The following is a 115,343-nucleotide window of genomic DNA, read 5'->3' as shown; positions in this document are numbered from 1 at the left end:
GAAAGCCATAATGCCGTACTTGTAATGATAGACGAACAACATCGTTTTGGATCAGCTCAGCGTGAGAAAATTCATTCTTTAAATAAGCAAGAATTTGCCCCTCATTTTATACAGTTTTCAGCTACGCCTATTCCAAGAACTTTAAGCATGATACAATCTGAACTTTTAAATTTTAGCTTTATTAAACAAATGCCTTTTAAAAAAGATATTACAACTTATTGCATACAAAATGAAGGTTTTTCTAAGCTTAGCGAGAAGATCAAGGAAGAAATTTCTAAAAATCATCAAATTATCATTATTTATCCCTTAGTGAGTGCTAGTGATAAGATTCCTTATCTTTCTTTAGAACAGGCTAAAGAATATTGGCAGAGTCATTATGAAAAAGTTTTTGTAACTCATGGAAAAGATAAACAAAAAGATGAAATTTTAGAGCGTTTTAGAGATGAGGGAAATATTTTACTAAGCACTACAGTGGTGGAAGTAGGTATTTCTTTGCCAAGATTGAGTATGATAGTGATTGTGGGGGCGGAACGTTTAGGACTTGCTACTTTACATCAACTTCGTGGCCGTGTAGGCCGTGTAGGGCTTAAAAGTACTTGCTATCTTTATACTAAGCTTAAAGAAATTCCGAGTCGTTTAAAAGAATTTGCTAGCACTTTAGATGGGTTTAAAATAGCAGAGCTTGATCTTAAAAATCGTTTGAGTGGAGATTTGCTCGATGGTTTTATGCAACATGGAAATGAGTTTAAATTTTTTGATTTTTCTAAGGATGAGGAGATTTTAGAAGAGGTGAAAAAAGATTTGGCAAAAAAATTGCCAAATTAATGTCTGCCGTACTTGTAAAGCATATTTTGAAAATGTGAAGCTATCATTTGTGCACGCTGTAAAATGACATTTTTCATTTCCTCATTATAAACTATATTTAAACTTTCTTCAAAAAGTTTTAGCCAAACTTCAAAAAATTCTTGAGGAAAAGGAGGTAGATCTAGATGCTTTTTTAAGGGTTGCCCATTATAATCACCTTCGCCTAAAAGCATGCCTGCCCAAAAATTTCCTATTTTTGCTTTATGATCTTTCCATTCTTCATCGCTTGTTCCAATAGCATTGTTAAAAATAGGACCTAAATCCTTATCTTTTCTAACTTTTTCATAAAATATTTCCATGAGTTTTGCTATACTTTCTTGATTAATTGTTTCAAATTTCATATAAGCCTTTCTTAAATGTTAATTTTATGGCGTTAATATAGCAAAAATAAGATAAATTAAATTTAACATAAGTTAAGAATGGAAAATGTATATAATGAAAGATTATTTAGAACTTTTATCTAGTGTAGGAAAATTAAAAAAATTTCAAAAAAATAGTATTTTATTTTATGAAGGCGAAGAGGCTAAAAAATTTTTTATTTTACTCAAGGGAAAAATACGCATTTATAAAAGTACAGCAAGTGATAAAGAAATTACTTTGCATTATTTTAATCCTCTAAATTTTATAGCAGAAATGCCTGCTTTTAAAAAATTAAATTATCCTGCTAATGCTATTTTTGAAGAAGATGGAGAAATTTTGGAAATTGATTTTATTAATTTTCAAAATTTATGCAGTGAAAATAAAGAATTCAATTTTTTACTCATCAGTTCACTTTTTGATAAAATTAAAATTTTAGAAAAGAAATTATCTCAAAATGCATTAGATTTAAGGACGAGATTATTAAAGTATCTTTTGGAAAATGAAAAAAATTTAGATACAATTTCACAAAAACAAATTGCAATTGATTTAAATGTTAGAGCACAATCTTTATCTCGAGTGTTAAAAGAGCTTAAAATTTCAGAACTTATTGATACAAAAAAAGGTAGAATTGAAATTTTAAATAAAGATATGATCATGAAAGAACTTTGGTAAAATTTAAGGTAGAGAATGGATTTTGATTTTATATTAGCTCAAGCTCCTGCTTTTTTAACAGCTGCTTGGCTTACGATAAAACTAAGCTTTTTTGGAATTATTTTTTCTTTGATAATAGGCTTGTTTTGTATTTTAATGAGTTATTTTAAAATAAAAATTTTAGAAAATATTTGCAAGCTTTATATAGAGTTTTCAAGAAATACGCCTTTATTAATTCAACTTTTTTTCTTATATTATGCTTTACCTAAATTTAATATACATTTAGAACAAATTCCACCGCTTAGTGTGATTTGTTTAAGCGTAGAAGAAACTTTAAGACCTTCTTTTGCTTGTGCTATAGTAGGACTTAGTTTTTTAGGGGGTTCCTATATGGCTGAGAGTTTAAGGGCGGGATTTGAAGCCATAAGAAAACAGCAGTTTGAAGCCGGACTTTCTTTGGGTTTTTCAAAATTTGGAAATTTGCGTTATGTGATTTTGCCGCAAGCTTTAGCTATTTCTATGCCAAGTATTAGTGCTAATATTATATTTTTAATCAAAGAAACTTCAGTGGTTAGTATTATTGCCTTGCCAGATTTGGTGAATTTAATGAAGAGTTTAAATTCCTTAACCTATAAGACAGATGAGCTATTGTTTTTGTTGTTTATGGGATATTTGTGCATTATTTTGCCTTTGTCTTTTATTTTGCTAAAGTTTGAAAAAAGGTTGATTCATGCTTGAACTTTTAAATACCGATACGCTTTTAAGACTCTGGCAAGGGCTTTTTGTCACTCTTGAAATTTCATTTATCAGCATTATTATTACTTCGATAGGTGGGTTGTTTTTGGGAATTTTAATGAGTTTTAAAAATACCTATATCTATGCTTTTTGTCGTTTAGGTTTAGAATTTGTGCGTGTTATGCCACTTTTGGTATGGCTTTTTGTGGTGTATTTTGGTTTTCCTAGATGGTTTGAGTGGGATTTGAGTTCTGTAAGTGCAGCTATTATTGTCTTTAGCATTTGGGGTTGTTTTGAGATGATGGATTTAGTGCGTGTTTCCTTGCAGAGTATTCCAAAGCATCAGTATGAAAGTGCATCATCTTTAGGTTTAAATACGGTGCAAAGTTTTGTTTATATTATTATTCCACAAGCTATGCGTCGTTTAACTCCTATGAGCATGAATTTACTTACTCGCATGATTAAAAGTACAACCTTTGCTTATTTAATCGGAGCGGTAGAGCTTGTCAAGATAGGGCAACAAATTATAGAATTTCATAATAAAAATGATTTTGCACCTTTTATTATTTATGGTTTGATTTTTTTTATCTTTTTTATACTTTGTTATCCTATCACTTTATATTCAAGAAAATTAGAGAAAAAATGGAGCTAAAATGAGCATACTAAAAATAGAAAATTTACAAAAGTATTATGGTTCGCATCACGCCTTAAAAGATATTAATTTAGAAGTTAAAGCCAAAGAAGTTGTGGTGATTTTAGGTCCTAGCGGATGTGGAAAATCTACGCTTTTGCGTTGTATTAATGGGCTTGAAGAGATTGCAAGTGGTAATATTTATATTGATAATGAGAAAATAGATAAAGATTTTAAAGAATGGCCAAGAATGCGTCAAAAAGTTGGCATGGTTTTTCAATCTTATGAACTTTTTGAGCATTTAAGTGTTGAAGAAAATATACTTTTAGGACCCATGAAAGTACAAAAAAGAAAGAAAGATGAGGTTTTAAAAGAGGCTAAAATTTGGCTTGAAAAGGTGGGACTTTTGCATAAAATTCATGCTTATCCAAGAGAGCTTAGCGGAGGACAAAAGCAAAGAATTGCCATAGTAAGAAGTTTATGTATGAATCCTGAGTTAATGCTTTTTGATGAGGTTACAGCAGCACTGGATCCTGAGATTGTTAGAGAAGTTTTAGAAGTGATGTTAAATCTTGCAAAAGAGGGTATGACTATGCTTATTGTTACTCATGAAATGGGTTTTGCTAAAGCTGTAGCAGATAAAATTATTTTTATGGATGAAGGAAAAATCATCGAAGAAAATGATCCTAAAAGTTTTTTTGAAAATCCAAAAAGCGAAAGAGCAAAGAAATTTTTAAATTTGTTTGATTATCATAAATAGATAAAAATAATATTGGTTTATGATAATAAACTTTACAAGACTAAAATTTTATAGAAAAACTAAAAAAGTCTTGACAAAAATTTTTTTTTGAGTTATAATCTCACTTTTATTTTTGCTGGTTTAGCTCAGTTGGTAGAGCAGCTGCCTTGTAAGCAGCAGGTCGGGGGTTCAAGTCCCTTAACCAGCTCCATTTATTTTAGCAGTGTTTGACCAGAATATTGAAAAAGCAATATTTTTATGGTGAGTTACTCAAGTGGCCAACGAGGGCAGACTGTAAATCTGCTGGCTTTCGCCTTCCGTGGTTCGAATCCACGACTCACCACCATGCTTTGCGGGAGTAGCTCAGTTGGCTAGAGCATCAGCCTTCCAAGCTGAGGGTCGCGGGTTCGAGTCCCGTTTCCCGCTCCAATAATTTAAAAGAACTGGGAGCTGTATTTTAAAACCTTTAACTTACAGTATATATCCCATTAAGAGTTTTTGTTGTCTGTTATTATGTATAATTTTTCTGAGCGCTCGTATGGCTCAGAGGTAGAGCACTCCCTTGGTAAGGGAGAGGTCGCGGGTTCAATTCCCGCTATGAGCTCCATGAATTGAAAAAATTATATAGATATAAGACTTGCTTTGCTCAATTTATTTTTTATACGGAGGAAAAAAATGGCTAAAGAAAAATTTTCACGTAATAAGCCACACGTAAATATTGGTACTATTGGTCACGTTGACCATGGTAAAACTACTTTAACAGCTGCTATTTCTGCTGTTCTTTCTAGAAGAGGTTTAGCAGAGCTTAAAGATTATGATAATATCGATAATGCTCCAGAAGAAAAAGAGCGTGGTATTACTATTGCTACTTCTCATATTGAATATGAAACAGACAATCGTCACTATGCACACGTTGACTGCCCAGGTCACGCAGATTATGTTAAAAACATGATTACAGGTGCTGCACAAATGGATGGAGCGATCTTGGTTGTTTCTGCTGCAGATGGCCCTATGCCACAAACTAGAGAGCACATTCTTCTTTCTCGTCAAGTAGGCGTTCCATATATTGTTGTTTTTATGAATAAAGCAGATATGGTTGATGATGCTGAACTTTTAGAGTTAGTCGAAATGGAAATTAGAGAATTATTAAGCTCTTATGATTTCCCAGGCGATGATACACCTATTATTTCTGGTTCTGCTTTAAAAGCTCTTGAAGAAGCTAAAGCTGGACAAGATGGTGAATGGTCAGCAAAAATTATGGATCTTATGGCTGCAGTTGATAGCTATATTCCAACTCCAACTCGTGATACTGAAAAAGACTTCTTGATGCCAATTGAAGACGTTTTCTCAATTTCAGGTCGTGGTACTGTTGTTACAGGTAGAATTGAAAAAGGTGTTGTAAAAGTAGGTGATACTATCGAAATCGTTGGTATTAAAGATACTCAAACAACAACTGTAACAGGTGTTGAAATGTTCAGAAAAGAAATGGATCAAGGCGAAGCAGGAGATAACGTAGGTGTTCTTCTTCGTGGTACTAAAAAAGAAGAAGTTATCCGTGGTATGGTTCTTGCTAAACCAAAATCAATTACTCCACACACTGACTTCGAAGCTGAAGTTTATATCTTAAATAAAGATGAAGGTGGAAGACATACTCCATTCTTTAACAACTATAGACCACAGTTTTATGTAAGAACAACTGATGTTACAGGTTCGATTAAATTAGCTGATGGTGTTGAAATGGTTATGCCAGGTGAAAATGTGAGAATTACTGTAAGCTTGATCGCTCCAGTAGCACTTGAAGAAGGAACTCGTTTTGCTATTCGTGAAGGTGGTAAAACTGTTGGTTCAGGTGTTGTTTCTAAAATTATTAAATAATTTAATAAAGCCAAGTTAAAAGCTTGGCTTTAATTTTTTAAGGAAAATTAAAATGAGAATTAAAGTTGGTTTAAAGTGTGAAGAATGTGGTGATATTAATTATAGTACCTATAAAAATAGTAAAAATACTACTGAAAAATTAGAATTAAAAAAATATTGCCCAAGATTAAAAAAACATATACTTCACAAAGAAGTTAAGCTAAAAAGTTAAGCTTGCGCCTTAGGGCAATAGCTCCAACGGTAGAGCGCCGGATTCCAAATCCGATGGTTGGGGGTTCGAATCCCTCTTGCCCTGCCATAATTAAGGTTTAAATAAATGGAAAAATTAATAACTTATTTTAAATTATCAAAAGCCGAATTAAGGAAAGTAATTTTTCCTTTAAAAGAACAGGTAAGAAATGCCTACATTGCAGTTTTTGTGGTTGTTGCGGTGATTTCTTTGTTTTTGGCGTTAGTGGATTGGCTTATGTCCTCTATTGTTTCTGCGATCGTATAAGGAGAGTAAATGAGTACTCATAAATGGTATGCAATTCAAACTTATGCTGGCAGTGAAATGGCAGTTAAAAGAGCCATTGAAAATTTAGTAAAAGATAACGGAATTGAAGAACAACTTAAAGAAATTGTTGTTCCAACTGAAGATGTTATTGAATTTAAGAATGGAAAGGAGAAGATTAGCGAAAGAAGTTTGTATTCAGGATACGTTTTTGCACTTCTTGATTTAAATACAGAGCTTTGGCATCGCATTCAATCTCTTCCAAAGGTTGGTCGTTTTATTGGAGAATCCAAAAAGCCAACCCCTTTAACAGAAAAAGATATTAATTTAATTTTGGAAAAAGTTCACAATCGTGCAGCGCCTAAGCCAAAGATTTCTTTTGAAGAAGGGGAAAATGTGAGAATCACAGAAGGGCCATTTGCAAACTTTACTGCAATTGTAGAAGAGTATGATATGGTTCGTGGTTTATTAAAATTAAATGTTTCTATTTTTGGACGCTCAACTCCAGTGGAGATCTTATATTCTCAAGTTGAGAAAATAATTTAATTTATATCAAGTAAGGAGATTTGTTATGGCTAAAAAAGTCGTAGGCGAAATTAAATTGCAAATTGCTGCCACAAAAGCAAACCCATCACCACCTGTTGGTCCTGCTTTGGGTCAGCAAGGTGTTAATATTATGGAGTTTTGTAAGGCTTTTAATGAAAAAACAAAAGATATGGCAGGTTTTAATATCCCTGTTGTTATCACTGTTTATGCAGATAAAAGTTTTACTTTTATTACAAAACAACCGCCAGCTACGGATTTGATCAAAAAAGTAGCTGGAATTTCTAAAGGTACGGATAATCCACTTAAAAATAAGGTAGGCAAGTTAACTCGTGCTCAAGTTTTAGAAATAGTAGATAAGAAAATTGCAGATTTAAATACTAAAGATAGAGATCAAGCTGCTAAAATTATTGCAGGTTCAGCTCGTTCTATGGGTGTTGAAATCGTAGATTAATCCTTTCACCGCCAAGGTAAAAAAGGCGGTAGCACTTTAAAATGCGGAGAAAATAAATGGCTAAGATAGCAAAAAGATTAAAAGAATTATCACAAAAAATTGATTCAAATAAAGAGTATGCTTTAAGTGATGCAATTGATACAGTAAAGACTTTAAAGTCTGCTAAATTCGATGAAACTGTAGAGATTGCTTTAAAACTTAATGTTGATCCAAGACATGCAGATCAAATGGTAAGAGGATCTGTTGTTTTACCTGCAGGAACAGGTAAAAAAGTTCGCGTTGCTGTAATTGCAAAAGACGCAAAAGCTGATGAAGCGAAAAATGCTGGTGCAGATATTGTGGGTAGTGATGATTTAGTAGAAGAAATTCAAAAAGGTAATATGAATTTTGATGTATTAATTGCTACTCCAAATTTAATGGGACTTGTTGGTAAAGTTGGTAGAATTTTAGGGCCTAAAGGTTTAATGCCAAATCCTAAAACTGGAACGGTTACTATGGATGTTGCTCAAGCGGTTAATAATGCAAAAAGTGGTCAGGTAAATTTCCGTGTTGATAAGCAAGGAAATATCCATGCAGGTCTTGGTAAAGTAAGTTTTTCTAAAGAACAATTATGGGATAATGTTAGCACTTTTGTAAAAGCAATTAACAAACACAAACCTGCTGCAGCTAAAGGTAGATATATTAAAAATGCGGCTTTATCTTTAACAATGAGCCCTTCTGTAAAGCTTGAAACGCAAGAATTGCTTGATATGAAATAAGAGTTGCTTTTTTGCAACTCTTTTGTTTTAAAATAAACATTTGAAAAAATTTTTAATTTTTTGAGATGTTTATTTTAGATTGAAGATAGTCGAGGCGTATGCTTAATTGGATTTCCACTCTACTTGAAATCTCAATCGGAAAGGAGAAAATGTGACTAGACGCGAAAAAGTTGAGATTATTGCTAAACTTGAAGAAGGTTTTAAAGCTAGCGAAGCTGTTGTGGTTTGTAATTACAGGGGTCTTAGCACAAAAAAACTAGAAGAGCTTAGAAATAATGCAAGAGAAAATAATGTAAAAGTTCAAATTATTAAAAATACTTTGGCTAACATTGCTCTTAATAATTCCGGTAAAACAGGTCTAGTTCTTAAAGATACAAATATTTATCTTTGGGGCGAAGATCAACTAAGCGTTTCAAAAGTAGCTGTCAAATTTGAAGAAAATAATGATAAATTTGAAATCAAAACAGCTCATATTGAAGGCGAAGTTGCAGATGTTGCTAAGGTTAAAGCTCTGGCTAAAATGCCTTCACGCAACGAGTTGCTTGCTATGCTTTTGCAAGTTTGGAATGCGCCAATTACCAATTTCACAATAGGTTTAAATGCGCTTAAAAATAAAAAAGAATCTGAATAAAATAAAATAAAGGATAAAAAATGGCAATTTCTAAAGAAGATGTATTAGAATATATTTCAAATTTAAGTGTTCTTGAGTTATCAGAACTTGTAAAAGAATTTGAAGAAAAATTTGGCGTGTCTGCTGCTCCTGTGATGGTAGCTGGCGGTGCGGTAGCTGGTGGTGGTGCAGCAGCTGCTGAAGAAAAAACTGAATTTGATATCGTTTTAACTGATGGCGGTGCTAAAAAGATCGAAGTTATTAAAATCGTTCGTGCTCTTACAGGTCTTGGTCTTAAAGAAGCAAAAGATGCAGTTGAGCAAACTCCTTCAACTCTAAAAGAGGGTGTAGCTAAAGCTGAGGCTGAAGAAGCTAAAAAACAACTTGAGGAAGCTGGTGCTAAAGTAGAACTTAAGTGATTTAAGCTTTGAAGTTAGAAGAAGATTTGCTAAGGCAGGTCTTCTTTTTTTATTTTTACCTAATTTTTAGGTCTTCTTTTTTAAATTTACAAAAATTTACCATGAGGTATGTGTGATATGTTAGATAATAAATTAGGAAATCGTTTAAGAGTAGACTTCTCAAACGTTTCAAAACAAATAGAAATTCCAAATCTTCTACAATTACAAAAAAAGAGTTTTGATTATTTTTTAAATCTTGATAATGGCGAAAGTGGTATAGAAAAAGTTTTTAAATCAATTTTTCCTATTCATGATCCACAAAATAGATTGAGTCTTGAATATGTTGGTAGTGAAATAGGTAAGCCAAAATATACTATTCGCGAATGTATGGAAAGAGGTTTGACTTATTCTGTAAATTTAAAAATGAAAATCCGTCTTACCCTGCATGAAAAAGATGAAAAAACAGGGGAAAAAGTTGGCGTAAAAGATATTAAAGAACAAGAAATTTATATCCGAGAAATTCCTTTAATGACTGATCGTGTATCTTTTATTATTAATGGGGTTGAAAGGGTTGTGGTTAATCAACTTCATAGAAGTCCTGGTGTAATTTTCAAAGAAGAAGAAAGTTCAACAGTTGCAAATAAGCTTGTTTATACAGCACAAATTATTCCTGATCGTGGTTCATGGCTTTATTTTGAATACGATGCCAAAGATGTTTTATATGTAAGAATTAATAAGCGTAGAAAAGTTCCTGTAACTATGCTTTTTAGAGCTTTAGGCTACAAAAAACAAGATATTATTAAATTATTTTATCCTATTCAAACCATACATGTTAAAAAAGATAAATTTTTAACAGAATTTAATCCAAATGATTTCATGGATAGAATAGAATACGATATTAAAGATGAAAAAGGCAAAATTGTTCATCAAGCTGGGAAAAGACTTACAAAGAAAAAAGCAGAACAACTTATTAAAGATGGTTTAAAATGGATAGAATATCCTGTAGAAATTTTACTTAATCGTTATTTGGCAAATCCTATTATTGATAAAGAAAGTGGAGAGGTTTTATTTGATTCTTTAACTTTGTTAGATGAGAGTAAGCTTGCTAAGATTAAAGAGCAAAAAAGTTTTGATATAGCAAATGACTTGGCTAATGGCGTTGATGCAGCGATTATTAACTCCTTTGCTCAAGATGGAGAAACTCTAAAACTTCTTAAACAAAGTGAAAATATCGATGATGAAAATGATTTAGCTGCGATTAGAATTTACAAAGTTATGCGTCCAGGTGAACCTGTGGTAAAAGATGCAGCGAAGGCTTTTGTAAATGATTTATTCTTCAATCCTGAAAGATACGATCTTACCAAGGTAGGTCGTATGAAAATGAACCATAAGTTAGGTCTTGAAGTGCCTGAGTATGTTACTGTTTTGACTAATGAAGATATTATTAAAACTGCAAAATATTTAATTAAAGTAAAAAATGGTAAAGGACATATTGACGATAGAGATCACTTAGGAAATCGTCGTATCCGTTCTATAGGTGAACTTTTAGCCAATGAACTTCATTTAGGTCTTGCAAAAATGCAAAAGGCGATCAGAGATAAATTTACTTCTTTAAATGCGGATCTTGATAAAGTAATGCCTTATGATTTAATCAATCCTAAAATGATTACTACAACCATCATTGAATTTTTTACAGGAGGTCAGCTTTCGCAATTTATGGATCAAACCAACCCTTTAAGCGAGGTTACTCATAAGCGTCGTTTATCAGCGCTTGGTGAAGGTGGACTTGTAAAAGAAAGAGCAGGTTTTGAAGTACGTGATGTTCACGCGACGCATTATGGTAGAATTTGTCCAGTTGAAACACCTGAAGGTCAAAATATTGGTTTGATTAACACTCTTTCTACTTATGCAAAAGTAAATGAACTTGGCTTTGTTGAAGCGCCATATAAAAAAGTTGTAAATGGTAAAGTGACTAATGAAGTTGTTTATCTTACAGCGACACAAGAAGAAGGTTTGTTTATCGCACCAGCTTCAACTAAGGTTGATGCTAAAGGCAATATAGTAGAAGAATTTGTTGAGGCTAGACAAGATGGTGAAACTATACTTGCAAGACGCGAAGAAGTGCAATTAATCGATCTTTGCTCAGGTATGGTTGTTGGGGTTGCAGCTTCTTTGATTCCGTTTTTAGAGCACGATGATGCAAACAGAGCGCTAATGGGTTCAAACATGCAACGTCAAGCTGTGCCACTTCTTACTGCTTCAGCTCCGATAGTAGGAACAGGTATGGAACAAATTATTGCGCGTGATGCTTGGGAAGCTGTTAAAGCAAAGCGTGGCGGTGTGGTTGAGAAAGTGGATAATAAAAGCATTTTCATTTTAGGTGAAGATGATAAAGGTCCATTTATTGACCATTACACTATGGAGAAAAATTTAAGAACCAATCAAAATACAAATTATATTCAACATCCTATTGTTAAAAAAGGTGATATAGTAAAAGCAGGACAAATTATCGCAGATGGTCCTTCTATGGATCAAGGCGAACTTGCTATAGGTAAAAATGCTTTAATCGCTTTTATGCCTTGGAATGGTTATAACTATGAGGATGCTATAGTTGTAAGTGAGAGAATTATTCGTGAAGATACCTTTACAAGCGTGCATATTTATGAAAAAGAAATTGAAGCAAGAGAACTAAAAGACGGTATAGAAGAAATTACCAAAGATATCCCAAATGTAAAAGAAGAAGATGTTGCGCATCTTGATGAGAGCGGTATTGCAAAAATTGGTACCCATATCAAACCAGGTATGATTTTGGTGGGTAAGGTTTCTCCAAAAGGTGAGGTTAAACCAACTCCTGAAGAAAGACTTTTAAGAGCGATTTTTGGAGAAAAAGCAGGGCATGTTGTGAATAAATCCCTTTATGCAACTGCTTCTTTAGAGGGTGTTGTTGTGGATGTTAAAATTTTCACTAAAAAAGGCTATGAAAAAGACGATCGCGCAATAAAATCTTATGATAAAGAAAAAATGGCTTTAGAAAAAGAACACCATGATAGACTTTTGATGATGGATAGAGAAGAAATGCTTCGTGTTTGTGCTCTTCTTTCCAAAGCCCCTTTAAATAGCGATCAAAAAATTGGAGATAAAAATTATAAAAAAGGACAAACTGCAGATATTAGCGAACTTGAAAAAATCAATCGTTTTACTTTAACAACTTTGATTAAAGCTTATTCTAAAGAGATTCAAAAAGAATACGATGATTTAAAAAATCATTTCCAAAATGAGAAGAAAAAATTAAAAGCAGAACACGATGAAAAGCTTGAAATTTTAGAAAAAGATGATATTTTACCAAGTGGGGTAATTAAGCTTGTTAAAGTTTATATTGCTACAAAGAGAAAGCTTAAAGTTGGTGATAAAATGGCAGGACGTCATGGAAACAAAGGTATAGTTTCAACTATAGTTCCTGAAGTGGATATGCCTTATTTACCAAATGGTAAAAGTGTAGATATTGCACTTAATCCACTTGGCGTTCCAAGTCGTATGAATATAGGCCAAATTTTAGAAAGCCATTTGGGTTTAATTGGACTTAGACTCGGAGATCAGATTCAAGAAATTTTTGACAGAAAGCAAAAAGATTTTCTTAAAGAATTAAGAGCAAAAATGCTTGAAATTTGTTCTATTCCAAGACTTGCAAGTGAAAAAGAATTTATTAAAAGCTTAAGCGATGAAGAGCTTTTAAACTATGCTAGAGACTGGAGTAAAGGAGTTAAATTTGCTACTCCTGTTTTTGAAGGTGTAAATATAGAAGAATTTAGCAAGCTTTTTGAAATGGCCAAGATAGATATGGACGGCAAAACAGAACTTTATGATGGACGCACAGGTGAAAAAATTGCAGAGCGTGTTCATGTGGGATGTATGTATATGCTAAAACTCCACCACTTGGTTGATGAGAAAGTTCACGCAAGAAGTACAGGACCTTACAGCTTAGTTACCCAACAACCTGTGGGTGGTAAAGCACTCTTTGGAGGTCAAAGATTTGGAGAAATGGAAGTTTGGGCACTTGAAGCTTATGGAGCGGCTCATACTTTAAGAGAAATGTTAACCATAAAATCAGATGATGTAGAAGGTAGATTTAGTGCTTATAAAGCATTGACAAAAGGTGAAAATGTTCCAGCAACAGGAATTCCTGAAACATTTTTTGTATTAACCAATGAGCTTAAATCTCTTGCTTTAGATGTTGAGATTTTTGATAAGGATGAAGATAATGAGTAAATTTAAAGTAATAGAAATCAAAGAAGATGCAAGACCTAGGGATTTTGAAGCGTTTCAACTAAGACTTGCAAGTCCTGAAAAAATCAAATCATGGTCTTATGGAGAAGTAAAAAAACCAGAAACTATCAATTATAGAACCTTAAAGCCTGAAAGAGATGGGCTTTTTTGTGCAAAGATTTTTGGACCTATAAGAGATTATGAATGTCTTTGTGGTAAGTATAAAAAAATGCGTTTTAAAGGTGTTAAGTGCGAAAAATGTGGTGTTGAAGTAGCAAATTCAAAAGTGCGTCGTTCTAGAATGGGACATATTGAGCTTGTAACTCCTGTGGCTCATATTTGGTATGTTAATTCTCTTCCGAGTCGTATAGGAACGCTTTTGGGTGTTAAGATGAAAGATCTTGAGCGTGTGCTTTATTATGAAGCTTATATCGTTGAAAATCCAGGTGATGCTTTCTATGATAACGAAAGTACTAAAAAAGTAGAATATTGTGATGTTTTAAACGAAGAGCAATATCAAAATTTAATGCAACGCTATGAAAATAGTGGCTTTAAAGCAAGAATGGGTGGAGAAGTTGTTCGTGATTTACTTGCAAATTTAGATCTTGTAGCACTTTTAAATCAGCTTAAAGAAGAAATGGCGGCTACAAATTCAGAGGCTAAGAAAAAAACCATCATTAAGCGCTTAAAAGTTGTAGAAAATTTCTTAAATTCAAATTTAAACGCCAATACCGATAGCGATGAAGTCGTACCAAATCGTCCTGAATGGATGATGATTACAAATCTCCCAGTTTTACCGCCAGATTTACGTCCTTTAGTGGCTTTAGATGGTGGGAAATTTGCAGTTTCTGATGTGAATGACTTATATCGTCGTGTTATCAATAGAAATACACGTCTTAAAAAACTTATGGAGCTTGATGCACCTGAAATCATTATCAGAAATGAAAAAAGAATGCTTCAAGAGGCTGTTGATGCACTTTTTGACAACGGTCGTCGTGCCAATGCTGTAAAAGGAGCAAATAAACGCCCATTAAAATCTTTAAGTGAAATTATCAAAGGAAAGCAAGGGCGTTTTAGACAAAACCTACTAGGTAAGAGAGTGGATTTCTCAGGTCGTAGTGTTATTGTTGTGGGTCCAAAACTTAGAATGGATCAATGTGGTTTACCTAAAAAAATGGCTTTAGAGCTTTTTAAACCACATCTTTTAGCTAAGCTTGAAGAAAAAGGTTATGCAACTACAGTAAAACAAGCTAAAAAAATGATAGAAAACAAAACCAATGAAGTTTGGGAATGTTTAGAAGAGGTAGTAAAAGGACATCCTGTTATGTTAAACCGTGCGCCTACTTTGCATAAACTTTCTATCCAAGCTTTTCATCCTGTTTTAGTGGAAGGTAAGGCTATACAACTTCATCCTTTGGTTTGTGCAGCATTTAACGCGGACTTTGATGGGGATCAAATGGCAGTGCATGTACCGCTTTCTCAAGAGGCTATTGCAGAATGTAAAGTGCTTATGCTTTCATCAATGAATATTCTTTTGCCAGCAAGCGGTAAGTCTGTAACCGTTCCATCGCAAGATATGGTTTTAGGAATTTATTATCTTTCATTGGAAAAAGCAGGTGCTAAAGGTTCGCATAAAATTTGTACAGGCATTGATGAAGTGATGATGGCACTTGAAAGCAAGTGTTTGGATATTCATGCGAGTATACAAACTATGATAGATGGTAGAAAGATTACTACTACAGCAGGAAGATTGATTATTAAATCCATTTTACCTGATTTTGTGCCTGAAAATAGTTGGAATAAAGTCTTAAAGAAAAAAGACATTGCCGCGCTTGTGGATTATGTTTATAAACAAGGTGGTTTAGAGATTACAGCAAGTTTCTTGGATAGACTTAAAAATTTAGGTTTTGAGTATGCAACGAAAGCAGGTATTTCAATTTCGATTGCAGATATTATTGTTCCTAATGACAAGCAAAAAGCTATCAATGAAGCAAAAAAACAAGTAAGAGAAATTCAAAATTCTTATAATCTCGGTTTGATTACTTCAGGGGAAAGATACAATAAAATCATTGATATTTGGAAAAGTACAAACAATGTTCTTTCAAAAGAGATGATGAAGCTTGTAGAAAAAGATAAAGAAGGTTTTAACTCTATTTATATGATGGCAGATTCTGGTGCTAGGGGTAGTGCGGCTCAAATTTCTCAGCTTGCTGCGATGAGAGGACTTATGACTAAACCTGATGGTTCTATTATCGAAACGCCTATTATTTCGAATTTCCGTGAAGGGCTAAATGTTCTTGAATACTTTATTTCAACCCACGGTGCTAGAAAAGGTCTTGCAGATACCGCTCTTAAAACAGCAAACGCGGGTTATTTGACAAGAAAACTCATCGATGTTGCACAAAATGTAAAAATTACCATTGAAGATTGTGGAACGCATGAAGGTGTTGAAATCAATGAAATCACCGCAGATAGTTCTATTATAGAAACTTTAGAAGAAAGAATTTTAGGTAGGGTTTTAGCTGAAGATGTGATCGATCCTATTACAAATTCTGTGCTTTTTGCAGAAGGTACTTTAATGGATGAGGAAAAAGCAAAAATTCTTGGAGAAAGCGGTATAAAAAGTGTCAATATTCGCACTCCTATTACCTGCAAAGCTAAAAAAGGAATTTGTGCAAAATGTTATGGTATCAATCTTGGCGAAGGTAAATTAGTAAAACCAGGTGAAGCAGTAGGAATTATTTCCGCTCAATCTATCGGCGAGCCAGGGACGCAGCTAACTCTAAGAACTTTCCACAGCGGGGGGACTGCAAGTACGGATTTACAAGATAGACAAGTAAGCGCACAAAAAGAAGGTTTTATAAGATTTTATAATCTTAAAACTTATAAAAATAAAGAAGGTAAAAATATCGTAGCAAATCGTAGAAATGCGGCGATTTTACTTGTGGAGCCAAAAATCAAAACTCCATTTAAAGGTGTGATTAATATAGAAAATATTCATGAAGATGTGATTGTTTCTATTAAAGATAAAAAACAAGAAGTAAAATACATACTAAGAAAATACGATCTTGCTAAACCAAATGAATTAGCAGGCGTAAGTGGTAGTATAGATGGAAAACTTTATTTGCCATATCAAAGTGGTATGCAAGTAGAAGAAAATGAAAGTATCGTGGAAGTGATTAAAGAGGGTTGGAACGTTCCTAATCGTATTCCTTTTGCGAGTGAAATTTTAGTAGAAGATGGCGAGCCCGTGGTACAAAATATCAAAGCAGGAGAAAAGGGAACGCTTAAATTTTATATCCTTAAAGGCGATGGTTTAGATAGAGTAAAAAATGTTAAAAAAGGCGATATTGTTAAAGAAAAAGGATTCTTTGTGGTGATTGCTGATGAAAATGATAGAGAAGCAAAAAGACACTATATCCCAAGAGAATCTAAGATAGAATTTAATGATAGTGAAAAAATCGATGATGCAAATACCATCATTGCAAGTGCTCCTAAAAAAGAAAGAAAAGTGATTGCAGAATGGGATGCTTATAATAATACTATCATTGCAGAAATTGATGGTGTTATAAGCTTTGAGGATATTGAAGCAGGTTATAGTGCTGATGAGCAAATTGATGAAGCTACAGGTAAGCGTTCTTTAGTGATTAATGAGTATTTGCCAAGCGGAGTTAGACCGACTTTGGTAATTGCAGGAAAAGGTGATAAGGCTGTGCGTTATCAGCTTGAACCAAAAACCGTTATTTTTGTTCATGATGGTGATAAAATCGCTCAAGCAGATATTTTAGCAAAAACTCCAAAAGCTGCAGCTAAATCAAAAGATATTACAGGAGGTCTTCCAAGAGTTTCTGAACTTTTTGAAGCAAGAAAACCAAAAAATGCGGCTGTGATTGCAGAAATTGATGGTGTTGTTCGTTTTGATAAACCTTTGCGTTCTAAAGAAAGAATTATTATCCAAGCAGAAGATGGTACAAGTGCTGAGTATTTAATAGATAAATCAAAACACATTCAAGTAAGAGATGGCGAGTTTATCCATGCAGGTGAAAAACTTACAGATGGAGTTGTTTCAAGTCATGATGTGCTTAAAATTTTAGGTGAAAAAGCCTTGCATTATTATTTGATTTCTGAAATTCAACAAGTTTATCGCGGACAAGGTGTTGTGATTTCTGATAAACATATAGAAGTTATCGTTTCTCAAATGCTAAGACAAGTAAAAGTTGTAGATAGTGGACATACGAAATTTATCGAGGGTGATTTGGTTTCAAGACGTAAATTCCGTGAAGAAAACGAAAGAATCATTAGAATGGGTGGAGAACCTGCTATTGCTGAGCCTGTGCTTTTAGGTGTAACAAGAGCAGCGATTGGAAGTGATAGTGTGATTTCTGCAGCTTCATTCCAAGAAACTACTAAAGTTCTAACCGAAGCAAGTATAGCGGGTAAATTTGACTACTTAGAAGATTTAAAAGAAAATGTTATTCTAGGTAGAATGATACCTGTTGGAACAGGGCTTTATGGTGAACAAAATTTAAAACTTAAAGAACAAGAATAAAACTCTATTTTATAGCCCTCCTGGGCTATATTAATACAGTGTATCTAAATCATTAAAATAAATTTTTAAAACTTTTTCTATTTTATTTTTTTCTTCTAGAAGTATTTTTTTATTTTTTTCTCTAAAAGCTTTATTAGAGCAATAAATTAGATAAGATATACTAATGGCAGCAATTATTTTATTTTTATGTTCTATGCCTATAGCCATACATTCAATTTGAGGATTCATTTCTCCAATTTCTATGGCAATTTTTTCTTTTTTAATTTGTTTGATTTGTTGATAGAGTTCATTTATATTATTTAAGGTGTTTTTTGTAATTTTATCAAAATTTTTAGGATAAAGTTTTTCTAATTCCTTTTTATTTTTATTTGATAGTAAGGCTTTGCCTAAAGATGTTGCATAAGCAGGATACGAAGTGCCTATAAAAGATTTTAATTGCACTGTATTATTGGCATCAATTTTTTCTAAATAAAGCACATTTCCATCTTTTAAAATTCCCATTTGACAAGTTTGATTGGTTAAATTTCTTATATTTTTCATATGCTTTTTGATTATTTCAAAAATATTATTTTCGTTTTTTATATTACATCCTAATTCTATAATCTTAAAATCCAAATAATAACTTTTATTTTTTAAATCACATTTGATATATTTTTTTTCTTGAAGAGTTTGTAAAATAGGCCAAAGAGTTCCAGCAGGAATGTTTAGTTTTTTAGCTATAGCACTTAAGGTAAGCTTTTCTTTTGCAAGTAATTCTAGAATATTTAACACTCTAAGAGTGGGCTGATGCATATTGTCTTTATCCTTGTTTTATTTTTATAAATTTTAGCATATTTTTTACTTTTAGTAACATAAAATCATAATTTTTATTATTTATTAATTTTAATATTTTTTTGTAAAAATTGGCAGTTAATAAGAATAAAATACGAATTTTTACCAAGCTAACAGCTTGATTTTTTTACAAATATTTTGTTATATTTTTTGTATATAAATATATTTTTGTATATACGAAAGGAAAATAAAAATGGGAATTTTAAAAGGAACTTTACCGGCTTTACTTACTCCATATAAAGATGATGGAAGTATCAATGAAAAAGAATTTATTCATTATTGTGAATTTGGTATTTCTAAAGGCTTGAACGGATTATTTTGTAACGGAAGTGCAGGAGATTCTCAAGCTTTAAGTGTGGAAGAGCAAGTTAAATTAATGAAACTTACCAAAAAGGCTGCAAAAAATAATATACCTATTATCACGGGTATTACCTCGACAATTTATGAAAACACTTTTATTTTGGCGCAAAAAGCTCATGAATTAGATCTTGATGCTTTGTTGCTTGCTATGCCTTATTATTATAAATTAAGCGAAGATGCACTTTTTGAGTATGTAAAAGATCTATCTTCTAAAGTAAAGCTTCCTTTGTATGTTTATAATATACCTCTTTTTGCACCAGCACTTAGTTTGAAATTTATAGAAAAGGTTTCAAAGCTTGATAATGTTGTGGGTATAAAAGATAGTAGTGGGGATGCTTTGCTTTTAAATCATATTTTAGATGTAGCACCTAGTGATTTTGATGTTTTTGTAGGAAGAGAAGAATTTTATGCAGGTGCATTATTAGCGGGTGCAAAAGGTTCTATGACTAGCATAGGTGGAGTTTTTCCAGAACTTATGAGTGAAATTTACAAATCAATCAATGAAAAAAACATAGACAGAGCTTTACTAATACAAAAAAGTTTACTAAAGGCTATAAGATTTGGTATGAGTATGGCTTTTCCTATGGGTTTTGCTTTGCTTTTAAAGGCTAGAGGATTTAAATTTACAAATGCTAGTATTCATCCTTTATCACCTGCTACAAAAGAAGAATTATCTACCCGTTTTGATGAAGCTAAGGAACTTATTAAAACTATAGAAAAAGAAACAGGTATAAAACTATGAAAGGATATATTATAGTCAATGAAAAAGACAATGTTGCCACAGCTTTGCGCGACTTTAAAAAAGGTGAAAATGTGGCAAATATAGAGCTTTTAAATGATATTGCAAGCGGACATAAATTTGCACTAAAAGATATAAAAAAAGATGAAATTATCATCAAATACGCAGAAGCTATAGCTAGTGCAAGTTGTGATATTAGTGCAGGGGAATGGGTACATATCCACAACACTGCAGGTATTAGAGGTCGTGGGGATAAGGAATAAATATGAAAAAGATAATGGGTTATAGAAGAGAAGATGGTAAATTTGGCTTAAGAAATAAAGTCATTATTATACCAAGTGTGCATTGTGCTAATAAAGTGTGTGAAAATATAGCTAGAAAATGCAATGGAGCGGTTTATATCAACCATCAGCATGGTTGTTCTCAGCTTGAATTTGACGCTTTGCAAACCAGAGATGTTTTGATAGGCCATGGAACTAATGCTAATGTTTTTGGTGTTTTAATTGTAGGGCTTGGTTGTGAGGTGATACAAGCCAAAGTGGTAGCAGAAAAAATCAAAGAAGCAACGCCTTATAAAAAGGTTGAATATTTAGTGATACAAGAATGTGGTGGTAGTAAAAATACCATTGAAAATGGTATCAAAATAGTCAATGAAATGCTTGAAAGTGCTGCAAAATTACAAAAAAGTGAAGGAGATTTCAGTGATTTGATTTTAGGCACAGAATGCGGTGGAAGTGATAGCTATAGCGGACTTAGTGCTAATCCTGCGTTAGGAAGTTTGAGTGATTTTGTAATCGATGAGGGTGGTGCGGTAATTTTAGCAGAAACTACAGAGCTTATAGGTTGTGAAGCTATACTAGCTAAGAGAGCAAAAAATGATGAAATAGCTAAAAAGGTATATGATAAGATTTTGGGTTATGAGAATTTGGTTAAATCTTTTCATGCTGATATTCGAGGGGCAAATCCTAGTCCAGGAAATATTGTAGGCGGACTTAGTACTATAGAAGAAAAATCTTTAGGTTGTGTTTATAAAGTAGGAACTAGAACTTTAATGGATGTAATTGATTATGCTAAACCGGTAGTTTCTAAAGGACTTACTTTTATGAATACACCAGGCAATGATATAGAACAACTTAGTGCCATGGTTGCAGGTGGCGCAAATATTTGTGTTTTTACTACAGGTCGTGGTACTCCAACGGGTTCTGCTATCGTGCCTACTATAAAGATGAGTTCTAATACTTTTTGCTATGAAAATATGAATGATGCTATTGATATTAACGCAGGAAGCATTATAGATGGGGTAAAAACAAAAGAAGAAGTGCGTGATGAGCTTGTAGAATTAATCGTGCGAATTTCAAATGGAGAATTAGTAAAAGCAGAGATAAACGAACAAAATGATTTTTCAGTTTGGAGACTTGCTACAACTTGTTAAGGAGTAAAGGATGGAGCATATAAATTCAATAGAGTTAAAGTTAATATGTAAAAAAATATCTTGGCGTATTTTGCCTTTGATTGTTTTAATGTTTTGTCTTTCCATGCTTGATAGAACAAATATTAGTTTTGTTAAATCTCATATAGAAATTGATGCAGGCATCGGCGAGGCTGCTTATGCTTTGGGTGCTGGAATATTTTTTATAGGTTATGCCATTTTTGAAGTGCCTTCAAATTTACTTTTGCATAAATTAGGAGCTAAGATTTGGTTAAGTCGTATAATGATCACTTGGGGTCTTGTAACTATGGCTATGATTTTTATACAAGGAGAAACAAGTTTTTATGTATTAAGATTTTTATTGGGTTTAACTGAAGCAGGTTTTAGTCCAGGCATTATTTTATACCTTAGTTATTTTTTCCCAGCTATATATCGATCAAAAGCTTATGGAATTTATCAAATGGGAGTTCCAATTGCTTTTGTTTTTGGTTCTTTAATTAGCGGTTTTATACTTGATTATGCACCAAATATGTATTTTAAAAATTGGCAGTGGATGTTTTTAATCGAGGGCGGAATTACTGTTTTGGTGGGTGTTTTTTGTTTGTTTTATCTTGACTCTCACCCAAAATATGCTAAATGGTTGGATGTAAAAGAAAAAGCTGTTTTGTTAAAAAATATAGAAATTTGTAATTCAAAGGCAAAAGATTATTCTATTAAGGATATTTTTAAAAGTATTTTAGTATGGAAATTTGTATTTATTTATTTTTGCATACAATTAAGTGTTTATGGAGTGCTTTTTTATTTACCAAGTAAAATAGCTCAAATATTGCAAATAAATGTGGGTTTTGAAGTCGGACTTTTAAATGCAATTCCTTGGATTTTTGTTTTTATTGCTTTGCCAATATTTACCTCATTAGCTGATAAAAAACGCTCTTGGAATTTATATGCGATTTTATTTTTATTATTAGCAAGTTTAAGCATGATAGCTTCGACTTTTGTTGCAAATTTAGCACCATTTTTATTTTTTATTAGCTTAGCTGCTATAGGTTTTATCGTAATTCAGCCTATATTTTGGAATTTGCCAACTCAAGTTTTAAAGGGAAAAGGTGGTGCAGCTGCTATTGCACTTATAGGGTCTTTAGGAAATTTAGGTGGTTTTGTCGCACCGACTTTAAAAACATATATAGAAAATCATTTTGGGGTCGAGTTTGGACTTATAGTACTAGCATTAATAGCAATTTTAGGCGTATTGGTATTAGTGCATTTAAAAATGACTTTAAATTTAGATAAAGGAGAATAAATGGATTTGAAAATTAAAAATAAGATTTGTATTATTACAGGTGGCGCTAAGGGTATTGGTTACGGCATTGCTAAATTATGGGCTATGGAGGGTGGAATTCCTGTAGTTTTTTCAAGATCTATGCCTAAAGAGCACGATGAGGAATTAAAAAATTTATGTAAAAGCTATGAATTTTACGAGATCGATCTAAAAAATTATGAGCAAATTGAAGAGCTTGTAAAAAAGGTCGCTACAAAACATGGTGGAATTTATGCACTTGTAAATAATGCAGGTGCAAATGATAATTTGCATATTGAAAACACAAGTACTAAAGATTTGATTAAATCTTACGAAAACAATCTTTTTCATTATTATGCTATGGCAAAAGAGTGTTTGCCTTATATTAAAAAAGAGCAAGGCAGCATTTTAAATATAGTGAGTAAAACAGGCATCACGGGACAAGGAAGAACTTCAGCTTATGCTTCGGCCAAAGCGGCTCAAATGGGTTTTACTAGGGAATGGGCTTGTGCTTTTGCTAAAGATAGCGTTAGAGTAAATGCCATAGCTCCTGCTGAAGTTATGACTCCTCTTTATGAAAAATGGCTGCAAAATTTTCCTAATCCTAAAGAACAATATGAAAAAATCGCAAAAGCTATACCTTTAGGTCATCGTTTTACTACCATAGAGGAAATTGCAAATACAGCGGTTTTTACACTTAGCCCCCTTGCTTCACATACTACAGGGCAAATTTTAATGCCAGATGGAGGTTATGTACATTTAGATAGAGCATTAAATTGGGATGAAAATTAAGGAGTAAAAATGACTGATTCTAAAAATATAAAAGTAGCCATTGTTTTGGTAACTTCTCTTTTCTTTTTATGGGGAGTAAGCTATGGACTTATTGATGTGATGAATAAAAATTTTCAAAATCATCTTCATATTAGCCAGCATGAAAGTGGCTTTTTACAGTTTGCTTATTTTGGTGCTTATTTTATCATAGCCTTACCCGCAGGTTATATAGCCAATAGATTTTCTTATAAAATGGGAATCATTTTTGGCTTAGCTCTTTATGCCATAGGAGCTTTGCTTATTATACCCGCTACAAATTTGGCTTCTTTTCATTTGTTTTTGTTTGCGTTCTTTATTTTAGCTTGTGGTATTGGTTCTTTAGAAACTAGCGCAAATCCTTACATGACAAAGCTTGGTGATGAAAAAAATGCGAGCTTTAGAATCAATGCTGCGCAAAGTTTTAATGGTTTGGGGCAATTTGTAGGACCTATTATAGGTGGAGCTTTATTTTTATCTATTACAAAACAAGAAGAAGGTGCAAGTGCGGAGCAAATTGAAGCTGCACTAGTAGCTAATATGGGAAATGTCCAGCTTGTTTATATAGGAATTGCTGTCATTGTTATTTTGATTTTAATTGCTTTTGTTGCAAATAAGCTTCCAGAAGGAAGTGCGGTAAGTGATGATTATAAGCAAAAAGATGATTCTAAGCCTATATATGTTTTTAAACACAGACATTTTAACTTAGGGCTTTTAGCGCAGTTTTTGTATATAGCCAATCAAGTTGTAGCAGGAGCATTTTTTATCAATTATGTTGTGGAACATAATGAAGGTTTAAAAGATGCGCAAGGTGCTTATTATTTTTCTATAGCTTTGGTTGCATTTATGCTGGGACGCATTGTTTCTACTCCTTTGATGAAGATAATCAAAGGTGAAAAAATTTTAGGATTTTATTCTCTAATCAATGTGCTTATATGTTTTAGTTTGTATTTTGCTAGCGGGTTTTTTAGCATAGTACTTTTAATAGCTTTATTTTTCTTTATGTCTATTTCTTTTCCTACTATTTTTGCGGTAGCAACAAAAAATTTACCTTTAAATCAAGTAAAACTAGGCGGATCTTTGCTTGTGATGAGTATAGTAGGTGGAGCAATTATGCCTATAATTATAGGCTTTATTAATGATCATTATGGTACAGGCACTGGGTATTTAGCAATGGCACCTTTGTTTTTATATGTGTCTTGGTATGGCTTTATAGGCTCAAAAGTGAGAAAAAATGCAAAAGATTTTTGATGCTCATCTGCACCTTTGGGATTTGGAAAAAATACCTATTTCATGGATAAAAGACGATGAAAAGTTAGAGCAAAATTATGATTTTTTTAGGATGAAACAAGAATATAAAGAATTTGAATTTATAGGTGCTATGTATGTTGAAACTAATAGCGATGATTTAGAAAAAGAAGCTTTATTTGCTTTAGAGCAAAAAAAGCTTCATAATCTTTTGCTTTGTCTAGCGGATTTAAAACATAAAGAAGAACTTAATTCTTTTAGAGAGGTAATGCATGTAAGTAAAAAAGGAGCTAAAAGGTTATTCGAAGTAGATTTTGAAGAAAAAATAGAAATTTTAAAAACTTTTAATATATCTTTTGAAGCTTGTATGAAAAATGAAGAACTCAGTTTTTTAGAAAAATTTTTAAATAAAAATCCAAATTTAAAAGTGGTTTTAAATCATCTAGGAAGTCCAAAAATGGATCGTTTAAATGAGTATAAAAAAGATTTAATTCTTTTGAAAAAATTTCCAAATTTATATATTAAGCTTTCGGTTGCAGATGATTTTTCGGAACAAACCCCAAAAGAATTTATTTATGATCTTTTCACTTTTTTAAAAGAAAATTTTAGTGAAGATAAATTCATATTTGGTAGTAATTATCCTGTGGCAAAAATAGCTCCAGCTAAGTGGGCTAAGCTTATTATAGAAAGTAAAATTTTTGATGATCTAGATAAAATATTTTATAAAAATGCTTTATTAATTTATAAGGAGGACAGGTGCAAAGATATGGTCAAATCATAAAGATAAAAAAGGAAAAAATAGAAGAATATAAAAATCTTCATGCAAAGCCTTATGAAGGGGTCTGTGAGATGATTAAAGAATGTAATATACAAAATTATTCCATTTATTTGTTTGGAGAATATTTATTTGCATATTTTGAATATGTAGGTGCTGATTTTGAAGCAGATATGGCTAAGATGATAAGAGATGAAAACACGCAAAAATGGTGGAAAGTAACAGATCCTTGTCAAATATCTTTAGGTTATGCAGGACAAAAGTGGCTAAATATGGAAGAAGTGTTTCACTTAGACTAAAAAAGGAGAAAAAATGACAATTTATTTAAATTATATTGATGGGGAATTTATCCCACATAATGGGGATTTTATCGAAGTTTTAAATCCAGCTACTAAAGAAGTCATTTCAAAAGTAGCAAGTGCTTCTTTAGAAGATGCTAAAAGAGCGATTGAAGCAGCCAAAAAAGCACAAAAATCTTGGGAGGCTAAGCCAGCAATTGAGAGGGCAAATCATTTAAGAGAAATAGCTAGTTTAATACGCAAAAATGCTAATTTCTTAACAGAAATTTTAATGCAAGAGCAAGGAAAAACTAGAGCTTTAGCCAGTGTGGAGGTTAATTTTACAGCAGATTATATGGATTATACGGCCGAATGGGCTAGAAGATATGAGGGTGAAATCATACAAAGCGATAGAGCTAATGAACATATATATTTATATAAAAGTGCTATTGGGGTAATTGGTGGAATTTTACCTTGGAATTTTCCATTTTTCTTAATCGCAAGAAAGATGGCGCCTGCTTTGCTAACAGGAAATACTATAGTGATAAAGCCAAGTAGTGAAACTCCAAACAATGCTTTTGAATTTGCAAAACTTGTTTCGCAAAGTTCTTTGCCAAAAGGTGTGTTTAATTTGGTTGCAGGTAAAGGTAGTGTAGTAGGACATGAATTATCAAGCAATGAAAATATAGGCATGGTAAGTCTTACAGGAAGTGTTGAAGCAGGGGCTAGAGTAATGGAAGCTGCAGCTAAAAATATCATAAAGGTTTCTTTAGAACTTGGCGGAAAAGCTCCTGCTATAGTGTGTAAAGATGCGGATATTGACTTGGCAGTAGAAGCGATTAAGGCAAGTCGAATTTGCAATAATGGACAGGTTTGTAATTGTGCCGAAAGAGCTTATGTGCATACAAGCATTTATGATGAATTTGTAGATAAATTTGTAAAAGCCATGAGTAAGGTAAGTGTTGGAAATACCTTAAAAGGTGATTTTGATATGGGACCATTGGTCAATCAAGCAGGGGTTGATAATGCTTTAGCAATGCTTCAAAGAGCTACAGCTAAAGGAGCAGTTGTGGAATGCGGTGGAAAAATCACTGATACAAGTGGGTATTATTTTCCTGCAAGTGTTCTTACTAATGTTAAGCATGAGGATGAAATTATGCAAAAAGAAATTTTTGCTCCCATTTTGCCTATTGCTAAATTTGATACACTTGATGAAGCTATTAATATGGCAAATGATTGTGAATATGGTCTTACAAGTTCTATTTATACACAAAATTTAGATATAGCAATGAGAGCTAGCAGAGAAATCAAATTTGGTGAAACTTATATTAATCGTGAAAATTTTGAGGCTATGCAAGGTTTTCATGCAGGCTTTAGAAAAAGTGGCATAGGCGGAGCTGATGGAAAACATGGCCTTGAAGAATATTTAGCCACCCATGTGGTGTATTTGCAGTATAATACTGATAAACAATGATTTTTATCCTATCTAAATTTTTAGATAGGAGTTATTATAATCTTGGAATCAAGTATAATACTTGATAACTATGGATTAAACACTCTTTTAGTAATTTCTTGAAATCAATTTTGGAATTTTTCATTTTGTCTAAAATGAGTAAGATTATTTTTATAAGTAAAACAATAATTAAAAATTAGTTTATGTTTTATAAATATTAATGTAAATTATGTAGGTTTATTTTATAAAAATTTTTAAAAGCATTTAAATTATTTCTAGTTTATATTTTTGTAAGTAAATTTTAGATATCATCCAAAGTTTATTACATTTTTAAAGAAAGGAATTATTGTGCCTACCATAAATCAATTGGTTAGAAAAGAGCGCAAAAAAGTTTTAGAAAAATCTAAATCTCCAGCGCTTAAAAATTGTCCACAAAGAAGGGGAGTTTGCACTAGGGTTTATACTACAACACCTAAAAAACCAAACTCAGCGTTAAGAAAAGTTGCCAAAGTAAGACTTACTAGTGGCTTTGAAGTGATCAGCTATATCGGCGGTGAAGGTCATAACTTGCAAGAACACAGCATTGTTTTAGTGCGTGGTGGTAGGGTAAAAGACTTACCAGGGGTTAAATATCACATCGTTCGTGGTGCTCTTGATACAGCAGGTGTTGCAAAAAGAACAGTTTCTCGTTCTAAATATGGTGCTAAACGCCCTAAAGCAGGCGCTGCAAAATAATCATTCATACAGACAAATCCGTTAGATTTGATTTTGTTTGAGTAAAATTTAAAATTTGAAGGAAAAATAATGAGAAGAAGAAAAGCTCCGGTAAGAGAAGTCTTGCCTGATCCGATTTATGGTAATAAAGTAATCACAAAATTTATTAATTCTTTAATGTATGATGGTAAAAAAAGCACAGCTACAACAATTATGTATGGTGCTTTGGAAGCTATTGATAAAAAAGGTGGCGAGAAAAAAGGTATTGATATTTTTAATGATGCGATTGAAAATATTAAGCCTTTATTAGAAGTGAAATCTCGTCGTGTAGGTGGTGCAACCTATCAAGTTCCAGTTGAAGTTCGTCCTGCTAGACAACAAGCTTTAGCGATTCGTTGGATTATTTCTTTTGCAAGAAAAAGAAGCGAAAGAACTATGATTGATAAACTTGCAGCTGAGCTTTTAGATGCTGCTAATAGCAAAGGTGCTTCATTTAAGAAGAAAGAAGATACTTATAAAATGGCTGAAGCAAATAAAGCATTTGCTCACTATCGTTGGTAAGAAGGAGTGTGTATGTCAAGAAGTACTCCTTTAAAAAAAGTTAGAAATATCGGTATTGCTGCTCACATTGATGCGGGTAAAACGACTACATCTGAAAGAATTCTTTTCTTTACAGGTATGAGTCATAAAATCGGTGAAGTTCATGATGGTGCTGCTACTATGGACTGGATGGAACAAGAGAAAGAGCGTGGGATTACTATCACTTCTGCGGCTACAACTTGTTTTTGGAAAGATCACCAAATTAACCTAATTGACACTCCGGGTCACGTGGATTTTACAATTGAAGTTGAAAGATCTATGCGTGTTCTTGATGGTGCTGTTGCGGTATTTTGTTCAGTGGGTGGGGTGCAGCCTCAAAGTGAAACAGTTTGGAGACAAGCAAATAAATATGGTGTTCCAAGAATAGTATTTGTAAACAAAATGGATAGAATCGGTGCAAATTTCTACAATGTAGAAGATCAAATTCGTAACCGTTTAAAAGCTAATCCAGTTCCACTTCAAATTCCAATTGGTGCTGAGGATAATTTTAAAGGCGTAATCGATCTTGTAACTATGAAAGCTTTAGTTTGGGAAGATGATACTAAGCCAACGGATTATGTAGAAAAAGAAATTCCAGCTGAACTTAAAGAAAAGGCAGAAGAATATCGCACAAAAATGATAGAAGCAGTTTCTGAAACTTCAGATGAGTTGATGGAAAAATATTTAGGCGGAGAAGAATTAAGCCTTGAAGAGATTAAAACAGGGATTAAAGCAGGATGTTTAAGTCTTTCTATCGTTCCTATGCTTTGCGGTACAGCGTTTAAAAATAAAGGGGTTCAACCTTTACTTGATGCTGTTGTGGCTTATTTACCAGCTCCTGATGAAGTGGCAAATATCAAGGGTGAATATGAAGATGGCACAGAAGTTTCTGTAAAATCAACTGATGATGGCGAGTTTGCAGGACTTGCATTTAAAATCATGACAGATCCATTTGTAGGACAACTTACTTTCGTGCGTGTTTATCGCGGTTGTTTGGAAAGTGGTTCTTATGCGTATAACTCAACTAAAGATAAAAAAGAAAGAATTGGTCGTTTGTTAAAAATGCACTCTAACAAAAGAGAAGAGATTAAAGTGCTTTACGCAGGCGAAATTGGTGCTGTTGTAGGACTTAAAGATACTTTAACAGGGGATACTCTTGCAAGTGAAAAAGATAAGGTAATCCTTGAAAGAATGGATTTTCCAGATCCAGTTATTTCTGTTGCAGTTGAGCCAAAAACTAAAGCTGATCAAGAAAAAATGTCTATTGCTTTAAATAAATTAGCACAAGAAGATCCAAGTTTTAGAGTTTCTACAGATGAAGAAAGTGGTCAAACTATCATTTCAGGTATGGGTGAGTTACACCTTGAAATTATCGTTGATAGAATGCTTCGTGAATTTAAAGTTGAAGCTGAAGTAGGTCAACCACAAGTTGCTTATCGCGAAACTATTAGAAAAACTGTTGAACAAGAATACAAATATGCTAAACAATCAGGTGGTCGTGGTCAGTATGGACATGTATTCTTACGCCTTGAACCGCTTGAGCCAGGTAGTGGATATGAATTTGTTAATGATATCAAAGGTGGGGTAATTCCAAAAGAATACATTCCTGCAGTTGATAAAGGTGTTCAAGAAGCATTGCAAAATGGTGTTTTAGCAGGTTATCCTGTGGAAGATGTTAAAGTAACTGTTTATGATGGAAGTTATCACGAGGTGGATTCATCTGAGATGGCGTTTAAACTTGCTGCTTCTATGGGCTTTAAAGAAGGTGCTAGAAAAGCAGGTGCTGTGATCTTAGAGCCTATGATGAAAGTTGAAGTAGAAACTCCTGAAGATTATATGGGTGATGTTATTGGAGATCTTAACAAACGCCGTGGTCAAGTAAATAGCATGGATGAGCGTGGTGGAAATAAAATCATCACAGCATTTTGTCCTTTGGCTGAAATGTTTGGTTATTCTACTGATCTTAGAAGTCAAACTCAAGGTCGTGCGACTTATTCTATGGAATTTGATCATTATGATGAAGTTCCTAAAAATGTTGCGGATGAAATCATCAAAAAAAGAAACGGTTAAATTTTTAGCGGGATTTTTCCCGCTTTCTGTCCTCGTAGCTCAGCAGGATAGAGCGCAAAATTCCTAATTTTGAGGCCGTGAGTTCGAATCTCGCCGTGGACACCAAGTAGTAATTCATTAAGTAATATTAAGATACAAAATACACTATTTTAACAACTTTTCTACATTAAAATTTTTCATTATGATTGAAATTTTTTCTATTTTTTCTTATAATTCTGTAGCCATTTATGTAGCCAAAGTAAAAAAGCTAATTCTGGCTACAAAAATACTAAAAAAAGGTTTTTTAATGCTAACTCAAAAAGATATAGACAATTTAGAAATAAAAGATAAAAGGTATATGATTAGCGTAGGAGAACCAAAAGAATTATATGTCCGAGTTAATCCAACGGGTAAAAAAGTTTTTTATTTAAGAGCTTCAAAATTTAAAAATTTTATAACAATAGGGGAATGCCAAAAAGGTGTTTGAAATGTTACAAATGCAAGAGAAAAAGCAAAAGATCTTTTAAAATCAATGTATGATGGAAAATTTATCGGCAAAAATGATAAGGTTATGACACTTGAAAAAGCAAATTTTCTTTATGTTGATATAAAATCTAAAAAATTAAATTCAGCTACAATTAAAAAAGAGCAGTCAATTTTTAAAAAATATATTATTCCAACTTTGGGACAAAAAGATATAAATGAATTGAAAAAAGATGATTTTTTACCTATTTATGATTTAATGCAGAAAAAAGGAATATACGAAACAATAAATAAAAATATATCTTTGCTATGTAGGATATTTGAGATTAGTAGACAAAGAGGTGACTTAAAAACAGATATAATACTTCAATTGAAAGATTTAAAGAAATTTTACAATGAAGCAAATCACAATAAAGTTAAACATTTTAAAGCTATAGTAGAAGAACAAGAAATAAGAAATATGTTAGAATGTATGAAAGAATATAAAAATCATCCACGGACAAATACAACTATAATTAATGCAATTTATTTTACGCTTTTGACAGCACAAAGAAGTAAAAATATTCGATTTGCTAAATGGAGTGATATTGACTTTGAAAACAATCTTTGGATTATAAAAGCAGATGAAATGAAAGTAAGATCTAATGGTGATAATATTATCCCTTTAAATAAATATGCTTTAAAGATACTAGATATACAAAGAATTTTAAATGGAGATAAAAAGTATATTTTCGCTAATAATAATGGAACTATTAGCGAGAATTTTGCTGTAAGATTTTTTAAATTTTATAATTTAGAGCACACTATACATGGATATCGTTCTACTTTTAGAAGTGTTTATACTAATAAAAGCAATGAGTTAATTCAGCAAGGTATTAGTAAAGATATAGCAGAAATGATATTACATCATATAAGCGGCAATGAAATAGAAAGGGCTTACAACAGAGCCAAGGCAATTGATTTAAGAGTAAAACTTATGCAATGGTATGGAAATTACTTAAACTCTCTTTGTGAGTTTTGCTTTTAATGTCTTTTAGCTTTAAGCCATTTTTCTATTTCTTTTATTTCATATCTTATGGATTTTCCTATGCGAATGTAAGGTATTTTACCATCCTGTCTTAACTTAAATAATGAAGTTACACTAACTCCCAAATATTCGCTCAATTCTTTTTCTCTAAAATATTTTTTAACCATTTTCAACTCCTAATCTTTTATCTATAATTTCAAAAATAGTATCCTTGTAATAACTCCAAAGCCATTTCTGTTCTTCATCTTCTAAATCATCAACGCTTAAATTACGCCATTCTTTTATTGTTTTAGTATCACAACCTAAATTCATCATAGTTTTTGTAAAAGTCATAACATAGGTATCCAAGACAACACTAAAGATATTTTTCATATCTCCTATACAGTCCCTAAGATCTACATTTTCAAATATACAATTTTCAAATTCTGTTCTTAGAAAATTACAAAAATGGAAACTTGCTCCACTAAAATCGCAATCTATAAAAGATGCATTCTTGCTTGAAATATCATTTAAATTAGCGTTTTTAAAACTAGCACCATTTATAAATGCATTATTAAAATCTAATCCACTTAAATTTATATTTTCTTTTGCATTATTTAAAGAAATCCCTTCTAAAATACAATACTCAACTAATTCTTTTTCACTTTTCCTATCATTTTCGATAATGATAGTTTCATCAAGTCTTTTTAAAATTCCCATCTCATCTCCTTAATATTTTTTTCCATTTTTCTTCGTATTCTTCATAATTTTGCCAATAATCAAGACTTTGTTTTAGCTTCTTAACAACAGCATCCCAAGTTGTCATTCTTGTACTTTCTAATGCTATTTTTTCAGCTAAAAATTCAAATTCCCATTCTTTAAAGCAAAGCATATTATAATCCTTAGCTAGTATTTTTCTAAGCTCTAGTAATTCTTCCTTGCTAAGCTTTCTTTTAAAGCTTAACTCGTTTTTCTTTTCTAAGTCGTATTGAAGAGCTTTGATTTTATTTTCATATTTCTCCTTTTGTTGTTTAAGTTGTGATTTATAACCTATTTTTTGATGATGATTTAAAGAATTAAGCCTTAGATTTTCATCGCTTAGGGTTTTAAATCTAGCCTGTGTTTGCTCTCTTAAAAGCTTAGCTACTTTTTTGCGGTATTCTTTAGCCTTAGGACTTTTTATAAAAAAGCCTAGCATATAAACACCTTCTAAGGTCCATTTGATTACTCTTTGCCTTCCGCCTTTGGTTTGCTCATAATCGTAGAAATAGTGTATATTTTCTATGAGTTCATCAGCGTGATAGTTTTTAGTGCTATTTATGTTTTGTTTTGAAGTTTCATAAGATATTGCAACTTCTGTATTTAAAAAAATTGTTTTTGGGGTTAAAGTTTGCATAATTACTCCTGCTTTTTAATTTAAAAGCAAGAGTGTTTTGTAAGTTTAGTGTTGTTTTTTTACCTTTTTATAAACTTTTCAAGCCTCATATAATGCAAAAACTAAGAAAAAGAAATAAATCAAGTATTTACATACCAAAAATAAACGCTAAGGTAAAGTATTTAATCACTAGCTTAAATGATGTGTATTTTAATAGTGAAAGAATGGCAGATATTGAAACTTACATTAATAGCGATGATACGATTATAGAGCTATGGCAGAATGCAATTGATTTTTACAGCGGTAAAATAAATATGTTTAAGATTTTTCAACCGCTTTTCTTAGATGTTTTACTTGTGGGAACGAGTATCGCTAAGGTTACTTGGCATAAAGGAATGCCACGAATTGAAAGAGTGGATATTGATAGTATTTATTTTGATCCAAATGCGTTAAATAGCGAGGATGTAGGATATATAGTCAATGAAATTTACTTAACATATAATCAAATCCTTGAAAGACAAAAGCTAGGTTTTTATAAAAAAATTGAAATTGAAAAGCTTTTTGATGAAGATGATGAGTATAAAAAAGTAAAGCTTTATGATATTTACGAAAGAAGAAACGATGATGAGTGGGTGGTTTCTACTTTATTTGAAAATAATTTACTTAGAAATGAAGTTGCTTTACAAGATGGTCAACCTTTTGTCTGGGGTTCAATGTTACCACAACTTAAAAAGATAGATAACGAAGACTATATAAGTGCTTATGGAGAGCCTATAATGTCTTCTGCTATGCCTTTGCAAGATGAAATTAATATAACTAGAAATCTTTTAATAGATGCAGTAAGAACTCATATCATGCCTAAAATAATGATGCCAAAATCAATGGGAGTAAGCAGAGAAGATATAGAAACCTTAGGAAAACCAATATATACAGACGATCCAAAGGGTGTACAAATATTACCACCACCAAATGTAAATAGTGCGGGAATGAATTTACAGCTTTTAGAAAGCGAACTCACAGAAGTTACAGGAGTTAGTCCACAAAACAATGGAGCTCAAACTGCACAAAATGAAACAGCAACAGAAATTAGCATAAAAGCACAAGAAGGCGGAAGAAGAAGTGCTGACTATATAAGACAGTATAACGAAACTTTTATAGAGCCTTTATTTGATAGATTTGCAATGCTTGTTTTTAAGTATGGAGAAGATAGTTTTTTTAATGGTTTTCAAAGAGAGGATATACCTAGTTTTAGATTTAAAATTCAAACCGGCACAGGTGCCATGAATAAAGAAATTAGACGCGCAGGAATTCAAGCTAGTATGCAAGTTTTTTCACAATTATATCAAATGTATATGAGCATAGGCGATGCAAATTCTGCTTATGGGATTATAAATGCTAGTAAAGAACTTACTAAAGAATTATTACCAATTTTAGGTGTAAAGAATGTAAATAGTTTATTTGCTTTTGAAAATAATGAAGATATTAATCCACAAATGCAAGGAGAAGCTAATGCTTAATATTGAAATTAAAAGTGATATATCTAAAACTAAAGGAGGAAAGAAATTAATAGATTTTATCAAAGCAAAATATAGTGAATGTTTTTATATAGCAAAAAATAACGATGAGAAAGAGTTAAGGTTAAAAGCTTTAGATACTATGGCTTTTTTAGACATAATAATCAATAAAATAAAGGATGAAGAAGATGGAAAATGATGCTTTAAAAGATTTAATAAATGTCATAACAGATGATGATAAAGGAGATGTTGCTAATAATGGCGATGAACCTACGCAAGTAGAAGATAATGAACCTATGCAGGTTGCTAATGAGAACGAGCCTGATTATAAGGCGATGTTTGAAGCTTATAAAAGTGAAAATGACAACAAATTAAATGCTTTAATGAGTGAGCTTGAAGCTTTAAAAAATCCAAAAAAAGAGCCAAGCGAACAAGAATTACAAAGAGAGCAGTATTTAAAAGAATTAGGACTTGATGAACTTGATGAGAAATTAAAAAGGCTTGAAGAGCTTGATAAAAAGCAAAAAGACAAAGAAGAGCAAGATGCACTAATCGCTAAATACGCACAAGTAGAAAGCGAGTTAAGAAAAGCCTATCCTGATGCGGATTTAAAGGCTATGGCAGAACTTGCAACAAAATTAAATGGTTTAGGCGAAGGTAATATTGACAGCTGGAAAACCTTGCTTAATTTGGTCGGAAAATCAAATAATGCCAAAAAAGCTGAAGATTTATCAAGTGCAAATAATAATGTAAGAACTAGTGATTTTAACGATAAGTTAAAAAAAGGCGAAGTTAGCGAGATAGATCTAGGCAAAGAATTATTAAGTTTAGTATAAAGGAGAAATTATGGATTTTATAACAGCTTTAAAAGGTGGTACAGGATTAGGCTCTAGCTTTGCAGATACTTTGATGAAAACAAGCAATTTTACTCAAAATTTAGCAAGTAGCAGTGGTGGTTTTTTAAATGGATTAAAAAATTCTTTTAGTAATTTTGGAGATTGGTTATTTAAAAGTTCTGATGCAAATAGAGTAACTAATTTTGATAGATTAGGAAATGTTTTAGGCGGTGCTGGTGCTTTATATGGTGCTTATAATCAGCAAAAGATGGCACAAAAGAATTATGAGCTACAAAAAGATGCTTATAACTTCAATAAATATCTAGCTAATGAAGAATTAAATAGAAGAAAGAATATGGAAAATAAACTTCAAAAAGTTTGGAGTAATTAAATAGATTTGGATTTAAGGAAGCCAAAGGGAAATTATAGCTCCCCTTAAAAAAGGGGAAATCAAGTATTAATAAGCCTTGACTATAATTATACAAAGTAGTATAATTATAACTATAATTTTGGTTAGCAATTTAATCACCTCCCAACTGGGCGGTAAATTAACGCTAAAGGGCGGCAACCCTTTGGCGTTGCACCCTTTTAAAATTATACACAAACTTCCTTAAATCCTTTATTTTAAAAGAAAGAATAAAGGAAACAAAATGGCATTTTATAACCCACAAAGAGTAGTATTTAATCCTGATACAGGCGTTATACAAAACGCAGGAAAAGTCGGTGGTGTCTTATATGACATCATGAGCAAAAGTTTTGATGATAAAGTTAAAGCTAATGAGTTTCAGCAAGAGCAAGATTTAAGAAAGCAACAAATGGAATTTAATCAGGCTATGCAAAATAATCAGCTTTTGCAAAATGAGAGAAACTTTGATTATCAAAAAGAAAGAGCAAATATAGCAGATCAGCAATGGCAAATGAATTATAACCAAAGAGCTAGACAATATGCCATGCAAAATGCTTTAAGACAGCAAGCAATAAATGCTAATAAGGCTTACAAGGATTTAAATTATCAAAAAGGATTATTAGAACTACAAAAATTACAAAATGAGATAAATACAAAACAAAAAGAGCAAGATTTATTAAATGGAGTTTTTAGTAATAGTCAAGGTTTTGATAGTCAAAACAATGCAAATTTACAAAACAATACAAGATATAAAGCAGATGCTCAGTTTTTAGATTTAGCAAGTAAACAAGGTAAAACATATGATACAACCCATGGTTTTTGGAATGGAGCTATAGAGCGTGGTTTTGGTGGATGGGGAAGTCAAAGCACAGATTTAAATGATGCAAGTGATTTATTCTTAAAAAGAATGCAAAGTGATTTATTAAGGGGTGGTAAAAATGCTAAATGGAATTTAGAGAATATACAAGCCAATTTCCCTATTAATGGTTATACTATGGAAGCAAATAATCAAAGGGTAGCTCAAGCATTAGCAGGAGAATGGTTAGCAGAAGCTCCAAACTCTTTTAAAATGGAATTAGCAGAAAGACTAGGAAATGCCAAAACAAATATAGAAAAACAAAGTGCTATAGAAGACTATCAAAAGAATATGAATTTTTATAATAACTATGCCCCAAAGGTAAAAGCTTTTTATTGGGATGAAAAATACTCAAAACCTAGTAAAAATGCAGTAATTATAGGTAATTCAACAACTAATCAAAATATACAAAATGATTTAGCCAAAAATACATTAGAAGTGCAAAATCAAAATACACCAAAATTACATAGCGTTAGTTTTAATGGAATTAATGCTCAAATATCAGAGCCTGATGCTAATGGTAATGTAATATTAGTTAATCAAGCAGGTAGAAAAATGCAAGTTAGCATAGAAGAATTAAAAAAACAAGGATTAATACAATGAATATAAGAGAATTTTTATTAGAAAAACCACAAGAAAATAACATTATTTCATTTTTGCAAGATGGAGCAAGTCAAAGTGAAAATCAAAATACAAGTGAATATTTATCAAATTTAAAAAATGAAGTAATAAATGATTTTTATAAAAATAAAGATAAATATGCTAAAGAATATGAAAAATATAATTTCAAAGACCAAAATTTAACAAATCCTATGGGAAATATTAGTGAATATAAAAGGGATTTATATGATTATAATAAAAATCCATCCATGAATGCTGATGATTTAAGTAATTATATTTTAGATAAGCAATCTAAATTTAATGCCTCTAAACCTATTTTTGCTGATGATAATGAAGTAGTAAGAAAAAGTAATCAGTTTATGAGAGATTTAGGCGATGAGTTGCAAAAATCAGGGCGTGGAAGATTATTGCAAGATGATGATGGATCCTATTGGGTGCAAGATAATAACGGAAATTATTCTAAAGTGCAAGGTAGCACAATGGGTGATTTATATCGTGGATTAAGAGATAATGGTGCTAGCATGGCTTTAGGAACAGCAGGTGCAATTGGCGGCACAATGCTAGGTGGCGGAGTTGGTATGGTTGCAGGGGGTGCATTAGGTGCATCTTTAGGGGCAGGATATGATTACTACGGAAATACAAAAGATACAAATCAAGATATGAATTTAAAAGAAGCTCTTATGCTTATGGGTGAAAATGCTGGACTTTCTTTGATAGGAGATGCAGCTTTTGCAGGAGTTGCTAAAGGAGCAAGAGCTTTAAAAAATACCTATAATATGACAAAAACAGGAGCACAAGCTGGTAAAGATATGATAGATGGCATGGCGGTAAAAGGTGGTAATTTAGGTAATAGGGTTATAGATAAAATAAGCAAGACAGATATACCTGTGGTGGGTAAATTTACAGATGGTGGTTTACAAAATGCAGAAACAATTTTTAATAATCTTACAAAAAATGTAGAGAATAAAAAACAAATAGATGAACTTATAGCAAAAGAAAATCCAACATACCTAGAAAATGGAAAACCTACAATAGAAATATTAAAAAACATTGTCGAGCAAGGACTTAATAAAAATAATCCACAATTTATACAAGATAGCGCTAAAAGAACAAGTGCTATTTTAAAAAATATTTCTAATAGTTTACAAGGAATGCCAACTACACAAAGAAGAGAAGTATTATTAAAAGCAGCACAAGCTTATCCTGAAATTAGCAATTTTTTAGATGATGTTTTAAAGGCTGATAAGGATGCTAGTATTTCTTTTTTAAATATGATTAAAGGACAAGATGAAGTATTTAAAAATAAAACAGGTTTAAATGGTGAGTTTGATTATAAGGCTTGGCAAAAAGATAATCACGCTTATGAGAATAGAATAAATCAAGAGTATGGCAGTGCTATAAGTAAATTAGATGAGCTTAATAATGGAAAAATAGTATTAACTAGTGAAGATTTAGCAAAGCTTGAAAATTTTAAAAATAATAATTTTTTAGATCAAGATGTAAAAAATAACATACAAGGCTATTTAGATGAAATAAAAGGAAAAGAAGTAAGTGCGGAGCAAATTTTTGGATTAAGAACAGCTATAAATAAGCAATTAAACACAGGAAATAAAACATATAATACAAAACAAGCTTATAGAATAGTAAAAGAAATTTTAGATGATGCGTTGATAAGAAATGCTAGTGACAAGGTATTAGCAAAAGAAATACTAGATAATGCAAATAAAAATTTTGCTTTAAAGGAAAATTTTAAAGAAAGTTATTTAGGCATGATGAAGCCTCAAGAAACAAAAGAAGGGCTTGCAGATAGATTGGTTAAAGGGCTTAGAAATATAAACGAAGATAAGAATTTAGAAAATGCTTTTAAAGGAATGAACGAACAAGAAAGATTAGCTAATGAAACTCATGTGATGAATGCTTTATTAGAAAAACATAGGATTGAAGGTGTGGGGTATGATTTTAAATCCTTAGCAAAAGATTTAGAAGATGTTGAATTTTCAAGCAAAAAAATAAAAGATGCTAAAGATGTTATTAATACATACGCTTTGATATATAACAATAATAGAGATTTGATAATGACAGCTTTAGCAAGTAGTGGAAAAAAGACAAACTCTTCAATGGCTACAACAATACAGGGTGTTTTTGATAGAATATTAATAAGTGGTATTTTTGCTAGATTACACGCTTTAGTTCCTTTTTTAAAAAGTGCTAAAGAACAAGCGTTAAGAAATCAAATACTAGATGCTATAAAACTTGCTAAAACTAATAAAGAAGTTATATCTAATCTTAAAAATGTAAAAATAGCAGATAAAAAACAAAGTAGAATTTTTAAAGATGCTTTAGATAATTATATTAAAGTAGATAAAGAGCAAAATAAAATATTAAAAGATGCATTAATTAAAGAAGGTGTTATCAAAGGCGACAACTTCTTCATGGATAAATCTGATCCTAAAGACAATTCTTTAAGATTTATAGGCAAAAATGGCAAAGAGTATACTATAAATAAAGATGTTAGAAATGAATGGATGAAAACTTTCAATCTTAAAAATATCGATGATGAATATATCCCTAATATACCAAAAGAAGCAAAGATAGCTTTAAAAGATAGAGAAATAAAACTTACAAAAGGAAGTTTACTAAAGCTGATTGAAAAAGATAGAATTAAATACATACCACATATCAAAGAAACTTTAGAAAGCCCACAGGCAATCTTAAAAGATAAAGATGATTTTATTTTTATTAAAAATATAGATAATCAAACTTATTTTACAAGTATAGGTAAAGACTATGAAACGCACTTGACTATAATTAGCAATTCACCAAAGAAACAAAATAATATAAAAAATAAAATGAAAAATGCTGAAGTAGTGTATTATAATAATGCGAGAGCCTTACCGACATCTAGGGCATCTTCAGAGACAAAGCAAGTGTCGTTCTCTGATAAAAATTCTACCCAAACTAAACCTAAAACAAACTTAATGGAAGATATAAAAGAAAATATTGAGGCTAAAGAAGTAGAGAAAAAGAATAAAAAAAGCGTAAAACAAAGGCTTGATGAAAAAATACAAAATGATAAAAAGGCTAGTGAAGATATTCTAAAAAGATATGATAATTTTCTAAAAGAGAATAAAGACAATAAACTTGATTTTTTAGATAAGATGAATTTAAATACTGTTGAATACAACTTAACTAGACAGATGATAATCAATGCCAAAGAAAGCACAAATAAAGGTGTAAAAAAAGATATTCCAAGTGCTTTAAGGGGTAAAATCGAACAAGAATTAAACATACAACCTTTAAAAGAATTTGGCGAAAATTATGCAGAATATTATCACGATGAAAAAGGTGCTTTACAAAAACTACTCATTGAAAAACAAGGGCAGGTAGCAGGTGCTTTTCATAGAAAAGATTTAGGGGATATTGATTTGGTTTGGGGAGAAGTAACAGATAAGATAAAACATAAAGGTTATGGCTTATCTCATATTATCGATAAGCATCCTGAGTTGGACTTGAAATTAATTAGCGATATTGTCGATAAGGGGAAATTAAATAACCAAAACAACATAAGATATAGAATAGAATATAAAAATTATATTATAGGTTTAAGCAGTGAATATAAAGGAAATAAAAGAACTTTTATAATTACAGCTTTTGAAAGATACAAAGGATAAAAACAACACTTTCACCGATTGTTTTTTTGCGGTTAGCTCGGACAATTTACTAACCAACCTTTTATCAATTATAGCATAAATTTATGTAATTATTTTTTAAAATTAAAAGATAATTGGAAGGGAGATAATAGGATTATAATTGCATATAATTTTTATTAATATTATCGCCCCTAGCTTAGCCGATACGCACTAAAGCTAGGCTTAATACTGACACTTTAAGCGTGAGTAGTGTCAATGGCGATTATTAATTATAGCATAAATTCAAGCATATACTGATTTTAATTAGATTATACTTTTTTTATAATTAATTTATACTTATTTTATAAAAGTATAAATATTTGAAGTCTTCACCCTGCTTTTTTTGAAGACTTTTTAGTGTTTTAAGGACAAACTAAGCAGGGTTTCTTTAAAATATCATTAACTATATTAAAAGATTAGTTCTTATCTAGCTCTTTATCGCTACGATAAGGACTACTAAAAGCATTAAGATTATAATAACTTCGTTCATCTTAACCTCCTTTCAAACTTTTTACAAAGTCTTCAAAGAGATATCCTTAAAACCATAAAATTATACATAAAAAATACTTAAAAATTTAATTTCATTTCAAAACACACTATATTTGAAATAGTCATTTTTGGAAAAATCCTTAAAACTAAACTAAGGAGAATTCAAAAATGGCTTTACCTTCAATGGGACATACAGCACCCGCAACGGAAAATGTTAAATTAAAACAATCAATATACGAAACGATTATTAAAATTGGAGCTACTGAAACACCAATTTTAAATAAAATAGGCACTTCAAAGGTTACAAATCCTTTAACCCATAGTTGGCTTACAGACACTTTTGAAGAACCAAAAAAGAACGCAAATTTGGAATTGAGCAAATTTGTAGGGGAAACAAAAAACACAGCTCAAAAAACTACAAATGCTACTCAAATATTCATTACCGAAGCCATGGTATCAAAAGCTTTGTTAAAAGCAAATCAATATGGTGGCAATGAAATGGAGTATCAAATAGGCAAAAAAACCAAAGAACATAAAATGGATATGGAATATGCTTTATTTGGTCTAGGCAGAGATAGCGATGTAAAAAAATCAGTTTTCAAAGATTATGTTCAAGCACAAGAAGCAACAAGTGGAGAAATGGCTGGACTTTTTCATTATATCGCTAAAGGAAAAGATAGCTTTGCTGATGGAAAGCGTGGAAATGTATTAGCTTTTGATGAAACAGGAGATTGGAGCGGAACTGCAACAGAACTAACAGAAGATAAACTTAATCAAATCTTACAAACCATTTGGAATAGCGGAGTTACACCTAAAGATGTCTTTTTAGGAGCTGACTTAAAAGGAGCTATTAACAAATTTGCTACAAGAATTTTAGGCAATGAAACAAAACTAGTAGGACAAGTAGTAAGCCTTGAAACAGATTTTGGAACGGTAAATTTTCATATGCATAGATTATTAAGTGCTAAATATGGTTTGGGGGATGTTTTAATTGCTGGGGATTTTGAGTACATGAAACATGGGCTTTATATTCCTACTATGATTGAAGATGTTCCAACTGATATTACTGCAAAAGCAAAAAGATTTTATACACAAAGCACTTTAGAAGTAAGAAATGCTGATTTTTGCTATAGGAGTGGGATTAACTAGTGGAAATAATGCAAAGGCTAAAGCGGTTTTAAAAGCAGCAAAAGGTGTGTAATGCTTTGTATTATGGCTAAAAAACTCATTATCGCTAAAGTTAAAAATTCTTACAAAATGATAGAAGATGATGAAGTTTTAAAAGCTTATTTTATGGAAAGCTTTTATTATATTTTATCAAAATGTGTTCCTAGCGTTCTTTTAAAAAATGTAGAACAAGGCGAAAAAGTTTTTAGGCGAGTTAGAAATAATCATTTTTTGATTATTCCTGATGAGCCTGATTTTGATAATGAAAAAGAACATTTAATGATAGATGAAACACTTAGTTTTGCTGTGATTAATTATGTTTGTTATTTGATTACAAGATGCGAAGAAAAAGACTTTTTGGCATTATGTGACAAGATAATTTATCAGTATATAGCTAATGATGGTAAGGAGCTTGATGATGAAAGAACATGGTTGCAAGTGTAATTTCACAAAAAAATTTAATAGAGCTTTGAGTTATAAAGACTATATACAAAGTATAAATAGTGCTGATTTTATAGCTTATTTAGATGATAAAAAATGGCTTTTAGCCATGGATGATCTGCTTTTCTTTTGTGAAAAGAGAATTAAAGATAGTGATTATTATGAAGGTTAAAAATGGGAACAAGCTTAAATGAATTAAAAACAGGTAGAGAAAAACTTGAAATCATAAATCAAGTTTTAGCAAGAATTTCAGATGTTGCTACTGCTTTGGATAATACTAGAATAGAAGAAATTATAGGCTTAAAAGAACAAGTTAATAACTTTTATACTCAAACTTTAGAGCTTAAAAATTTAGTTATAGAAAATAGCGAACTTACACAAAGCAATACTGATTTTGTTAAAAACAAAAAAGATGAAATAGAAAAAATAAGCAATAAAATAAACGATACTTTAAATAATATAGAGCATATCTATAATAACATTATAGAGTCGGAAAAAAACATAAATAATGGCGTTAATATTGTTAAAGAAAAATATCCTGAACTTAATGAATTTAATAAAAATTTTGAAATTATAAAAATAAAACTCGAAGAATATTATGATATAGCTGTTGATTTTAATGCAGGTCTTAAAAAAATAGAGGAAAATAAAAATCTTACTAAATCATATTTAGATTTATCAATAGAGCTTAAAGAACAAATTTTACAAGAATTAGAACACGCACAAAGTATTAAAGATGATTTGCATTCTAATATAGAGCTTGTAAATAAGCTTGTTTCAAATATTATAGCAACAAAGAATGAGATTATATCCATAACCAATGATTTTAAAAATGTAAAATCAGAAGTACAAGATATAGTTAATGATGCTGAAGCAACAATAAAGCTTAAAATAAACACTATTCTTTTTGAAAATCAAAGATTAAATCAAAATATGATTGATCTACTAAAGCGTTGTGAGAAGTTAGAGGATAAAATAGTAGGAAAATATGAAGATATTTTAAAAATAGAAGATCTTATAAACTCATCAACTGGAATTATAAATGATTTGAGAGAAGCAGTAAAACAAAGCGAACAAATAAGCGAAGATATGAGAAGTTTTACAGCTATTATCAACGATTTCAAAACAGAAATTTCTAATCTAAAAACAGATTTAGAAAGCTATGGTGAAAGATTAAAAGGGCAACTTGATTTAAAATTAGCACAAGCAAACTCAAGTGTAGATGCTAAGATTTCAAGCATTGAGACTCTAAAAAATCAAATTGAAGCATATGTAGAAGCTAATAAAAATACCGTAGATGTGGCTTTAGCTAACTTTATAGAAAGATCTAAAATAGCTAATGAAGATTTAGGAAGATTGGCTGAAGTAGCAAGAACAGAACTCGCTAATGATAAAACAGCTATTGAAAGCTATTTGCTAGAACTTAAAAAAAGTATCGTTGATGAAATGAAAGAAGTGTCAAATAGCGTTACAGATGAAACAAGTGGAATATTAGCTCAAAAAAACCAAATAGAACTTATCATAGCACAAGGAAAATCAGATTTAGATACTTTAATCAACAACTTTAACTCAAATTATCAAAACAAACTTAACGAATTTAATTCTAATACTAATGAGAAATTAGCTTCTATTAATTCACTCAGTGAAGAAAGTATAACAAATATACAAAATAAAACAGATGAAAATATAGGCAGATTAGATACAGCCAGCGAAGAAAAACTAGCTAAATTTGATGAAATTATAAAAGATAATTTGGGTGGAATTTATTCTCACATTTTTTCAATCGAAAATGTTTTATTTGATAAAAAAATAATTAAATTAAGTTACAAGGAGTAAAGAATGGCGGACTTAGAGCAAGTTGTAAATGATTTAAATTTAGCATCGCAAAGCTTACAAGAGTTAAGAGAAAAATATGATGGTGCTTTAGATTTGCTAGATAGTAAAAATACAGAAATAACAGGTGCGCTAGATAGTGCAAAATCTGATGCGCTACAAGAAATACAAACTATAAGCGATACAGCTACAAGTCAAATTTCGCAGTTAAAAGACACATCCTTAAATTTGGTCAACGAAGCTAAAAATACAGCTACAACTGAAATATCAAATAAAAAGGAAGAGCATAAACAAGAGTTAGAAACTAAGAAGAATGAATATATTAATGAAATTGATGCAAAAGCTAATGAGTATGATATTGCCAATATTAATGCGCAAGTTCAAGCTATGGATACCAAAATAACCGAGCAGATCAATGGTGCAAAAACGGAATTAAATTCGAAAATAGACAATAAGGTAACAAAAACTGGAAATGAAACTATAGCAGGTGTAAAAACATTTAATGCAGCGCCTGTGTGTAGTGCTAATCCCACAGAAGATGCACAATTAGCAAGAAAATGGTATGTAGATTATGGTGGTGGAATTAAAAATCTTGGCACAACTGGCAGTATAAATCTAGATTTAAAACAAGCTCAACATTTTATTTTAACAGCAAATGCAGGAACAAGCATAGGAATAGCTAATTTTGGAGGAGTAGGAAAAAGCGGAACAATAACCATAAATAATTGTCAAAATGTAGTAGCTTTTAATGCCCCTTTTAAATTTAGAATAGCCCAAAGTGGTTTTAGTGGTACAGAAACCTTTGCGTATTTTTGCATAGCTTCGAATAATGTAAGATTGGTAAGGACTTAAAATGAACTGCCTTCTTCTTTCTAATAATGGTATAGCACTAAATTTACCTCCATCTTTAGGAGGCTCGGTTGTAAATTATAATTATATGTTAAAGCTAGATATGATTTTTAAACAAGCAGTGGTATTGCCATCAAATATTAATAATAAAGAAGTGGTTATGTTAGGTGAAGTTTGGACGACTAGAAATTTATCTAATAAAACTTCTGCAAATACTTTGCATATCACATGGAACAATTTTAGCTCTAGTGTAGAATTGCATGCTTTAAGTAAATATTACACTGCCAATGCAAAAATCAAAGTAGAGAAAAAATTCAATTTTGGAAATATAAATAACTTACAAATAATGCTAAGTTCTTGGCAAAGCGGTAGTGCAAAAGCTCAAAGAGGTTGGAATAGATCAGATTGTGCAATAGGCCCAAGAGCAAATTTAACATTATACTGGAATTAAGAAAGGATAAATATGTTTTATGATTTAAAAAATAAAAGTTTAAAATATGATGATATTTTTTTAAAAGATGTGACAATACAAAACGAAGAAGGTGAAATTGATGCACAAGATACTTATTTTTTAAGTGCTTGTGATGATGAGCTTTTAAAAGAACTTGGTTTTGCTAAAGTTAAAGAAGAAGAAACACCAAGCTTTAATGAAAAAACACAGATGCTTAACCAAGTTCAAAATTACGATGAAAAAAGTAATCTTTATATTATTTCTTACGAGATTAAAGAAAAAACATTAGAAGAGTTAAAAGAATTAAAATTAGAAGAGTTAAAAGCTATAAAAGAAGAAAAGCTTTTATTTATGCCTTTTAAAAATACTACATTTCAAATTGACACTGAAGCAAAAATTAATATCAGCGGAAAAGTTAGCGAGATAATGTTAGCAAATCTCAATAATACTCCTTTGGAAAATATTGCTTGGATTGATAAAGATAACAGAATCGTCACATTTAGCAAAGATGAGTTTTTAGAATTTGGGGTTAGTGTCGCTAAATATACTGAAAGTATTATTTTTAAAAATGATGAGCTAAGAAACAGAGTAAAAAATGCCACATCTTTAGAAGAATTAAATTTAATTACTTGGGATAATTAAAAATGAGTACTGAAAATATAATAAAAGAAGGTGCTATACTTGGCTCTTTAAGCGGATCAGCATTGCTAGGATTAATGGTTTTTGTCTTAGCTGGGATTGCATGGCATTTATATAAAACTTTACATAAAGAAGCTGGGGAAAGAACAAAAGAACTTATAAGCGAAATAAAAAATACTAACGTTGTCATTAGAGAACAAATTGCAGTATCCAGAGCAAGTAGCGATAGTTTGGTTAAATTTATAGAAACACATTGCTCAAAAACCAATGACAAGCTAGAAGCTATAGAAACAGATCTTATGCGAATAGATGAAAGGCTTGTAAAACTCACTCAAGTAAGAAATGATGAGTTAAGAATGATTTACAAAAGAAAGGAAAGTGAATGAAAATTGCATTTTATAGAGTTAAAGGAAATGATAAAGCTACTTTTCTTGATAAGTTAATAGCTTTTTTTACTTCATCTTGGAAAGAAAGATTAAATAGAGATTTTTTAAAATCCTATTCTCACTGTGAAATAATCTTAGATAATTTAATGATTAGCTCAAGCCCTAGAGATAAAGGCGTAAGAATAAAAGAATTTAAAGACACTAGCAGATGGGATTTTATAGAAATTGATAATACAAATGAAGCAAAAATAAAAGAATTTCTCTACTCTCAAATAGGGAAAAAATATGATTTTTTAGGAATTCTAGGATTTTTCACATTTACAAAAGATAGTGAAGATAGATGGTTTTGCTCTGAAATCATAGTTAGGGCTTTACAAATAGGTGGTTTGGTTAAGCTAGGAGATATGAATGCAGGAAGCTCAAATCCTAATAAATTGTACAAAAAATTAAAGGAATTATAATGAAAATAACAATTAATAGAAGATACATAGGTAAAACTTGTGTTATTGGTAAATTTAAGGTTTTAAGTGATGAAGAAGAAATTCTTTTTGAATGTTTTTCTTTGGAAGAAGATAAAGAGGGTTTAGAAAGTGGTAAAGATTTAAGAATACCTGAAGGAAATTATAATTTAAAAAGACATAGTCCTTCACGATTTGAAAATACTTTAAGAAGTATTACAAAAAAAGATGATGATACAATGATAAATGTTTATAATGATGAAGTTCTATCAAGCCGTGCAATTTTAATACACTGGGGAAACACTGACAAAGACACAAAAGGTTGTATCTTACTGGGGCTTACCAAGGATAATAATAATGAAAGTGTCGGTCAAAGCAGACAAGCTTGCAAAGAATTTTATGATTTGGTGTATGGTAAAAATCTTGAAGACATTAAATTAGAAATAACAAATGAATTAGCATAGAAAGGAGATAAAAGTTTAAGTAGGTTAAAGTTTACACCCCGCTTTTGCGGGGCAAGGCTAATAAGCCTTGACTATAATTACACAAAGTAGTATAATTATAATTATAAACTTCTGGTATGACATTTATATCACCACCTTTCGCGGGTGGAATTTAGCCATAGGGGGTCAGACCTACGGCTAACCCTTAGGGGTATTATACAAAAACCTTACTTAAACTTCTAAAACAAAATATGATAAATCTTTTATTTGGAAATGCAAAGCTTTATATCGCCTTAGCTTTAATGGCAATTTTAGCAGGATATTTTTATCTAAGACTTGATAGCACAAAAGCAAAATTAGAAAAAAGTCAAAGTGATTTAGCTTTGGCTTTAAAAATAAATGAAAATAATCAAGAAAAATTAAAAGAATTAAATCAAATTCATAAAACAGAATTAAAGGCTTTAAATGAAGCAAATACACAAAAAAATAAAGTTAAAGAAAGCGTGCAATATGTTAAAGAATACATTTATAAAAGCAATGAAAATAATATTACCAAGCTTTTTAATGATGTCGTTGATAGGTTGTGGGATGCAAACTCAACAAGTAGTAACCAAAATAGAAATTCAAAAAGTAAGAATTCCGCAAGAACTACTAACATTAAGCCCACTTGAAAAGCCAATAGCAAAAAATGAACTAGATATTTTAAATGCCTATTCTATGCTTTTCTATAAATACAAACAATGTGAAATTCAGATAAGTAAAATAAAGGAGCTAAATAATGAGTAATACAAATGTTGATTACAACAAAAGACTTGAAGCATTTAAAGAAATTTATCCGCAAATTTTAGAAATGAGTTTAGCAGAAAAATCTCCATTTGGAGAATTTAAAAAGCTTTTAGAACAATTTGGAAACGATAATGTTATAAGAAATGACCAACAATTTCAAAGCTTAGCACAAGCATTAGTAAGTGTTGGACAAACCATAGTAGCACAAAGTCAAAATACAGCTTTATCCATGATTTTACAAGGCGATGAAAACGAGCTTAACGCTGAAAAAGCTTTACTTTTAAGAGCTCAAACAGAAACAGAAAAAGCAAAACCTGCATTAATAGCTAGACAAACTTCACAGATAGATGATAATTTAAGAATAGAAGCTGCAAAAGTTACACAGAGTGTTCAATTTGGATATTGTACCGGTGGTCTTGATATACCACAAGAAATTATGAAGCTTGTTAAAGAAAAGATAGAAAATATAGAAAAGTCTTCGTAATGCTTATAGATGAAAAAAGGCTTATGAGAAATTATACTCTTAAGCCTGCTTATCCATCAAACATAGGAGAATTGGATACACAAGAAGTATATAAACAATGGTTTACCTATGCTATGATAGGTGTAAATAAATATGTTGAGCTTTTACATAAACAACTTGTAAGAAAAGGTAGAAGTCAAATTCAAAATATAAACCATCCGCTATTTAAAAATTCGTATATAGTGAAAAAATATAACATTAAAAGTTCTAGCACTGCACCTTATAATAAGGAAAACTATAATGATTTAGGACTTAACCAATTTTTCGTAGGGCAAGATCCATACAAACCTTATCAGGGAGATCCTAGTAGTGAAAATGGAATATATCATGATATTTGCGAAATAAGAACTAATTATAATTTAGGAAGTATGCAGTATTATTATGGTTTTCCAAATAATTTAGCTCTTTTATTTGAAAAAGAAAAAGCTTGGAAATATAATGGAAAAGGATTTTTTTATATTGATGAAAAAATAAATTTCAAAGATATATTAAATAAGGCATTGGAAAATATAAATTATGAAATGCTTATAAATGATATAGAAGTAGTTATTTTTTCTCAAACCATCCAAAAAAATAATGAATGGATATATCCTAGTATTGATGATATTAAAATACCAGAAATTAAAGTAGAAAACGTTGAATTTAAACCAACTTTTGGAAAACCTTATAAAAAATTATGCATTGATGTTGAAAAATTTTATAATGATTTTAAAGAATTAAATAAAAATATATTTAGAATCGAAAAAGTAGAAATAGCCTATAATGTATATGAGAAAGCACAAAAAACTAGAGAGAGTGATCCGAGTAAAATATATTATACTTTAACAAGCAAAAAGATATCTTTTTTTGAAGTATTTAACTCAATAAAAGAAAATTATAAATGCAAATATGCAACTCCTTTATGTTTTTATAATGGGTTTAATTTAGTTTGTTATGAAGAGCCTTATGTTGCTTATTCTTACCTCAATAATCAAAGCTTTGGAAAAAAAGATACAAGTGTTACGCCAAGCGTATATCCGTTATATAGAAAAAGTTCAAATTTACCTTATGGGCGTAGAGATAGATGGTTTGCATTATGGGATAGTTTTTATTATCTTTATGTATACGAAAAATCAAGCAAAGGAATTTTAAGCTTTTTGGCACCTATTGTTACTATTATTTTGGCTGTAGCTACTTGGTGGATTGGTGGACAAGGTGCATGGCTAGGAACATTGATAGGAGTGAGTGAGAATGTAGCTGCGGGTATCACACTAGGAATTAGCTTAGGTTTAGCCGTGGGTTCACTTACTGGAAATAAATTATTTTCAATTCTTAATGCTGTTTGGGGTTTTGGTTAATTTTTTAGGTGCTTGGGGTGCTAATAATTGGAATTTAGCTGCAGATTTTGCAAAAAATACAGCACAAGTAGCACAAGAAATGACAACTTTTGAATCAACTTTAAATATTATTGGAAATTTACTAAGTGGAGCTAGTAAGATTTTTGATGTTGTTCAAAGCATTACAGCAGATACTCCTGGTATGATAAATGAGCAAAGCGATGATTCTGATAATGAAGGTGGAAATGGAAGTGAAGCTGAAGAATTAGCAAAAGATGCAATTAATCCAACTTTATGGTATAATTTTGAAACTGCAGATATATTAAATGAAAAAATAGAAAAGAAAGAAAAACCTATTTTTATATTTTAATTTTTGTAGCCATTTTGTAGCCAAATTAAATTTTAAATATTTAAAATTTATATTTTATGGTATTTTATAGTTATTATTAGGTGTTCGCCATGGACACCATTTTATGGGGTGTTATTTATGATAAAAATTGCTTTTTTTATAACTTTTGTAATTTCTTTTTTGGTAGCACAAAGCCCAGTAAATTTTAAAGAAGATAATAATATAACAAAAGAACAAAATATATTTAAAGAACAACCTCCAAAACGCATTAAAATTCCAACTCATTAAAATATGATTACGCTAGCGCAATTATCACAAGGATATCGTTACAATAGTGATTCTTTAATTTTAGCTGATTTTATTTTAAAACAAGGAATTAAAGGCGCTGTTTTTGATGTAGGTGCGGGCTGTGGTATCATAGGTATTTTACTTAAAAAAAATATTGCAAATTTAAGTTTATCTTTGATTGATATTCAAAAAGAAAATATAGAATTGATTGAAAAAAATTTAAAATCCAACCAAATACAAGGCGATATTTTTCATGATGATTTCAATCAATTTCAAAGCATAAAAAAATTTGACTCCATAGTTTGCAATCCTCCATTTTATAGACAAGGAGCTTACAAGAGTGAAGATCGGCATAAAGCTATAAGTAAATTTCAAGAATTTTTACCCTTGCATAGCTTTTTAACTAAAGCAAATTCTATGCTTAAGCCAAATGGTACTTTGTATTTTTGCTATGAAGCTTTAGCTTTAGATGAAATTTGTTTTATTTTAAAAGATATGAAAATAAAAATAACAAAGCTTTGCTTTGTACATACACATCAAAACAAAAAAGCAAGACTTGTTTTGATACAGGTAAAAAAAGGTTCAAAATCGCCTTGTGAGATTTTACCTCCTTTTTTTGTATATGAAAATGAAATTTTAAGCAAACAAATGCAAGAAATTCACTTAAGATTTAGGTTAAAAAGTTATGATATTTGATAAAAATTTTTCTTATGCTTTTGATGAAAATGCTTGTGAGAAATGCGGTGGAAAGTGTTGCACTGGAGAAAGTGGCAATATTTTTGCAAGCAAGGAAGAATTAGAAGCATTAAGAAAGCATTTAAATTTAGAAAGCAAAGAATTTGCTGAAAAATACTTGAGAAAAGTAGGCTTTAAAATGAGTTTTAAGGAAGTCGAATTTGAAGATGGCTTTGCTTGTATTTTTTTTGATACTCAAAAAAGAAATTGCAGTATCTATGATTTTCGTCCAAAACAATGCAGAACTTTTCCATTTTGGGAATATTTTAAAACACATCAAAAGGAATTAGAAAAAGAATGTATAGGTATTTGTTATTTGTCTTAGCAGCCTTTTTTTTGGCAGCTTGTGGAAGTTCAAAAATCAATGTTGTTTATCCTGATTATACAAAATATAAAAGCAATGATTTTGATTTAAGGGTTATGAAGGCTTATAATTATGAGTATTATAAACAATACAAAAAAGCCAGAGATGAATTTTTAAGTCTTTATCAAGATTACAATAATACTCATTTTTTAGAAAATGCATTTTTGCTTACTTTAGCAAACAGTCTTGACAGGCAAGCAGAGTTAAATAATCTAGCAAAGTCTTATTTAAATCAAAATGACAATCTTAAGCGACTTAGTGCTCTTTATGCTTTAAATTCAAATGATATCAATAATGCTCAAAAACTTATGAAAGAGCTTTTAACAAAAAAAGATAGCGATCCTAGAAATTTAGAGCTTTATGGTGATATTTTGGTTAAAAAAAATGATTTAAAAAATGCCACAAAGTACTATAGATCTGCTTACAATCAAGTGCAAAATGAAGAAATTTTATTTAAACTCATAGGAATTTATGCGATTTTAAATGATACTTTAAATATTAAAAATGTTTTAGAATTTTCAAGAAAAACCAATGGTTGCACTCTCAAAACTTGCGTTTTGCTTGCTAAAATTTATTTTGATGAAAAAAATATCGAAGCTTTAAAAAGTATATATAAAGAGCTTTATCAACTTACCAAAAATAAAAGTTTTGCATTGGCTTTGATTGAGCTTTTAAATTCTCAAGGCAAAACAGAAGAAGCTTTAAAAATTTCTTTGCAGTATGATTTAGATGATGATATTAAACTTGCTTTGTATCAGAATTTAAAACGCTTTGATGATGCTAAAAAAATGAGTTTAGCTCTTTATCACAAAACAAAAAATAAAGAATATCTTCTACGAGCGGCAGTTTTTGAATTTGAAGCTGCAAATGAAGCTAAAAAAATCACTCCAAAAGTTATTGATTCTGTAAAAGAAAAATTCGAACAGGCTATCGATAAAAATAGCAATGCTTTGTATTTAAACTACTATGGATATTTGCTCATAGATTACGATTTAGATGTTAAAAAAGGCATAGAGCTTGTGAAACTTGCCTTAGAAAAAGATCCACAGAATTTGTATTATTTAGATTCTTTAGCTTGGGGGTATTATAAACTAGGCGATTGTAAGCAAGCATGGGAAATTTTAAAACAAACATTAGATGATAAAGAATTTGCAAATTCTGATGAGAGCAAAGCTCATATAAAAGCGATAAAGGCGTGTATAAAACCATGATATTGGATAAAATTTTTGAAAAAACAAAAGAAGATTTAAAAGAACGCAAACTAAAACTTCCTTATGATATGTTAGGGCGTTCTTTAGCTTCAAATCCTTTCTTTCCAAAAGATGTGATTAAGGCTTTAAAAAGAGTAGAAAAAGAAGTTAAAATCATAGCAGAAGTAAAAAAAGCAAGTCCCAGCAAGGGAGTCATTAGAGAAGACTTTGATCCTTTGAGTATCGCTTTAAATTATGAGAAAAACAAAGCTACGGCGATTTCTGTTTTGACTGAGCCACATTTTTTTAAAGGTTCTTTAGAATACTTAAGTCTTATACGCCGTTATACGCAAATTCCTTTACTTAGAAAAGATTTTATCTTTGATGAGTATCAAATTTTAGAAGCTTTGGTTTATGGGGCGGATTTTGTATTGTTAATCGCTAAAATGCTAAGCATGAAAGAGCTTAAAAAACTGCTTGAGTTTGCAAGACATTTAGGTCTTGAGGCTTTGGTTGAAATTCACGATAAAGAGGATTTGAGTAAGGCTATTTTTGCTGGAGCGGATATTATCGGTATCAATCATCGTAATTTAGAGGATTTTACTATGGATATGAGTTTGTGCGAAAAACTTATCCCACAGATCCCAAATTCAAAAATCATCATCGCAGAAAGTGGTTTAGAAAATAAAAAATTTTTAGAGCATTTGCAAAATTTAGGCGTTGATGCTTTTTTAATCGGCGAATATTTTATGCGTGAGGAAGATGAAGGAAAGGCTTTAAAAGCTTTGCTTTAAGGAGGGAAAATGCAATATTTGTATGCACCATGGCGGAGTGAGTATTTTGAAAAAGAAAAAACTGTTTGTCCATTTTGTGATTGTACTAATAAGATCAAAAGCGATAAAGAATTAGGTGTGATTTTTAGAGCAAAGCATTGTTTTGGAGTGATGAACCGCTATCCTTATTCTGCGGGGCATTTTATGGTGATTCCTTATGTACATGAAGAGCATATAGAAAATTTAAGCGATGAAATTTGGCAAGAAATGAGCCATTTTGTGCGTTTGGGGGTAAAAATTTTAAAAGAGCAAATCCATGCAAATGGGGTCAATATCGGTATGAATTTAAGCAAAGATGCAGGAGCTGGCATAGCTTTTCATTGTCATTATCATCTAGTGCCACGCTGGGCAGGAGATACAAATTTTATCACAACCATAGGAGAAACTAGGGTTTGTGGTACTAATATAGAGCAAGTTTATCAAAAACTTGTTTTGGCCTTTAAAAATGCTCAGTGAAGTTGAATTTGCAGAGTTTCAAAAAGAAAATTTCTCTCTTTTAATTGATGCAAGAAGCCCTAGAGAATTTTTGCATTCTCACTTAATAGGAGCTTTAAATTTTTATGCACTTAACGATGAAGAATATCAAGAAATAGGAACAATTTATAAGAAAAATCAAGCTTTAGCCAAGGCTAGGGGTGCGAGTTATATTTGCCAAAATACCGCTAAACATATATTAGAAATCACTCAAAATTTTCGCATAGGAGAAAAGGTGGGGATTTATTGTTCTCGCGGGGGTTTGCGTTCAAAATCTATCGCAGTGATTTTAAGCGAGCTTGGCTTTAGAGTGGTGCGTTTAAAAGGTGGCTTTAAAGCTTATAGAACTTTTGTAACGCGTTATTTTGAAAATGAAATAAATTTTGATTTTTTTGCTCTTTGCGGCAATACAGGCTGTGGAAAAACAGAGCTTTTAGAACAACTCCCACAAGCTATAAATTTAGAAAAAATGGCAAATCATTTAGGCTCATCTTTTGGTGATATTTTAGGAAAACAACCTACGCAAAAAGCTTTTGAAGCAGAACTTTTTCACAATATGCAAAATTTAGAAAATTTTGCTTTCATAGAAAGTGAAAGTCGCAAAATAGGGGATATCATCTTGCCTTTGAAATTTTATGAAAAAATGCAAAAGGCTTTTAAAATTTATTGTTTTTGTTCTTTGGAAAATCGCGTTAAAAGAATACAAAAAATTTATCAAGAAAAAATGACTCCTTTAAAATTTCAACAATGTGTGCAAAAAATCAGCCCTTATATCAGCTTAAATTTACGCCAAGAATTGCTTCAAAGTTATGAGAGAAAAGAATGGCAAAAGCTTATTATTATACTTTTGGAATATTATGATAAAACTTATAAAAAACCAGACAAGATTGATTTTGAGTTAAATACCGATGATATTTTAAAAGCTAAAGAAGAGCTTTTAGATCATTTTAAAGCGCAATTACTTTTTTAATATTAGATAATTTTATTAAATAATCAAATTTTTTCTTCATCATCTTGTAATAATCCTTTTTTATCTTTGTTGTTTTTTAGCTTGGCTCAAATTTTTATTTTAATGCTAGTAAATTTGAATTATAGAGAAGTAAAATATTTTTTAAAATCCCTATTTATAGTAATTTAAAATAAAAAAATAAACTTTTATAAAAAAATATATAAAATATTTCTTAAATTTATATTTTTTAAATCATTTTAAATATAATTATCTTGTAATTATATTTTGTAAGAAAGGGTAGGTAAGCGAATGCGGTAAATTCAAGTTTTATTATATTGTGTACTTTGCTAGTTTTGCTTATGACTCCAGCTTTGGCAATGTTTTATTTGGGTATGGTAAGAAGTAAAAATACACTCAATACCATAATGAATTGCTTTATTGTTTTTGGTGTCATTACTTTACAATGGGTAGTGCTTGGATTTAGTCTTTCTTTTGGTAAAGATGAAGGACTTTGGCTTGTAGAAAATTTCGAGAATTTTCTCTTAGAGGGTATTAGCGGATACAATGCTTCAGGTGTTCTAAATATTCTTTTTGTGATTTTTTAAATGATGTTTGCACTTATTGCATTTGACATCATAACAGGCTCTTTGGTAGGAAGAATTAAACTGGGTGTTTTGGTGATATTTTTGCTTTTTTGGAGTACTTTATTTTATGATGTGTTAGCGCATATGATTTGGAGTAGCGAGGGGTTTTGCTTAAAAGAGGAAGTCTTGATTTTACTGGGGGTGGTGTTGTCCATATTGGCTCTGGGGTTGCTGGACTTGTAGGAGCTTTGATGGTGGGTGCTGGAAAAAGCGATGATGAGGATAAAAACGCGCATTCTATTCTTATGCTTTCTTAGGTGCGATTTTGCTTTTTATAGGATGGCTGGGTTTTAATGCTGGAAGCGTTGGTGAAATGAATGGTAATACTATCAATGCTTTTATAGTTAAGTATTATATCAGCAGCTTGTGGCTTTTTATCTTAGGTAGTGCTTGAGTGGCTCATCCATGAAAAAACCAACTATTTTAGGTGGACTTAGCGGGCTTGTAGGGATTACTCCAGCTTGCGGTTATGTAGATATTTATGCTTCTCTTGTTATAGGAGCTTTGTCTTTCTGTATTTTGTTATTTTGGTTTGAGTTTTATTAAATACAAACTCAAGTGGGATGATTCTTTAGATACTTTTTCTTTACACGGAATCGGAGGTGTTTGGGGAGGAATTGCTACAGGGCTTTTTGCAAGTGCTAAAGTAAATCCTAATGTGATTGCTTAAAATGCATTTGGCGAGATTTTTTATCAGTGGAAGTTTAGAGCTTTTAAAAGAGCAAATTCTTGCTATTATGATTTGTATGTTTTTTCAGCTCTCATAAGCTTTATTATTTTTAAGATCATTTCTTATTTTGCAGACTTAAGAGTGAAAGAAGAAGTAGAACAAAAAGGCTTAGATGTGAGTTTGCACGGAGAAAAAGCTTATACTTTGGCTTAGTCAGCTAAATTTTTACCAAAAAGTCCTTGTTAATCTTTAAAAAATGATAGACAAGGGTCTCAAATTCATTCTTGGTTAAGATCAGATAAATACTTTAAAATAAATTCCATAAATTCATCACTATCATTAGGGCAACTTATCAAATCATAATCACATTTTGCTAAATGTTTATACTCCATACTTAGTTCAAAAATCGTTTCAGAACAATCTATACAAAAAGAAATGGGATAAATCAAAGCTTTATCGTTTAAATTTGCCAAAATATCGCTTGTATTTGGTTCAAGCCATTTTACAGGGCCTAGTTTGGACTGATAAGCTAAAATAAATTCATCAAAATGATCTTTTAATTTTTCTTTTAAAATTTCTACATGATTATTTACATGCTTTTCGTATAAATCACCCTTATCAATAATGCTTTGTGGTAAAGAATGCGCTGAAAAAATCAAAATTTTGGCATCAAATTTATTTTTTTTAGCCAAAATGTGCGAAATTATCATCTCATTATAAAGTTCATTTTTGTAAAAAATATCTATAGTTTTTACTTTTGCTTGAATTTTTTGCTTTGAAATTTCATTTTGCAGAACTTCTAAAGATGAAGTTACTGTGGTACAAGAATGGTGCGGATAAAGTGGAAAAAGAATGATTTCATCATTTTCATTTAAAGTGTATTTTTGCAAAATTTCTGTGGCAAAAGGAGGCACATAAAGATTTACAAAATCAAATTTAAATTCATCTTGTTTTAAATTAAGCTTGTTACATAGGCTTTGAGTAAGTTCGTTTAAAGGAGATTTTCCGCCCATTTTTTTATAGTTTTCTTGCATAGCTTTAACGCGAGCCTTTGTTATAATCCACGCTACAAATTTTCTTAAAAATCGATTTTTGATTCCTAAAATATAAGGATCATTAAACATATTTTTTAGAAAAACTTCACAATCTTGTAAATTTGTAGCTCCGCCCATATTTAAAAATAAAACTAATTTCACGCAAACCTTTCTAAAATTTCTTGAACTTTGTAAGCATCGCTTGTGCTAGCTAGATGATTGGGTTGATTATCGATAAGTTTTAACAAAGCTTCGTGTTCTGAAAAAAGTGGACTTTGTTGAGTAAGTTCTATAAAATTTCCATCTTTTAATAAGGAAAAATCATTTAAATTGGCTTCATAAAAATGATTTTTAGTAATAAGATGAATTTTTCTTAGTTTTTGTGTGCTATTCCAGCTTTGATGTATACTAGCAATACATTTTTCAAGCTCACATAAGATAATACTTTCACTTTCTCTTGTTTGATCTTGGGTGTATTTTTTAAGCAAATTGGTTTTTGTTATTTCTTGTTTGCTTAAAAAACAAAGCAAATCAAGATCATGCACAGCCAAATCTTGCAAAATCCCTACATCGCTGATTCTTTGCGGGTAGGGTGAAAATCTTTGTATGTTAATGCTGATAATTTCTTCATTTTCAAGCTCTTTTTTTAGGGCTAAAACCGCAGGATTAAATCTTTCACAAAAACCTACGCCTACTTTTACGCTGTATTCTTTAGCTAAATTTGAAATTTCGTCTATTTCTTTTAAATTTAGAGCTAAAGGCTTTTCGATTAAAACGCATTTGCATTGTTTAAAAACTTTTTTTGCTATTGCTAAATGTGAATTTGTAGGTGTTGCTATGATGATAATATCATTATTTTGATTTAAAAATTTATCCAAATCATCATAAAAAATATCATCAAAAATATTTAGATTTGGATTTTTGCAAAGATCAAAAAGTGCATTAAGTTTAAAATGAGAATTTTTACTAAGTTCATTTAAGTGGTTTTGCCCCATTTTTCCAAGGCCTATGATACCTATTTTCATGGAATTAATCTTTAAAAATACAAATAACTTGCTCTTGTTCTTCTTCACTTAAAAAAGGTGAAAAAGGCAAAGATAAGATGTGTTCACTTGCATATTCTGAATTTTTAAGTTCTAAATTTGAAAACTCACTAAAGCAAGGTTGTTTATGTAAAGGGGTTGGATAGTGTATAGCATAAGGTATATTAGCTTTTTCAAATTTTTGCAATACACTAGCTCTATCTTCAACTAAAACGCTGTATTGTGCATAAGCGCTAAAAGCATTTAGATCAATTTGCGGAATTTGGCAGTTTTTTAAATTTGCATTATAAATTTGTGCTAATTTTTGTCTTTTGTCTAATTCTTTTTCTAGGTATTTTAACTTAACATTTAAAATCGCCGCTTGTAAGGTGTCAAGGCGTCCATTTATACCTATAAATTCATGTTTATAACGCTGAGTTTGTCCGTGATTGAGTAAAATTCTTATTTTTTTAGCAATTTCATCATCATGGCAAAAAATAGCCCCGCCATCGCCATAAGCTCCCAAAGGTTTTGAAGGAAAAAAGCTCGTGCATGAAATTTTAGCTATGGAGCAGGATTTTTCTCCTTTGAAACTTGCACCAAAACTTTGTGCACCATCTTCGATCAAAGTGATATTTTTATCTTTTAAAATTTCTTCTAAAGCCCTTAAATCACTCATTTGTCCAAACATGCTTACTGCTATAACAGCTTTAGTTTTTGGGGTTATTGCTTTTTGCACTGCTTCAAAATCAAGATTGTAATTTGATAAATTTATATCTACAAAAACAGGTTTTGCACCTATTAAAGCCACAACTTCAGCTGTTGCTATGAAAGTAAAACTAGGCACTATAACTTCATCATCTTTGCTAATATCTAAGGCTCTTAAGGCAAGATATAAAGCACTGGTTCCACTTGAGCAACCTATAGCGTGTTTAACACCTAAAAAATGAGCTAAATTTTGCTCAAATTCGTTAAGTTTTGCACCGCCTATGAAAGAAGAGCTTGATAAAACACTTTCAATTTCAGCATCGATTTCATCTTTGTATGCGAGATATTGAGCTTGAAGATTGATAAAATTCATAAAAAACCTTAGAGAAATAAAATTAAATAAAAATGTTTATTGTATTTTAGTTTTACTTAATTTAAAGTAATTTTGGTATGATATGTTTTTATAAAAATTTCTTTAGGAAAATTCATGGATATTAGAAAAGCTTATTTGGATTTTTTTGCATCAAAAGGACATGAGGTAACCCCGTCAAGTCCTTTAGTTCCTGATGATGCAACTTTACTTTTTACCAATGCGGGCATGGTGCCTTTTAAAAGTATATTTACAGGAGAAATTCCACGCCCAAACCCTCCACGCAAAACAAGCTGTCAAACTTGTATAAGAGCAGGTGGAAAGCACAATGACTTAGATAATGTTGGCTATACCGCACGCCATCATACTTTTTTTGAAATGCTTGGGAATTTTAGCTTTGGGGATTATTTTAAAGAACAAGCCATAGCTTATGCTTGGGAATTTGTAACTGAAGTTTTAAAACTACCTAAAGATAGACTTTATGTAACCGTGCATGAAAACGATGATGAAGCTTTTAATCTATGGCAAAAACACATTCAAAAAGAAAGAATTTACAAATTCGGCGATAAAGATAACTTCTGGCAAATGGGCGATACTGGTCCTTGTGGTCCTTGTAGTGAGATTTTTTATGACCAAGGAGAAGAGCATTTTAACTCAAGCGAAGATTATATGGGTGGAGATGGAGATAGATTTTTAGAAATCTGGAATCTTGTTTTTATGCAATATGAAAGAAGCGCTGATGGAGTGCTTAGCCCACTGCCAAAGCCAAGCATTGACACAGGAATGGGGCTTGAAAGAGTAACAGCAATTAAAGAAGGTAAATTTAGCAATTTTGATAGCTCGCTTTTTATGCCAATCATCAATGAAATTTCAAAACTTTGTAATAAAACTTATATTTATGAAAGCGGAGTAAGTTTTAGAGTAATAGCTGATCATATAAGATCAAGTGTATTTTTGCTTGCGCAAGGGGTAAGTTTTGATAAAGAAGGTAGAGGCTATGTTTTGCGTCGTATTTTGCGTCGTGCTTTAAGACATGGATATTTGCTAGGTTTTAAACAAGCTTTTATGTATAAACTAGTTGATGTTGTGTGCGATTTAATGGGCGGACATTATACCTATCTTAATGAGAAAAAAGACTTTATAAAAGAACAAATTCGCCTTGAAGAAGAAAGATTTTTAAGCACTATAGAAAATGGGATTGAAATTTTTAATGAAGAGCTTAAAAACACTAAAGAAATTTTTAGCGGAGAAGTAGCCTTTAAGCTTTATGATACTTATGGTTTTCCGCTTGATTTAACGGCTGATATGCTAAGAGAAAAAAATCTTAAAGTTGATGAAGAAAAATTTGAACTTTTAATGAATGAGCAAAAAGCACGTGCTAAGGCTTCTTGGAAAGGAAGTGGAGATAAAACTGCAAGCGGAGATTTTAAAAACTTGCTTGAAAAATTTGGAGAAAATCATTTCGTAGGTTATGAAAAAGCAGAATGCGAAAGTAAAATTTTAGCCCTTTTAGATGAAGATTTTAAAGAAGTTTCCACCCTTAAAGATGCGGGTTGGGTGATGCTTGAAAACACACCTTTTTATGCAACAAGTGGGGGGCAAAGTGCTGATAGTGGATTTATAGCTAAGCGTGAAGTTTTAGATACGCAAAAGTTTTTTAATCTCAATCTTAGCTTTGTAAAAGCAGGCGAAGAACTAAAAGTTGGCGATATAGTTCATGCAAGAATCGATACAGAAAAAAGAGAGCAAATCGCACGCCACCACTCAGCCACTCATCTTTTACATCATGCCTTAAGAGAAATTTTAGGTTCTCATGTAAGCCAAGCAGGATCTTTGGTTGAAAGCAATAAACTAAGATTTGATTTTACTCATCATAAAGCTTTAAGCAAAGAAGAGCTAGAAAGCATTGAAAAAAGAGTTAATAAAATGATTATAAACTCAAGCGAAGCTATCTTAGAAAATATGCCTTTAGAAGAAGCTAAAAAAAGCGGTGCTATAGCATTGTTTAATGAAAAATACCAAGGCAATGTGCGTGTTTTAACTCTAGGTGAAAGCAAAGAACTTTGCGGAGGAACTCATGTTAAAAATACTGCTCAAATAGGAAGTTTTTACATAGTTAAAGAAAGTGGTGTGAGTGCTGGAGTTAGACGCATTGAAGCTGTGGTTTCTAAAGCGGCTTTAGAATTTGTAAAAAATCAACTTGAAGAACTTTCTAAAGCAAAAGATGAGCTTAAAAATAATGATATTTTAAGCGGGGTTAAAAAGCTTAAAAATGAAATTTTAAGTTTAAAAAATGAGCTTAAAAGCTCAAGTAAAACCGAGTTTGATTCTAAAAATATCCAAGGTGTTGAAATTTGCGTAAAGCGTATAGATAATGGCGATATTAAAGCTATGATTGATGATTTTAAAAACAAATTTGCTAAAGCGGTGATTTTACTTATCCAAGTAAAAGATGAAAAAATCACTTTAGCAGCTGGTGTTAAAGATGCGCCTTTAAAAGCAGGAGCTTTAGCTAAAGAAGCGGCGCAAATTTTAGGTGGAAATGGTGGCGGAAGAGATGATTTTGCTACTGCAGGTGGAAAAGATTTAAACAAAATTGATGAAGCTTTAAAACAAAGCTTAGAAACGATAGAAAAAGCACTTTAATGTTAATTCTTGCTTCAAGTTCCATTTCAAGGGCTAACTTGCTTAAAACCGCAAAGATTGATTTTAGGCAAGTTAGTTTTGATTATGATGAAAATTTAAATAAAAATATTTCACCTTTTTTATATGTTCAAAAAATAGTTCTTGAAAAAGAAAAACAATTTTTAAGTGCTTTAGGCAAAGATTTTCAAAACCAAAATTTGCTTTTTGCAGATAGTATAGTTTGTATAGATGAAAAAATTCTTACCAAAGCAAAGGATAAAAAAGAAGCCTATGAAATGCTTGCCTTGCAAAATGGCAAGTATGCAAGTATTTTATCGGCTTTTTTGCTTGTAAAACCTGAAAAAAGAGTTTTTTCTCTTTCAAAAACTACGCTTTATTTTAAAAATTTTGATGAAAATGCTTTAAGAGATTATGTAGAAAATGATCTTTATAAAGGCAAGGCGGGTTGTATTATGTGTGAGGGTTTTCATCAAAATTTCATCACCCAACAAGTAGGAAATCTAAGCACTGCTTTAGGGCTTGATATCCAAACTTTAAAGGCTTATTTATGAAAATATTAAAATATATTTTTTCATTTTTTACTCTTTTGTTTATAGCTGGATTTATTTATGTGGCTTATCTTTTCACAAGTGCTGATACTGAGGGTTATACTTTTAAAGAATATAAACCTCCTCTTACAACACAAATTTACGATAGAAATGGCAAGCTTGTGGCTAATATTTTTGAACAGCATCGTTTTTACGCTCCTTATGAAGAGCTTCCTCCACGCCTTATAGAAGCTTTAGTTGCTATAGAAGATACAAGCTTTTTTGAACATAATGGAGTTAATATCGATGCCATTTTTAGAGCTGCTGTAAAAATCATAAAAAGCGGTGGAAAAACCATGGAAGGAGCTTCCACTCTTACCCAGCAATTTATTAAAAATACGGAATTAACCCCTGAAAGAACTATTACGCGTAAAATTCGCGAAGCTTTGCTTGCTTATAAAATGGAAACCATTTTAACTAAAGAGCAAATTTTAGAAAGATATTTAAATTTTATCTTTTTTGGACATGGGTATTATGGAGTAAAAACCGCAGCTTTGGGGTATTTTCATAAAAATTTAAATGAACTAAGCCTTAAAGAGATTGCTATGCTAGTAGGTATGCCAAAAGCACCTAGCAGTTATGATCCTACAAAGCATTTAGATCTTTCCATCTCAAGAGCAAATAATGTTATTTCAAGAATGTATAATCTAGGTTGGATTTCAAAAGCAGATTATGATACAGCCATCAAAGAAATTCCGCAAGTTTATGATGATACGCTTACTCAAAATGCTGCTCCTTATGTCGTAGATGAAGTGATTAAACAATTAAGCCCTAATATTAAAGACTTAAAAACAGGTGGATATAAAATCATTTTAAATATAGACTTAGATGTTCAAAATATGGCGCAGAATGCTTTGAAATTTGGTTATGATGAGATAGTAAAACGCGATAAAGATGCAAATTTAAGCACTTTAAACGGAGCTATGGTCGTGGTAAATCATCAAAGTGGTGATGTTTTAGCTTTGGTAGGTGGGGTTGATTATGAAAAAAGTAATTATAACCGTGCTACTCAAAGTATGCGTCAACCTGGAAGCTCTTTTAAACCTTTTGTGTATCAAGTGGCGATTAATTTAGGATATTCGCCTATGAGTGAAATTGCTGATATTTCTAGAATTTTTGAAGGTGGAGCGGGTAATAATGAGGATTGGAAACCTAAAAATGAAGGAGGTAAATTTTTAGGTTTAATTACCTTAAAAGAAGCTTTAACAAGATCAAGAAATTTAGCTACCATTAATCTCGCACTTGATATGGGGCTTGATGTTCTTTACTCTAAACTAATGGAATTTGGATTTAAAGATATACCGCCTAATTTATCAATCGTATTGGGAAGTTTTGGTATTTCTCCTTTGGAGTATTCGAAATTTTATACCATGTTTGGGAACTATGGTACGATTAAAGATCCTCAAATTATCAGACAAGTTCAGGATAAAACCGGTAAAACCATCATGGAATTTAACTCAAATGAGCGTAAAGTCAGCGATGAAGCGCAAAGTTTTCTGGTTTTAGATATGATGAGAAATGTTGTTGAAAAAGGCACAGGACGTAATGCAAGAGTAAAAGGTATAGAAATAGCAGGAAAAACAGGAACAACGAATAAAAGTGTTGATGCTTGGTTTTGTGGACTTACGCCTGAAATAGAAGCAATCATTTGGTATGGAAATGATAATAACAAGCCTATGCGTTATACAGAAGGTGGTGCTAGAACGGCTGCTCCTGTGTTTAGAGAATTTTTAACTCAATATATAGAAAAATTCCCTGATACAACTAGAAAATTTAGCATTCCTAATGGAGTTTATCGTGGAAATTATAAAGGAGAAAGTGCTTATTATACCACCAAATCACCATTACCAAAAGCAAATATGAAATTTAATGAAAGTGAGATTATATTTTGAAAGTAGTTCCTTTCTACTTTCAAAATGATTAAGCTTTTTTGATGATTATTTCATCATCTTTTGCATCAATGATAATGCTATCATTTTCATGAAGTTCATCAGCAAGTATCATATCGCTTAATTTATCTTCTATAAGATCATAAATAGCTCTTCTTAAAGGTCTAGCGCCAAAATCAGGGTCAAAACCATCTTTAGCAATTAAAAGGGCTGCATTTTCGCTTAAACTTGCTTTTATCCCCTTGTTTTCTAAGCTCATTTGTAAATCTTTAAATAAAAGCTTGACTATTTCATAAGCTTCATCTTTTCCAAGCGGATTAAAGGTGATAATATCATCTAAGCGGTTTAGAAACTCAGGTTTAAAGAAATTTTTTAACTCATTTTTTACCGCATCTTCTTGTTCTTTTCCACTTAAATTCATAATGGCACTTGAGGCGATATTAGAAGTTAAAATGATAATGGTATTTTTAAAATCCACTGTTACACCTTTGCTATCGGTTGCTCTACCATCATCTAAAATCCCTAAAAGCACATTAAATACATCTTTATGTGCTTTTTCAACTTCATCAAACAAAAGCACGCTATAAGGTTTTCTTCGTACAGCTTCAGTAAGCTCTCCACCTTCTTCATGCCCTATGTATCCTGGAGGCGCACCTAAGAGTCTTGAAACACTATGTTTTTCCATAAATTCACTCATATCAAAGCGAATCATTGCTTTTTCATCATCAAATAAAAATTTCGCCAAAGCTTTAGCTGATTGTGTTTTTCCTACCCCTGTTGGCCCTAAAAATAAAAAGCTTCCTATAGGTTTATTGTCCGCATTAAGTCCTGCTTTGTTGCGTTTAATGGCTCTAGCTAAAGCACTTAAGGCCTTATCTTGTCCTATGACACTTTCTTTTAAATGTTTTTCCACTTCTAAGAATTTTTGTTTTTCAGAGGTTAGCATTTTTTGCACGCTAATACCTGTCCATTTGCTTAAAATTCCAGCAACCAAATCCTCATCTACTTGATTTTTAAGTAAAACTCCATTTTCGCTCATTTTTTTCCATTTATCTTCTAAAATTTCTACTTCTTTTTCAAGACTTGGAATTTTTCCATACTCTAGCTCGGCTGCTTTTTGAAATTCACCTCTAGCTTTAGCTAAAGAAGCTTCATTTTTAAGTAGATCAATTTCTTTTTTCTTAGTGCTTATATCATCAAAAACACTTTTTTCATTTTCAAACTGTGAATTTAGGGCATTTTGTTTTTCTTTTAAATTAGCTAGTTCTTTTGTGATTTCATCGAGTCTTTTTTGATTTTTCTCATCATTTTCCATTTTTAAAGCTTCATTTTCAACTTCTAAAGTTTCTATATCTTTGCGTACTTTTCTTAAAGAACTTGGTTCACTTTCAATTTGCATTTTCAGTTCAGCTGCAGCTTCATCGATTAAATCAATGGCTTTATCAGGTAAAAAACGATCTGCTATATAACGCTTTGAAAGTTTAGCTGCAGTTACTAAAGCACTATCATTTATAGTTACATTATGATGAATTTCAAGCTTTTCTTTTATACCCCTTAACATAGCCAAAGCCTCATTAACACTTGGCTCACCTACATTTACAGGCTGAAAACGGCGCTGCAAGGCTGCATCTTTTTCAAAATATTTACGATATTCTTTTAAAGTAGTTGCGCCTATGGTATGGAGTTCACCTCTTGCAAGAGCGGGTTTTAAAATATTTGCCGCATCCATACTGCCTTCACTCGCTCCAGCACCTACTATAGTGTGAATTTCATCGATAAAAAGAATGATATTTTCACTTTTTATCACTTCATTAACCACAGCTTTTAATCTATCTTCAAATTCTCCTCTGTATTTTGCACCTGCAATTAAAGCACTCATATCAAGAGCGATGACTTTTTTATTTTGTAAAGATTTTGGAACATCTTTTTTGATAATTCTTTGTGCTAAAGCTTCTACTATAGCTGTTTTTCCTACGCCTGGTTCACCTAAAAGTATAGGGTTGTTTTTGGTTTTGCGTATTAAAATTTGCATCAAACGTTCGATTTCTTCTTCTCTGCCTATAACAGGATCAAGTTTACCCTCACTTGCTTTTAAGGTTAAATCTATACCAAATTTATTTAAGCTGTCTAAGGTTTCATCGCTTGTTTTGCTATCGATTTTTCGTCCCGCTCTTAGACTTTCAAGCTCTTTTTGAAATTCTCTTAAATCTAAAAATTGCGCCAAAATTTCTTTAATAGGACTTTTTTGACTTTCACTTATAAGCCAAGTATCCACACTTAAATAACTATCTCCATTAGCACTCATCAATCCTTTAGCATTTTCTAATGAATTTATAAGTTCATTGGAAAAGCGTATATTTTCACGGCTTACATTTGAACTCGTTGCAAGTTTTGAAATTCTGCTTTTAATTTCAAGCTCTAAGGCTTCTTTAGAAATATTTAATTTATTTAAAATTTGATTTAAAATACTTGTACTATCTACGCTTAAAGCCCATAAAAGGTGCAAAGATACGACTTCGGTATTTTTAGAATGTATAGCTAAAGATGCTGCACTTTCAAGGTTTGAAAGCATATTATCAGTTAAAAAATCTTGTATATTTGCCATGTTTTATCCTTTATTTAGTTTATATACTTGACATTATATAACTTTAGTCATATAATGTCAAGTTAATTGAGTAAAATTTTTTAAATAATAGGACAAATGACTAATTTTAGACTATTTCATAAACATATCTATAGCCTTGTTTAATTCTTCTATGCTTTGAATATCATTTTCTTCTATAGCATGTACCATACAATGAGCTAAATGTTCTTTTAAAACTACTTTTGCGGTATTGTTAACTTCGGCTTTTACGGCAGCAAGCTGGATTAAAATTTCACTACAGTCTTTGTCATTTTCAACCATTCTTTTAATAGCACTTAAATGCCCTATGGTTCTACTTAGACGATTGCAAACTGCTTTAAGATGTTTTTGAGAATGTGTATGAGTATGTTTTTCTTGGCACATTGTATTAACTTTCTTTTTGGAATTTTTAGTCTATTTTAACATATTTTTAAGAATTTAAATTTATTTACGAAGTTTTAAGTAATTTTTATTAAAATTTACTCTTTAAACTAAAACTCAATAATGGAGCTTATTTTGAAAACAAAACGATTTTTTGCAGGTCTTGCAGGCTTTGTCACTACTTTTATTTTATGTCTATTTTTAACGAGTCATTTACAAGCTAAAGTTGATCAAAAAGAAGAGCAGGTTCAAAAACGCCTAGAAGCTTTAGATAAGCTTACAAAAACTCTTGCCATAGTAGAGCAATATTATGTGGATGATCAAAATATCAGCGATTTGGTGGATAAATCTTTATCAGGGCTTTTAAGCAATCTTGATGCGCATTCTTCTTTTTTAAATGAAAAAGATTTTAATGATATGAAAATTCAAACCAATGGTGAATTTGGTGGCCTTGGTATAACCGTAGGTATGAAAGATGGTGCTTTAACAGTTGTTTCTCCTATAGAAGGAACACCAGCAGATAAAGCAGGGATAAAATCAGGAGATATTATTTTAAAAATTAATGATGAGGCCACTTTGGGAATTAATCTCAATGATGCTGTGGATAAAATGCGTGGTAAGCCAAAAACTCAAATCACTTTAACCATCTTTAGAAAAGGTGCAACAAAACCTTTTGATGTTACACTTACAAGAGAAATTATTAAGATAGAAAGTGTTTATGCAAAAATGATAGAAAATGAAAACATTCTTTATCTTAGAGTTACAAATTTTGATAAAAATGTTGTAGATGTGGCAAGTAAAGAACTTAAAAAATATCCTAATGTTAAAGGGGTTATTTTAGATCTTAGAAATAATCCTGGTGGACTTTTAAATCAAGCCATAGGACTTGTAAATTTATTTGTAGATAAAGGTGTTATTGTTTCTCAAAAAGGACGCATCGCAAGTGAAAATCAAGAATATAAAGCCGATCCTAAAAACAAAATTTCTAATGCTTCTTTGGTTGTGCTTGTAAATGGTGGAAGTGCTAGTGCAAGTGAAATCGTAAGTGGAGCTTTGCAAGATCTTAAACGCGGTGTTATTGTGGGTGAAAATACTTTTGGAAAAGGTAGTGTTCAACAAATCATACCTATTAATAAAACTGAAGCTTTAAGGCTTACTATTGCAAGATATTATCTTCCAAGCGGGCGTACTATTCAAGCAGTGGGTGTAAAACCTGATATTGAAGTTTTTCCAGGTAAAGTAAATACTCAAGAAGATGGTTTTTCTATAAAAGAAAGCGACTTAAAACAACATTTAGAAAGTGAGCTTGAAAAAATAGATAAAAATAAAAAAGAAGATAAACAAGAAAATAAAGACAATAAAAATCTAATCAGTCAAAAACAAATCAATGATGACGCACAGTTAAAATCAGCTATTGATACTATTAAAATTTTAAATATCAAACAAGGACAATAAAATGACAAAAAAAGAAATGCTCTACGAAGGAAAAGGTAAAAAACTTTTCAAAACCGATGATGAAAATTTACTAATTAGTGAGTTTAAAGATGATTTAACTGCTTTTAATGCAGAAAAAAGAGGCAATGAAAGTGGAAAAGGCGCATTAAACTGTAAAATCAGTACTGAAATTTTTCATTTGCTTGAAAAAAATGGGATTAAAACCCATTTGGTAGAAACTATAAGTGATACAGAACAAGTGGTTAAAAAATGTAAAATTGTTCCTATTGAAGTTATAGTACGCAATGTTGCAACAGGTTCTCTTACAAAAAGACTGGGCATTAAAGATGGCACTGTACTACCTTTTGCTTTGGTGGAATTTTGTCTTAAAGATGATGCCTTAGGCGATCCTTTTATCAATGATGAGCATTGTTTGATTTTAAATTTAGTGCAAAATGAAGCTCAAATTAGTGAAATTAAAAATATAGCTAGAAAGATTAACTCTATTTTAACTCCATTTTTTGACAATAAGAATTTAAGGCTGATTGACTTTAAAATCGAACTGGGTTTAACTAAAGATAATGAACTTGTTTTAGCTGATGAAATAAGTCCTGATAGTTGTAGATTTTGGGATAAATTTAATAATGAAAAATTAGACAAAGATAGATTTCGTCAAGATCTAGGTAATGTAAAAATGGCTTATGAAGAAGTTTTAAAAAGAATATTAAATTAAGGAAAAATATGGAAGTTATTGTAAATATTTCTTTAAAAAATGGGGTTTTAGATCCACAGGGCAAAGCGGTGGAAAAAGCTTTGCATTCTTTAAATTTTAATAGCGTAAAAGAAGTAAAAATAGCAAAACAAATCAAAATTTCTCTTGATGAGAAAGATGAAAAATTAGCCAAAGAACAAGTCAAAAAAATGTGTGAAGAGTTGTTGGTAAATAGCGTCATTGAAGATTATGAGCTTATAATTGAGAAAGAGTAAAATGAAAGTTGCTATTATTAGATTTCCAGGGACAAATTGTGAATTTGATACAGCTTATGCCTTTGAAAAACTTGGAGTAAAAACGCAGATTGTTTGGCATGAAGAAAAAGAATTTGATACAGATTTAGTTGTTTTGCCAGGCGGATTTTCTTATGGAGATTATCTAAGATGTGCAGCTATTGCAAAACTTGCTCCTGTTATGCAAGGTGTTTTTAATCATGCAAAAAAGGGAGGATATATCTTAGGTATTTGTAATGGTTTTCAAATTTTACTTGAAAGCGGTCTTTTAAAAGGTGCAATGAAGCATAACAACAATCTTAGTTTTATCTCAAAAAACCAAAATTTAAGAGTAGTTTCTAATGATAATGCCTTTTTGAAAAATTTCAAAAAAGATGAAATTATTAATTTGCCAATTGCCCATGGAGAGGGAAATTATTACGCTGATGAGGCTACTTTAAAAGAATTGCAAGATAAAGATCTTATTACTCTAAAATACGAGTCAAATCCAAATGGTTCTGTATTTGATATCGCAGGAATTTGTGATGAAAACAAAAAAATCTTTGGACTCATGCCACATCCTGAGCGTGCTTGTGAAAAAGTTCTAGGTAATGATCTAGGTTTGAAAATGCTTAAAGGCTTTTTATTTTGAAAATTTTATTAACTTTAATTTTTAGTGTTGTTGTATTGTTTGGCAGAGGTGAAATTTCTGTATTTAGCGGCCAAGATGAAAATATGCAAAAAGAATTACAAAAATTACCCCAAGAAGAACAAAAAATTTATCAAAATATTCCGCCAAGCGATGAAAATAATGACTTTGAAAGCAATGTAGATGATCCTTTTGTAGCTAAAGGGAGTTTGGTTCTTACAAATGATGAATATCCAAGTAGGGTATATGTTGGAGAAGTTTTTCCTATTACGATCTATGCTCGCACTACGGAAAATACAAAATTTGATTTTAATATAAGCGTAGAAAAAACTAATTTATCTTTTTTAAATCCAGATGCAAAATGGGAATTTATCAATAACGAATATAAAACAACTTTATGGTTTGAAGCTAAAAATTCAAATGCTAGTTTGAGTAAAATTTCTATCAAACTTCTTAGAAATAATGAAGCTTTTCAAGAGGCTGATATCAATCTTAATCCTATCAAATTTGAAAATACTTTATCCAATAAAGATTTTTCACACCTTGTGGCAAGTTCTTTGGAAATTAAAAAAGTTAAAGCGAGTTATTTTGATGATGCTAATATCATTATGATGGTAGAACTAAACGCAACCAATGCAAATCTTAAAAGCTTTTTTATAGAAGGAATTCAAAAGCAAGGCATTGAAAATTTAAAAGGGGATTTTAATGCTTCTAATGCTTTTTATTATGCTATTTTGCCATTAAGTAAAACAAATTTTGAATTTTCGTATTTCAATAAGGACAGTAAAAAGCTTGAAAATATAAATTTAAAACTAAAAATTAGTGACGATGAGATCAGTACTCAGAGTGATTTAAATCCTATAAATAAAGACTTAAATATTTATAAACAATATACCTTATGGTTTTTAGCGGTTTTATTTGGAGCTTTATTTGTATGGAGAAAAAATTACATTATTTTGGCTTTGGCAGTTGTTTGTTTTGCACTTAGTTTTCTTGTAGATACCAATACTCAAAATGCGATTATCAAGGCTGGTTCTAGGGCTAAAATTTTACCTACAGAGCCTTCAACTTATTTTTATACGGCAAATGCAGATGAAAAAGTAGAAGTTTTAGGCAAAAGACAAAATTATATTAAAGTACTGTTTTCTGATGGAAAAATAGGTTGGATTAATAAAGATGATTTACAAAAAAATTAAAGCTCTTTATTTTTGGATTTTTTTTGTTTTAAGCGTTGCTTTAGTGGTTTTTTGTTTTTGCTTTACAAAATCTCAAAACACACTTTGGAAAATCCGCAAAATTTGGGCTAAATTTCAAAGATACACCATCTCTTATAAACAAGAAATCATTGGCACTTTTAATCCGCAAGCTCAGATGATTTTAATGAATCATCAAAGTGCTTTAGATATTATCGCTTTAGAAGAATTATATCCTAAAAATTTATGCTGGATTGCCAAAAAAGAATTAGGAGAAATTCCTATTTTCAAAGTTGCTATGAAAAAACCAAAACTTCTTTGTATAGATAGAAAAAATCCGCGTGATTTAGTGCGAGTTTTAAAAGAAGCAAAAGAAAGAATTAGTGAAGATAGGATTTTGGCTATTTTTCCAGAAGGAACTAGATCTAAAAATGAAAAAATGCTTAAATTTCAAAGTGGAGCAAAAATTTTAAGTGAAAAATTAAATCTTAAAGTTCAGCCTATTTTAATTGTGGATTCTGCAAAAATTTTAGACACAAAAAGTTTTAGTGCAAGCAGTGGAGTGCTTAAAATCATTTGTATGGATTTAGTCGATACAAATGATGAAAAATGGCTTGAAAACACCAGAAAAAAAATGCAAGAATTGCTCGATCAAGAAAGAGCTAAGCTTTGCTAAATACCCTTTTAGTTGTTGGTTTTGGGGGATTTATAGGAGCAATATTAAGAATGCTTTCTATAAATTTAGTGAATAAATTTTTTCCTTATTCTATCAGCCTTGGAACTCTTTTTGTTAATGTTTTGGGTTCTTTTATCATAGGACTTTTGTTTTCTTATGCGCAAAATAAAGGTTTATCTCCTTTGCTTAAAAGCTTTATAAGTACAGGTTTTTTAGGAGCTTTTACAACTTTTTCTACTTTTTCTTATCAAAATTTACTTCTTTTACAAAGTGGAAATTATCTTTATTTTGCGTTAAATATTCTCTTAAATGTCTTTCTTTGTTTATTTGCCGCATGGCTTGGTTTTATAATTTTCAAATAAATCTTTAAATTTACTTTAGAATTTGTATTTTTTGCTAAAATACCACTTTAAAAAATTACAAAGGAGATTAAAATGCAATTTCAAACCGAAGTAAATCAGCTTTTACAGCTTATGATACACTCTTTATATTCTAATAAAGAAATTTTTTTAAGAGAACTTATTTCAAACGCAAGTGACGCTTTAGATAAGCTTAATTTTTTAAGCGTAAGTGATGATAAATATAAAAGCTTAAAATTCGAACCTAAAATTGAAATCAAAATTGACAAAGATAGAAAAACTTTAAGCATTAGTGATAATGGCATAGGTATGGATAAAGATGATCTTATCAACAACCTTGGAACCATAGCAAAAAGTGGCACTAAAAGTTTTTTAGAAAATTTAAGCGGTGATGCTAAAAAAGATTCTCAACTCATAGGACAATTTGGGGTAGGTTTTTATTCTGCTTTTATGGTGGCTAGCAAAATCGAAGTTTTAAGCAAAAAAGCTTTAGATGATAAAGCTTATCTTTGGAGTTCTGATGCAAATGGTTATGAGATTAATGACGCAAGCAAAGAAGAACAAGGTACAAGCATTACTTTATACTTAAAAGATGATGAGTTTGCTAATACTTATAAAATCGAAAGCATTATAGAAAAATATTCTAATCATATTCAATTTCCAATTTTCATGGAAAAAGAAGAATTTACTCCTGCTAAAGAAGGCGAAGAAGAAGGGAAAACTGAACTTAAAATTTCTCAAATCAATAAAGCCAATGCTTTATGGAGAATGCAAAAATCAAGCCTTAAAGCAGAAGATTATGAAAGATTTTATGAGCAAAATTTTCATGATTCAAACAAACCTTTACTTTATCTTCACACTAAAAGCGAAGGAAAATTAGAATACAATTCTTTATTTTTTATACCACAAAATGCACCTTTTGATTTATTCCGTGTGGATTATCAAAGTGGCTTAAAACTTTATGTAAAACGCGTATTTATCAGCGATGACGATAAAGAACTTTTACCAACTTATTTGCGTTTTGTGCGTGGGATTATCGATGTAGAAGATTTGCCGCTTAATGTAAGCCGTGAAATTTTGCAAGAAAATCAAATTTTAAAAGGTGTTAAAGAAGCTAGCGTTAAAAAGATTTTAGGTGAACTTGAAAAACTAAAAAACAATGATAAAGAAAAATACTTATCTTTCTTTAAAACCTTTGGTAAAGTATTAAAAGAAGGACTTTATGGTTTTGGCGGAGAAAAAGATAGTCTTTTAAAACTCATGCTTTATAAAAGCACTAAAGGTGAAAATTTACGCTCTTTAGAGGAGTATAAAAATGACCTTCAAGGCGAACAAAAGGAAATTTTTTATATAGCAGGAAATAATGAAAGTTTATTAAGAACCTCTCCTTTGCTTGAAGAGTATAAACAAAAAAATATAGAAGTTTTACTCATGGACGATGAGATTGATTCTTTAGTAACTCCTATGCTAGAATTTGAAGGTTTGAAATTTGTAGCCATCAATCAAGTAGAAGATAAAAATGAACTAAGTGATGAAGAAAAAAATACTTTTGCTCCACTTGTAGCTAAATTTAAAGAACTTCTAAAAGATCAAGTTGAAGATGTAAGACTAACCAGTCGTTTAAAAGATAGCCCAAGTTGTATAGTTTATGATAAAAATAAACCTGATTTTGCTATGCAGCAACTCTTAAAACAAATGGGTCAAGAGCAAAATTTCAAACCTATTTTAGAAATCAATCCAAAACACGCTATTTTTACAGGTCTTAAAAACAACGAAACTTTTAGCGCAGATATAGCAACCCTAGTTTTAAATATGGCAAAACTAAGCGAAGGTATGGGCGTGGATAATCCTGCTGAATTTAATGCAAGCCTTACAAAAATCATCAACAAGGCTTTTTCATGATAGAGAATATCCCTGCAAGTCTTTGGACAAAGCAAGATTTAAACGCATATCAAATTTTTGATGTGCGCACTCCTTTAGAATGGGAAGAAGGTATTTTACCTAATGCGCAATGTGTGGCTTTATATGATAATAAAGGGCTTTTAAATGCTAAATTTTTAGATGAATTTCAAAGTAAAAGAGATGAAAATAAAAAACTTGCTTTTATTTGTCGTAGTGGTCATAGAAGCATGGTTGCAGCTGAATTTATAGCCGAAAAATTGGAACTTGAAAGCATTAATTTAGATGGCGGCATGCTAGCCCTTAAGGGTTATTAATGCTAGGAATTTATTTACTCATAGCAGCTTTGTCTTTTTTAGCTCTTTATTTTGCTGTTAAAAAGCTTACTTTAAATATAGATGAGCGAACTCTTTTAGAGCCTATTAAAATGGATATTTATCCGAAATTTTGTGATTTAATCGATGAAAAAATCAGAGAATTTAAAGAAAATATCCAAAATACTAATTTAGCATTAAAAATTTCTGATCAAAAAGATGAATTTTTAGAAAAACTTGGGGATTTAAGCAGGGAGCTGACTTTCATACAAACCATGAATTTGAGTAATAAAAACGATAGTATCTGGCAAAATGAACTTTTTTCTTTTTTAAAGGAATTGGAAAATTTATTACTTGAGTATCTAGAAAAAGGGGAAGAAGAAGCTGAAAATTTGAGGGAATTTCTGATGAATAAATTTGAAAAATTAAAAGGTTAGGTATTGCAAGAGGAAAGAAATTCTTTAAAATATTTTAAATTTATTTCATGGAGCATTTTTACTTTAGTTCTGATTTTTATTTTAATTCGTTATGATGAGCTTGCCAATCTTTTAGCAGGAGTGGCAATACTTCTTATTGGAATGACTAATTTAGGTATAGGTTTTAAAGCTTTTAGTGGTGGTTTGCTTGAAAAAATTTTAGCAAAGTCAACTGATACAAAGATAAAAAGTATACTTTTTGGTACTTTAAGTACTTTAATTATGCAATCTTCAACTTTAGTTTCTATTATTACGATTTCTTTTTTGAGTGCAGGGCTTATTTCTTTAGGTGCGGGCATAGGGATTATTTTTGGAGCAAATTTAGGAAATACGGCAAGTTCTTGGCTGATTGTTGGTTTGACAAATATTAAAATTTCAATGTTAGCTATCCCACTTTTGATTATTGGAGTATTATTTTTCTTTCAAAAAGATAGTGTATTAAAGGGTTTGGGTAATATTTTTATTGGTATAGGATTTTTCTTTTTGGGTGTGGATTATATTAAAAGTGGTTTTGAAAATTTTAAACATATAATTGATCTTTCTCGCTTTGATTTTGCTGGTTTTAAAGGAGTTTTTGTTTTTTTAGGATTAGGTGCTTTGCTTACAGGAGTTATACAATCAAGCACAGCTACAATGGCTATTATTGTTGCTGCTTTACTTGCTGGACAAATCAGTTTGGAAAATTCCTTAGCAGCAACTTTAGGTACTAGTGTTGGAGGGGTTGTAACGGCTGTTTTAGCTTCTTTAAGTACCAATATTGAAGGAAAGAAATTAGCGTTTGCAAATTGTATTTTTAATTTTGGTATAGCTTTTTTAATAGTGCTTATTTTTCCTTATTTTATACATTTTCTTAATTTTTTATCCATTATATTAAACATAGAAGATATAGCTTTGAAAGTAGCATTATTTCACACTTTGTTTAATTTAATTGGTGTTGTGCTTTTTTCATTCTTTACTCCTCAAATTGTTCTTTTTTTAAATAAGATAGTAAAAGCTCCTAAAGATAAGAATAAAGACAAACCTTTATATCTTGATAGTAGTTTGGTTAAGTTTAGCGACACAGCCATCGAAGCTTTAAGGAAAGAAAGCGAGCATCTTTATAACAATACCTATGCAATTGTTGCTCATGCTATAGGTTTTAGTCGTAAAGATATACAAAGTGATAAAAGTTTTAAAGAAATTTTAGAAAATAAAAGGTGGTTTAGTAAAAATGTGGATTTGGACTATTTGTATCAAACTAGGATAAAGGTTCTTTTTGAAGCTATTATTGATTTTTCAACTAAAGCACAAGTTTATATTAACGATGAAACAAAGAATCATAAAATTTTTACCTTTAAGATGGCAGCTAAAAATTTAGTCGAAACAACTAAAAATTTAAAAATTATCCAAGCAAATATTAAGAAATATTCTAGTTCTTCTAATGAATTTTTGGCTTTAGAGTATAATAAAATTAGATCGAATTTAGGAGAGCTTTTAAGAAGTATCGAAGAGCTTAGAGTGGTTGAAGATCGTGAAAAGCTTTATTTGATTATTAAAAATCTTCAAAAAGGAAAAGAAATTTTAAAAGAAATCGATACTTTAACCTTGAGCAATGTTGAACATCTTATTTCAGTAAGAAAAATCACAACAGCTGAAGGAATTTCAATACTTAATGATACAACTTTTGCTGCTAAGATTGCTGAAGAACTTATAGGTGCTGTTGAGGTGATATTTTCTAAAGATATATCAAACTAACTAGTTGTTTGTGTTAGTTTGGTTATTGTCTTGTATAGGCGTTAGAAATTCTTCATTGATTAAAATATCAACAACATCTTTAAACATAGGCAAAGCACTTTGTGCAGCATAATAACTATAAGGTTTAGTAGGATGTCTTACGAGAACTCCTATGGTATAGGCGTGATTTAAATCATTTGCAAAACCAAAAAAGGATGCATTGTAGCGATTTGAGGTGTAACCTTGTCTTTCGGCTATTCTTGCCGTTCCTGTTTTACCTCCTGCAATAATACCTTGTGTAATTGCCTTTTTTCCTGTTCCTTTTTCTATAACATTTATAAGAACATTTTGCATCGTTTTAGTGGCTTCGCTAGAAAGAATTTTTTCTTTTTTTACATCATTATCAAGATTTGTAAAGCGTCCATTTTGATAGAATTTTTCAGCTAAACGCGGTGTGATATAAAACCCATCATTGTTGAAAACATTATAAGCTGCAAGGAGTTGTATAAAGGTTGTTTTAAGTCCATAACCATAACTTAAAACAGATTTTTCTATATCTCTTAAGCGCTTAGGATTTGGAATTTCTCCTTTTTGTTCATAGGGTAGGTCAATACCACTTTTTTCGCCAAATTTAAATATTTTAAGTCCTGATACGATTTCTATATTGTTAAGTCTTTTAGCAATTTGTATCATGCCTATATTTGAAGAATATCTTATAACTTCCTCCATAGTCATTTTGTCCATTTTGTGATCGTCTTTGATGGTGAAACGTCCTAGCTTATAAGAACCGCCATAAGTATTAATTACTTCATCCATTTTTATTTTACCAAGTCTTAAGGCTGTTGTAAAGATAAAAGGTTTTATAACAGAACCTGCTTCATAGCCGTATTCTATAGCACTTGCATTAAGAACTGATAGATCTTTTCCACGATTTTGCGGGTCATAGCGCCTTGAGCTTGCTAAAGCTAAAATTCTTCCTGTTTTGCTTTCCATTACCCCAACGATGATTTCATTGGCTTTTAAATCCTCATTTCTTTGATCTATGGCTTTTTCTATGCTTTTTTGTAGTTTCAAAGAAAGATTTAAATATAAATCACAACCATTGATCTTTTTTTGTTGTAGTGAATTTAGATTTAAAATAATATTTCCACCTATATCTTTAAGTCCTTGAATTTTTTCATTTTGAACAGGACTTAGACATTCATCGTAGTATTTTTCTAAACCTTTAACTCCTATATTTTTTAAAATTCCACTTTCTGGATCTAATATCATTTTAGTATAACCGATAATAGGAGTAAAAGAATCTTTTGACATGTAAATTCTATCTTCTTCATGTTCGATGATATTTAATCCTCTTGTTTCAACTCTTCCAGAATTATTTGTAAAAGCTTTGAAAAAGCCTTGTATATAAAGTTTTTTAGCAAGGTCTTTAAGGTAGCTTGCTTGCTTGGAATCTAAGTTTTGTAAAAGAACAAAATTATAAGAACGTTTTTTTTGATTTTGCATTCTTTTTTTAATATCTGCTATTTGATCGTTACTTATCCCACTATAAATTTGAAAAAGCTTTAAAAATAGATCAAATTTATCTTTGTTGATACTTCTAAGATCAATTTCAGCACGATAAATTTGTTTAGAACTTGTGATAGTAAAATTATCTTTAGTTATAATCGATCCTCTTAGAGCAAGAGCGTATTGATCTTTTTCAGTGTTAGGTATATGACGTTTTGATGTAAGAAAAAAAGTAGAGCTGATAAAAATAATCATAAACAAAAGTGCCATGCAGTAGGCAAAGGCAACTTTTGAAACCCTATTTTTTTTATATTCTTGCATTAGGGTTTAAATTTGAGTTCTTGTGATTTCTTTATAAGCACTGATCGCTTTATTTCTTACTTCTAGCATAAATTTCATACTGCTTTCAGCTTTAGTGATAGCTATAGCTGCTTGATGCAGATCTTTTACTTGTCCTGTGGCAATGTCTGTCATTGCAGCTTCTCCACTTTCTTGTGCTTTATTTAAATCATCGATTTCATTTTTAAGCATCTTGGCAAATTCATCACCAATTCCTGTGGAATTTTGACTTTTGTTGGTATTTGAAATATTATTATTTAATCTTAAATCATTAATATTGTTCATTTTTTATTATCCTCTTAATAAATCAATCGCACTTTGAGCTATAGTTTTTGCACTTGTAAAAGCACTTACATTCGCTTGATAAGCTCTTGTAGCTTCAATCAAATCTGCCATTTCAATAACAGGATTTACATTTGGATACGCTACATAACCTTCAGCATTTGCATCAGGATGGCTCGGATCATACTTCATGCGAAAATCTTTGTCATCTCTGACCACTTTATCCACTACAACACTTTGAATAGCAGGTTTAGCTTCTTCTGGCGAACTTGGATCATTTAAAGGATTTTCATATTTTAAAAAATTATTATCTTTGTTAATTTGCTCATTTAAAAGCTTATCAAAATCTGTTGCTTTAAAGATCACTTCGCGTCTTCTATAAGGCCCACCCTCAGCTGTTCTTGTAGTGTTTGCATTAGCTATATTAGAGCTAATAACATTCATTCTAAAACGTTGAGCACTTAAACCATAACCACTAATATCAAAATCACTTAAGTATGCCATAATTTACCTTTAACTTAATTTAGAGCTTGCGTCAAGTATAGAACTAAAGATATTGCTTTGTCTTCTTAAAACTCCATCAAGAGCTGTTATCATAACTGTATTTTTGCTCATTTCTGTGGTTTCTACATCTAGATCAACAGTATTTGCATCATTTCTTGCTAAATGTCCGTCTCTTAAGTAAATAGTAGATTTACTAGGATCTGGAAATTTCCAAGGTTTTTGATGTCCTTCTTCGGTTATGGCTAATTGCAATTCTTTATTATCATTTTTTTTAAAAATTTCATTTGCACGATTTACCAAAGCTGTTTCAAATTCAATATCTCTTGCTTTATAAAAAGGAGTATCAACATTTGCAAGATTGGCATTGATGAGTTGATTTCTTAGATTTCTACCCGCTAAAGCACCAGTGACTAGTTCTTTTGACTTAAATGGGTTAATCATTTTTTATCCTTTTTATAATTTTTAATATTAACAAGCAAATACTGTTCCAATTTAACTATTTTGCATAAAAATATCAAAATTATTTTCCTTTTTGTAAATTTATGGCTTTATTGTGATCATCTATATTTGTGTTAAAAATATGAACTCCAGTATTTTTATCACGCACAAAATATAAATAATCTGTCTTTAAAGGAAAAATAGCTGCACGAATAGCAGCTAAAGAAACATTACAAACCGCTTCTTTAGGCAATCCTGTAAATTTATAGGTATTATAAGAGCTATTATCTTGTCTTATTCTTTGTGGGGTAACTTTTACATGGGAGTAAATTCCATAATTTAAAGTTCCATCCATTTGAAGCTTCATACCTTTTTTAAGTCGATTATAAATTACGCTTGCAACTATAGGCATTTCATTTTCATTGGCAGCTTCTTTTTGTATTACAGAAGCGATGATGATATATTGGTGCCATTTTTTTGGATTATAATCCCCAAAAATTTTCTCAGAAGTTTTTTTATTGGAAATTTCAGCATGGTTTAAAAGCATTTGAATGAGTAGATTTTCTGTAATGCCTTTTGGGATTTTATAAGTTTCTGGTAAAAAAACTCCTTCATCATAAGGAGCTTGAGCTTGAAATTCTTTTAAAAGCATATCTTTATCAAGTCCAAGTTGTTTGGCTGCTTGTTCTAAAAAGATTACGCTTGTTTCTCCTGGGATAAGAGTAATGGTTTGAAGCGCTGCTTTAGCAATAGTGAGTTTATGTAGAAATTCAGCCCTATTTAAATCTTTTGTACCTATGTTGATCCAGCCTGATTGAGGGTGTCCTAAAAAAAATAAAATATATTTATCAATACTACTCATCTGATATTTATTTTGCTTTAAATATGTTATAATTTGAGAAATTGAACCTTGGGGAATAAATACCACAGAATTGCTTTTTAAAGGCTGAGTTAGATAATAAAAAATCCCCAAAATAAATATCAAAAAGAAGTTGCGTATGAAAAAGAAAATTTTATATATTGTTGTATTTTTTGTTGTGCTTATATTAGCTTTGTTTATAGTGCTTAAAAATGGGATTGTCATCTCTAGTATCCAATTTGATTTTTTAAAATTAGAACAATTATATATTAAATTAGATAAAAAATTAATTGTACGAGCAAAAAATATCACTATAAATGAGACTCAAAATTCCGAAATTTCATCACAAACTCACTCTTCTGATAATGCTTCAACAGAGATTTTAAAAATAACAAAAAATTTAAAATATCTATATACTTTTGTTGAAGAGATTGATATACAAAATTTAAATATAAAAGATAATCATGTGCGTATTTTATTTAAAGATAATGAATTTTTTATAGATAATGATTTATTGTTTTTAAAATTAACATTACAGCGTCAAAATAAAGAACTTATAGCTGGTATTAAAAAACTTTTATTAAAAGATTATGATTTAAATATTGATGGAAATTTAAGTATCAATACTAAGAGCGAGTTTTATTATTTTCAAGGTAGAGCAACTGGAGAATTGCTTGACTTTAACGCAAGTATCTCTTACAAAGATAAAAATTTAGCTTATAAAATAGAAGATTTAAATATTAGAAATATTACGGAAATTTTTAAAAGAGTTAATAAAAGAATAGAACTTCCACAGAGTTTAAATCTTTGGATGGCATATAGGGCTAAGGGAGAATTTTATCATTTAGATTATTTGCAGGGCTTTATAGATTTTACTAAAAATAATTATTATTTAGACAATATTAGTGCATCAGGTTATGTTAATAATGTCAAAGTTCGTTTGGATGATAAAATGAATGCTATTGAAATTCCAAAACTCGATTTAAATTTAAACAAACAAAAGCTTGATTTTGTCTTTAATAAAGCTTTCTATAATGGTGCTGATTTAAGTTCTAGTAAGGTTTATCTATATGATTTATTTGATGAAAAAAAAGCTGGGATTTATTTGCGTATTAAGTCTAATAATCTAAAATTTGACGAAAAACTTGCTAAAGCTTTGGAAGATTATCATTTTTCATTGCCTTTTTATCAAAAAAGCGGAAAAATTAAAAGTGATTTAGAGCTTAAAATTGATTTTCATGATAAGGGTGAAATTTCTTATAGTGGTATTTTAGCTTTAGAGAATGCTAGTATTTCTTTGGCTGATTTTAATATTACAAAAGCATTTGTAAAATTAAATCAAAATGATTTAAATATAGAAAATGCTAGTGTTAAAAATGGCTTTTTAGAGGCTGATTTTAATGCTAAATTTGACTTACAAAAACAGCAAGGAAATTTCAATACTCAGATTTCAAGGCTTTATTTTGACAATGGGAAGCTTTTAGATTTAAAAAATCAAAATGTAGAAGTAAAATTAGATTATTCGCAAAATGTTAACATTAGCATTCCTCAGTGGAATTTGATTTTAAATTTTAAAGATGGACTTGAGGCTAATCTTAATAATCCTAAGATTTTATTTTCATTTTCTCCATTACTTAAAAAGTTTGGGTTTATCGATGCTAAAAATGTTTATTATAAAACTTTAAATTTCGAAGATTTTAATGCAAGCGTTAATGATGCTTATTTTAAAAATAATTTACTTATCAACGGTCAAACTCCTTATGAAAATGATAGCTTTGATATTGTAAAAAATAAAGGCGTTATGGAAATTCATACTCAAAGTGATACAGCAAGTGCTAAAATAAGTTCTGATAATAAAGAAATTCATTTGAAAAATTTAAGTTATATTTATAGAAAAGATTCCAACTCTTCAAATTCAACATTTGATATTTCTACTAATACCCAAAATATTAGTTTTGGTGGAGCAAATGTAGCTTTAATTTTGCCAGATTCTAATAAAACTTTGGCTTTTGATAGGGTAGAGGCTGATTTAAAAGGCAATGCTTTGGATCTTAAAGGTTCTAGAGGAAATGCAAAATTTGATCTTTATTATTCTTCTAATGATTTAAATTTAAACGTTAGCAATATTGATGATAATTATTTAAATGAGTTTTTACAAAAACAAGCTGTTCAAGATGGAGTGTTTAACTTAAGTATAAAAGGAAGTGGATTGGAGTATTTTGACGGACAGATCGATTTTAAAAACACTTATGTGAAGGATTTAAAAGGTGTAAATCAGCTTATTTCCTTTATCGATACTGTACCAAGTTTATTGATGTTTAAATCTCCAACTTTTAATCAAAAAGGTTTAAGCTTGCATGATGGAAAGATTATTTTTAATAGAAAAAAAGATCTTTTAAGTGTTTCAGCTATTAATTTAAATGGCGATAGTGTAGATATATATGGTTTAGGATCAGCAAATTTAAGATTAAATACAGTGGATTTTAGTTTAGAGCTTAAAACTTTAAAATCAGCTTCAGAAGCTATATCCAAGGTTCCAATTTTAAATTATGTAATTTTAGGTAAAAATCAAGAAATTAGCACAAACTTAAAAATAGATGGAAGTATAGATGATCCTAAATTTCATACCGAAATTTTAACAGATACTCTAAAAACCCCTTTTAATCTTATTAAAAATATCATACAACTTCCTGCTAATTTACTTAATTAAAAATATTTAAAGTTTGTTTGAAAACTAAAACAAACTTTAAACTTACTCTTGCATTTTTTTTTATTTGTAATATACTTAAAAATGAAAATAAAAATAAGTATTTTAAAGGACTAAAAATGCAAATTACTTATACCTTAACAGATGAGTCTCCAGCTCTTGCGACTTATTCGTTTTTGCCTATAGTGAAAGCTTTTTTAAGTAGGGCACATATAGGAGTAAAAACCTCGGATATTTCTTTATCTGGAAGGATTTTAGCTACTTTTAGTGAGTATTTAAAAGAGGAACAAAGATGTGAAGATGCTTTAGAGCTTTTAGGCGAGCTTGTCAAAAGATCGGATGCAAATCTTATTAAAACCCCAAATATTTCAGCTTCTATTCCTCAGCTTAAGGCGGCGATTAAAGAATTGCAAGATAAGGGTTACATGTTACCAAATTACCCAGATGAGCCAAAAAATGATGAAGAATTGCAAATTAAAACAAAATATCAAAAAGTTTTAGGTTCAGCGGTTAATCCTGTATTAAGACAAGGAAATTCAGATCGTCGTTCAACAAAAGCGGTAAAAGACTATGCAAAAAACAATCCTTATCGTGTGGTTGAGTTTAATCCAAACTCAAAAACTCGTGTTTCTTACATGAAAGAAGGGGATTTTTTCTCTAATGAAAAAGCGGTTTTAATCGATCAAGATTGTGTGGCTAATATAGAATTTACAAGCGTTGATGGTAAAAATGAAATTTTAAAAGAGGGCTTAAAACTTGAAAAAAATGAAATTTTAGACGCTACTTTTATGGATGTGCAAAAACTTCAGGAATTTTATGCAAAAGAAATTAAAGCAAGCAAAGATGATGATGTGCTTTTTTCTTTGCATTTAAAAGCTACAATGATGAAAGTAAGTGATCCTATACTTTTTGGCTATGCGGTAAAAGTATTTTTTAAAGAATTATTTATCGAATTTCAAGATGAATTTGAAAAATTAGGTATTAATCCAAATAATGGTTTAAGTGAGCTTTTAAGTAAGATCGAAAATTCAAGCAAAAAAGATGAAATTTTACAAAAATACAATGAAATTTTAGCTAAATCTGCAGATATTTCTATGGTAAATTCAGATAAAGGTATTACAAATCTTCATGTTCCAAGCGATGTTATTGTTGATGCTTCTATGCCTGCAATGCTTAAAAATGGCGCAAGATTGTGGGATAAGGAAGGTAAGGAAAAGGACACAAATGCCGTAATTCCTGATCAAACTTACGCAACTATTTATGAGGCGGTTATTGAAGATTTGCATAAAAATGGTACTTTAAATCCTTCAAAACTTGGCAGTGTATCTAATGTAGGTTTAATGGCTAAAAAGGCTCAAGAATATGGATCGCACGATAAAACCTTTGTAGCTAAAGAAGAAGGAGCTTTTAAAATAGTTTCTAACGGTAAAGTTTTATTAGAGCATAAGGTTAGAAAAGGTGACATTTATAGAGCTAATCAGGCTAAATTTGATGCGGTGTTAAATTGGATTGATTTAGGTATAGAAAGATCAGAACTTAGTGGAGCCAAAGCTATTTTTTGGTTAGATAGCAAAAGAGCTAGTAATAAAATCATGATAACTTTGGTACAAAATCGTTTAAAAGAAAAGGGTAAAAATATAGCCATTTTAGCTCCAAAAGAAGCTTGTTTAAGAAGTTTAGAGTTAATCCGAGAAGGTAAAGATGTTATTTCTATCACGGGTAATGTTTTAAGGGATTATTTAACCGATCTTTTTCCTATTTTAGAGCTTGGAACAAGTGCAAAAATGCTTTCTGTTGTGCCTATGTTAAATGGTGGAGCTATGTTTGAAACAGGAGCAGGGGGTTCAGCACCTAAACAAGTAGAACAATTAGTTGAAGAAAATCATCTGCGTTGGGATAGTTTGGGTGAATTTTTGGCTTTGCAAGCAAGTTTGGAATTTTATGCAAATAAGTGTAGTAATCATAAAGCTAAGGTTTTAGCAGAATGTCTTGATGAGGCTATAGGCGAATGGCTTGAAAATAATAAAGCTCCATCAAGAAAAGTTAAAGAAGATGACAATAGAACAAGTCATTTTTACTTAGCAATGTATTTTGCAAATCATTTAGCAAGACAAGCAAGTGATATGGAGCTTCAAAGCTTTTTTAAAGATATTGCCCTAGAGCTTTCTTCTAATGAAGAAAAAATCAGAGCCGAATTTAATGATGCACAAGGTGTGAAAGTGGATTTGGGTGGATATTATAAATTTGATGATGAAAAAGCAAATAAAATCATGCGTCCAAGTGCAACTTTTAACGCTATTTTAGAAAAAATAGGACAAAGATGAAAATTACTGTTATAGGGGCTGGTAATGTGGGCTCAAGCGTAGCTTATGCTTTGATTTTAAGAGAGATAGCAAATGAAATTGTTTTAGTAGATATCAATGAGGATTTACTTTATGCAAAAGAACTAGAGCTTACTCAAAGCATAGCTGCTTTAAATTTAAATATAGATTTACTTTGCACTAAAGATTATACTCATACTAAAAATTCAGATATAGTGCTTTTTAGCGCAGGTTTTGCTAGAAAAGATGGGCAAAGTAGAGAAGAATTGCTTCAGTTAAATACAAGCATTATGCTTGATTGTGCTAAAAAAATTAAAGATTTTACAGAAGATCCGCTTTTTATTATTTTAACTAATCCTGTGGATTTTCTACTTAATACTCTTTATGAAAGCGGAATTTTTTCATCAAAGAAAATTATAGCCATGGCAGGAGTTTTAGACAATGCAAGATTTAAGTACGAGCTTGCCAAAAAACTTAAGGTCAAGATGTCAAGCGTGGATACAAGACTTATTGGTTTTCATAATGATGATATGGTTTTGGTAAAATCTTACGCAAGTGTTAAAAATAAAAATATAAGCGAATTTTTAAATGAAGAAGAATTTGATGATTTGGAAAATGAAGTTAAAACAGGTGGAGCTAAAGTAATTAAACATCTTAAAACTTCAGCTTATTTAGCCCCTGCTAGTGCTTGCATAAGAATGCTTGAGTCCATAAGAAGTGGCGAGTTTTTACCTATGAGTGTGATTTTACATGGAGAATTTGGAGTGCAAAACAAAGCCTTGGGAGTTATGGCAAGATTAGGACTTGAAGGTGTGATTGAAATCATGAGATTAGATCTTAGTTTGCAAGAAAAAGACAAATTAGAAAAATCTTTAATCAAATATCAATATAAAGGAGAATAAATGAACATACATGAGTATCAAGCAAAAGCAATTTTTGCAGACAATGGCATCCCTACCTTAAAGGGAAAAGTTGCATTTAGCGTAGATGAAGCTGTGGCTAATGCTAAAGAATTAGGCGGTAGTGTTTGGGCAGTTAAAGCTCAAATTCACGCAGGAGGCCGTGGTCTTGGTGGTGGTGTTAAAATCGCTAAGAATTTAGATGAGGTAAAAGATTACGCAAGTAAAATTTTAGGAATGAATTTAGTAACTCATCAAACAGGACCTGAAGGTAAGCTTGTACAAAAACTTTATATAGAAAGTGGTGCTAATATAGTAAAAGAGTATTATTTGGCTATTTTATTTAATAGAATGGCAGAGCAAATTACCATTATCGCTTCAAGTGAAGGAGGGATGGATATAGAAAAAGTAGCCAAAGAAAGCCCTGAAAAAATTGCAAAAGTAGGTATTGATCCACAAATTGGATTTAAAATGTTTCATGGACTTGAAGTAGCGAGAGTTTTAGGACTTGATAAAGATGAAGGCAAAAAACTCATTTCTATGATAGCTAAACTTTATAAGCTTTACATGGATAAAGATATGAATATGCTTGAAATCAATCCTTTAATTAAAACTGCAGAAGGAGATTTTTATGCTCTTGATGCAAAATGCAGTTTTGATGATAGTGCACTTTATCGTCATCCTGAAATTGCTGAACTTAGAGATATTACCGAAGAAAATCCTGCTGAAAGAGAAGCGGCTGAATTTGGCTTAAGCTATGTGAAATTAGATGGAGATGTAGCTTGTATGGTAAATGGCGCGGGTCTAGCAATGGCAACTATGGATATTATTAATTATAGTGGTGCAAAACCTGCAAATTTCTTAGATGTAGGTGGGGGAGCTTCTCCTGAAACTGTTGCAAAGGCTTTTGAAATTATTTTAAGAGATAAAAATGTAAAAGTTATATTTATTAATATCTTTGGTGGCATTGTTCGTTGTGATAGGATAGCAAATGGAATTTTAGAAGCTACTAAGAATGTTGAGGTAAATATTCCAATTGTAGTGCGTCTTGATGGCACTAACGCAGCAGAAGCAAAGACAATTTTAGATAATTCAAATCTTAAAAATATCAAAGCAGCAACCAATCTTAAAAACGGTGCAGAGCTTGTAAAAAGTTTAGTAGGATAAGGATAGAAAATGAGTATATTGGTTAATAAAAATACAAAAGTAATAGTTCAAGGTTTTACGGGTAAAGAAGCAACTTTTCACGCTGAGCAATGCATGGCTTATGGTACAAATATAGTTGGAGGTGTCACCCCTCATAAAGGCGGACAAACTCATTTAGGTAAACCAGTTTTTGATACCGTTGCAGATGCGGTTAAAGCAACAAAGGCTGACGTGAGCTTGATCTTTGTACCTGCTTTTGCTGTGGGTGATAGCGTGATTGAAGCAGCCGATGCGGGTATTAAGCTTGCAGTTGTAATCACAGAGCATACACCTGTAAAGGATATGATGTTTGCTAAGCAATATGCTAATAAAAAGGGTATGAAAATCATTGGACCAAATTGTCCAGGTATTATCACTTCTGAAGAATGCAAATTAGGAATTATGCCAGGTTTTATTTTTAAAAAAGGTTGCGTGGGGCTTATTTCAAAAAGTGGAACTTTAACTTATGAAGCTGCTAATCAGGTAGTTCAAGGTGGTTATGGAATTTCTACTGCAGTAGGAATTGGCGGTGATCCTATCATAGGTCTTGCTTATAAAGAACTTTTAAGTGAATTCCAAAAAGATGATGAAACTAAAGCTATTGTAATGATAGGTGAAATTGGTGGTAGTTTGGAAGTGGAAGCGGCTAAATTTATTAAAGAAAATATTAGCAAACCTGTGGTAGCATTCATTGCAGGTGCAACTGCTCCAAAAGGTAAAAGAATGGGGCATGCAGGTGCCATAGTAGGAAGTGCTGATGAAAGTGCTGTGGCTAAAAAAGAAGCTTTGAAAAGTTACGGAATTCATGTGGTGGATTCTCCGGCTTTAATTGGTGAAGAAATTCAAAAAATATTAGGTTGATAAAGGAAAAACATGAGTATGACAGCTCCAAAAGATACCCCTGTTTGGGTAGATGAGCATAGATGCAAAGCATGCAATATTTGTGTTAGCTATTGCCCCGCTGGGGTTTTAGCTATGCGCGATGATGTGCATGCGGTTTTAGGACAAATGATAGAGGTGGTACACCCTGAATCCTGTATAGGCTGTACCGAGTGTGAGACACATTGCCCTGATTTTGCTATTATGGTGGCAAAAAGAGATGAATTTAAATTTGCCAAACTTACTGCTGAGTCTAAAGATAGAGCTGTAGCCGTAAAAAATAACAAATACAAAAAATTAACATAGGAAAAATAATGAGAGAAGTTATAGCAACAGGTAATGTTTTAATCGCCAAAGCTGCGATTGATTGTGGATGTAAATTTTTTGGAGGCTATCCTATTACCCCTAGTAGTGAGATAGCTCACGAGCTAAGTCATATGCTTCCTGCAAATGATGGAACTTTTATACAAATGGAAGATGAAATTTCAGGTATTAGTGTGGCTATTGGTGCGGCAATGAGTGGAGTAAAATCCATGACTGCAAGTAGCGGTCCTGGAATTTCTTTAAAAGCAGAGCAAATAGGACTTGCATTTATTGCCGAAATTCCACTTGTGATTGTAAATGTTATGAGAGGTGGTCCTTCAACAGGTCTTCCAACCCGTGTAGCACAAGGAGATTTGTTTCAGGCTAAAGCACCAACTCATGGGGATTTTGCAAGCATTGCTATTGCTCCTGCAAGTCTTGAAGAAGCTTATACAGAAACCATTAGAGCGTTTAATTTAGCTGAAAAATATATGACTCCAGTGTTTTTACTTATGGATGAAACTGTAGGGCATATGAATGGTAAAGCGGTTTTACCTGATTTAAAAGATATTAAAGTTTATAACCGTAAAAAATTCGAAGGAGATAAAAAGGATTATAAACCTTATGCAGCAGGAGAAAATGAGCCTGCAACTTTAAATCCTTTCTTTACAGGTTATCGTTATCATGTTACAGGACTTCATCATGGAGATATAGGTTTTCCAACTGAAGATGGAGTTATAGTGAAAAAAAATATGGAAAGACTCATAGGTAAAATTAAAAACAATCAAGAAGATATTTGTGCTTATGAAGAGTATATGCTTGATGATGCTGAATTTTTAATCATTGCTTATGGAAGCGTGAGTCGTTCAGCAAAAGAAGCTATACAAAGATTAAGAGAACAAGGGATTAAAGTGGGACTTTTCCGTCCAATTACTCTTTATCCAGTGGCTGAGAAAAAAATCGCTGAAGTTGTAAGCAAATTTAAAAAAGTAATGGTAAGCGAGCTTAATATGGGACAATATCTTGAAGAGATTGAAAGAGTAACTTCGCGTCGCGATTTTATTAGCTTGCACCGTGCAAATGGTCGTCCTATCACTCCAAGTGAAATTATTGCTAAGGTAAAGGAGAATATATAAATGGCTTTTAATTATGATGAATATCTAAGAGTAGATAAAATGCCTACTCAGTGGTGCTGGGGATGTGGTGATGGCGTTGTTTTAAAATGTATTATCCGTGCAATAGAAAAACTTGGTTGGAATATGGATGATGTTTGTCTTGTTTCGGGTATAGGTTGTAGTGGTAGAATGAGTTCTTATGTAAATTGCAATACAGTTCATACAACTCATGGTAGGGCAATAGCCTATGCAACAGGTATTAAATTAGCCAATCCTAGTAAACATGTTATTGTAGTAAGTGGAGATGGGGATACTTTGGCAATTGGTGGAAATCATACCATACATGGTTGTCGTAGAAATATTGATTTAACCCACATTGTGATCAATAATTTTATCTATGGACTTACGAATTCACAAACAAGCCCAACCACTCCAAAAGGTTTTTATACAGTAACAGCTCAATTTGGAAATATTGACCCTAATTTTGATGCGTGTGAATTAACTAAAGCTGCAGGAGCTTCTTTTGTGGCAAGGGGTAATGTGATCGAAGCTAATAAGCTTGAAAATTTAATTTATAAGGCTCTAGCGCATAAGGGTTATAGTTTTGTAGATGTTTTTTCAAATTGTCATATCAATCTAGGTAGAAAAAACAAAATGGGCGAAGCTGTAGCTATGCTTGATTGGATTAAAAATCGCGTTGTGGATAAAGCTAAATTTGAAAGCATGGATTTTGAAGAAAGAAAAGATAAATTTCCAACAGGAATTTTACATGAAGATAATTCTCAGCCAGAATACTGCCACGCTTATGAAGAAGTACGTCGTGCAGCCAAAGAAAAAAGAATGGTGGATTTAGGAGCTTTAAAATGAAATATCAATTAAGATTTGGCGGTGAAGGCGGACAAGGTGTTATCACCGCAGGAGAAATTTTAGCAGAAGCAGCCATTAAAGAAGGTCGCCAAGCTTTTAAGGCTTCAACTTATACTTCACAAGTGCGTGGTGGCCCTACTAAGGTGGATATTATCATTGATGATAAAGAAATTTTATTTCCTTATGCTGTAGAAGGGGAGATAGACTTTATGCTTTCGACTGCAGATAAGGGCTATAAAGGTTTTCGTGGCGGTGTAAAAGAAGGAGGCATCATAGTTGTAGAGCCAAATTTGGTACATCCTGAAAGTGAAGATTATAAAAAATGGCAAATTTTTGAAATTCCTATTATTACCATAGCTAAAGATGAGGTAGGAAATGTGGCTACTCAATCAGTTGTAGCACTTGCAATTGCTGCTTATATGAGCAAATGTATAGATTTAGATGTTTTAAAGGAAACTATGCTTCATATGGTTCCTGCAAAAACTCGTGACGCAAATGCTAAAGCTTTTGATTTGGGTGTAAAATACGCCACTCAAGCAAAACCACATTCATAATAAATTCCGCATTATGCGGAATTTAACTTCTAAAATTTTACATATTGCAAATAAAATTTAAATTTTAATTATTTTAATTTAGCTACTTTTAACGATTAAAATTTTATAATCAAAAACTTATATTTTCAAGGAAAATTAATGGATTTTTTTGATGAAATGTTTAATAAAACTCCAAAAGAAAAATTTATAGAAATTATACAAAATGGAAATTTAGGAGCCTTAGAAAAAGTTTTTGAGGAATTTTTTGCTGATCATATTGCCATGGTAGAACTTTTAGAAAAACAAGGTTTAACAGAAATGGATGTAAAAAATTTCATATTAGAAAATGGTGATTTTATAGAAGAAAGGCAAAATGATATTTATATAGAATTAGGCGCAAAAATTTTAGGACACGAAGGCTAAAATTGTTTAAAATAAGCCCTTGTTTAATTTGTATTTTTTTTATTTTTAGCAATGTTTTAGCATCTGAACCAACTTTTGATTATACTTATAAATTTATACTTAAAAAAGATGAGAGAGCTAGTGTGCAGATTAAAGAAATAGGCTATGAAGATAAGGTGCAAAATTTTGATTTTTATTGGACTTTGTTTGATAATACTAATATCATCGTACATTCGAAATTTCGCAAATATCCGCGTCAATTTGTGATGAGTTTAAGAAGAAATTTAGATTGGGTAACTCAAACTTTAATACCTGATTATACCAATCCACATATTGATAGAGCAAGACTGATTTTAGAATTTAGTGCTTACAATAAAGGTTTGGCAACTTTTACAGTTTATATAGAAGATAAGGAATCTCGTTTAATGGTGGAATTTTTAGATCCGAGAAAAAAAGCTTTGCAAAATCCACCGCAAAACAATCAGGTTGTTCCTATGATTAATTTTAACGAACCTCAGGTAAAACCATTAACAAACAAAGAAAATAATAATAGCAATTAACAAGGAAAAGATAGTGCAAAAAATAGATGAATTAATAAAACAGTTTTTACAAGAGCTTGACTATGAACCTATTTTAAATATGCTTTCAAATGTAAAATCAGGAAAGAAATTACGTTCTAAATTATTATTAGCTATCGCAGATGAGAGTGAGATTGCTTTTAAAATTTGTGCAACTATAGAATTGATACATCTTGCTAGTTTGTTGCATGATGATATTATCGATGAGAGTGAGTTAAGACGTGGAACAAGATCTGTTAATGCTGAATTTGGTACAAAAAATGCTCTTATGTTGGGTGATATTTTGTATTCAAAAGCCTTTTATGAATTAAGCAAAATGGATGCTAGATTTGCAAGTATTATTTCAGATGCTGTTGTAAAGCTTGCTATAGGTGAACTTATGGATGTTGATTTGGGAAAGAAATTTAATATCAATAAAGAAGCTTATTTGAAAATGATCTATAATAAAACAGCTGTTTTTATCGAAGCAAGTGCGAGATGTGGAGCTATTTTGGCTGGATTATATGAAAAAGATTTTGCAGAATATGGAAAAAATTTAGGACTCGCTTTTCAGATGATTGATGATATTTTAGATATTAAGAGTGATGAAAAAATTCTTGGAAAACCTGCTATGAATGATTTTAAAGAGGGTAAGACTACCTTACCTTATATTTATCTTTATGAAAATTTACAAGAACAAGATAGGATATATTTGCAGACTTTATTTAAAAAAGATTTAAATGAAAAAGAAAAAGAGTGGCTAAAAACTAAATTTGAAGAACAAAAAGCTTTGGAAAAAGCTATTTTAGAAGCTAAAACTTATGCAAAAAAGGCTAGCAAAGCGATTGAAAAATATGATAATAACAAGCTTAATGATATTATTAAAGCTATGATAGATAGGGAATTTTAATGTATTATTGTATATCTTTTACTCATAAAAATACAGATATTACCTTAAGAGAAAAGTTAAGCTTTTCCAATGAAGCTAAAAAAAGTGAGTTTTTAAAAGTCATTAGTACTCATGAAAATATTGAAGAATGTTTGGTTATAAGCACTTGCAATCGTGTTGAAATTGTTGCTTTTGTAAAAATGGCCTGTGCGGAGTTTATTGTTAAATCTTTGGCTTTGCTTTGTGATGTGGATAAAGATATTTTACTTGAAAAAGCTGATATTTTTGAAGATAGTGGAGCAATCCACCATCTTTTTTCCGTAGCAAGTTCTTTGGATAGTTTGGTGGTTGGAGAAACTCAGATAGCGGGGCAATTAAAAGATGCCTTTGCTTTTGCTGTAAAAAATAATTTTTGCGGAGTACATCTTTCAAGAGCGGTACATAGTGCTTTTAAATGTGCTGCTAAGGTACGCAATGAAACTCAAATTTCTAAAAATCCTATTTCTGTAGCTAGCGTTGCCGTAGCAAAAGCAAAAGAACTTGCAGATTTAACGCAAAAAAAAGCTGTTGTTATTGGAGCTGGAGAGATGGGAGAACTTGCGGCAAAACATTTAATTGCTGCTGGTGCTAAAGTGATTATTTTAAATCGTGACTTGCAAAAAGCTAAAGATTTGTGTGAGAGACTTGGTGTTTTAAGCGAATATGATAGTTTAGAAAATTTAAAAAAATATTTAAATCAATATGAGTTTTTTTTCTCAGCTACTAATGCACCAAATGCTATTATTACAAATTCTTTAATAGAAGAACTTCCTTACAAAAGGTATTTTTTTGATATTGCAGTTCCAAGGGATATTGATATTAATGAAAATGAAAATATATCTGTTTTTGCTGTAGATGATCTTGAGATTGTAGTTCAAAAAAATTTAGCACTAAGAGAACAAGAAGCTCGCATGGCTTATGGGATAATAGGCCGTGAAACAAGTGAATTTTTTAGGTATTTAAACGATTTGGCTTTGATGCCTATTATCAAAGCTATACGCTTGCAAGCTAAAGAATATGCAGATAAACAACTTGAAATTGCGTTAAAAAAAGGATACTTGAAAAAATCCGACAAAGAAGAGGCTAGAAAGTTGATTCATCAAGTTTTTAAGGCTTTTTTACACACACCTACTGTAAATTTGAAGCATTTACAAGGTAAAATGCAAAGCGATACAGTGATTAATGCTATGCGTTATGTTTTTGATTTGCAAAATAATCTTGAAGGTTTAAATCAATATAAATGTGAATTTGATATGGAGAATAATGATGAGATTTACTAAATTTTATGCACCAAGCTTAAAAGAAGCGCCAAAAGATGCGAGTTTACCTAGTCATATTTTTTTAACGCGTGCAGGTTTTGTAGAACAAATTGGTAGCGGACTTTATAATTTCTTGCCTTTGGGAAAAAGAGTTTTAGACAAGATTAAAAATATAGTTAAAGAAGAAATGGATAAGGCTGGAGCACAAGAAGTAAATCTTAGTTTTATCACTCCTGCAAGTTTGTGGCAAGAAAGTGGGCGTTATAATGTTTTTGGAAAAGAGCTTTTGCGTTTTAAAGACAGAAAAGAAAATGAATTTGTTTTAGGTCCAACACATGAAGAAGCTATGCTTTCTTTGGTAAAAAACAAAATCACAAGCTATAAACAACTTCCTTTGCATTTATATCAAATTGGACTTAAATTTCGTGATGAAGCAAGGCCTAGATTTGGGCTTTTAAGATGTCGTGAATTTTTGATGAAAGATGGATATAGTTTTCATGTTAGTGAAGAAGATTTAGGGCGTGAGTTTGAGCTTATGTATAAGACCTATTCTAATATCTTAAAGCGTTTAGGGCTTGATTTTAGAGCAGTTGAAGCTGATAGTGGGGCTATTGGCGGAAGTGGTTCTAAAGAATTTATGGTTTTGGCAAAAAACGGGGAAGATGATATTTTAATTTGTGAAAATTGTGATTATGCGGCTAATGTTGAAGCTGCAAAAAGAGCTAAAAAAACTTGTCAAGATGAGCGTCCTGAAGCAAATTATGCAAGCAAATTTCACACTCCAAATATTAAAACTATAGATTCTTTAGCACAATTTTTTAAAATCAATGCTTTTTATACGATTAAAGCGGTGGTAAAAAAAGCTATTTACGAAAATGAAAGCAAATTAGTTGTGTTTTTTATAAGAGGAAGTGATGATTTGCAAGAAATCAAGGCTCAAAATGCTTGTAGTGCTCTTGAATTAGTTGATGCGAGCGAAGAAGAATTAGAAAAAGCTGGTTTGGTAGCCGGTTTTATAGGTTTTGTGGGATTAAAAGATATAGATTTTTATATAGATTTTGAGCTTGAAAACGAAAAGCAAATGATTATGGGTGCGAATGAAAAAGATTATCATTTAATCGGTATTGATGTTGTAAATTTAAACAAAGATCGTTTTAAAGATTTGATTGAAGTTAAAGAAGGGGATTGCTGTGCTAAATGTGGAGCAAAATTAAAACAAAGCAAAGGTATAGAAGTAGGGCATATTTTTAAACTAGGACAAAAATATTCCAAAGCGATGAATGCAAATTTCTTAGATGAAAATGGCAAAAGTCAGCCTTTTTACATGGGATGTTATGGCATAGGTGTTTCACGCTTGTTGGCTGTAGCTATTGAAGCAAGTCATGATGAAAAAGGATGTATTTGGAATAAAACTTTAGCTCCTTTTGTGCTTGAAATTATTGTTTCAAATCTCAAAGATGAAAAGGCTTTAGAATTTGCTAATAAGCTTTATGAGGATTTAACTAATCTTGGATTAGAGGTATTGCTTGATGATAGAAATGAGCGTTTTGGGGTTAAAATGAATGATTTTGAACTTATGGGCTTTCCTTGTGCGTTAGTTGTTGGTAAAGGATTAGAAAAGAATGAAATAGAGCTTATCCAAAGAGAAGGTTTGATAAAAGAACTTATAAAAACTGATGAACTTATGGAAATTCTTAAAAAGAAAGTGTTATGAATTATAAATTAAGTTTAAGCCCTTTATTTGTACTTGAAATTATTGCAAGTATACTTTTTATAGTGTTTTTTGGTTTTGGCAATTTTTTATTTTTCATACTTTTGAGTATGATTTTTGGTGCGGTTTTATTGGGAATTTTTTGGAAAAATATGCTTGAATTTCAAATGGGTGGCTTAAAGGATATGTTAACACAATTTTCTTTTGTTATCGCAGGGTTTTTACTTGTTTTTCCAGGGATTATTACAAGTGTTTTTGGAATTTTTGTATTTTTCTTTGGTATTGCTTTGAAATTAATAACTAAATCAAAATATCAATACACTAAGCAAGAGTATCAAAATTCTAATGAAGAAATCATTGATGTTGAAATTATAGAGGATAGAAAATGAAGCTTATTATCGCAACAAGAAAAAGTCAATTAGCCCTTTGGCAAAGTGAGCATGTAGCCCAAATTTTAAAAAATACACATCAAATTGAAGTGCTTTTAGAAGGTTATAAAACAAAAGGTGATGTTTTGCTGGATTCTCCTTTGGCAAAAATTGGCGGTAAGGGACTTTTTACAAAAGAACTTGAAGAAAGTATGTTAAGAAAAGAAGCACATTTGGCGGTGCATAGTTTAAAAGATGTGCCTAGTTTTTTTCCTCAAGGTTTAGTTTTGGCAGCGGTAAGTAAAAGAGAGCAAAGTAATGATGCTATGCTAAGTCAAAATTATAAAGATTTTCTTTCTTTGCCAAAAGGTGCAAAAATAGGCACTACTAGTCTTAGACGCAAGATGCAGATTTTATTGTTAAGACCTGATTTAGAGATTATTTCTTTGCGTGGTAATGTTAATTCTCGTATAGAAAAATTAAAAAACAATGAATTTGATGCGATCATTTTAGCTATGGCGGGAATTAAACGTTTAAACTTAGATAAGCAAGTGAATTTTGTTTATGAATTTAGCAAGGATGAGCTTATTCCCTCGGCTTCTCAAGGAGCTTTAGGTATAGAAAGCATAAATGATGAAAAAATTTTAGAACTTTTAAAATGTTTAAATGATGAAAATGCTTTGATTGAAACAAGCATTGAACGAGAATTTATCGCTACTTTAGAAGGGGGTTGTCAGGTTCCTATAGGTATTAACGCAGAGCTTTTAGGAGATGAAATTTGTGTGCGTGCGGTGCTTGGACTTCCTGATGGAAGTGAAATTTTAAAAGATAAAAAAATGATTAAAAAAGATGATTTTAAAGGTTTTGGAGAGAGTTTGGCTAAGGAGTTTATTGCTAAAGGTGCTAAAGAACTTTTAAAAAAAGCTGAGAGTATGATATGAAAGAATTTATTCAAATTTTAAAAGAAAATGATCTTTTAAGGGTAATTGAAGAGCCTGTAGATGTAGATCTTGAAATCGCTCATTTAGCCTATATAGAAGCTAAAAAAGGAGAAAAAGGGAAGGCTTTATTGTTTAAAAATCCTATAGATAAAAAATTAAATAAACAATATAAATTTCCTGTTTTGATGAATACTTTTTGCAATGAAAAGGCTTTAAATTTAGCTTTTGGGCGTGATTATGAAGAGGTGGCTGAAGAAATTTCAAAACTCACCAAGCTTCATATTCCTACGAGTTTTAAAGCAAAAATGGATTTTTTTATGAATTTGTTAAGTTTTAAAAATGTTCCTCCTAAAAGACTGAAAAAAAATAAAGCCTTGTATGATTATGAAATTTTAAACTCCCTTGAAGAACTTCCAGTGCTTAAAACTTGGGAAGATGATGCGGGTAAATTTATCACCATGGGGCAAGTTTATACGCAAAATTTAGATAAAACTCAAAATAATCTTGGAATGTATCGTTTGCAAATGAGTGATAAAAATGAACTTTTAATGCATTGGCAAATTCATAAAGATGGGGCAAATTTTTATCACGAATACAAAAATGCTGGTTTTAAAAAAATGCCTGTAAGTATAGCTATAGGCGGAGATCCGCTTTATATTTGGTGTTCTCAAGCACCTTTACCTAAAGGAATTTTTGAACTTTTGCTTTATGGTTTTATTAAAAAAACTCCTGCAAAACTTACCCCTTGTGAAAATGGTATTTTTGTACCTTATGATAGCGATGTGGTTATTGAAGGTTATGTGGATTTAGAAGAGTTTAAAATCGAAGGTCCTTTTGGAGATCATACGGGTTTTTACACTCCTGCTGAACTTTTTCCTGTGATGAAAGTAGAAAAAATTTATACTAAAAAAGATGCGATCTATCAAGCAACGGTTGTAGGAAAGCCTCCTTTAGAAGATAAGATTATGGGGCTTGGTACCGAAAGAATTTTTTTACCCTTGCTTCAAACTTCAGTACCTGATTTAATTGATTATAATATGCCTGAAAATGGAGTTTTTCATAATCTTATCTTAGCAAAAATCGATGCAAAATATCCCGCTCATGCGCAACAAATTATGCATGCATTTTGGGGAGTAGGGCAAATGAGTTTTGTTAAACATGCGATTTTTGTAGATAAAAATGCACCTTCTTTGAAAGATTATAATGCTTTAATTCCTTATATCTTAAATCGTTTTGATACAAAGAAAATTTTAATTTCAGAAGGAATTTGTGATCAATTAGATCATGCTTCGCCTAATTCTTGTTTTGGAGGTAAAGCAGGACTTGATGTTTGCAAGGAAACACAAGTAGAAGAGCTTGAAATTTTAGAAGATGAAAAATTATTAGAACTTTTTAAAACTAAGGTAGAGCTTTTAAATTTAAAGCAATTTTATAAAGAAAGTAAAAGCCCTATAGTTTGCATTTTGCTTGATAAAAAAGAAAAAATCGAACAAAGTTTTAATAAGCTTTTAGAATTTAAAAAACATTTTAGGATTTTAGTATTTTTGGATACTGAAAATAAGCTTGAAAACCCTTATATGCTTGTTTGGCGTGTGGTAAATAATATAGATGCTAAAAGAGATATTTTTATCAAAGAAGAAAGGCTTGGAGTGGATGCAAGTGCTAAGGGTGAAGTTGAGGGCTATTTAAGAACTTGGCCTAAGCAAACAGATTGCACTAAAAGCGTGATAGAAGATTTAATCTTACGTAATATCTTAGAAAATAATCCAGATCTTTTTAATAAATTTGAAATTTTTTAAGATAGTTGAGATTTTTTTAAAATTTTGGCACAGTTTTTGCTTACTATTTTTTATATTGAATTTATATTGAAAAATAAATTTTTCTTTACTAAGTGTTCATAAATTTATAAATTTGTCGATATAAGCTTGTAACTAGCAATAAGAAATTTTAAAAAGGATTTTAAAATGGAAATATCGAAGGCAAATGGGCAAATGGATACAGCTTTGGCAAACATTAGCCAAAGAACAAGTGAGACACAGGCTAGTTTAAACATTCAAACCGATAGAAGTCAAAGCCAAGGAGGCGATGATGGACAACAGCAAGGTGTGAATGAAAAGTTAGCTGATATTACAAAAAAGTTAAATGAACAAATGGATTCTTTAGATACTAATGTTCGTTTTGGTTATAGTGATAAAATTAATTCTATGTATATTAGCGTGACTGAAAAAAGTACTGGAAGGGAAATTCGTCAAATTCCTAGCGAAGAAGCTATGAGATTAGCTGAGTATTTTAGAGATGTGATAGGAATGATATTTGATAAGGAGAGTTAAAAATGGCATTCGGTAGTTTATCAAGTTTAGGATTTGGTTCTGGGGTTTTAACTCAAGAAACCTTAGACAAGTTAAAAGAAGCAGAACAAAAAGCTCGTATTGATCCTTATACTAAAAAAATCGAAGAAAATACAACCAAACAAAAAGATTTAACCGAGCTTAAAACCAAGCTTTCTGCTTTTCAAGCAGCTGTATCGTCTTTAGGAGACTCTACGGCTTTTGCAAAAAGAAAGGTTATAGCAAGTATCACTGATAATCCTCCTGCAAGCCTTAGTGTGACTTCAGGTGTTGCTTTGCAAAGCATGAATATCAATGTAACTCAACTTGCCCAAAAAGATGTTTATCAAAGCAAGGGTTTGGTAAATGATACAGGAATTATCAATGCAAGTTTAAAAGAACCTACAAATTTAACTTTTTTTTCTAATGGAAAAGAATATAGCGTTACTATAGATAAAAATACAACCTATAGTGATTTAGTTGATAAGATTAATACTGCTACGGGTGGAGAAATTGTAGCTAAGATGGTAAATACAGGAGAAAAAGATGCACCTTATCGCTTAACCTTAACGAGTAAGGAGACAGGTGAAGATAGTGCTATAAGCTTTTATCCGGGTGCAAAAGATTCTGATGGTAAATACAAAGTTGATGAAAATGCTAAAAGTGTTTTTGAAAGTCTTGGTTGGAAACTCGATGAAGATGCTTTAAAAGCTGAAGATTTTGATCCTGCTAAAAGTAAAAAAGGTGTTGGCATTATTGATAGCGAAGATAATCCTTTGCATATTCAAAAAGCTCAGGATGCTAAATTTACCATGGATGGTATCAAGATGACAAGATCGAGCAATACTATAACCGATCTTGGTGTAGGTATTACTTTGACTTTAAATAAAACAGGTGAAATTAATTTTGATGTTCAGCAAGATAGTGAGTCTGTTACCAAGGCTATGCAAGATATGGTTGATGCCTATAATGATTTAGTGTTAAATCTTAATGCCGCTACAGACTATAACAGCGAAACAGGAACCAAAGGTTCTTTACAAGGCGTAACCGAAGTAAACTCTATACGCTCAAGTATTATTTCTGCGCTTTTTAAAACTCAATCAGTTGATGGTACTGTAGAAGATACTAATGGAAATAAAGTAAGTGCTAAGGTAATGCTTTCTTTACAAGACTATGGTTTAAGTATGACTGAGTCAGGAACTCTAAATTTTGACTCTTCCACTTTTGAAAGCAAGATGAAAGAAAATCCTGATTTAACTGAAAGCTTTTTTTCAGGTATTACTCAATACAAGGATATAAACTATACTGGTGATTTAATTAAAGAAGGTAGTCTTAGCAAATATGTGGGCGAAGGTGATGATAAAGGTATAAGTTTTTCTTCAGGTAAGTTTCAAATTGTTACGAATTTTGAAACTTATGATTTATCTAAAAATGCTGATGGAACTGATTTTAAATTAACAGGAAAAACAGAGCAAGAAATGCTTCAAAATCTAGCTGATCATATCAATAGTAAAGGTATTGAAGGTTTAACAGTTAAAGTTGAAACTTATGAAAAAGATGGAGAAAAAGGATATAAGCTTAATTTTAAAACCGACGGAAGTTCTGATTTTGCCATAAAAGGAGATAGCGAATTTCTTAAACAATTTGGCTTAAGCCAAACGAGCATTGCTGCTGAGGCAGTTGAAGGTGTGGGTGTTTTTGCGCAACTTAAAACAACTTTACAAGGTATAACAGGCAAAGATGGCTCTTTAACAAAATACGATGAGAGTTTAACAAATGATACTAAGTCTTTAACCCAAACCAAAGAATCAACTCAAACTTTGATTGATACAAGGTATGATACAATGGCAAATCAATGGTTGCAATATGAGAGCATCTTAAATAAACTTAATCAGCAATTAACAACTGTGACTAATATGATCAATGCAGCAAATAATTCTAATAATTAAGGATAAAAAAGATGCAAAATAGTTTAGCTTATAATGCTTATTCTCAAAATCAAGCGGGGATAGAATCTCCGCAAAAACTTATCGAAATGCTCTATGAGGGAATTTTGCGTTTTTGTGCAAGGGCTAAAGTGGCGATAAGAAACGAGGATATAGAGCAAAGAGTATACTTTGTAAAAAGAACAACAGCTATTTTTATAGAGCTTATTAATACTTTAGATTATGAAAAAGGTGGAGATGTGGCGCATTATTTAAGTGGGCTTTATACAAGAGAAATTCAACTTTTATCTTTGGCAAATTTAGAAAATAACGAAGAAAGAATTAATGAAGTTATAAATGTAACCAAAGGTTTACTAGAAGCTTGGAGAGAAGTGCATAGTAATGAAACAGTGGATCAATGATTTTAAACTCGCGTTAATTCAAGAAGATATTAATAAGCTTGAAAATTTGCTTGATAAACTTGATATGAAAGCTTTTATTAAAAATTTAGCTAAAAGATCGCCCTCAGAAGACTTTATAAAAGAAAATATAAATGATATATTTTATCAAATTCAAGCTCTTTTGCAAGAAGCTGTTGCACTAATTGAACAAAAGAAAAAAGCAAAGGCTGTTGAAATTCAAAAATTTCAAAAAGCTTTGACCTATGTTAGATCTTAAAAAGCATAGCGATAAGCCGAGTTCTGTCTTGAATGCTCATTTATCTAGTTTTGTTTTTACAAACAAAATCAAGCGAAGGGTTAAAACAAAGACGCTAACCATCCCTTCTTGCTGCACATTGGGTTTACATAGCCGAAATTGTTGCCAAAATCGCTGGTAGGCTTTTACCCCACCGTTTCACCTTTTCCACTTGTGTGGTAGTTTCCTTTCTGTTGCACTATCCCTTAGGTTGCCCTAGCCATCTGTTAGATGGAATGCTTGTCTTTAGCAGCTCGGACTTTCCTCTTCTAAAAAGAAGCGAGCATTTACTATGCTTTAAATTTAAATTTTAGCGTAATTTTACTTATTTTTTTATCAAATAAAATAATTTTATTGTGATATCAATCAAAATTTGATAGAATTATTTTTTATTTTTTAACAAAGGAAATTTATGGCATCTTATTCAATGGGTGATTTAAAAAAGGGACTTAAAATAGAAATCGATGGAATTCCTTTTAAAATAGTTGAGTATCAGCATGTAAAACCAGGTAAAGGTCCTGCTTTTGTGCGTATTAAAATCAAATCTTTTATTGATGGTAAAGTACTTGAAAAAACTTTCCATGCAGGCGATAAATGTGAAGCTCCAAATTTAGAAGATAAAACTATGCAGTATCTTTATGATGATGGTGAAAATTGCCAATTTATGGATACACAAACATATGAACAAGTAGCTATCAGTGATGATGATGTGGGTGAGGCAAAAAAATGGATGCTTGATGGTATGATGGTAGATGTACTTTTTCATAATGGCAAGGCTATCGGCGTAGAAGTTCCACAAGTTGTTGAACTCAAAATCATCGAAACGGCTCCAAATTTCAAAGGCGATACTCAAGGATCAAATAAAAAACCAGCTACTTTAGAAACAGGCGCAGTAGTGCAAATTCCTTTTCATGTGCTAGAAGGTGAAGTTATACGCGTTGATACTGTGCGTGGTGAGTATATAGAAAGAGCGAACAAATAATATAAAAAAAGCTTTTGGAGTATTCCAAAGCTTTTTAAATTTATATAATTTTTTATTTTCTTTATTTTATTCTTCAAGGCATTTTTTAAATTTTTAAACTTGACTTTTCTGTAGCGTTTTAATTCTATATTATAAAGATGAGATTATGAGAATATTCTTTCTATTTTCAAATATTTTTAGACGGGATTATGATATTGTTTTTTTGCCTAAAAAGGGTTTTTGCTTGTTATAATTCAAGATATTCTGTAAAATATTTTATAAGATGAGTAAATTTGTTACTAAATAGATATTTTTTAAATTTTAGATTTTGTTTTTATGCTTTGAAAAATATATTTTTTGATATCATAAGCCCTATAATATTTTAAAGGATGATAATGGTTTTTTTAATCATCTCTAGTATTATAGTAGCCATCATTTTAGGCTATATTACTAGACATAATGTTGGAATTTTTGCTATGATTTTTGCTTATATTATAGGAGCCTTTTTTATGGATTTAGCTCCTAAAAAAATCATAGCTTTTTGGCCTATTTCTATATTTTTTGTTATTTTTGCTGTTTCATTGTTTTATAATTTTGCAACCGTAAATGGAACTCTTGAAAAATTAGCTGGACATTTGATGTATCGTTTTGCTAATCATCCTTATTTGCTTCCTTTTGTTATTTTTGTTGTTAGTGCTATTATAGCTGCTTTAGGAGCGGGTTTTTATACGGTTTTGGCTTTTATGGCGCCCCTTACTTTTTTACTTTGCGATAAAATCGGTTTAAGTAAAATTGCCGGAGCTATGGCCATAAACTATGGTGCTTTAGGAGGAGCAAATTTTATGACTTCTCAAAGTGGGATTATTTTTCGAGGATTGATGCAAAATTCAGGTATTGAAGCAAATGAAGCTTTTATAAATTCTAGTATTATTTTTGCTTTTACTATAATTTTGCCTATTGTGGTATTATCTTTTTTTGTGTTTAATGCTTTTAAAAATAAGATGCAAACCAGTGTTATTTCAAAACCTGATCCATTTGATTATAAACAAAAAACTACTTTAATTCTCATGTTTATGATGATTATTGTTGTTTTAATCTTTCCTGTGCTAAATATTATTTTTCCACATAATGAGACAATTAGTTATTTTAATAAAAAAATAGATATAGCTATGATAGCCATGATTTTTGTTGCCATTGCTTTATTTTTAAAATTAGCCAATGAGAAACAAGTTGTTGCTTTAATTCCTTGGGGAACCTTGATAATGATTTGTGGAGTAGGGATGTTAATTAGCATAGCAGTTGAAGCAGGGGCTATAAAATTATTTTCAGATCTTGTAGAAAATGAGATCAATGTGATTTTTATTCCGTTAATAATGTGTGCTATTGCAGCTTTTATGTCGCTTTTTTCAAGTACTTTGGGTGTGGTTACTCCAGCGCTTTTTCCTATAGTTCCAAGCATTGCTGCAAGCAGCGGATTAAGCGAGGCATTGCTTTTTTCTTGTATTGTTGTAGGGGCTCAAGCTTCCGCTATTTCTCCTTTTTCTTCTGGAGGAAGTTTAATTTTAGGATCTTGTCCTGATAAATATAAGGAAAAATTATTTAAAGATTTACTTATTAAAGCTGTGCCAATAGGATTTATGGCGGCGATTTTAGCTACTGTTATAATGAGTTTTATTTTATAAGGATAATTTAATGAAGATTGATACTCATGCACATATATTTTTGAAAAAGTTAAATACAGTTGCAAATGCAAGATATAAGCCTGATTATGACGCTAGTTTTAAAGATTATAAAGCAAATTTAGATCATTATGGTTTTGATAAAGGGGTTTTAGTTCAGCCAAGTTTTTTAGGTGTTGATAATGAATTTTTGCTTCAGAGTATCGAAAAAGATGAAAATATAAAAGCTATAGTTGTGGTTGATGAAGGTATTAAATTTGATGAGCTTCAAAAACTAAAAGAAAGAAAAGCTTGTGGAGTTAGATTAAATTTAATTGGCAAAGAATTGCCAAATTTTAAAAGTACGGTTTGGACTCAATTTTTTGAAAATTTAAGTAAGCTTAAAATGCAAATAGAAATTCAAAGAGATTTAGATAATAATCTTGTTGATATTGTTAAAAATTTAATTCCTTATGGTTGTAATATTGTTATCGATCATTTAGCAAGAGCTAATGCAAACTTAACAAATTTAGAGGATTTAATTTGCTTAAAAAACTCTAGAATATTTTTTAAAATTAGCGGTTTTTATAGAGCAAAAATAGACTATGTTAATAATGAACAAGCTATAAAATTTGCAAAGAAAATATATGAAATTTTAAAAGAACATTTTCCACTTAGCAATTTTGTTTTTGGAAGTGATTGGCCGCATACAAATTTTGAAGCAAATATTAATTTTTCATCGGCTCTAGCAGCTTTTAATGAAGTTGTCGTATCTAAAAAAGAACAAGAGCAAATTTTAGGGGACAATGCTTGTGTTTTATTTGACTTTTAAGCTTTTCGTTTTATCCTAAAGATGTATTTTGCAATGCGTTCAAAATGTACTCTTAGATAAGGTTTATAAATTACAAAACCACCCAAAAGTCCTAAAATGCTTCCTATTACGACATCAACTAAACGAGCGAGTATTAATGTATTTGCATTTTCACTCATAAAATTAGCTGCTTCCGAAAGATAAGTGGCATAAGGAGTAAAGAAAATCATAGCTAAAGCATAGTTTCGATTGACTAAAAATTGTCCTATAAAAAACAAAGACATCATAAGTAAAACAAGCTCTATATTGTGAAATTGTTTAGATAAAAGCCACCATGCAAAACATACTCCTAAGGCCGTTCCTATGATGCGTTGAATTTGTTTAATCCATATAGAATTTAAAGTTACACCTTGCATAATAGCTGTGCAAGAAATGGCTATCCAATAACTTCTTTCAAGTTCTAAAAAAATTCCTATAAATATAGAAAAAGCCACAAAAGAACCCATGATCAAAGAATCCACAAAAACTGCATCAAAACCTATGTATTCTCTAGGTGGAATTTCGCTAGGTAAAGCATTTTTAAATCCATAAATCACAACGATAGAATATAACAAAGCCATTAAATTAGCTACCATTGCCCCAAGAAAAACAAGACCCACTAAAAAGATAAAATCCTTAGCTTCAAAAGGAGAATAAGCTCCTAAAATACAAGAAAATACAAAGAAAAAATATCCAGGTGCACCAATGTTATAATATCTAATTAAAATAGAACTTCCCATGGCCACAAGTCCTATAGGGATGAAGGCAAAAATTGCAGGTAAAAAATGGGTTAAAATTCCTAAGAAAAAACTAGAAACTATGCCAAAAGAACAGCACATCACAACAGCCATTCTATGATATAAAGGAGTGTTTGGAACATATAAAAAAGATAAAGCTCCTATCATGGCAATGAGTCCATAGTTTAATTTTCCAAAAAATACACTAAACCCTAAAACTATACCCACACCTAAAGCCGCAAAAAAAGGCATTTGCCAAACTTGTTCACTTGAATTTAGTTTAGCAATTTCTTTAAAGTGTTGCTTTAGCATTTCTATTTTATTCACTCTCGAATTTGTCCTTCTCCATTAATTATATATTTATAAGTGCAAATATCTTCAACCCCCATAGGACCTCTTGCATGCAATTTGCTAGTTGAAATTCCAACTTCCCCACCAAAGCCAAATTCTCCTCCATCGCTAAAACGCGTTGAAGCATTAGCATAAATACAAGATGAGTTTATAAGGCGTTGAAATTTAGCGATATTTGAAGCATCATTTGAGATAATGGTTTCAGAATGCAAGGAGCTGTGTTTATTGATATGCTCTATAGCTTCATCGCAATCTTTTACTAATTTTACACTTAAAGCAAAATCAAGCCATTCTGTATCAAAGGTATTTTCATTTGCTTTAAAAACTTCTAAATTTGAGTTGTTAAAATAAGCCAAAGCATTTTCATGGGCATGAATTTTTACTTTAAATTTTTCAAATTCAGGGATTAAAAGACTTATAAAATTTTTAGCAATTTTTTCATGGATTAAAAGCGTTTCCAAAGCATTACAAACACTTACTCTTTGACACTTTGCATTAAGGATTATTTTTAAAGCCATATCTAAGTTAGCGCTTTGATCTACAAAAGCATGACACAAGCCCTTATCTTGCTTAATAAGAGGAATTTTAGTATTGTTTGCAATTTCTTGTATCATATTTGAACTACCGCGAGGTATGATCACATCAATTAAATCATCAAAAGTTAGAATTTGCTTGATCTCGTCTCTTTGAGTAAACATAGCAAAACAATCTTGCAAACCAAATTCCTTAAGTGTTTTGCTAACAAGAGTAAATATAGCTTCATTTGTAAATTTTGCTTCACTTCCACCTTTAAATACACAAGCATTAGAACTTTTTATCATTAAAGCTGCAATTTCAGCGCTAAGACTAGGCCTTGCTTCGTAAATAACACAAATAAGTCCTAAAGGAATGCTTATTTTTTGTATGCTCAAACCCGCATAATTTTTCCAAGCTTTAGAAATTTTGCCTATAGGATCTTCGATATAAGCGATTTTTTCTAGACCTTCACAAAGAGCTAAAATGCGTTTTTCATCTAACAAAAGCCTATCTTTTATTGCTCCACTTTTTGTGAAATTTGCTATATCTTTTTCATTTGCTTCTAGGATAATTTTGAAATTTTCTCTTAAAATTTGAGCTAATTTTAAAATAATTTTTTCTTTATCTTTAGGTGTTAAGTTAAGTAGTTTTTGAGAATTTTTCTTAATATTTTCAAGCAAATTTCGCATTTTTAATCCTTTATTTACAAAAAACTTGATAAATTATACAAAAAAAATCAGAATTGAAAGGTAAATATAAATGAAAAAAATAGATTTAATTATAGTAGGTGCAGGTCCAACAGGCATAGGCTGTGCGGTTGAAGCTAAGCTTAAAAACAAAGAAGTTTTGATACTGGAAAAATCAAATAACATTTGCCAAACTTTAATGCAATTTTATAAAGATGGCAAAAGAGTAGATAAAGCTTATAAGGGATGCGAAGGAACTAATCATGGACATGTTCCTTTTGAAGATGGCACCAAAGAAAGTACTATAGAAACTTTTCAAAACGCATTAAAAGAGCACAATATAGAAGTTGAATTTGGCTCTGAAGTTGAGAGCGTTAAAAATGAAAATGGAGTTTTTTTAGTAAGCACAGCTAAAGGCGTTTATGAGTGTAAAAACATCATCGTTGCTATAGGTAGAATGGGTAAGCCTAATAAGCCTGATTACAAACTTCCTATGACTTTAACAAAAATCATTAATTTTAATGCCAATTCAGTTTTGGGAAATGAAAAAATTCTTGTTGTAGGTGGTGGAAATTCAGCAGCAGAATACGCTGTGGATTTGGCTAATTCAAATCAAGTTAGCCTTTGTTATCGTAAAAAAGAATTTACAAGATTAAATGATATAAATCTTAAAGATATTCACGAAGCTGGAAATTCGGGTAAAGTAGAGTTAAAACTAGGAATTGACATTAATGAGATAGAAGATGATAGTGGCAAGGCTAAGGTAAATTTTACCGATGGTACAAGCGATATTTATGATAGAATTATTTATGCTATTGGTGGTTCTACTCCACTTGATTTTTTACAAAAATGCGGGATTAATGTTGATGATAAAGGCGTGCCTTTAATGGATGAAAATAAACAAAGCAATGTTAAAGGTATCTTTGTAGCAGGAGATATTGCTACTAAAAATGGAGCAAGTATAGTTACAGGGTTAAATGACGCTGTAAAAATTCTTTCTGTGCTTTAAAATTTAGCCTTCGGGCTAAATTTGACTTATTAATAAGTAAATTTTATAATTCTTAGTTATTTTAATTTAAATCTATGAAAATGCAAAATAAAACTAATACAAAAACAACAATAAGAACTTATCGTTTAAATTTCTATATTTTAGGACTTCAAGCACTCTACTAGCGTCTTTAAAAATATTTTATTTTAATATTTTTAAAGGATTTGTATGTCAAATATTTTTAGCACTTTAAGCCCTTTTAGGCTTTTTGTAAAATGTGCCGTGCCAAATCTCATAAGCATGGCCTTTATTTCTTTTTATTATATAGTTGATGGAATTTTTGTTGGAAAATATCTAGGAAGTGATGCTTTAGCAGCACTAGCCTTGATTATTCCCTTTATTATGATGTCTTTTGCTTTGGCTGATATGATAGCTATAGGTTCAGCAGTGCAAATTTCTATGCATTTGGGTTTAGGCAAGAAGAATTTAGCTAGAAAGATATTTAGTTCTAGTATATTGATTATTTTTCTAATCTCTTGTTTTATTGGAATTTTAGAGTATTTTTTAGGACCTGTTTTGATTGATTGTCTAAATGTTAGCGATGAGATTAAAACCATGGCTAAAGAATGTATGTTTGTTTTTGCTTTATTTGCACCTTTTACCATGCTTTCTTTTGCCTTGGATAATTATTTAAGAATTTGTGGAAAAACAACCTATAGTATGATTATGAACATAATCATAGCTTTAAGTAATATTGTATTTGATTGTCTTTTTATAGTTGTATTTGGTTGGGGTTTGTTTTCGGTAGCCCTTGCAACTTGTTTAGGAATTGTTTTAAGTGGTATTTTTGGAATTATTCCTTTTTTATTTCAAAATTTAGAGCTTAAATTTTCAAGTTTATATATAAATTTGAGAATTTTTAAAAATATTCTTTATAATGGAAGTAGCGAGTTTTTTGGCAATGTTTCGGGTTCTTTATATAGTATTTTTGCAAATTTTGTTTTGTTAAAAATTTCTACCACTCAAGCTGTGGCAGCTTTTTCTATTATTTTATATATTGATAGTTTTATTATAATGCTCATTATTGCTATGGGGGATGCGATGCAACCTGCACTTAGTTATAATTATGCTAAAAAAGATTTTTTAAGGATTAAAGCTATTATAAAAGTGGTATTTTTTGCAGGGGGAATTTTATCTTTATTTTCTATAGTATTTATATTGATATTTGGAGAAAATTTAATAGCACTTTTTGCAAAAGAAAATGATCAAGAATTTAAAACTTTTGCTTATACAGCTTTGATGCTTTTTGCTTTTAATTATATTTTTGCATGGTTTAATGTCCTAAGCGGTTCTTTTTTGACAGCTTTTAATAAAGCAAGTTTTTCTTTGGTTTTAAGCTTAATGCAAAATTTATTCATGCCTTTATTTTTTCTTTTGCTTTTATCTTATTTTATAGGTTTAAATGGAGTATGGTTAAGTCCATTTTTTGCTGAATTTTGTGTTTTGATTTTAGCTTGGATTTTTCTTAAAAGGATTTTTAAAGATCTATCTTTATAGTGGATAGATCTTTTTTAAATTTTATCAAAGGAGCTTTTTTTATAATTTTTTAGAATTTATATCCTATTCCAGTTAAAACAACTTGATAGGTTTCATCATAAAATCCTATATCGCTATTTCTTTTTTCTATGCCATAATTTGCAAAACCATAAAGTCCGTTATAGCCCAAAAATTGATTTTTAACAACTTTTAGATTAAGCTTAACTATATTACCGTCTTGTTTTTTGTGGAAGATAGGATCTGTTCCTACTGCTTCATATTTGCTAAGACTGAAATTTGGGGTGAAGATATAGTCATTAGCAAAAGCTAAATTTGCTCCCATGCTTAAACCATATCTTGAGTAACTTTGAGCTTTTCCATCTGCATCATTATAATCATAGCTTAGTCCTAAATTTAACAAACTATAATTGTAATTTAATTCAAACTCGTGATAATACCCCTTTCTTTTTAAAGAGTTGTACTCAACTGCGTCTTTATCATATTTGTTTTTGCTAAATAAATATGAAGCTGTAAATTTTCCTAAATCACTTTCGTAAAGTTGAGAGATTTTAAAACCATATCTATCAACATCAGTTTCTTCTCTATTGCCTATTTGATAAGGATTTGCATAAGCTTTTTCTCTTAAAGAAGAAATTACAGAAAAAGAAGTGCTAAAACGCTCTAAATAGGCTTTTTCATAACCTAAAGCTATACCGCTGATATCTCTTCCATTGTAGTTTTTGATAAAAACTCTATCATTGTCTATAAGGTTGCCATAGTAAAGTTCTACACCGATAAAAGGAATAAAAGAAGAGTCCGAATTATCAGCATCATAACCACCTAAGTAATCACTATCCGCTAAAGTTGAAATATTGCTTTTAATATCTCTTGCACCTACACCTATGCTTAAATTTCCACTAAAACCTTCTTGAAAATCTACAGCCATAGCTGACTGGGCTAAGATGGAAGCTAAAATACATGAAAATAAATGTTTTTTCAAACGTTCTCCTAATAAAATAAATGTTGTGATTATAATTGTAACTAACATTACTTTAAATATTTATAAAAAATTAAAGTTTATAATTTTAAGTTTTTTTAGATAAAATTTTTAAAACTATTTATATTTATAAGGAAATTTAGTGCAACAAGAGTATTATGACTTGGATTTAGAGCGAGCTATTTTAAGCAGTTGCATCATGAGTGAAGAAGCTTACGCTAGTATAGCAGGCGATATTAGTCCGAAAGATTTTAGTCTTAAAGCTCATGAAGATATTTTTAAAGCAATTATAGCTTGTAGCAACAACAAAGAGCCCATTTCTATAAGTTTTTTAAAAAAACATAAAAAAATAGATGAAGAGATTTTAGCAGAAATTCTTGCCACTCCTTCTATGATAGATTTGCCTGCTTATGTAAATGAACTTCGCGAAAAGTCCATCAAAAGACAACTTTTGAGTTTTGCACATCTTTTACCAGCTCGTATTAATGAAAATCGTGCCGTAAGTGAAATCGCAGATGAAATTGGTAAAGAAATTTTTAGCATTACAAATCGTGTAAATTTTAGAGATATTAAAGATGTTAATATAGTAATATCAGAACTTTTTGAAGAATTTAAAAAGCAAAAAACTTTAGAAAATAAAAATATCATAGGGCTTGATACAGGTTTTGAGGGTTTAAATAAAATGACAAAAGGTTTTAAAGGAGGTGAACTTATAATAATCGCTGCGCGCCCAGGTATGGGAAAAACAACCCTTTGTTTAAATTTCATCGATAAAGTTTTAAGACAAAATAAAGGTGTGGCTTTGTTTTCTCTTGAAATGCCCGCAACTCAAATCATGCAAAGAATGCTTTCTTCAAAAACTTCTATCCCTTTACAAAGAATTTTAACCGCAGATTTAAACGATGATGAATGGGAGCGTTTAGGAGATGCTTGTAATGATTATAGTCAAAAGAAATTATATATTTATGACAGTGGTTATGCAACTATTGCTGATGTAAGGGCTATTTTAAGGCGTTTAAAATCTCAAGATGAAAGTATAGGACTTTGTGTGATTGACTATATAGGGCTTATGATGAGTAATTCAAATTTTAATGATAGGCATTTGCAAGTGAGTGAAATTTCAAGAGGACTTAAGCTTTTGGCTAGGGAGCTTGATATGCCTATTATCGCACTTTCACAACTTAATCGTGGCTTAGAGCAAAGAGCAAATAAGCGTCCTTTGATGAGTGATTTGCGAGAAAGTGGAGCTATAGAGCAAGATGCGGATGCTATTTTGTTTGTATATCGCGATGAGGTTTATAGAGAGCAAGAAGAAAAAGAAAGAGAGAATAAAGCTAAAGCTGAAGGCAAAGCTTATCAAAGGCTTTTTATACCAAATCCTATGCAAGAAAATGCTGAAATTATTGTTGGAAAAAATAGAAATGGGCCTATTGGAACTATAGAAGTTGTATTTTTAAAAGAAAAATCTTGTTTTGTAGATAAACCTATAGGCTACGAAGCTACTGAATTTACAGGCTAGCTTTAATTAATACAAATTAATTAAAAATATCTCACAAATAATTTTAATATTTAATTAAATTTACTCTCATTAAATCAATTTTTTTTATAAAATAAAATTTTAAATTCAAACCATATAGTTTTATAATAATAAGTATTTAATAATATTTTAAGTATAACTATTTTAATATTCTGTCGTTTTATTTTGTA

112 protein-coding genes, 6 tRNA genes, 1 other RNA gene and 7 pseudogenes (1 of these 126 running past the window's edge) are annotated in these 115,343 nt (G+C 30.9%); 107 read left to right on the top strand and 19 right to left on the bottom strand.

Features of this window, described 5'->3' with window-relative positions; all coding sequences use genetic code 11:
• On the top strand, window positions 1-825 hold the 3' portion of the coding sequence (gene recG, locus AJ881_RS07820; RefSeq protein ID WP_070283331.1) for an ATP-dependent DNA helicase RecG. Its footprint begins 999 nt before the window's first position; the window shows 825 of its 1,824 coding nt (coding positions 1,000-1,824); the start codon falls outside the window, past its left edge; the stop codon is at window positions 823-825.
• Here the strand turns inward: recG and ctb are convergent.
• A complete protein-coding gene (gene ctb, locus AJ881_RS07815) occupies window positions 822-1,205 on the bottom strand; it encodes a truncated hemoglobin Ctb (protein ID WP_070261391.1) in 384 nt (127 codons plus the stop codon). The genes recG and ctb overlap by 4 nt on opposite strands.
• Window positions 1,206-1,299: 94 nt before the next feature.
• On the opposite strand from ctb, the gene nssR reads away from it, so the two are divergent.
• The 19 genes and pseudogenes from nssR to rpoC all read left to right on the top strand — a co-directional run bounded on the left by nssR (window position 1,300) and on the right by rpoC (window position 17,923).
• On the top strand, window positions 1,300-1,896 hold the full coding sequence (nssR, locus tag AJ881_RS07810; protein ID WP_002871191.1) for a nitrosative stress-sensitive transcriptional regulator NssR: 597 nt from the start codon (window positions 1,300-1,302) through the stop codon (window positions 1,894-1,896).
• Between the two features lie 15 nt (window positions 1,897-1,911).
• Complete coding sequence (locus AJ881_RS07805; protein ID WP_002871192.1) at window positions 1,912-2,613, top strand: amino acid ABC transporter permease; 702 nt, start codon at window positions 1,912-1,914, stop codon at window positions 2,611-2,613.
• Window positions 2,606-3,262: an amino acid ABC transporter permease gene (locus AJ881_RS07800; protein ID WP_052858141.1), complete on the top strand. Its 657-nt coding sequence runs from the start codon at window positions 2,606-2,608 to the stop codon at window positions 3,260-3,262. Before AJ881_RS07805 ends, AJ881_RS07800 begins: the two co-directional genes overlap by 8 nt.
• Window position 3,263: 1 nt before the next feature.
• Window positions 3,264-4,024, top strand: a pseudogene (locus tag AJ881_RS07795) (amino acid ABC transporter ATP-binding protein).
• Window positions 4,025-4,115: 91 nt separating this feature from the next.
• Window positions 4,116-4,191, top strand: a tRNA-Thr gene (locus AJ881_RS07790).
• A gap of 49 nt (window positions 4,192-4,240) precedes the next feature.
• Window positions 4,241-4,326 (top strand) — tRNA-Tyr (locus tag AJ881_RS07785).
• A gap of 6 nt (window positions 4,327-4,332) precedes the next feature.
• Window positions 4,333-4,409: transfer RNA gene (locus AJ881_RS07780), tRNA-Gly, on the top strand.
• 103 nt (window positions 4,410-4,512) lie between these two features.
• Window positions 4,513-4,587 (top strand) — tRNA-Thr (locus tag AJ881_RS07775).
• Between the two features lie 68 nt (window positions 4,588-4,655).
• Window positions 4,656-5,855: an elongation factor Tu gene (gene tuf, locus AJ881_RS07770; protein WP_002855271.1), complete on the top strand. Its 1,200-nt coding sequence runs from the start codon at window positions 4,656-4,658 to the stop codon at window positions 5,853-5,855.
• A 52-nt stretch (window positions 5,856-5,907) separates the two neighbouring features.
• On the top strand, window positions 5,908-6,066 hold the full coding sequence (rpmG, locus tag AJ881_RS07765) for a 50S ribosomal protein L33 (RefSeq protein WP_052949730.1): 159 nt from the start codon (window positions 5,908-5,910) through the stop codon (window positions 6,064-6,066).
• An 11-nt stretch (window positions 6,067-6,077) separates the two neighbouring features.
• A tRNA-Trp gene (locus tag AJ881_RS07760) sits at window positions 6,078-6,153 on the top strand.
• Window positions 6,154-6,171: 18 nt separating this feature from the next.
• On the top strand, window positions 6,172-6,351 hold the full coding sequence (gene secE, locus AJ881_RS07755) for a preprotein translocase subunit SecE (protein ID WP_052949732.1): 180 nt from the start codon (window positions 6,172-6,174) through the stop codon (window positions 6,349-6,351).
• A gap of 9 nt (window positions 6,352-6,360) precedes the next feature.
• Window positions 6,361-6,894, top strand: a complete 534-nt coding sequence (gene nusG / locus AJ881_RS07750) for a transcription termination/antitermination protein NusG (protein WP_002851098.1) — start codon at window positions 6,361-6,363, stop codon at window positions 6,892-6,894.
• A 25-nt stretch (window positions 6,895-6,919) separates the two neighbouring features.
• Window positions 6,920-7,345, top strand: a complete 426-nt coding sequence (gene rplK / locus AJ881_RS07745; RefSeq protein ID WP_070283330.1) for a 50S ribosomal protein L11 — start codon at window positions 6,920-6,922, stop codon at window positions 7,343-7,345.
• Window positions 7,346-7,401: 56 nt separating this feature from the next.
• Entirely contained in the window at window positions 7,402-8,103 is a 702-nt protein-coding gene (gene rplA / locus AJ881_RS07740) for a 50S ribosomal protein L1 (protein WP_052949734.1), read from the top strand.
• Window positions 8,104-8,254: 151 nt separating this feature from the next.
• Complete coding sequence (gene rplJ, locus AJ881_RS07735) at window positions 8,255-8,734, top strand: 50S ribosomal protein L10 (RefSeq protein ID WP_070283329.1); 480 nt, start codon at window positions 8,255-8,257, stop codon at window positions 8,732-8,734.
• Between the two features lie 20 nt (window positions 8,735-8,754).
• A complete protein-coding gene (gene rplL, locus AJ881_RS07730) occupies window positions 8,755-9,132 on the top strand; it encodes a 50S ribosomal protein L7/L12 (RefSeq protein WP_002871196.1) in 378 nt (125 codons plus the stop codon).
• A 108-nt stretch (window positions 9,133-9,240) separates the two neighbouring features.
• On the top strand, window positions 9,241-13,377 hold the full coding sequence (gene rpoB, locus AJ881_RS07725; RefSeq protein ID WP_083259475.1) for a DNA-directed RNA polymerase subunit beta: 4,137 nt from the start codon (window positions 9,241-9,243) through the stop codon (window positions 13,375-13,377).
• Complete coding sequence (gene rpoC / locus AJ881_RS07720) at window positions 13,370-17,923, top strand: DNA-directed RNA polymerase subunit beta' (protein WP_070283327.1); 4,554 nt, start codon at window positions 13,370-13,372, stop codon at window positions 17,921-17,923. The genes rpoB and rpoC overlap by 8 nt, the downstream gene beginning before the upstream one ends.
• Window positions 17,924-17,953: 30 nt before the next feature.
• Here rpoC and AJ881_RS07715 read toward each other — a convergent pair whose 3' ends face one another.
• Window positions 17,954-18,715 (bottom strand): IclR family transcriptional regulator, encoded by a 762-nt coding sequence (locus tag AJ881_RS07715; protein ID WP_070283326.1) that lies wholly within the window; start codon window positions 18,713-18,715, stop codon window positions 17,954-17,956.
• A 232-nt stretch (window positions 18,716-18,947) separates the two neighbouring features.
• Between AJ881_RS07715 and AJ881_RS07710 the strand changes: the two genes are divergently transcribed.
• The 15 genes from AJ881_RS07710 to AJ881_RS07645 all read left to right on the top strand — a co-directional run bounded on the left by AJ881_RS07710 (window position 18,948) and on the right by AJ881_RS07645 (window position 31,992).
• Window positions 18,948-19,856 (top strand): dihydrodipicolinate synthase family protein, encoded by a 909-nt coding sequence (locus AJ881_RS07710; protein WP_070283325.1) that lies wholly within the window; start codon window positions 18,948-18,950, stop codon window positions 19,854-19,856.
• On the top strand, window positions 19,853-20,116 hold the full coding sequence (locus AJ881_RS07705) for a UxaA family hydrolase (RefSeq protein WP_002861217.1): 264 nt from the start codon (window positions 19,853-19,855) through the stop codon (window positions 20,114-20,116). The genes AJ881_RS07710 and AJ881_RS07705 overlap by 4 nt, the downstream gene beginning before the upstream one ends.
• A 2-nt stretch (window positions 20,117-20,118) precedes the next feature.
• Window positions 20,119-21,285 (top strand): UxaA family hydrolase, encoded by a 1,167-nt coding sequence (locus AJ881_RS07700; protein ID WP_070283324.1) that lies wholly within the window; start codon window positions 20,119-20,121, stop codon window positions 21,283-21,285.
• A 10-nt stretch (window positions 21,286-21,295) separates the two neighbouring features.
• Window positions 21,296-22,582, top strand: a complete 1,287-nt coding sequence (locus AJ881_RS07695; RefSeq protein ID WP_052949743.1) for an MFS transporter — start codon at window positions 21,296-21,298, stop codon at window positions 22,580-22,582.
• A complete protein-coding gene (locus tag AJ881_RS07690; protein WP_070243538.1) occupies window positions 22,583-23,371 on the top strand; it encodes an SDR family oxidoreductase in 789 nt (262 codons plus the stop codon).
• 9 nt (window positions 23,372-23,380) lie between these two features.
• Window positions 23,381-24,637: an L-fucose:H+ symporter permease gene (gene fucP, locus AJ881_RS07685; RefSeq protein WP_002861221.1), complete on the top strand. Its 1,257-nt coding sequence runs from the start codon at window positions 23,381-23,383 to the stop codon at window positions 24,635-24,637.
• Window positions 24,621-25,415 (top strand): amidohydrolase family protein, encoded by a 795-nt coding sequence (locus AJ881_RS07680; RefSeq protein WP_002861222.1) that lies wholly within the window; start codon window positions 24,621-24,623, stop codon window positions 25,413-25,415. Before fucP ends, AJ881_RS07680 begins: the two co-directional genes overlap by 17 nt.
• On the top strand, window positions 25,391-25,708 hold the full coding sequence (locus AJ881_RS07675; protein WP_002861223.1) for an L-rhamnose mutarotase: 318 nt from the start codon (window positions 25,391-25,393) through the stop codon (window positions 25,706-25,708). The genes AJ881_RS07680 and AJ881_RS07675 overlap by 25 nt, the downstream gene beginning before the upstream one ends.
• A 13-nt stretch (window positions 25,709-25,721) precedes the next feature.
• Entirely contained in the window at window positions 25,722-27,161 is a 1,440-nt protein-coding gene (aldA, locus tag AJ881_RS07670; RefSeq protein WP_070283323.1) for an aldehyde dehydrogenase, read from the top strand.
• A 327-nt stretch (window positions 27,162-27,488) separates the two neighbouring features.
• On the top strand, window positions 27,489-27,875 hold the full coding sequence (gene rpsL / locus AJ881_RS07665; RefSeq protein ID WP_002782934.1) for a 30S ribosomal protein S12: 387 nt from the start codon (window positions 27,489-27,491) through the stop codon (window positions 27,873-27,875).
• 69 nt (window positions 27,876-27,944) lie between these two features.
• Entirely contained in the window at window positions 27,945-28,415 is a 471-nt protein-coding gene (rpsG, locus tag AJ881_RS07660; RefSeq protein ID WP_002779471.1) for a 30S ribosomal protein S7, read from the top strand.
• Between the two features lie 12 nt (window positions 28,416-28,427).
• Window positions 28,428-30,503, top strand: coding sequence for an elongation factor G (fusA, locus tag AJ881_RS07655; RefSeq protein WP_002779472.1), 2,076 nt, complete (start codon window positions 28,428-28,430; stop codon window positions 30,501-30,503).
• 28 nt (window positions 30,504-30,531) lie between these two features.
• Window positions 30,532-30,608 (top strand) — tRNA-Arg (locus tag AJ881_RS07650).
• Between the two features lie 76 nt (window positions 30,609-30,684).
• Window positions 30,685-30,969 carry an Arm DNA-binding domain-containing protein gene (locus tag AJ881_RS09600; protein ID WP_261660243.1) on the top strand — a complete coding sequence of 95 codons (285 nt, stop codon included), beginning with the start codon at window positions 30,685-30,687 and terminating at the stop codon, window positions 30,967-30,969.
• A 45-nt stretch (window positions 30,970-31,014) separates the two neighbouring features.
• Window positions 31,015-31,992, top strand: coding sequence for a tyrosine-type recombinase/integrase (locus tag AJ881_RS07645; RefSeq protein ID WP_261660242.1), 978 nt, complete (start codon window positions 31,015-31,017; stop codon window positions 31,990-31,992).
• Here the strand turns inward: AJ881_RS07645 and AJ881_RS07640 are convergent.
• The 3 genes from AJ881_RS07640 to AJ881_RS07630 are packed head-to-tail and all read right to left on the bottom strand — an operon-like array spanning window position 31,989 to window position 33,367.
• Window positions 31,989-32,159 (bottom strand): helix-turn-helix transcriptional regulator, encoded by a 171-nt coding sequence (locus AJ881_RS07640; protein ID WP_002871200.1) that lies wholly within the window; start codon window positions 32,157-32,159, stop codon window positions 31,989-31,991. The genes AJ881_RS07645 and AJ881_RS07640 overlap by 4 nt on opposite strands.
• On the bottom strand, window positions 32,152-32,691 hold the full coding sequence (locus AJ881_RS07635) for a pentapeptide repeat-containing protein (RefSeq protein ID WP_070283322.1): 540 nt from the start codon (window positions 32,689-32,691) through the stop codon (window positions 32,152-32,154). Before AJ881_RS07635 ends, AJ881_RS07640 begins: the two co-directional genes overlap by 8 nt.
• 1 nt (window position 32,692) lies before the next feature.
• Window positions 32,693-33,367, bottom strand: coding sequence for an antirepressor (locus AJ881_RS07630; protein ID WP_070283321.1), 675 nt, complete (start codon window positions 33,365-33,367; stop codon window positions 32,693-32,695).
• 68 nt (window positions 33,368-33,435) lie between these two features.
• Between AJ881_RS07630 and AJ881_RS07625 the strand changes: the two are divergent.
• From AJ881_RS07625 to AJ881_RS09725, 31 genes and pseudogenes are all read left to right on the top strand, one after another.
• Window positions 33,436-34,863, top strand: a pseudogene (locus AJ881_RS07625) (hypothetical protein); the annotation flags it as partial.
• Entirely contained in the window at window positions 34,856-35,059 is a 204-nt protein-coding gene (locus AJ881_RS07620) for a hypothetical protein (protein ID WP_000931940.1), read from the top strand. The pseudogene AJ881_RS07625 and the gene AJ881_RS07620, both read left to right, overlap by 8 nt.
• Window positions 35,049-35,696, top strand: coding sequence for a hypothetical protein (locus tag AJ881_RS07615; RefSeq protein WP_070283320.1), 648 nt, complete (start codon window positions 35,049-35,051; stop codon window positions 35,694-35,696). The genes AJ881_RS07620 and AJ881_RS07615 overlap by 11 nt, the downstream gene beginning before the upstream one ends.
• 10 nt (window positions 35,697-35,706) lie before the next feature.
• Complete coding sequence (locus tag AJ881_RS07610; RefSeq protein WP_070283319.1) at window positions 35,707-36,087, top strand: hypothetical protein; 381 nt, start codon at window positions 35,707-35,709, stop codon at window positions 36,085-36,087.
• A gap of 259 nt (window positions 36,088-36,346) precedes the next feature.
• The gene (locus AJ881_RS07605; RefSeq protein ID WP_070283318.1) at window positions 36,347-37,561 is read left to right on the top strand and encodes a hypothetical protein; all 1,215 of its coding nucleotides are present in this window, start codon (window positions 36,347-36,349) and stop codon (window positions 37,559-37,561) included.
• On the top strand, window positions 37,558-41,250 hold the full coding sequence (locus AJ881_RS07600) for a PBECR2 nuclease fold domain-containing protein (RefSeq protein WP_070283317.1): 3,693 nt from the start codon (window positions 37,558-37,560) through the stop codon (window positions 41,248-41,250). The genes AJ881_RS07605 and AJ881_RS07600 overlap by 4 nt, the downstream gene beginning before the upstream one ends.
• Window positions 41,251-41,925: 675 nt before the next feature.
• Window positions 41,926-42,958 (top strand): annotated as a pseudogene (locus AJ881_RS07595) (DUF5309 family protein).
• On the top strand, window positions 42,958-43,368 hold the full coding sequence (locus tag AJ881_RS07590; protein ID WP_070283316.1) for a hypothetical protein: 411 nt from the start codon (window positions 42,958-42,960) through the stop codon (window positions 43,366-43,368). The pseudogene AJ881_RS07595 and the gene AJ881_RS07590 overlap by 1 nt, the downstream one beginning before the upstream one ends.
• Window positions 43,343-43,537, top strand: a complete 195-nt coding sequence (locus tag AJ881_RS07585; protein ID WP_052857998.1) for a hypothetical protein — start codon at window positions 43,343-43,345, stop codon at window positions 43,535-43,537. Before AJ881_RS07590 ends, AJ881_RS07585 begins: the two co-directional genes overlap by 26 nt.
• 2 nt (window positions 43,538-43,539) lie before the next feature.
• Window positions 43,540-45,201, top strand: coding sequence for a hypothetical protein (locus AJ881_RS07580; RefSeq protein WP_070283315.1), 1,662 nt, complete (start codon window positions 43,540-43,542; stop codon window positions 45,199-45,201).
• Between the two features lie 3 nt (window positions 45,202-45,204).
• Window positions 45,205-46,050: a hypothetical protein gene (locus AJ881_RS07575; protein ID WP_070283314.1), complete on the top strand. Its 846-nt coding sequence runs from the start codon at window positions 45,205-45,207 to the stop codon at window positions 46,048-46,050.
• Between the two features lies 1 nt (window position 46,051).
• A complete protein-coding gene (locus tag AJ881_RS07570; RefSeq protein WP_070283313.1) occupies window positions 46,052-46,498 on the top strand; it encodes a hypothetical protein in 447 nt (148 codons plus the stop codon).
• A gap of 12 nt (window positions 46,499-46,510) precedes the next feature.
• Window positions 46,511-47,140: a DUF4376 domain-containing protein gene (locus AJ881_RS07565; RefSeq protein WP_070283312.1), complete on the top strand. Its 630-nt coding sequence runs from the start codon at window positions 46,511-46,513 to the stop codon at window positions 47,138-47,140.
• 2 nt (window positions 47,141-47,142) lie between these two features.
• On the top strand, window positions 47,143-47,523 hold the full coding sequence (locus tag AJ881_RS07560; protein ID WP_070283311.1) for a hypothetical protein: 381 nt from the start codon (window positions 47,143-47,145) through the stop codon (window positions 47,521-47,523).
• A complete protein-coding gene (locus AJ881_RS07555) occupies window positions 47,520-47,984 on the top strand; it encodes a hypothetical protein (RefSeq protein WP_070283310.1) in 465 nt (154 codons plus the stop codon). The genes AJ881_RS07560 and AJ881_RS07555 overlap by 4 nt, the downstream gene beginning before the upstream one ends.
• Window positions 47,984-48,445, top strand: a complete 462-nt coding sequence (locus AJ881_RS07550) for a DUF5675 family protein (RefSeq protein WP_070283309.1) — start codon at window positions 47,984-47,986, stop codon at window positions 48,443-48,445. The genes AJ881_RS07555 and AJ881_RS07550 overlap by 1 nt, the downstream gene beginning before the upstream one ends.
• A gap of 230 nt (window positions 48,446-48,675) precedes the next feature.
• Window positions 48,676-49,095 (top strand): hypothetical protein, encoded by a 420-nt coding sequence (locus tag AJ881_RS07545; RefSeq protein WP_070283308.1) that lies wholly within the window; start codon window positions 48,676-48,678, stop codon window positions 49,093-49,095.
• Window positions 49,013-49,210 (top strand): hypothetical protein, encoded by a 198-nt coding sequence (locus AJ881_RS09260; RefSeq protein ID WP_002781772.1) that lies wholly within the window; start codon window positions 49,013-49,015, stop codon window positions 49,208-49,210. Before AJ881_RS07545 ends, AJ881_RS09260 begins: the two co-directional genes overlap by 83 nt.
• Window positions 49,203-49,694, top strand: coding sequence for a hypothetical protein (locus tag AJ881_RS07540; RefSeq protein WP_002861686.1), 492 nt, complete (start codon window positions 49,203-49,205; stop codon window positions 49,692-49,694). Before AJ881_RS09260 ends, AJ881_RS07540 begins: the two co-directional genes overlap by 8 nt.
• Window positions 49,694-51,419 (top strand): annotated as a pseudogene (locus AJ881_RS07535) (hypothetical protein). Before AJ881_RS07540 ends, AJ881_RS07535 begins: the two are co-directional and overlap by 1 nt.
• 117 nt (window positions 51,420-51,536) lie before the next feature.
• Window positions 51,537-51,686, top strand: a complete 150-nt coding sequence (locus AJ881_RS07530; protein ID WP_004306029.1) for a hypothetical protein — start codon at window positions 51,537-51,539, stop codon at window positions 51,684-51,686.
• Between the two features lie 3 nt (window positions 51,687-51,689).
• The gene (locus AJ881_RS07525) at window positions 51,690-52,382 is read left to right on the top strand and encodes a tRNA1(Val) (adenine(37)-N6)-methyltransferase (protein ID WP_052949747.1); all 693 of its coding nucleotides are present in this window, start codon (window positions 51,690-51,692) and stop codon (window positions 52,380-52,382) included.
• A complete protein-coding gene (locus AJ881_RS07520) occupies window positions 52,372-52,746 on the top strand; it encodes a YkgJ family cysteine cluster protein (protein WP_002933038.1) in 375 nt (124 codons plus the stop codon). Before AJ881_RS07525 ends, AJ881_RS07520 begins: the two co-directional genes overlap by 11 nt.
• A complete protein-coding gene (locus AJ881_RS07515; RefSeq protein WP_052857973.1) occupies window positions 52,719-53,996 on the top strand; it encodes a tetratricopeptide repeat protein in 1,278 nt (425 codons plus the stop codon). Before AJ881_RS07520 ends, AJ881_RS07515 begins: the two co-directional genes overlap by 28 nt.
• Window positions 53,993-54,769 (top strand): indole-3-glycerol phosphate synthase TrpC, encoded by a 777-nt coding sequence (trpC, locus tag AJ881_RS07510; RefSeq protein WP_052857970.1) that lies wholly within the window; start codon window positions 53,993-53,995, stop codon window positions 54,767-54,769. Before AJ881_RS07515 ends, trpC begins: the two co-directional genes overlap by 4 nt.
• Before the next feature lie 9 nt (window positions 54,770-54,778).
• A complete protein-coding gene (locus AJ881_RS07505) occupies window positions 54,779-55,264 on the top strand; it encodes an HIT family protein (RefSeq protein ID WP_002861229.1) in 486 nt (161 codons plus the stop codon).
• On the top strand, window positions 55,254-56,252 hold the full coding sequence (mnmH, locus tag AJ881_RS07500; protein ID WP_052858189.1) for a tRNA 2-selenouridine(34) synthase MnmH: 999 nt from the start codon (window positions 55,254-55,256) through the stop codon (window positions 56,250-56,252). The genes AJ881_RS07505 and mnmH overlap by 11 nt, the downstream gene beginning before the upstream one ends.
• A gap of 338 nt (window positions 56,253-56,590) precedes the next feature.
• Window positions 56,591-57,132 (top strand): annotated as a pseudogene (locus tag AJ881_RS09740) (ammonium transporter).
• 8 nt (window positions 57,133-57,140) lie between these two features.
• Window positions 57,141-57,269 carry a hypothetical protein gene (locus tag AJ881_RS09735; protein ID WP_251820530.1) on the top strand — a complete coding sequence of 43 codons (129 nt, stop codon included), beginning with the start codon at window positions 57,141-57,143 and terminating at the stop codon, window positions 57,267-57,269.
• Between the two features lie 11 nt (window positions 57,270-57,280).
• Complete coding sequence (locus AJ881_RS09730) at window positions 57,281-57,421, top strand: ammonium transporter (RefSeq protein ID WP_002861233.1); 141 nt, start codon at window positions 57,281-57,283, stop codon at window positions 57,419-57,421.
• A pseudogene (locus AJ881_RS09725) lies at window positions 57,408-57,758 on the top strand (hypothetical protein). Before AJ881_RS09730 ends, AJ881_RS09725 begins: the two are co-directional and overlap by 14 nt.
• Before the next feature lie 65 nt (window positions 57,759-57,823).
• Here AJ881_RS09725 and hemH read toward each other — a convergent pair.
• Genes hemH through AJ881_RS07480 form a run of 3 tightly spaced genes read right to left on the bottom strand, consistent with a single transcriptional unit; the run spans window position 57,824 to window position 60,682 of the window.
• Window positions 57,824-58,741, bottom strand: a complete 918-nt coding sequence (hemH, locus tag AJ881_RS07490) for a ferrochelatase (RefSeq protein ID WP_070283307.1) — start codon at window positions 58,739-58,741, stop codon at window positions 57,824-57,826.
• Window positions 58,738-59,604 (bottom strand): Gfo/Idh/MocA family protein, encoded by an 867-nt coding sequence (locus AJ881_RS07485; RefSeq protein ID WP_052798515.1) that lies wholly within the window; start codon window positions 59,602-59,604, stop codon window positions 58,738-58,740. Before AJ881_RS07485 ends, hemH begins: the two co-directional genes overlap by 4 nt.
• Before the next feature lie 4 nt (window positions 59,605-59,608).
• Window positions 59,609-60,682, bottom strand: coding sequence for a DegT/DnrJ/EryC1/StrS family aminotransferase (locus AJ881_RS07480; RefSeq protein ID WP_070283306.1), 1,074 nt, complete (start codon window positions 60,680-60,682; stop codon window positions 59,609-59,611).
• A 114-nt stretch (window positions 60,683-60,796) separates the two neighbouring features.
• On the opposite strand from AJ881_RS07480, the gene alaS reads away from it, so the two are divergent.
• From alaS to AJ881_RS07465, 3 genes are read left to right on the top strand one after another with little or no spacing between them, the layout of a single operon-like run.
• Window positions 60,797-63,325, top strand: coding sequence for an alanine--tRNA ligase (gene alaS / locus AJ881_RS07475; protein ID WP_070285355.1), 2,529 nt, complete (start codon window positions 60,797-60,799; stop codon window positions 63,323-63,325).
• Window positions 63,325-63,876: a septum formation inhibitor Maf gene (maf, locus tag AJ881_RS07470; protein WP_002861240.1), complete on the top strand. Its 552-nt coding sequence runs from the start codon at window positions 63,325-63,327 to the stop codon at window positions 63,874-63,876. The genes alaS and maf overlap by 1 nt, the downstream gene beginning before the upstream one ends.
• Window positions 63,873-65,804: a penicillin-binding protein 1A gene (locus tag AJ881_RS07465; RefSeq protein WP_070248430.1), complete on the top strand. Its 1,932-nt coding sequence runs from the start codon at window positions 63,873-63,875 to the stop codon at window positions 65,802-65,804. The genes maf and AJ881_RS07465 overlap by 4 nt, the downstream gene beginning before the upstream one ends.
• Before the next feature lie 28 nt (window positions 65,805-65,832).
• Here AJ881_RS07465 and AJ881_RS07460 read toward each other — a convergent pair whose 3' ends face one another.
• Together AJ881_RS07460 and AJ881_RS07455 are read right to left on the bottom strand one after the other, a co-directional pair.
• Window positions 65,833-68,406 carry an ATP-dependent Clp protease ATP-binding subunit gene (locus tag AJ881_RS07460; RefSeq protein WP_002880950.1) on the bottom strand — a complete coding sequence of 858 codons (2,574 nt, stop codon included), beginning with the start codon at window positions 68,404-68,406 and terminating at the stop codon, window positions 65,833-65,835.
• A gap of 111 nt (window positions 68,407-68,517) precedes the next feature.
• Window positions 68,518-68,808 carry a metal-sensing transcriptional repressor gene (locus tag AJ881_RS07455; RefSeq protein WP_002859054.1) on the bottom strand — a complete coding sequence of 97 codons (291 nt, stop codon included), beginning with the start codon at window positions 68,806-68,808 and terminating at the stop codon, window positions 68,518-68,520.
• A 117-nt stretch (window positions 68,809-68,925) separates the two neighbouring features.
• Between AJ881_RS07455 and AJ881_RS07450 the strand changes: the two genes are divergently transcribed.
• From AJ881_RS07450 to AJ881_RS07400, 11 genes and pseudogenes are all read left to right on the top strand, one after another.
• Complete coding sequence (locus AJ881_RS07450; RefSeq protein WP_074497467.1) at window positions 68,926-70,260, top strand: S41 family peptidase; 1,335 nt, start codon at window positions 68,926-68,928, stop codon at window positions 70,258-70,260.
• A 1-nt stretch (window position 70,261) separates the two neighbouring features.
• Window positions 70,262-70,972: a phosphoribosylaminoimidazolesuccinocarboxamide synthase gene (gene purC / locus AJ881_RS07445; RefSeq protein WP_002861244.1), complete on the top strand. Its 711-nt coding sequence runs from the start codon at window positions 70,262-70,264 to the stop codon at window positions 70,970-70,972.
• Window positions 70,973-70,980: 8 nt separating this feature from the next.
• The gene (gene purS / locus AJ881_RS07440; RefSeq protein ID WP_002858611.1) at window positions 70,981-71,226 is read left to right on the top strand and encodes a phosphoribosylformylglycinamidine synthase subunit PurS; all 246 of its coding nucleotides are present in this window, start codon (window positions 70,981-70,983) and stop codon (window positions 71,224-71,226) included.
• A 1-nt stretch (window position 71,227) separates the two neighbouring features.
• Window positions 71,228-71,900, top strand: a pseudogene (purQ, locus tag AJ881_RS07435) (phosphoribosylformylglycinamidine synthase I).
• Window positions 71,872-73,068: an SH3 domain-containing protein gene (locus tag AJ881_RS07430; protein WP_070283303.1), complete on the top strand. Its 1,197-nt coding sequence runs from the start codon at window positions 71,872-71,874 to the stop codon at window positions 73,066-73,068. Before purQ ends, AJ881_RS07430 begins: the two are co-directional and overlap by 29 nt.
• Window positions 73,049-73,741, top strand: coding sequence for a lysophospholipid acyltransferase family protein (locus tag AJ881_RS07425; RefSeq protein WP_002861247.1), 693 nt, complete (start codon window positions 73,049-73,051; stop codon window positions 73,739-73,741). The genes AJ881_RS07430 and AJ881_RS07425 overlap by 20 nt, the downstream gene beginning before the upstream one ends.
• Window positions 73,735-74,103: a fluoride efflux transporter CrcB gene (crcB, locus tag AJ881_RS07420; protein WP_002861248.1), complete on the top strand. Its 369-nt coding sequence runs from the start codon at window positions 73,735-73,737 to the stop codon at window positions 74,101-74,103. Before AJ881_RS07425 ends, crcB begins: the two co-directional genes overlap by 7 nt.
• Before the next feature lie 72 nt (window positions 74,104-74,175).
• Window positions 74,176-76,002, top strand: coding sequence for a molecular chaperone HtpG (htpG, locus tag AJ881_RS07415; protein ID WP_002861249.1), 1,827 nt, complete (start codon window positions 74,176-74,178; stop codon window positions 76,000-76,002).
• Window positions 75,999-76,316, top strand: coding sequence for a rhodanese-like domain-containing protein (locus tag AJ881_RS07410; protein WP_070283302.1), 318 nt, complete (start codon window positions 75,999-76,001; stop codon window positions 76,314-76,316). The genes htpG and AJ881_RS07410 overlap by 4 nt, the downstream gene beginning before the upstream one ends.
• Window positions 76,316-76,750 (top strand): hypothetical protein, encoded by a 435-nt coding sequence (locus AJ881_RS07405; RefSeq protein WP_070283301.1) that lies wholly within the window; start codon window positions 76,316-76,318, stop codon window positions 76,748-76,750. Before AJ881_RS07410 ends, AJ881_RS07405 begins: the two co-directional genes overlap by 1 nt.
• A 3-nt stretch (window positions 76,751-76,753) precedes the next feature.
• Complete coding sequence (locus tag AJ881_RS07400) at window positions 76,754-78,523, top strand: Na/Pi cotransporter family protein (RefSeq protein ID WP_052857920.1); 1,770 nt, start codon at window positions 76,754-76,756, stop codon at window positions 78,521-78,523.
• Here AJ881_RS07400 and AJ881_RS07395 read toward each other — a convergent pair whose 3' ends face one another.
• The 5 genes from AJ881_RS07395 to mltG all read right to left on the bottom strand — a co-directional run bounded on the left by AJ881_RS07395 (window position 78,524) and on the right by mltG (window position 82,658).
• Complete coding sequence (locus AJ881_RS07395) at window positions 78,524-80,332, bottom strand: peptidoglycan D,D-transpeptidase FtsI family protein (protein ID WP_002870954.1); 1,809 nt, start codon at window positions 80,330-80,332, stop codon at window positions 78,524-78,526. It lies immediately after the preceding gene.
• Between the two features lie 6 nt (window positions 80,333-80,338).
• Window positions 80,339-80,635 carry a flagellar hook-basal body complex protein FliE gene (fliE, locus tag AJ881_RS07390; RefSeq protein ID WP_002856884.1) on the bottom strand — a complete coding sequence of 99 codons (297 nt, stop codon included), beginning with the start codon at window positions 80,633-80,635 and terminating at the stop codon, window positions 80,339-80,341.
• A gap of 6 nt (window positions 80,636-80,641) precedes the next feature.
• Entirely contained in the window at window positions 80,642-81,136 is a 495-nt protein-coding gene (flgC, locus tag AJ881_RS07385) for a flagellar basal body rod protein FlgC (RefSeq protein ID WP_002855235.1), read from the bottom strand.
• A 9-nt stretch (window positions 81,137-81,145) separates the two neighbouring features.
• The gene (gene flgB / locus AJ881_RS07380; RefSeq protein WP_002861254.1) at window positions 81,146-81,577 is read right to left on the bottom strand and encodes a flagellar basal body rod protein FlgB; all 432 of its coding nucleotides are present in this window, start codon (window positions 81,575-81,577) and stop codon (window positions 81,146-81,148) included.
• 79 nt (window positions 81,578-81,656) lie between these two features.
• On the bottom strand, window positions 81,657-82,658 hold the full coding sequence (mltG, locus tag AJ881_RS07375) for an endolytic transglycosylase MltG (RefSeq protein WP_032603289.1): 1,002 nt from the start codon (window positions 82,656-82,658) through the stop codon (window positions 81,657-81,659).
• Between mltG and AJ881_RS07370 the strand changes: the two genes are divergently transcribed.
• The 21 genes from AJ881_RS07370 to AJ881_RS07270 all read left to right on the top strand — a co-directional run bounded on the left by AJ881_RS07370 (window position 82,573) and on the right by AJ881_RS07270 (window position 104,338).
• Window positions 82,573-85,143 (top strand): DUF3971 domain-containing protein, encoded by a 2,571-nt coding sequence (locus AJ881_RS07370; RefSeq protein WP_070283300.1) that lies wholly within the window; start codon window positions 82,573-82,575, stop codon window positions 85,141-85,143. The two genes, mltG and AJ881_RS07370, sit on opposite strands and share 86 nt — an antisense overlap.
• 116 nt (window positions 85,144-85,259) lie before the next feature.
• Window positions 85,260-87,464 carry an NADP-dependent isocitrate dehydrogenase gene (locus AJ881_RS07365; RefSeq protein WP_070283342.1) on the top strand — a complete coding sequence of 735 codons (2,205 nt, stop codon included), beginning with the start codon at window positions 85,260-85,262 and terminating at the stop codon, window positions 87,462-87,464.
• Complete coding sequence (locus AJ881_RS07360; protein WP_002861258.1) at window positions 87,461-88,363, top strand: malate dehydrogenase; 903 nt, start codon at window positions 87,461-87,463, stop codon at window positions 88,361-88,363. Before AJ881_RS07365 ends, AJ881_RS07360 begins: the two co-directional genes overlap by 4 nt.
• A complete protein-coding gene (gene sucC / locus AJ881_RS07355; RefSeq protein WP_002855069.1) occupies window positions 88,364-89,527 on the top strand; it encodes an ADP-forming succinate--CoA ligase subunit beta in 1,164 nt (387 codons plus the stop codon).
• A 9-nt stretch (window positions 89,528-89,536) separates the two neighbouring features.
• On the top strand, window positions 89,537-90,406 hold the full coding sequence (gene sucD, locus AJ881_RS07350; RefSeq protein ID WP_002861259.1) for a succinate--CoA ligase subunit alpha: 870 nt from the start codon (window positions 89,537-89,539) through the stop codon (window positions 90,404-90,406).
• Window positions 90,407-90,418: 12 nt separating this feature from the next.
• Window positions 90,419-90,730, top strand: coding sequence for a 4Fe-4S binding protein (locus AJ881_RS07345; RefSeq protein WP_070240562.1), 312 nt, complete (start codon window positions 90,419-90,421; stop codon window positions 90,728-90,730).
• A gap of 8 nt (window positions 90,731-90,738) precedes the next feature.
• Entirely contained in the window at window positions 90,739-91,863 is a 1,125-nt protein-coding gene (locus tag AJ881_RS07340) for a 2-oxoglutarate synthase subunit alpha (protein WP_002854757.1), read from the top strand.
• Window positions 91,864-92,709: a 2-oxoglutarate ferredoxin oxidoreductase subunit beta gene (locus AJ881_RS07335; protein ID WP_002854895.1), complete on the top strand. Its 846-nt coding sequence runs from the start codon at window positions 91,864-91,866 to the stop codon at window positions 92,707-92,709.
• Window positions 92,706-93,263: a 2-oxoacid:acceptor oxidoreductase family protein gene (locus AJ881_RS07330; protein WP_002870949.1), complete on the top strand. Its 558-nt coding sequence runs from the start codon at window positions 92,706-92,708 to the stop codon at window positions 93,261-93,263. The genes AJ881_RS07335 and AJ881_RS07330 overlap by 4 nt, the downstream gene beginning before the upstream one ends.
• A gap of 138 nt (window positions 93,264-93,401) precedes the next feature.
• Window positions 93,402-93,665: a DUF2018 family protein gene (locus AJ881_RS07325; RefSeq protein ID WP_002854834.1), complete on the top strand. Its 264-nt coding sequence runs from the start codon at window positions 93,402-93,404 to the stop codon at window positions 93,663-93,665.
• Window positions 93,666-93,667: 2 nt separating this feature from the next.
• Complete coding sequence (locus AJ881_RS07320) at window positions 93,668-94,204, top strand: hypothetical protein (RefSeq protein ID WP_002870948.1); 537 nt, start codon at window positions 93,668-93,670, stop codon at window positions 94,202-94,204.
• 13 nt (window positions 94,205-94,217) lie between these two features.
• Window positions 94,218-95,111 (top strand): hexaprenyl-diphosphate synthase, encoded by an 894-nt coding sequence (locus AJ881_RS07315; protein ID WP_070283299.1) that lies wholly within the window; start codon window positions 94,218-94,220, stop codon window positions 95,109-95,111.
• Entirely contained in the window at window positions 95,111-96,409 is a 1,299-nt protein-coding gene (hemA, locus tag AJ881_RS07310) for a glutamyl-tRNA reductase (RefSeq protein WP_070276565.1), read from the top strand. Before AJ881_RS07315 ends, hemA begins: the two co-directional genes overlap by 1 nt.
• Window positions 96,393-98,102: a proline--tRNA ligase gene (locus AJ881_RS07305; RefSeq protein WP_083259473.1), complete on the top strand. Its 1,710-nt coding sequence runs from the start codon at window positions 96,393-96,395 to the stop codon at window positions 98,100-98,102. The genes hemA and AJ881_RS07305 overlap by 17 nt, the downstream gene beginning before the upstream one ends.
• The gene (gene fxsA / locus AJ881_RS07300) at window positions 98,099-98,488 is read left to right on the top strand and encodes an FxsA family membrane protein (RefSeq protein WP_002854991.1); all 390 of its coding nucleotides are present in this window, start codon (window positions 98,099-98,101) and stop codon (window positions 98,486-98,488) included. Before AJ881_RS07305 ends, fxsA begins: the two co-directional genes overlap by 4 nt.
• Window positions 98,485-99,408: a hydroxymethylbilane synthase gene (gene hemC, locus AJ881_RS07295; protein WP_070283298.1), complete on the top strand. Its 924-nt coding sequence runs from the start codon at window positions 98,485-98,487 to the stop codon at window positions 99,406-99,408. The genes fxsA and hemC overlap by 4 nt, the downstream gene beginning before the upstream one ends.
• On the top strand, window positions 99,405-101,207 hold the full coding sequence (locus AJ881_RS07290) for a menaquinone biosynthesis decarboxylase (RefSeq protein ID WP_070283297.1): 1,803 nt from the start codon (window positions 99,405-99,407) through the stop codon (window positions 101,205-101,207). The genes hemC and AJ881_RS07290 overlap by 4 nt, the downstream gene beginning before the upstream one ends.
• 165 nt (window positions 101,208-101,372) lie before the next feature.
• A complete protein-coding gene (locus AJ881_RS07285; RefSeq protein ID WP_032603292.1) occupies window positions 101,373-101,738 on the top strand; it encodes a FlaG family protein in 366 nt (121 codons plus the stop codon).
• Between the two features lie 2 nt (window positions 101,739-101,740).
• The gene (gene fliD, locus AJ881_RS07280; RefSeq protein WP_070283296.1) at window positions 101,741-103,684 is read left to right on the top strand and encodes a flagellar filament capping protein FliD; all 1,944 of its coding nucleotides are present in this window, start codon (window positions 101,741-101,743) and stop codon (window positions 103,682-103,684) included.
• An 11-nt stretch (window positions 103,685-103,695) separates the two neighbouring features.
• Window positions 103,696-104,082 carry a flagellar export chaperone FliS gene (gene fliS, locus AJ881_RS07275; RefSeq protein ID WP_002861271.1) on the top strand — a complete coding sequence of 129 codons (387 nt, stop codon included), beginning with the start codon at window positions 103,696-103,698 and terminating at the stop codon, window positions 104,080-104,082.
• Window positions 104,063-104,338: a hypothetical protein gene (locus AJ881_RS07270; protein WP_002861272.1), complete on the top strand. Its 276-nt coding sequence runs from the start codon at window positions 104,063-104,065 to the stop codon at window positions 104,336-104,338. The genes fliS and AJ881_RS07270 overlap by 20 nt, the downstream gene beginning before the upstream one ends.
• Here the strand turns inward: AJ881_RS07270 and rnpB are convergent.
• Window positions 104,335-104,655: RNase P RNA component class A (gene rnpB, locus AJ881_RS07265), an RNA gene on the bottom strand. The two genes, AJ881_RS07270 and rnpB, sit on opposite strands and share 4 nt — an antisense overlap.
• Before the next feature lie 113 nt (window positions 104,656-104,768).
• Between rnpB and efp the strand changes: the two genes are divergently transcribed.
• The 3 genes from efp (at window position 104,769) to AJ881_RS07250 (ending at window position 107,807) form a co-directional block, all read left to right on the top strand.
• Window positions 104,769-105,338 carry an elongation factor P gene (efp, locus tag AJ881_RS07260; protein ID WP_002855210.1) on the top strand — a complete coding sequence of 190 codons (570 nt, stop codon included), beginning with the start codon at window positions 104,769-104,771 and terminating at the stop codon, window positions 105,336-105,338.
• 368 nt (window positions 105,339-105,706) lie between these two features.
• Entirely contained in the window at window positions 105,707-106,999 is a 1,293-nt protein-coding gene (locus tag AJ881_RS07255; protein WP_083259472.1) for an SLC13 family permease, read from the top strand.
• 10 nt (window positions 107,000-107,009) lie between these two features.
• Window positions 107,010-107,807 carry an amidohydrolase family protein gene (locus tag AJ881_RS07250; RefSeq protein WP_070278838.1) on the top strand — a complete coding sequence of 266 codons (798 nt, stop codon included), beginning with the start codon at window positions 107,010-107,012 and terminating at the stop codon, window positions 107,805-107,807.
• Here the strand turns inward: AJ881_RS07250 and AJ881_RS07245 are convergent.
• Together AJ881_RS07245 and AJ881_RS07240 are read right to left on the bottom strand one after the other, a co-directional pair.
• The gene (locus tag AJ881_RS07245; RefSeq protein ID WP_002861275.1) at window positions 107,804-108,889 is read right to left on the bottom strand and encodes an FUSC family protein; all 1,086 of its coding nucleotides are present in this window, start codon (window positions 108,887-108,889) and stop codon (window positions 107,804-107,806) included. The two genes, AJ881_RS07250 and AJ881_RS07245, sit on opposite strands and share 4 nt — an antisense overlap.
• Window positions 108,886-110,118, bottom strand: a complete 1,233-nt coding sequence (locus tag AJ881_RS07240) for a glutamate-5-semialdehyde dehydrogenase (RefSeq protein ID WP_070283294.1) — start codon at window positions 110,116-110,118, stop codon at window positions 108,886-108,888. The genes AJ881_RS07245 and AJ881_RS07240 overlap by 4 nt, the downstream gene beginning before the upstream one ends.
• Before the next feature lie 70 nt (window positions 110,119-110,188).
• Between AJ881_RS07240 and AJ881_RS07235 the strand changes: the two genes are divergently transcribed.
• A complete protein-coding gene (locus AJ881_RS07235; protein WP_070280795.1) occupies window positions 110,189-111,124 on the top strand; it encodes an NAD(P)-binding domain-containing protein in 936 nt (311 codons plus the stop codon).
• 207 nt (window positions 111,125-111,331) lie between these two features.
• Entirely contained in the window at window positions 111,332-112,660 is a 1,329-nt protein-coding gene (locus AJ881_RS07230; protein WP_070283293.1) for an MATE family efflux transporter, read from the top strand.
• A gap of 49 nt (window positions 112,661-112,709) precedes the next feature.
• Here AJ881_RS07230 and AJ881_RS07225 read toward each other — a convergent pair whose 3' ends face one another.
• Window positions 112,710-113,639, bottom strand: coding sequence for a DUF2860 family protein (locus AJ881_RS07225; RefSeq protein ID WP_070283292.1), 930 nt, complete (start codon window positions 113,637-113,639; stop codon window positions 112,710-112,712).
• Window positions 113,640-113,778: 139 nt separating this feature from the next.
• Between AJ881_RS07225 and AJ881_RS07220 the strand changes: the two genes are divergently transcribed.
• Window positions 113,779-115,155: a replicative DNA helicase gene (locus tag AJ881_RS07220; protein ID WP_070283291.1), complete on the top strand. Its 1,377-nt coding sequence runs from the start codon at window positions 113,779-113,781 to the stop codon at window positions 115,153-115,155.
• The last annotated feature ends 188 nt before the right edge of the window (window positions 115,156-115,343 follow it).

This window comes from Campylobacter sp. BCW_6460 (assembly GCF_001762705.1).
GTDB classification, from domain to species: Bacteria; Campylobacterota; Campylobacteria; order Campylobacterales; family Campylobacteraceae; genus Campylobacter_D; species Campylobacter_D jejuni.
The sequence above is the reverse complement of the archived record's forward strand: the minus strand, read 5'-3'. Positions and strand labels throughout refer to the sequence as shown.

Bases quoted from the DNA above. Each gene is read 5' to 3' on its own strand.
- ctb (WP_070261391.1), bottom strand. From the start codon at position 1,205: ATGAAATTTGAAACAATTAATCAAGAAAGTATAGCAAAACTCATGGAA.
- nssR (WP_002871191.1), top strand. From the start codon at position 1,300: ATGAAAGATTATTTAGAACTTTTATCTAGTGTAGGAAAATTAAAAAAA.
- AJ881_RS07805 (WP_002871192.1), top strand. From the start codon at position 1,912: ATGGATTTTGATTTTATATTAGCTCAAGCTCCTGCTTTTTTAACAGCT.
- AJ881_RS07800 (WP_052858141.1), top strand. From the start codon at position 2,606: ATGCTTGAACTTTTAAATACCGATACGCTTTTAAGACTCTGGCAAGGG.
- tuf (WP_002855271.1), top strand. From the start codon at position 4,656: ATGGCTAAAGAAAAATTTTCACGTAATAAGCCACACGTAAATATTGGT.
- rpmG (WP_052949730.1), top strand. From the start codon at position 5,908: ATGAGAATTAAAGTTGGTTTAAAGTGTGAAGAATGTGGTGATATTAAT.
- secE (WP_052949732.1), top strand. From the start codon at position 6,172: ATGGAAAAATTAATAACTTATTTTAAATTATCAAAAGCCGAATTAAGG.
- nusG (WP_002851098.1), top strand. From the start codon at position 6,361: ATGAGTACTCATAAATGGTATGCAATTCAAACTTATGCTGGCAGTGAA.
- rplK (WP_070283330.1), top strand. From the start codon at position 6,920: ATGGCTAAAAAAGTCGTAGGCGAAATTAAATTGCAAATTGCTGCCACA.
- rplA (WP_052949734.1), top strand. From the start codon at position 7,402: ATGGCTAAGATAGCAAAAAGATTAAAAGAATTATCACAAAAAATTGAT.
- rplL (WP_002871196.1), top strand. From the start codon at position 8,755: ATGGCAATTTCTAAAGAAGATGTATTAGAATATATTTCAAATTTAAGT.
- rpoB (WP_083259475.1), top strand. From the start codon at position 9,241: ATGTGTGATATGTTAGATAATAAATTAGGAAATCGTTTAAGAGTAGAC.
- rpoC (WP_070283327.1), top strand. From the start codon at position 13,370: ATGAGTAAATTTAAAGTAATAGAAATCAAAGAAGATGCAAGACCTAGG.
- AJ881_RS07715 (WP_070283326.1), bottom strand. From the start codon at position 18,715: ATGCATCAGCCCACTCTTAGAGTGTTAAATATTCTAGAATTACTTGCA.
- AJ881_RS07710 (WP_070283325.1), top strand. From the start codon at position 18,948: ATGGGAATTTTAAAAGGAACTTTACCGGCTTTACTTACTCCATATAAA.
- AJ881_RS07705 (WP_002861217.1), top strand. From the start codon at position 19,853: ATGAAAGGATATATTATAGTCAATGAAAAAGACAATGTTGCCACAGCT.
- AJ881_RS07700 (WP_070283324.1), top strand. From the start codon at position 20,119: ATGAAAAAGATAATGGGTTATAGAAGAGAAGATGGTAAATTTGGCTTA.
- AJ881_RS07695 (WP_052949743.1), top strand. From the start codon at position 21,296: ATGGAGCATATAAATTCAATAGAGTTAAAGTTAATATGTAAAAAAATA.
- AJ881_RS07690 (WP_070243538.1), top strand. From the start codon at position 22,583: ATGGATTTGAAAATTAAAAATAAGATTTGTATTATTACAGGTGGCGCT.
- fucP (WP_002861221.1), top strand. From the start codon at position 23,381: ATGACTGATTCTAAAAATATAAAAGTAGCCATTGTTTTGGTAACTTCT.
- AJ881_RS07680 (WP_002861222.1), top strand. From the start codon at position 24,621: ATGCAAAAGATTTTTGATGCTCATCTGCACCTTTGGGATTTGGAAAAA.
- aldA (WP_070283323.1), top strand. From the start codon at position 25,722: ATGACAATTTATTTAAATTATATTGATGGGGAATTTATCCCACATAAT.
- rpsG (WP_002779471.1), top strand. From the start codon at position 27,945: ATGAGAAGAAGAAAAGCTCCGGTAAGAGAAGTCTTGCCTGATCCGATT.
- fusA (WP_002779472.1), top strand. From the start codon at position 28,428: ATGTCAAGAAGTACTCCTTTAAAAAAAGTTAGAAATATCGGTATTGCT.
- AJ881_RS09600 (WP_261660243.1), top strand. From the start codon at position 30,685: ATGATTGAAATTTTTTCTATTTTTTCTTATAATTCTGTAGCCATTTAT.
- AJ881_RS07645 (WP_261660242.1), top strand. From the start codon at position 31,015: ATGTATGATGGAAAATTTATCGGCAAAAATGATAAGGTTATGACACTT.
- AJ881_RS07640 (WP_002871200.1), bottom strand. From the start codon at position 32,159: ATGGTTAAAAAATATTTTAGAGAAAAAGAATTGAGCGAATATTTGGGA.
- AJ881_RS07635 (WP_070283322.1), bottom strand. From the start codon at position 32,691: ATGGGAATTTTAAAAAGACTTGATGAAACTATCATTATCGAAAATGAT.
- AJ881_RS07630 (WP_070283321.1), bottom strand. From the start codon at position 33,367: ATGCAAACTTTAACCCCAAAAACAATTTTTTTAAATACAGAAGTTGCA.
- AJ881_RS07620 (WP_000931940.1), top strand. From the start codon at position 34,856: ATGCTTAATATTGAAATTAAAAGTGATATATCTAAAACTAAAGGAGGA.
- AJ881_RS07615 (WP_070283320.1), top strand. From the start codon at position 35,049: ATGGAAAATGATGCTTTAAAAGATTTAATAAATGTCATAACAGATGAT.
- AJ881_RS07610 (WP_070283319.1), top strand. From the start codon at position 35,707: ATGGATTTTATAACAGCTTTAAAAGGTGGTACAGGATTAGGCTCTAGC.
- AJ881_RS07605 (WP_070283318.1), top strand. From the start codon at position 36,347: ATGGCATTTTATAACCCACAAAGAGTAGTATTTAATCCTGATACAGGC.
- AJ881_RS07600 (WP_070283317.1), top strand. From the start codon at position 37,558: ATGAATATAAGAGAATTTTTATTAGAAAAACCACAAGAAAATAACATT.
- AJ881_RS07590 (WP_070283316.1), top strand. From the start codon at position 42,958: ATGCTTTGTATTATGGCTAAAAAACTCATTATCGCTAAAGTTAAAAAT.
- AJ881_RS07585 (WP_052857998.1), top strand. From the start codon at position 43,343: ATGAAAGAACATGGTTGCAAGTGTAATTTCACAAAAAAATTTAATAGA.
- AJ881_RS07580 (WP_070283315.1), top strand. From the start codon at position 43,540: ATGGGAACAAGCTTAAATGAATTAAAAACAGGTAGAGAAAAACTTGAA.
- AJ881_RS07575 (WP_070283314.1), top strand. From the start codon at position 45,205: ATGGCGGACTTAGAGCAAGTTGTAAATGATTTAAATTTAGCATCGCAA.
- AJ881_RS07570 (WP_070283313.1), top strand. From the start codon at position 46,052: ATGAACTGCCTTCTTCTTTCTAATAATGGTATAGCACTAAATTTACCT.
- AJ881_RS07565 (WP_070283312.1), top strand. From the start codon at position 46,511: ATGTTTTATGATTTAAAAAATAAAAGTTTAAAATATGATGATATTTTT.
- AJ881_RS07560 (WP_070283311.1), top strand. From the start codon at position 47,143: ATGAGTACTGAAAATATAATAAAAGAAGGTGCTATACTTGGCTCTTTA.
- AJ881_RS07555 (WP_070283310.1), top strand. From the start codon at position 47,520: ATGAAAATTGCATTTTATAGAGTTAAAGGAAATGATAAAGCTACTTTT.
- AJ881_RS07550 (WP_070283309.1), top strand. From the start codon at position 47,984: ATGAAAATAACAATTAATAGAAGATACATAGGTAAAACTTGTGTTATT.
- AJ881_RS07545 (WP_070283308.1), top strand. From the start codon at position 48,676: ATGATAAATCTTTTATTTGGAAATGCAAAGCTTTATATCGCCTTAGCT.
- AJ881_RS09260 (WP_002781772.1), top strand. From the start codon at position 49,013: ATGCAAACTCAACAAGTAGTAACCAAAATAGAAATTCAAAAAGTAAGA.
- AJ881_RS07540 (WP_002861686.1), top strand. From the start codon at position 49,203: ATGAGTAATACAAATGTTGATTACAACAAAAGACTTGAAGCATTTAAA.
- AJ881_RS07530 (WP_004306029.1), top strand. From the start codon at position 51,537: ATGATAAAAATTGCTTTTTTTATAACTTTTGTAATTTCTTTTTTGGTA.
- AJ881_RS07525 (WP_052949747.1), top strand. From the start codon at position 51,690: ATGATTACGCTAGCGCAATTATCACAAGGATATCGTTACAATAGTGAT.
- AJ881_RS07520 (WP_002933038.1), top strand. From the start codon at position 52,372: ATGATATTTGATAAAAATTTTTCTTATGCTTTTGATGAAAATGCTTGT.
- AJ881_RS07515 (WP_052857973.1), top strand. From the start codon at position 52,719: ATGTATAGGTATTTGTTATTTGTCTTAGCAGCCTTTTTTTTGGCAGCT.
- trpC (WP_052857970.1), top strand. From the start codon at position 53,993: ATGATATTGGATAAAATTTTTGAAAAAACAAAAGAAGATTTAAAAGAA.
- AJ881_RS07505 (WP_002861229.1), top strand. From the start codon at position 54,779: ATGCAATATTTGTATGCACCATGGCGGAGTGAGTATTTTGAAAAAGAA.
- mnmH (WP_052858189.1), top strand. From the start codon at position 55,254: ATGCTCAGTGAAGTTGAATTTGCAGAGTTTCAAAAAGAAAATTTCTCT.
- AJ881_RS09730 (WP_002861233.1), top strand. From the start codon at position 57,281: ATGAAAAAACCAACTATTTTAGGTGGACTTAGCGGGCTTGTAGGGATT.
- AJ881_RS07485 (WP_052798515.1), bottom strand. From the start codon at position 59,604: ATGAAAATAGGTATCATAGGCCTTGGAAAAATGGGGCAAAACCACTTA.
- AJ881_RS07480 (WP_070283306.1), bottom strand. From the start codon at position 60,682: ATGAATTTTATCAATCTTCAAGCTCAATATCTCGCATACAAAGATGAA.
- alaS (WP_070285355.1), top strand. From the start codon at position 60,797: ATGGATATTAGAAAAGCTTATTTGGATTTTTTTGCATCAAAAGGACAT.
- maf (WP_002861240.1), top strand. From the start codon at position 63,325: ATGTTAATTCTTGCTTCAAGTTCCATTTCAAGGGCTAACTTGCTTAAA.
- AJ881_RS07465 (WP_070248430.1), top strand. From the start codon at position 63,873: ATGAAAATATTAAAATATATTTTTTCATTTTTTACTCTTTTGTTTATA.
- AJ881_RS07460 (WP_002880950.1), bottom strand. From the start codon at position 68,406: ATGGCAAATATACAAGATTTTTTAACTGATAATATGCTTTCAAACCTT.
- AJ881_RS07455 (WP_002859054.1), bottom strand. From the start codon at position 68,808: ATGTGCCAAGAAAAACATACTCATACACATTCTCAAAAACATCTTAAA.
- purC (WP_002861244.1), top strand. From the start codon at position 70,262: ATGACAAAAAAAGAAATGCTCTACGAAGGAAAAGGTAAAAAACTTTTC.
- purS (WP_002858611.1), top strand. From the start codon at position 70,981: ATGGAAGTTATTGTAAATATTTCTTTAAAAAATGGGGTTTTAGATCCA.
- AJ881_RS07425 (WP_002861247.1), top strand. From the start codon at position 73,049: ATGATTTACAAAAAAATTAAAGCTCTTTATTTTTGGATTTTTTTTGTT.
- htpG (WP_002861249.1), top strand. From the start codon at position 74,176: ATGCAATTTCAAACCGAAGTAAATCAGCTTTTACAGCTTATGATACAC.
- AJ881_RS07410 (WP_070283302.1), top strand. From the start codon at position 75,999: ATGATAGAGAATATCCCTGCAAGTCTTTGGACAAAGCAAGATTTAAAC.
- AJ881_RS07405 (WP_070283301.1), top strand. From the start codon at position 76,316: ATGCTAGGAATTTATTTACTCATAGCAGCTTTGTCTTTTTTAGCTCTT.
- AJ881_RS07395 (WP_002870954.1), bottom strand. From the start codon at position 80,332: ATGCAAGAATATAAAAAAAATAGGGTTTCAAAAGTTGCCTTTGCCTAC.
- fliE (WP_002856884.1), bottom strand. From the start codon at position 80,635: ATGAACAATATTAATGATTTAAGATTAAATAATAATATTTCAAATACC.
- flgC (WP_002855235.1), bottom strand. From the start codon at position 81,136: ATGGCATACTTAAGTGATTTTGATATTAGTGGTTATGGTTTAAGTGCT.
- flgB (WP_002861254.1), bottom strand. From the start codon at position 81,577: ATGATTAACCCATTTAAGTCAAAAGAACTAGTCACTGGTGCTTTAGCG.
- AJ881_RS07370 (WP_070283300.1), top strand. From the start codon at position 82,573: ATGAAAAAGAAAATTTTATATATTGTTGTATTTTTTGTTGTGCTTATA.
- mltG (WP_032603289.1), bottom strand. From the start codon at position 82,658: ATGACAATCCCATTTTTAAGCACTATAAACAAAGCTAATATAAGCACA.
- AJ881_RS07365 (WP_070283342.1), top strand. From the start codon at position 85,260: ATGCAAATTACTTATACCTTAACAGATGAGTCTCCAGCTCTTGCGACT.
- AJ881_RS07360 (WP_002861258.1), top strand. From the start codon at position 87,461: ATGAAAATTACTGTTATAGGGGCTGGTAATGTGGGCTCAAGCGTAGCT.
- sucC (WP_002855069.1), top strand. From the start codon at position 88,364: ATGAACATACATGAGTATCAAGCAAAAGCAATTTTTGCAGACAATGGC.
- sucD (WP_002861259.1), top strand. From the start codon at position 89,537: ATGAGTATATTGGTTAATAAAAATACAAAAGTAATAGTTCAAGGTTTT.
- AJ881_RS07345 (WP_070240562.1), top strand. From the start codon at position 90,419: ATGAGTATGACAGCTCCAAAAGATACCCCTGTTTGGGTAGATGAGCAT.
- AJ881_RS07340 (WP_002854757.1), top strand. From the start codon at position 90,739: ATGAGAGAAGTTATAGCAACAGGTAATGTTTTAATCGCCAAAGCTGCG.
- AJ881_RS07335 (WP_002854895.1), top strand. From the start codon at position 91,864: ATGGCTTTTAATTATGATGAATATCTAAGAGTAGATAAAATGCCTACT.
- AJ881_RS07330 (WP_002870949.1), top strand. From the start codon at position 92,706: ATGAAATATCAATTAAGATTTGGCGGTGAAGGCGGACAAGGTGTTATC.
- AJ881_RS07325 (WP_002854834.1), top strand. From the start codon at position 93,402: ATGGATTTTTTTGATGAAATGTTTAATAAAACTCCAAAAGAAAAATTT.
- hemA (WP_070276565.1), top strand. From the start codon at position 95,111: ATGTATTATTGTATATCTTTTACTCATAAAAATACAGATATTACCTTA.
- AJ881_RS07305 (WP_083259473.1), top strand. From the start codon at position 96,393: ATGATGAGATTTACTAAATTTTATGCACCAAGCTTAAAAGAAGCGCCA.
- fxsA (WP_002854991.1), top strand. From the start codon at position 98,099: ATGAATTATAAATTAAGTTTAAGCCCTTTATTTGTACTTGAAATTATT.
- hemC (WP_070283298.1), top strand. From the start codon at position 98,485: ATGAAGCTTATTATCGCAACAAGAAAAAGTCAATTAGCCCTTTGGCAA.
- AJ881_RS07290 (WP_070283297.1), top strand. From the start codon at position 99,405: ATGAAAGAATTTATTCAAATTTTAAAAGAAAATGATCTTTTAAGGGTA.
- AJ881_RS07285 (WP_032603292.1), top strand. From the start codon at position 101,373: ATGGAAATATCGAAGGCAAATGGGCAAATGGATACAGCTTTGGCAAAC.
- fliD (WP_070283296.1), top strand. From the start codon at position 101,741: ATGGCATTCGGTAGTTTATCAAGTTTAGGATTTGGTTCTGGGGTTTTA.
- fliS (WP_002861271.1), top strand. From the start codon at position 103,696: ATGCAAAATAGTTTAGCTTATAATGCTTATTCTCAAAATCAAGCGGGG.
- AJ881_RS07270 (WP_002861272.1), top strand. From the start codon at position 104,063: ATGAAACAGTGGATCAATGATTTTAAACTCGCGTTAATTCAAGAAGAT.
- efp (WP_002855210.1), top strand. From the start codon at position 104,769: ATGGCATCTTATTCAATGGGTGATTTAAAAAAGGGACTTAAAATAGAA.
- AJ881_RS07255 (WP_083259472.1), top strand. From the start codon at position 105,707: ATGATAATGGTTTTTTTAATCATCTCTAGTATTATAGTAGCCATCATT.
- AJ881_RS07250 (WP_070278838.1), top strand. From the start codon at position 107,010: ATGAAGATTGATACTCATGCACATATATTTTTGAAAAAGTTAAATACA.
- AJ881_RS07240 (WP_070283294.1), bottom strand. From the start codon at position 110,118: ATGCGAAATTTGCTTGAAAATATTAAGAAAAATTCTCAAAAACTACTT.
- AJ881_RS07235 (WP_070280795.1), top strand. From the start codon at position 110,189: ATGAAAAAAATAGATTTAATTATAGTAGGTGCAGGTCCAACAGGCATA.
- AJ881_RS07230 (WP_070283293.1), top strand. From the start codon at position 111,332: ATGTCAAATATTTTTAGCACTTTAAGCCCTTTTAGGCTTTTTGTAAAA.